The organism is Herbiconiux sp. VKM Ac-1786 (assembly GCF_015350805.1).
Lineage (GTDB): Bacteria > Actinomycetota > Actinomycetes > Actinomycetales > Microbacteriaceae > Herbiconiux.
In genome coordinates this window covers 676,088-790,783 of the sequence record NZ_JADKSG010000002.1, presented here as the reverse complement: position 1 = coordinate 790,783, position 114,696 = coordinate 676,088, and the positions used below count along the sequence as shown (strand labels likewise).

At 71.1% G+C, this 114,696-nt stretch carries 101 protein-coding genes, 3 tRNA genes and 1 other RNA gene (2 of these 105 only partly in view); 68 read left to right on the top strand and 37 right to left on the bottom strand.

All coding sequences use genetic code 11. The features are described 5' to 3' along the window. From ITJ64_RS14670 to ITJ64_RS14645, 6 genes are all read left to right on the top strand, one after another. Positions 1–444, top strand: the 3' portion of a protein-coding gene (locus ITJ64_RS14670) for an aldehyde dehydrogenase family protein (RefSeq protein WP_194681481.1). 960 nt of this gene lie to the left of the window's left edge; 444 of the gene's 1,404 nt are visible here — the last part of the coding sequence; its start codon lies off the left edge, out of view; the stop codon is at positions 442–444. A gap of 74 nt (positions 445–518) precedes the next feature. Continuing rightward, entirely contained in the window at positions 519–2,087 is a 1,569-nt protein-coding gene (locus tag ITJ64_RS14665; protein WP_194681480.1) for an aspartate ammonia-lyase, read from the top strand. Then, the gene (locus ITJ64_RS14660) at positions 2,084–3,526 is read left to right on the top strand and encodes an FAD-binding oxidoreductase (protein ID WP_194681479.1); all 1,443 of its coding nucleotides are present in this window, start codon (positions 2,084–2,086) and stop codon (positions 3,524–3,526) included. The genes ITJ64_RS14665 and ITJ64_RS14660 overlap by 4 nt, the downstream gene beginning before the upstream one ends. A 74-nt stretch (positions 3,527–3,600) precedes the next feature. Further along, the gene (locus ITJ64_RS14655) at positions 3,601–4,872 is read left to right on the top strand and encodes a PrsW family intramembrane metalloprotease (protein ID WP_370545199.1); all 1,272 of its coding nucleotides are present in this window, start codon (positions 3,601–3,603) and stop codon (positions 4,870–4,872) included. 75 nt (positions 4,873–4,947) lie between these two features. Then, on the top strand, positions 4,948–5,322 hold the full coding sequence (locus ITJ64_RS14650; protein WP_194681478.1) for an FKBP-type peptidyl-prolyl cis-trans isomerase: 375 nt from the start codon (positions 4,948–4,950) through the stop codon (positions 5,320–5,322). Between the two features lie 87 nt (positions 5,323–5,409). Continuing rightward, entirely contained in the window at positions 5,410–7,647 is a 2,238-nt protein-coding gene (locus ITJ64_RS14645) for a UvrD-helicase domain-containing protein (protein ID WP_194681477.1), read from the top strand. 18 nt (positions 7,648–7,665) lie between these two features. Here the strand turns inward: ITJ64_RS14645 and ITJ64_RS14640 are convergent, their stop codons facing one another. Together ITJ64_RS14640 and ITJ64_RS14635 are read right to left on the bottom strand one after the other, a co-directional pair. Continuing rightward, a complete protein-coding gene (locus tag ITJ64_RS14640; protein ID WP_194681476.1) occupies positions 7,666–9,024 on the bottom strand; it encodes an MFS transporter in 1,359 nt (452 codons plus the stop codon). Next, positions 9,021–10,091, bottom strand: coding sequence for an isopenicillin N synthase family oxygenase (locus ITJ64_RS14635; protein WP_194681475.1), 1,071 nt, complete (start codon positions 10,089–10,091; stop codon positions 9,021–9,023). Before ITJ64_RS14635 ends, ITJ64_RS14640 begins: the two co-directional genes overlap by 4 nt. A 197-nt stretch (positions 10,092–10,288) precedes the next feature. On the opposite strand from ITJ64_RS14635, the gene rpsO reads away from it, so the two are divergent. The 12 genes from rpsO (at position 10,289) to ITJ64_RS14575 (ending at position 21,157) form a co-directional block, all read left to right on the top strand. Continuing rightward, entirely contained in the window at positions 10,289–10,558 is a 270-nt protein-coding gene (rpsO, locus tag ITJ64_RS14630; protein ID WP_173181160.1) for a 30S ribosomal protein S15, read from the top strand. 170 nt (positions 10,559–10,728) lie between these two features. After that, complete coding sequence (locus ITJ64_RS14625) at positions 10,729–11,358, top strand: FMN reductase (protein ID WP_194681474.1); 630 nt, start codon at positions 10,729–10,731, stop codon at positions 11,356–11,358. A gap of 78 nt (positions 11,359–11,436) precedes the next feature. Continuing rightward, complete coding sequence (locus tag ITJ64_RS14620) at positions 11,437–12,591, top strand: type III polyketide synthase (protein WP_194681473.1); 1,155 nt, start codon at positions 11,437–11,439, stop codon at positions 12,589–12,591. Continuing rightward, on the top strand, positions 12,591–13,346 hold the full coding sequence (locus ITJ64_RS14615) for a methyltransferase domain-containing protein (protein WP_194681472.1): 756 nt from the start codon (positions 12,591–12,593) through the stop codon (positions 13,344–13,346). The genes ITJ64_RS14620 and ITJ64_RS14615 overlap by 1 nt, the downstream gene beginning before the upstream one ends. 5 nt (positions 13,347–13,351) lie before the next feature. Next, on the top strand, positions 13,352–13,933 hold the full coding sequence (locus ITJ64_RS14610; RefSeq protein ID WP_194681471.1) for a hypothetical protein: 582 nt from the start codon (positions 13,352–13,354) through the stop codon (positions 13,931–13,933). Between the two features lie 222 nt (positions 13,934–14,155). Beyond that, positions 14,156–16,426 (top strand): polyribonucleotide nucleotidyltransferase, encoded by a 2,271-nt coding sequence (locus tag ITJ64_RS14605; RefSeq protein ID WP_194681470.1) that lies wholly within the window; start codon positions 14,156–14,158, stop codon positions 16,424–16,426. 156 nt (positions 16,427–16,582) lie between these two features. Next, a complete protein-coding gene (locus ITJ64_RS14600) occupies positions 16,583–17,170 on the top strand; it encodes a hypothetical protein (RefSeq protein WP_194681469.1) in 588 nt (195 codons plus the stop codon). Between the two features lie 166 nt (positions 17,171–17,336). Continuing rightward, the gene (locus ITJ64_RS14595) at positions 17,337–18,698 is read left to right on the top strand and encodes a pitrilysin family protein (protein WP_194681468.1); all 1,362 of its coding nucleotides are present in this window, start codon (positions 17,337–17,339) and stop codon (positions 18,696–18,698) included. Further along, entirely contained in the window at positions 18,698–19,300 is a 603-nt protein-coding gene (locus ITJ64_RS14590) for a histidine phosphatase family protein (RefSeq protein WP_173181154.1), read from the top strand. The genes ITJ64_RS14595 and ITJ64_RS14590 overlap by 1 nt, the downstream gene beginning before the upstream one ends. A gap of 19 nt (positions 19,301–19,319) precedes the next feature. Further along, the gene (locus tag ITJ64_RS14585; RefSeq protein WP_194682168.1) at positions 19,320–19,826 is read left to right on the top strand and encodes a GNAT family N-acetyltransferase; all 507 of its coding nucleotides are present in this window, start codon (positions 19,320–19,322) and stop codon (positions 19,824–19,826) included. A gap of 9 nt (positions 19,827–19,835) precedes the next feature. Further along, positions 19,836–20,678 carry a 4-hydroxy-tetrahydrodipicolinate reductase gene (gene dapB, locus ITJ64_RS14580; RefSeq protein ID WP_194681467.1) on the top strand — a complete coding sequence of 281 codons (843 nt, stop codon included), beginning with the start codon at positions 19,836–19,838 and terminating at the stop codon, positions 20,676–20,678. Then, positions 20,675–21,157 (top strand): hypothetical protein, encoded by a 483-nt coding sequence (locus ITJ64_RS14575; RefSeq protein ID WP_370545198.1) that lies wholly within the window; start codon positions 20,675–20,677, stop codon positions 21,155–21,157. Before dapB ends, ITJ64_RS14575 begins: the two co-directional genes overlap by 4 nt. A gap of 3 nt (positions 21,158–21,160) precedes the next feature. Here ITJ64_RS14575 and ITJ64_RS14570 read toward each other — a convergent pair whose 3' ends face one another. Both ITJ64_RS14570 and ITJ64_RS14565 read right to left on the bottom strand, forming a co-directional pair. Beyond that, a complete protein-coding gene (locus tag ITJ64_RS14570; protein WP_194681466.1) occupies positions 21,161–22,054 on the bottom strand; it encodes a TIGR01777 family oxidoreductase in 894 nt (297 codons plus the stop codon). After that, a complete protein-coding gene (locus tag ITJ64_RS14565; protein ID WP_194681465.1) occupies positions 22,051–22,476 on the bottom strand; it encodes an OsmC family peroxiredoxin in 426 nt (141 codons plus the stop codon). Before ITJ64_RS14565 ends, ITJ64_RS14570 begins: the two co-directional genes overlap by 4 nt. 100 nt (positions 22,477–22,576) lie before the next feature. On the opposite strand from ITJ64_RS14565, the gene ITJ64_RS14560 reads away from it, so the two are divergent. The 6 genes from ITJ64_RS14560 to ITJ64_RS19170 all read left to right on the top strand — a co-directional run bounded on the left by ITJ64_RS14560 (position 22,577) and on the right by ITJ64_RS19170 (position 27,328). Further along, on the top strand, positions 22,577–22,912 hold the full coding sequence (locus ITJ64_RS14560) for a hypothetical protein (protein ID WP_194681464.1): 336 nt from the start codon (positions 22,577–22,579) through the stop codon (positions 22,910–22,912). Positions 22,913–23,104: 192 nt separating this feature from the next. Beyond that, positions 23,105–24,865, top strand: coding sequence for a 2-isopropylmalate synthase (gene leuA, locus ITJ64_RS14555; RefSeq protein WP_194681463.1), 1,761 nt, complete (start codon positions 23,105–23,107; stop codon positions 24,863–24,865). 37 nt (positions 24,866–24,902) lie between these two features. After that, on the top strand, positions 24,903–25,661 hold the full coding sequence (gene recO, locus ITJ64_RS14550; protein WP_194681462.1) for a DNA repair protein RecO: 759 nt from the start codon (positions 24,903–24,905) through the stop codon (positions 25,659–25,661). After that, positions 25,658–26,485 carry an isoprenyl transferase gene (locus ITJ64_RS14545; RefSeq protein ID WP_194681461.1) on the top strand — a complete coding sequence of 276 codons (828 nt, stop codon included), beginning with the start codon at positions 25,658–25,660 and terminating at the stop codon, positions 26,483–26,485. The genes recO and ITJ64_RS14545 overlap by 4 nt, the downstream gene beginning before the upstream one ends. A gap of 28 nt (positions 26,486–26,513) precedes the next feature. Further along, positions 26,514–27,203, top strand: coding sequence for a DsbA family protein (locus tag ITJ64_RS14540; protein ID WP_370545197.1), 690 nt, complete (start codon positions 26,514–26,516; stop codon positions 27,201–27,203). Beyond that, positions 27,200–27,328, top strand: a complete 129-nt coding sequence (locus tag ITJ64_RS19170) for a hypothetical protein (RefSeq protein WP_255524930.1) — start codon at positions 27,200–27,202, stop codon at positions 27,326–27,328. The genes ITJ64_RS14540 and ITJ64_RS19170 overlap by 4 nt, the downstream gene beginning before the upstream one ends. Positions 27,329–27,360: 32 nt before the next feature. On the opposite strand, the gene ITJ64_RS14535 is transcribed toward ITJ64_RS19170, so the two are convergent. After that, entirely contained in the window at positions 27,361–27,819 is a 459-nt protein-coding gene (locus ITJ64_RS14535) for an aminoacyl-tRNA deacylase (protein ID WP_370545271.1), read from the bottom strand. A 133-nt stretch (positions 27,820–27,952) separates the two neighbouring features. Here ITJ64_RS14535 and dusB point away from each other — a divergent pair, with 133 nt between their 5' ends. From dusB to ITJ64_RS14505, 6 genes are all read left to right on the top strand, one after another. After that, positions 27,953–29,137, top strand: coding sequence for a tRNA dihydrouridine synthase DusB (gene dusB, locus ITJ64_RS14530; protein ID WP_194681459.1), 1,185 nt, complete (start codon positions 27,953–27,955; stop codon positions 29,135–29,137). After that, positions 29,130–30,470, top strand: a complete 1,341-nt coding sequence (locus ITJ64_RS14525; RefSeq protein WP_370545196.1) for a deoxyguanosinetriphosphate triphosphohydrolase — start codon at positions 29,130–29,132, stop codon at positions 30,468–30,470. The genes dusB and ITJ64_RS14525 overlap by 8 nt, the downstream gene beginning before the upstream one ends. 34 nt (positions 30,471–30,504) lie before the next feature. After that, positions 30,505–32,556 carry a DNA primase gene (dnaG, locus tag ITJ64_RS14520; protein WP_194681458.1) on the top strand — a complete coding sequence of 684 codons (2,052 nt, stop codon included), beginning with the start codon at positions 30,505–30,507 and terminating at the stop codon, positions 32,554–32,556. A 121-nt stretch (positions 32,557–32,677) separates the two neighbouring features. Then, positions 32,678–33,724: an ATP-binding cassette domain-containing protein gene (locus ITJ64_RS14515; RefSeq protein ID WP_194681457.1), complete on the top strand. Its 1,047-nt coding sequence runs from the start codon at positions 32,678–32,680 to the stop codon at positions 33,722–33,724. Next, positions 33,721–34,731: a D-isomer specific 2-hydroxyacid dehydrogenase family protein gene (locus ITJ64_RS14510; RefSeq protein WP_194681456.1), complete on the top strand. Its 1,011-nt coding sequence runs from the start codon at positions 33,721–33,723 to the stop codon at positions 34,729–34,731. Before ITJ64_RS14515 ends, ITJ64_RS14510 begins: the two co-directional genes overlap by 4 nt. Positions 34,732–34,797: 66 nt before the next feature. Further along, positions 34,798–34,870, top strand: a tRNA-Asn gene (locus ITJ64_RS14505). A 79-nt stretch (positions 34,871–34,949) separates the two neighbouring features. Here ITJ64_RS14505 and ITJ64_RS14500 read toward each other — a convergent pair. After that, positions 34,950–35,345: a hypothetical protein gene (locus ITJ64_RS14500; protein WP_194681455.1), complete on the bottom strand. Its 396-nt coding sequence runs from the start codon at positions 35,343–35,345 to the stop codon at positions 34,950–34,952. 151 nt (positions 35,346–35,496) lie between these two features. Between ITJ64_RS14500 and ITJ64_RS14495 the strand changes: the two genes are divergently transcribed. Together ITJ64_RS14495 and ITJ64_RS14490 are read left to right on the top strand one after the other, a co-directional pair. Further along, complete coding sequence (locus tag ITJ64_RS14495) at positions 35,497–36,216, top strand: AzlC family ABC transporter permease (protein WP_194681454.1); 720 nt, start codon at positions 35,497–35,499, stop codon at positions 36,214–36,216. Further along, positions 36,213–36,518 (top strand): AzlD domain-containing protein, encoded by a 306-nt coding sequence (locus ITJ64_RS14490; protein WP_194681453.1) that lies wholly within the window; start codon positions 36,213–36,215, stop codon positions 36,516–36,518. Before ITJ64_RS14495 ends, ITJ64_RS14490 begins: the two co-directional genes overlap by 4 nt. A 46-nt stretch (positions 36,519–36,564) precedes the next feature. Here the strand turns inward: ITJ64_RS14490 and def are convergent, their stop codons facing one another. Next, the gene (gene def / locus ITJ64_RS14485) at positions 36,565–37,170 is read right to left on the bottom strand and encodes a peptide deformylase (protein ID WP_194681452.1); all 606 of its coding nucleotides are present in this window, start codon (positions 37,168–37,170) and stop codon (positions 36,565–36,567) included. Between the two features lie 54 nt (positions 37,171–37,224). On the opposite strand from def, the gene ITJ64_RS14480 reads away from it, so the two are divergent. The 7 genes from ITJ64_RS14480 to ITJ64_RS14450 all read left to right on the top strand — a co-directional run bounded on the left by ITJ64_RS14480 (position 37,225) and on the right by ITJ64_RS14450 (position 44,773). After that, positions 37,225–38,127 (top strand): DMT family transporter, encoded by a 903-nt coding sequence (locus ITJ64_RS14480; RefSeq protein WP_194681451.1) that lies wholly within the window; start codon positions 37,225–37,227, stop codon positions 38,125–38,127. 70 nt (positions 38,128–38,197) lie between these two features. Next, positions 38,198–39,457, top strand: a complete 1,260-nt coding sequence (locus tag ITJ64_RS14475) for a glycosyltransferase (RefSeq protein WP_228508682.1) — start codon at positions 38,198–38,200, stop codon at positions 39,455–39,457. 59 nt (positions 39,458–39,516) lie between these two features. Continuing rightward, a tRNA-Ile gene (locus ITJ64_RS14470) sits at positions 39,517–39,590 on the top strand. Between the two features lie 130 nt (positions 39,591–39,720). Further along, positions 39,721–39,879 carry a hypothetical protein gene (locus ITJ64_RS14465; protein ID WP_194681450.1) on the top strand — a complete coding sequence of 53 codons (159 nt, stop codon included), beginning with the start codon at positions 39,721–39,723 and terminating at the stop codon, positions 39,877–39,879. A gap of 150 nt (positions 39,880–40,029) precedes the next feature. Continuing rightward, positions 40,030–41,067, top strand: a complete 1,038-nt coding sequence (locus ITJ64_RS14460) for an AAA family ATPase (RefSeq protein ID WP_194681449.1) — start codon at positions 40,030–40,032, stop codon at positions 41,065–41,067. A 2-nt stretch (positions 41,068–41,069) separates the two neighbouring features. Next, positions 41,070–42,329 (top strand): DUF58 domain-containing protein, encoded by a 1,260-nt coding sequence (locus tag ITJ64_RS14455; protein WP_194681448.1) that lies wholly within the window; start codon positions 41,070–41,072, stop codon positions 42,327–42,329. After that, positions 42,326–44,773 carry a DUF3488 and transglutaminase-like domain-containing protein gene (locus tag ITJ64_RS14450; RefSeq protein WP_194681447.1) on the top strand — a complete coding sequence of 816 codons (2,448 nt, stop codon included), beginning with the start codon at positions 42,326–42,328 and terminating at the stop codon, positions 44,771–44,773. Before ITJ64_RS14455 ends, ITJ64_RS14450 begins: the two co-directional genes overlap by 4 nt. Here ITJ64_RS14450 and ITJ64_RS14445 read toward each other — a convergent pair. Then, positions 44,720–45,265 (bottom strand): PadR family transcriptional regulator, encoded by a 546-nt coding sequence (locus ITJ64_RS14445; RefSeq protein ID WP_194681446.1) that lies wholly within the window; start codon positions 45,263–45,265, stop codon positions 44,720–44,722. The genes ITJ64_RS14450 and ITJ64_RS14445 overlap by 54 nt on opposite strands. Positions 45,266–45,479: 214 nt before the next feature. Between ITJ64_RS14445 and ITJ64_RS14440 the strand changes: the two genes are divergently transcribed. Next, entirely contained in the window at positions 45,480–45,986 is a 507-nt protein-coding gene (locus tag ITJ64_RS14440; RefSeq protein WP_179548486.1) for a DUF3145 domain-containing protein, read from the top strand. A 36-nt stretch (positions 45,987–46,022) separates the two neighbouring features. Here ITJ64_RS14440 and ITJ64_RS14435 read toward each other — a convergent pair whose 3' ends face one another. From ITJ64_RS14435 to aceE, 6 genes are all read right to left on the bottom strand, one after another. Beyond that, complete coding sequence (locus tag ITJ64_RS14435; protein ID WP_194681445.1) at positions 46,023–47,261, bottom strand: beta-ketoacyl synthase; 1,239 nt, start codon at positions 47,259–47,261, stop codon at positions 46,023–46,025. A gap of 104 nt (positions 47,262–47,365) precedes the next feature. After that, a complete protein-coding gene (locus tag ITJ64_RS14430) occupies positions 47,366–47,614 on the bottom strand; it encodes an acyl carrier protein (RefSeq protein WP_173181127.1) in 249 nt (82 codons plus the stop codon). Between the two features lie 57 nt (positions 47,615–47,671). Next, positions 47,672–48,676: a beta-ketoacyl-ACP synthase III gene (locus ITJ64_RS14425; RefSeq protein ID WP_194681444.1), complete on the bottom strand. Its 1,005-nt coding sequence runs from the start codon at positions 48,674–48,676 to the stop codon at positions 47,672–47,674. A 38-nt stretch (positions 48,677–48,714) separates the two neighbouring features. Beyond that, positions 48,715–49,635, bottom strand: coding sequence for an ACP S-malonyltransferase (locus ITJ64_RS14420; protein ID WP_194681443.1), 921 nt, complete (start codon positions 49,633–49,635; stop codon positions 48,715–48,717). A gap of 95 nt (positions 49,636–49,730) precedes the next feature. Next, entirely contained in the window at positions 49,731–50,960 is a 1,230-nt protein-coding gene (locus tag ITJ64_RS14415) for a CdaR family transcriptional regulator (protein ID WP_194681442.1), read from the bottom strand. A gap of 74 nt (positions 50,961–51,034) precedes the next feature. Next, positions 51,035–53,761: a pyruvate dehydrogenase (acetyl-transferring), homodimeric type gene (aceE, locus tag ITJ64_RS14410; protein ID WP_194681441.1), complete on the bottom strand. Its 2,727-nt coding sequence runs from the start codon at positions 53,759–53,761 to the stop codon at positions 51,035–51,037. Positions 53,762–53,971: 210 nt separating this feature from the next. Here aceE and ITJ64_RS14405 point away from each other — a divergent pair, with 210 nt between their 5' ends. Genes ITJ64_RS14405 through ITJ64_RS14395 form a run of 3 tightly spaced genes read left to right on the top strand, consistent with a single transcriptional unit; the run spans position 53,972 to position 56,025 of the window. Continuing rightward, positions 53,972–54,445: a peroxiredoxin gene (locus tag ITJ64_RS14405; protein WP_194681440.1), complete on the top strand. Its 474-nt coding sequence runs from the start codon at positions 53,972–53,974 to the stop codon at positions 54,443–54,445. A 48-nt stretch (positions 54,446–54,493) separates the two neighbouring features. After that, on the top strand, positions 54,494–55,129 hold the full coding sequence (locus ITJ64_RS14400) for a SatD family protein (RefSeq protein ID WP_228508681.1): 636 nt from the start codon (positions 54,494–54,496) through the stop codon (positions 55,127–55,129). Further along, positions 55,126–56,025: a hypothetical protein gene (locus ITJ64_RS14395; protein WP_194681439.1), complete on the top strand. Its 900-nt coding sequence runs from the start codon at positions 55,126–55,128 to the stop codon at positions 56,023–56,025. Before ITJ64_RS14400 ends, ITJ64_RS14395 begins: the two co-directional genes overlap by 4 nt. Positions 56,026–56,057: 32 nt before the next feature. Here the strand turns inward: ITJ64_RS14395 and ITJ64_RS14390 are convergent, their stop codons facing one another. Beyond that, positions 56,058–56,762, bottom strand: a complete 705-nt coding sequence (locus tag ITJ64_RS14390; protein WP_194681438.1) for a hypothetical protein — start codon at positions 56,760–56,762, stop codon at positions 56,058–56,060. A gap of 49 nt (positions 56,763–56,811) precedes the next feature. Between ITJ64_RS14390 and ITJ64_RS14385 the strand changes: the two genes are divergently transcribed. From ITJ64_RS14385 to ITJ64_RS14370, 4 genes are all read left to right on the top strand, one after another. Continuing rightward, positions 56,812–56,884: transfer RNA gene (locus tag ITJ64_RS14385), tRNA-Val, on the top strand. Positions 56,885–56,960: 76 nt separating this feature from the next. Beyond that, positions 56,961–57,803 (top strand): SDR family NAD(P)-dependent oxidoreductase, encoded by an 843-nt coding sequence (locus tag ITJ64_RS14380; RefSeq protein ID WP_194681437.1) that lies wholly within the window; start codon positions 56,961–56,963, stop codon positions 57,801–57,803. 29 nt (positions 57,804–57,832) lie between these two features. Further along, positions 57,833–58,651, top strand: a complete 819-nt coding sequence (locus ITJ64_RS14375; protein WP_194681436.1) for a Nif3-like dinuclear metal center hexameric protein — start codon at positions 57,833–57,835, stop codon at positions 58,649–58,651. Between the two features lie 34 nt (positions 58,652–58,685). Continuing rightward, a complete protein-coding gene (locus tag ITJ64_RS14370; RefSeq protein WP_194681433.1) occupies positions 58,686–59,420 on the top strand; it encodes a zinc ribbon domain-containing protein in 735 nt (244 codons plus the stop codon). A gap of 44 nt (positions 59,421–59,464) precedes the next feature. Here ITJ64_RS14370 and rnpB read toward each other — a convergent pair. The 4 genes from rnpB to panB all read right to left on the bottom strand — a co-directional run bounded on the left by rnpB (position 59,465) and on the right by panB (position 61,712). Beyond that, positions 59,465–59,841: RNase P RNA component class A (gene rnpB, locus ITJ64_RS14365), an RNA gene on the bottom strand. Between the two features lie 21 nt (positions 59,842–59,862). Next, the gene (ppgK, locus tag ITJ64_RS14360) at positions 59,863–60,642 is read right to left on the bottom strand and encodes a polyphosphate--glucose phosphotransferase (protein WP_194681432.1); all 780 of its coding nucleotides are present in this window, start codon (positions 60,640–60,642) and stop codon (positions 59,863–59,865) included. Next, a complete protein-coding gene (locus tag ITJ64_RS14355) occupies positions 60,639–60,827 on the bottom strand; it encodes an SPOR domain-containing protein (RefSeq protein ID WP_173181111.1) in 189 nt (62 codons plus the stop codon). The genes ppgK and ITJ64_RS14355 overlap by 4 nt, the downstream gene beginning before the upstream one ends. Positions 60,828–60,878: 51 nt before the next feature. Continuing rightward, a complete protein-coding gene (gene panB, locus ITJ64_RS14350; protein WP_194681431.1) occupies positions 60,879–61,712 on the bottom strand; it encodes a 3-methyl-2-oxobutanoate hydroxymethyltransferase in 834 nt (277 codons plus the stop codon). A gap of 98 nt (positions 61,713–61,810) precedes the next feature. Between panB and ITJ64_RS14345 the strand changes: the two genes are divergently transcribed. Further along, on the top strand, positions 61,811–63,745 hold the full coding sequence (locus ITJ64_RS14345; RefSeq protein ID WP_194681430.1) for an alpha/beta fold hydrolase: 1,935 nt from the start codon (positions 61,811–61,813) through the stop codon (positions 63,743–63,745). A 43-nt stretch (positions 63,746–63,788) separates the two neighbouring features. Here the strand turns inward: ITJ64_RS14345 and ITJ64_RS14340 are convergent, their stop codons facing one another. Continuing rightward, positions 63,789–65,525 carry an NAD+ synthase gene (locus tag ITJ64_RS14340; protein WP_194681428.1) on the bottom strand — a complete coding sequence of 579 codons (1,737 nt, stop codon included), beginning with the start codon at positions 65,523–65,525 and terminating at the stop codon, positions 63,789–63,791. Positions 65,526–65,581: 56 nt separating this feature from the next. Here ITJ64_RS14340 and ITJ64_RS14335 point away from each other — a divergent pair, with 56 nt between their 5' ends. Then, a complete protein-coding gene (locus tag ITJ64_RS14335; protein WP_194681427.1) occupies positions 65,582–66,919 on the top strand; it encodes a glutamine synthetase family protein in 1,338 nt (445 codons plus the stop codon). Between the two features lie 51 nt (positions 66,920–66,970). Beyond that, positions 66,971–69,958: a bifunctional [glutamine synthetase] adenylyltransferase/[glutamine synthetase]-adenylyl-L-tyrosine phosphorylase gene (locus ITJ64_RS14330; RefSeq protein WP_194681425.1), complete on the top strand. Its 2,988-nt coding sequence runs from the start codon at positions 66,971–66,973 to the stop codon at positions 69,956–69,958. 134 nt (positions 69,959–70,092) lie between these two features. On the opposite strand, the gene glnA is transcribed toward ITJ64_RS14330, so the two are convergent. After that, entirely contained in the window at positions 70,093–71,517 is a 1,425-nt protein-coding gene (glnA, locus tag ITJ64_RS14325; RefSeq protein WP_194681424.1) for a type I glutamate--ammonia ligase, read from the bottom strand. 177 nt (positions 71,518–71,694) lie between these two features. Between glnA and ITJ64_RS14320 the strand changes: the two genes are divergently transcribed. Next, positions 71,695–72,117 carry an RDD family protein gene (locus ITJ64_RS14320; protein ID WP_194681423.1) on the top strand — a complete coding sequence of 141 codons (423 nt, stop codon included), beginning with the start codon at positions 71,695–71,697 and terminating at the stop codon, positions 72,115–72,117. A gap of 91 nt (positions 72,118–72,208) precedes the next feature. Here ITJ64_RS14320 and ITJ64_RS14315 read toward each other — a convergent pair whose 3' ends face one another. The 4 genes from ITJ64_RS14315 to ITJ64_RS14300 all read right to left on the bottom strand — a co-directional run bounded on the left by ITJ64_RS14315 (position 72,209) and on the right by ITJ64_RS14300 (position 79,026). After that, positions 72,209–72,922, bottom strand: a complete 714-nt coding sequence (locus ITJ64_RS14315) for a DUF4191 domain-containing protein (RefSeq protein ID WP_194681422.1) — start codon at positions 72,920–72,922, stop codon at positions 72,209–72,211. A 1,484-nt stretch (positions 72,923–74,406) separates the two neighbouring features. Beyond that, positions 74,407–75,945 (bottom strand): 2-oxoglutarate dehydrogenase, E2 component, dihydrolipoamide succinyltransferase, encoded by a 1,539-nt coding sequence (sucB, locus tag ITJ64_RS14310; protein WP_194681421.1) that lies wholly within the window; start codon positions 75,943–75,945, stop codon positions 74,407–74,409. A 96-nt stretch (positions 75,946–76,041) separates the two neighbouring features. After that, on the bottom strand, positions 76,042–77,415 hold the full coding sequence (lpdA, locus tag ITJ64_RS14305; protein ID WP_194681420.1) for a dihydrolipoyl dehydrogenase: 1,374 nt from the start codon (positions 77,413–77,415) through the stop codon (positions 76,042–76,044). A 90-nt stretch (positions 77,416–77,505) separates the two neighbouring features. Continuing rightward, positions 77,506–79,026: a leucyl aminopeptidase gene (locus ITJ64_RS14300; RefSeq protein WP_194681419.1), complete on the bottom strand. Its 1,521-nt coding sequence runs from the start codon at positions 79,024–79,026 to the stop codon at positions 77,506–77,508. 146 nt (positions 79,027–79,172) lie between these two features. On the opposite strand from ITJ64_RS14300, the gene ITJ64_RS14295 reads away from it, so the two are divergent. From ITJ64_RS14295 to ITJ64_RS14275, 5 genes are all read left to right on the top strand, one after another. Continuing rightward, a complete protein-coding gene (locus ITJ64_RS14295; RefSeq protein WP_194681418.1) occupies positions 79,173–80,099 on the top strand; it encodes a proteasome assembly chaperone family protein in 927 nt (308 codons plus the stop codon). 51 nt (positions 80,100–80,150) lie between these two features. Beyond that, positions 80,151–81,464: an MFS transporter gene (locus ITJ64_RS14290; protein ID WP_194681416.1), complete on the top strand. Its 1,314-nt coding sequence runs from the start codon at positions 80,151–80,153 to the stop codon at positions 81,462–81,464. A gap of 216 nt (positions 81,465–81,680) precedes the next feature. Beyond that, the gene (locus tag ITJ64_RS14285; protein ID WP_194681415.1) at positions 81,681–83,003 is read left to right on the top strand and encodes an RNA polymerase sigma factor; all 1,323 of its coding nucleotides are present in this window, start codon (positions 81,681–81,683) and stop codon (positions 83,001–83,003) included. A gap of 4 nt (positions 83,004–83,007) precedes the next feature. Then, on the top strand, positions 83,008–84,372 hold the full coding sequence (locus ITJ64_RS14280) for a MurT ligase domain-containing protein (RefSeq protein WP_194681414.1): 1,365 nt from the start codon (positions 83,008–83,010) through the stop codon (positions 84,370–84,372). After that, the gene (locus tag ITJ64_RS14275; RefSeq protein WP_194681413.1) at positions 84,369–85,133 is read left to right on the top strand and encodes a type 1 glutamine amidotransferase; all 765 of its coding nucleotides are present in this window, start codon (positions 84,369–84,371) and stop codon (positions 85,131–85,133) included. The genes ITJ64_RS14280 and ITJ64_RS14275 overlap by 4 nt, the downstream gene beginning before the upstream one ends. 24 nt (positions 85,134–85,157) lie before the next feature. Here the strand turns inward: ITJ64_RS14275 and ITJ64_RS14270 are convergent, their stop codons facing one another. Continuing rightward, complete coding sequence (locus tag ITJ64_RS14270) at positions 85,158–87,245, bottom strand: type IIA DNA topoisomerase subunit B (RefSeq protein WP_370545195.1); 2,088 nt, start codon at positions 87,243–87,245, stop codon at positions 85,158–85,160. Between the two features lie 227 nt (positions 87,246–87,472). Here ITJ64_RS14270 and ITJ64_RS14265 point away from each other — a divergent pair, with 227 nt between their 5' ends. After that, on the top strand, positions 87,473–87,700 hold the full coding sequence (locus ITJ64_RS14265; RefSeq protein ID WP_173181092.1) for a hypothetical protein: 228 nt from the start codon (positions 87,473–87,475) through the stop codon (positions 87,698–87,700). 27 nt (positions 87,701–87,727) lie between these two features. Here ITJ64_RS14265 and ITJ64_RS14260 read toward each other — a convergent pair whose 3' ends face one another. After that, a complete protein-coding gene (locus ITJ64_RS14260) occupies positions 87,728–90,202 on the bottom strand; it encodes a DNA topoisomerase (ATP-hydrolyzing) subunit A (RefSeq protein WP_194681411.1) in 2,475 nt (824 codons plus the stop codon). A 75-nt stretch (positions 90,203–90,277) separates the two neighbouring features. Here ITJ64_RS14260 and ITJ64_RS14255 point away from each other — a divergent pair, with 75 nt between their 5' ends. Beyond that, positions 90,278–91,438 carry an alkaline phosphatase family protein gene (locus tag ITJ64_RS14255; RefSeq protein ID WP_194681409.1) on the top strand — a complete coding sequence of 387 codons (1,161 nt, stop codon included), beginning with the start codon at positions 90,278–90,280 and terminating at the stop codon, positions 91,436–91,438. A 32-nt stretch (positions 91,439–91,470) separates the two neighbouring features. On the opposite strand, the gene sepH is transcribed toward ITJ64_RS14255, so the two are convergent. Then, entirely contained in the window at positions 91,471–92,679 is a 1,209-nt protein-coding gene (gene sepH / locus ITJ64_RS14250) for a septation protein SepH (protein WP_194681407.1), read from the bottom strand. A 201-nt stretch (positions 92,680–92,880) separates the two neighbouring features. Between sepH and ITJ64_RS14245 the strand changes: the two genes are divergently transcribed. Further along, entirely contained in the window at positions 92,881–93,174 is a 294-nt protein-coding gene (locus tag ITJ64_RS14245) for a DUF4193 domain-containing protein (RefSeq protein ID WP_066038695.1), read from the top strand. A gap of 22 nt (positions 93,175–93,196) precedes the next feature. Here the strand turns inward: ITJ64_RS14245 and ITJ64_RS14240 are convergent, their stop codons facing one another. Then, complete coding sequence (locus ITJ64_RS14240; RefSeq protein WP_194681406.1) at positions 93,197–93,643, bottom strand: DUF3093 domain-containing protein; 447 nt, start codon at positions 93,641–93,643, stop codon at positions 93,197–93,199. Between the two features lie 68 nt (positions 93,644–93,711). Between ITJ64_RS14240 and dut the strand changes: the two genes are divergently transcribed. From dut to dxs, 6 genes are all read left to right on the top strand, one after another. Further along, positions 93,712–94,170 carry a dUTP diphosphatase gene (gene dut, locus ITJ64_RS14235; protein ID WP_194681405.1) on the top strand — a complete coding sequence of 153 codons (459 nt, stop codon included), beginning with the start codon at positions 93,712–93,714 and terminating at the stop codon, positions 94,168–94,170. Beyond that, positions 94,167–94,856 carry a DUF3710 domain-containing protein gene (locus ITJ64_RS14230; protein WP_194681404.1) on the top strand — a complete coding sequence of 230 codons (690 nt, stop codon included), beginning with the start codon at positions 94,167–94,169 and terminating at the stop codon, positions 94,854–94,856. The genes dut and ITJ64_RS14230 overlap by 4 nt, the downstream gene beginning before the upstream one ends. 4 nt (positions 94,857–94,860) lie before the next feature. Beyond that, positions 94,861–95,616 (top strand): DUF3159 domain-containing protein, encoded by a 756-nt coding sequence (locus ITJ64_RS14225; RefSeq protein WP_370545194.1) that lies wholly within the window; start codon positions 94,861–94,863, stop codon positions 95,614–95,616. After that, positions 95,616–98,018 (top strand): HAD-IC family P-type ATPase, encoded by a 2,403-nt coding sequence (locus ITJ64_RS14220; RefSeq protein WP_194681403.1) that lies wholly within the window; start codon positions 95,616–95,618, stop codon positions 98,016–98,018. Before ITJ64_RS14225 ends, ITJ64_RS14220 begins: the two co-directional genes overlap by 1 nt. Positions 98,019–98,172: 154 nt before the next feature. Further along, positions 98,173–100,989 (top strand): aconitate hydratase AcnA, encoded by a 2,817-nt coding sequence (gene acnA / locus ITJ64_RS14215; protein WP_194681402.1) that lies wholly within the window; start codon positions 98,173–98,175, stop codon positions 100,987–100,989. A 127-nt stretch (positions 100,990–101,116) separates the two neighbouring features. After that, positions 101,117–103,117, top strand: a complete 2,001-nt coding sequence (dxs, locus tag ITJ64_RS14210) for a 1-deoxy-D-xylulose-5-phosphate synthase (RefSeq protein ID WP_194681401.1) — start codon at positions 101,117–101,119, stop codon at positions 103,115–103,117. A 22-nt stretch (positions 103,118–103,139) separates the two neighbouring features. Here dxs and ITJ64_RS14205 read toward each other — a convergent pair whose 3' ends face one another. The 6 genes from ITJ64_RS14205 to ITJ64_RS14180 all read right to left on the bottom strand — a co-directional run bounded on the left by ITJ64_RS14205 (position 103,140) and on the right by ITJ64_RS14180 (position 110,476). Further along, entirely contained in the window at positions 103,140–103,700 is a 561-nt protein-coding gene (locus ITJ64_RS14205; RefSeq protein WP_194681400.1) for a dihydrofolate reductase family protein, read from the bottom strand. 62 nt (positions 103,701–103,762) lie between these two features. Beyond that, a complete protein-coding gene (locus tag ITJ64_RS14200) occupies positions 103,763–105,079 on the bottom strand; it encodes a cell wall-binding repeat-containing protein (protein WP_194681399.1) in 1,317 nt (438 codons plus the stop codon). A 140-nt stretch (positions 105,080–105,219) separates the two neighbouring features. Continuing rightward, on the bottom strand, positions 105,220–107,364 hold the full coding sequence (locus ITJ64_RS14195) for a 3-hydroxyacyl-CoA dehydrogenase NAD-binding domain-containing protein (RefSeq protein WP_194681398.1): 2,145 nt from the start codon (positions 107,362–107,364) through the stop codon (positions 105,220–105,222). After that, complete coding sequence (locus ITJ64_RS14190; protein WP_194681397.1) at positions 107,361–108,569, bottom strand: thiolase family protein; 1,209 nt, start codon at positions 108,567–108,569, stop codon at positions 107,361–107,363. The genes ITJ64_RS14195 and ITJ64_RS14190 overlap by 4 nt, the downstream gene beginning before the upstream one ends. A gap of 70 nt (positions 108,570–108,639) precedes the next feature. Beyond that, positions 108,640–109,836, bottom strand: coding sequence for an HRDC domain-containing protein (locus ITJ64_RS14185; RefSeq protein ID WP_194682161.1), 1,197 nt, complete (start codon positions 109,834–109,836; stop codon positions 108,640–108,642). A gap of 43 nt (positions 109,837–109,879) precedes the next feature. Beyond that, complete coding sequence (locus ITJ64_RS14180) at positions 109,880–110,476, bottom strand: DUF3000 domain-containing protein (protein WP_194681396.1); 597 nt, start codon at positions 110,474–110,476, stop codon at positions 109,880–109,882. A gap of 72 nt (positions 110,477–110,548) precedes the next feature. Here ITJ64_RS14180 and ITJ64_RS14175 point away from each other — a divergent pair, with 72 nt between their 5' ends. Continuing rightward, positions 110,549–111,751 carry an alpha/beta fold hydrolase gene (locus ITJ64_RS14175; protein ID WP_194681395.1) on the top strand — a complete coding sequence of 401 codons (1,203 nt, stop codon included), beginning with the start codon at positions 110,549–110,551 and terminating at the stop codon, positions 111,749–111,751. A 21-nt stretch (positions 111,752–111,772) separates the two neighbouring features. Here ITJ64_RS14175 and ITJ64_RS14170 read toward each other — a convergent pair whose 3' ends face one another. After that, positions 111,773–112,210 (bottom strand): SufE family protein, encoded by a 438-nt coding sequence (locus ITJ64_RS14170; RefSeq protein WP_194681394.1) that lies wholly within the window; start codon positions 112,208–112,210, stop codon positions 111,773–111,775. Between the two features lie 39 nt (positions 112,211–112,249). Continuing rightward, on the bottom strand, positions 112,250–113,149 hold the full coding sequence (locus ITJ64_RS14165; RefSeq protein ID WP_194681393.1) for a sulfurtransferase: 900 nt from the start codon (positions 113,147–113,149) through the stop codon (positions 112,250–112,252). Positions 113,150–113,251: 102 nt separating this feature from the next. Between ITJ64_RS14165 and zapE the strand changes: the two genes are divergently transcribed. Then, on the top strand, positions 113,252–114,289 hold the full coding sequence (zapE, locus tag ITJ64_RS14160) for a cell division protein ZapE (protein ID WP_194681392.1): 1,038 nt from the start codon (positions 113,252–113,254) through the stop codon (positions 114,287–114,289). A gap of 234 nt (positions 114,290–114,523) precedes the next feature. Continuing rightward, on the top strand, positions 114,524–114,696 hold the 5' end (the start) of the coding sequence (locus ITJ64_RS14155) for an ammonium transporter (protein ID WP_194681391.1). Its footprint extends 1,066 nt past the window's final position; 173 of the gene's 1,239 nt are visible here — the first part of the coding sequence; the start codon lies at positions 114,524–114,526; its stop codon lies off the right edge, out of view.

The following is a 114,696-nucleotide window of genomic DNA, read 5'->3' as shown; positions in this document are numbered from 1 at the left end:
TACATGGCCCCCACCGTGCTCGCCGACGTCGCCCGCGACGCGCCGGTGATGCAGCAGGAGATCTTCGGGCCGATCCTGCCCGTCGTGACCGTCAGCGGGCTCGACGACGCGATCGGGTTCATCCGGGCCGGTGAGAAGCCGCTGGCGCTGTACGCGTTCACCGAGTCCGCCGTGGCCCAGCGGCGCATCCTGACCGAGACCTCCTCGGGCGCCGTGGGCTTCGGCGCGCCGATGATCCACCTCACGGTGCCCGGGCTGCCGTTCGGCGGCGTGGGCGAGAGCGGCCTCGGGGCGTACCACGGGCGGCGCAGCATCGAGACGTTCAGCCACGAGAAGGCGGTGATGCGCAAGGGCCTCACCCCCGACACCCTGAAGCTCGTCTACCCGCCCTACACCGAGCGCAAGGACGGGTTCGTCCGCGGGCTCCTGCGCCGGTTCAGCTGAGCGGGGCCGGGAGTAGAGTCGATGCCGTCCCGCCACGAGCGGAACGACACGACACGAGCAATGGAGCCCCACCCGTGACCACCACCGTTCCCACCGGAACCGCTGACAGCACCGCCGCCGCGACCTCGACCGACGCAACGCGCAGCGGCGCGACCCGCACCGAGACCGACAGTCTCGGCAGCGTCGAGATCCCCGCCGACGCCTACTGGGGCGTGCACACCGCCCGCGCGCTGGAGAACTTCCCGATCAGCCGCCGTCCGATCTCGGTCTACCCCGACCTCGTCAACGCGCTCGCCATCGTCAAGCAGGCCGCTGCGCGCGCCAACGCCGAGATCGGCGTGCTCGACCGGGCCAAGGCCGACGCCATCGAGGCCGCCTGCGAGCGCATCCGGGCCGGGGAGTTCCACGACCAGTTCGTGGTCGGCGTCATCCAGGGCGGTGCGGGCACCTCGACCAACATGAACGCCAACGAGGTCATCGCCAACGTGGCGCTGGCGGCGGGCGGTCATCCGCTCGGGGACTACGATGCGCTGCATCCGCTGGACGACGTGAACCGCAGCCAGAGCACCAACGACGTGTACCCCACGGCCGTGAAGCTCGCGATGGTGTTCTCGCTGCAGCGGCTGATGGTCGAGCACGAGCAGCTGCGCGACTCGTTCGCCGCGAAGGGCGTCGAGTTCGGTCACGTGCTGAAGGTCGGCCGCACCCAGCTGCAGGACGCCGTGCCGATGACCCTCGGCCAGGAGTTCCACGGCTTCGCCACCACCCTCACGGAAGACCTGGAGCGCCTGCGGCACACGATGCCGCTGCTCTGGGAGATCAACCTCGGCGCGACCGCCATCGGAACCGGCATCACCGCCGACCCGAACTACGCGGCCACCGTGTGCCGGCACCTCCGCGATCTCACCGGCTTCGAGCACGTCACCGCCGCCGACCTCGTCGAGGCGACGAGCGACGCCGGCGTGTTCATGACCCTCTCGGGCGTGCTGAAGCGCTCGGCGATCAAGCTGTCCAAGATCTGCAACGACCTGCGCCTGCTCTCCAGCGGCCCGCAGGCCGGCCTCGGCGAGATCAACCTGCCGGCCCGTCAGGCCGGGTCGAGCATCATGCCGGGCAAGGTGAACCCGGTCATCCCCGAGGTCGTCAACCAGGTGGCGTTCTCGGTCGCCGGCGCCGACGTCACGATCACCATGGCCGCCGAGGGCGGGCAGCTGCAGCTGAACGCCTTCGAGCCCGTGATCGCGCACTCGCTGCTGCAGAGCCTCGCCTGGATGACGCAGGGCTGGCGCACCCTGCGCATCAACTGCATCGACGGCATCACGGCGAACCTCGACCGGCTCGACACGATGGTGTCGACCTCGGTGGGCGTCGTCACGGCGCTCACCCCCTACATCGGCTACACGGCCGCGTCGGCGCTGGCGAAGACCGCGCTGCTCACCCACCGCAACATCGCCGACCTCGTCGTCGAGGCCGGGCTGATGAGCCGCGAACGGGTGATGAAGCTCATCTCGCCGGCGCGGCTGTCGGGCATCGAGGCGATCACGGCGGCGATCGACGTGGTCGAGATGGAAGAGCTGGCCGACGGAACGGGACCGGCCGACGGAATTGGACCGGCCGACGGAACGGGAGAGCACCAGCGATGAGCACGGTGACGGATGCGCGGGCCGCAGGCTCGGGTGAAACGGCGGCGGGGGCATCCGCTCTTCGACAGCTGATCGACGAGCTCGGCGACCGCGTGATCGTCGACCCCGCGGCGCTCGACGCGCTGCGCACCGACCGCTCGGGCTGGTGGTCGGAGGGCGGCGCGCTCGCGCTCGTCGAGGCCCGGAGCGTCGAGGACGTGCAGGCCGTGCTGCGCATCGCGAGCGCCCACCGCGTGCCGGTCGTACCGCGCGGCGCGGGCACGGGGCTCGCCGGCGGAGCGACCGCGACCCCCGGTGCCATCGTGCTGAGCGTCCGGGAGATGGACCGCATCCTCGAGATCGCGCTCGACGACGAGCTGGCCGTCGTGGAGCCCGGCGTCATCAACGCCGCCCTCGGCGAGGCGCTCGAGCCGCACGGCTACGCCTTCTCGCCCGACCCGGCGTCGAAGGCCATCTCGACGATCGGCGGCAACATCGCCACGAACGCCGGCGGCCTGATGTGCGCCAAGTACGGCGTCACCCGCGAGGCCGTGCTCGGGCTCGACGTGGTGCTGCCCGACGGCAGCCTGCTCGCCACCGGTCGCCGCACCGTCAAGGGCGTCACAGGCTACGACCTCACCGCGCTGTTCACCGGCTCGGAGGGCACGCTCGGCGTGATCGTGGGGGCCACCGTGCGCATCCGGCCGATCCCGCCGGGGCAGCTCGTCACGATCGCCGCCTTCTTCTCCGACCTCACCGCCGCGGCCGCCGCCTGCGCGGCCGTCACCGCCTCCCGGGTGCGACCCGCCGTGATGGAGCTGATGGATGCGCTGACCGTCGCCGCGGTCACCGCCTACCTCGGCACGCCCGCCCGCCCGGCGGGCGCCGCCTTCGTGCTCGTGCAGACCGACGGGGCGGGGGCAGCCGAGGAGGGTGACGCCATCGCCCGCGTGCTGCAGGAGGCCGGCGCGTTCAGCGTCGAGCAGTCGGCCGACCCCCTCGTCGCCGCCGAGCTGCTGGCGTTCCGGCGCAGCATGCACCCCGCGCTCGAGGTGCTCGGCGAGGTGCTGATCGAGGACATCTGCGTGCCGCGCTCGGCACTGCCCGCGATATTCGCCGAGATCGAGCGGATCGGCGCGGCCTACGGCCTGGACATCCCGACCGTGGCGCACGCCGGCGACGGCAACCTGCACCCGAACTTCGTGGTGCCGCCGGCCCTCGTCGACACCCCGGGCGGAGACGTGATCGGGGGAGCGCCCGACATCGTCTGGCAGGCCGCCGACGAGCTGTTCGAGTCGGCCCGCCGGCTCGGCGGCACGCTCACCGGCGAGCACGGTGTCGGCGTGCTGAAGCGGCGCTGGCTCGAGGGCGAGCTCGGTGAGAGCGGCCTCGAGCTGCAGCGTCGGCTCAAGGCCGTCTTCGACCCGCTCGGCATCATGAACCCGGGGAAGGTCTACTAACCGAGCCCGCAACGGGGTGCTCGGCGTCGGCGGTTCGCGCTACGCTGGGATCTCCCCGACCGTGAGGATTGCTCGTGACGCTCTTCGACCCCCGCCACTCGGTGTCGGCCGGCTCGGCGCCCGCCCCCGCGCCGGCGCCCGCCCCCGCGCCGGCGCCCGACGTCGGGCCGGCGGCCTCGCTGCCGCCCTTGCCCGCGTTCGGCGCGCCCGCCCGTCGCCAGACCGGTTCGACCGCCTCGCTCGTGCTGCTGATCGTCGGCATCATCGTGCTGGCCTTCGTCTTCCTGGCCGTGCTCGGGTACCTCGTGCTCGGTCTCGGGCCGGCGGCCGTGGTCATCTGCGCGATCCTCGCGCTCATCCCGCTGGCCGTCGTGATCACGGCGATCACGGTCATCGACCGCTGGGAGCCGGAGCCGAGGCCGGCGCTGTGGTTCGCGTTCCTCTGGGGGGCGGCGGCGTCCGTGGCGATCGCGCTGATCGTCGACCTCGGGGTGCAGGTCATCGTCGCCACGGCGAGCGACGGCCAGGCGACCACGAGCGACCTGTGGAGCTCGGTGATCCAGGCTCCCGTGGTGGAGGAGGGGGCGAAGGCGGCGGGCGTTCTGCTGCTCGTCATCATCTTCCGGCGGCAGTTCGACGGGCCGGTCGACGGCCTGGTCTACGGCGCCACCGTGGCGGCCGGGTTCGCCTTCACCGAGAACATCCTCTACTTCGGGCAGTCGCTCATCGAGTCGGGGGGCATCGGCCTCGGCTTCACCTTCGTGCTGCGCGGCATCATGTCGCCGTTCGCGCACGTCATGTTCACCGCCTGCACCGGCGTCGCGCTGGGCTTCGCGGTGCGGCAGCGGCACTGGTTCGCCGCGGTCGCCGTGTTCCTGCTCGGGCTGCTGCTGGCGATGGGGCTGCACGCGCTGTGGAACGGGTCGACCTTCCTGGTCGAGGGGCTCGACGGCTACTTCCTGCTCTACTTCGTGGTGCAGGTGCCGCTGTTCGTGCTCGCGATCGTCTTCGTCGTGCTGCTCCGGCGCTCCGAACGGCGGCTCACCCACGCGCGCCTCAGCGAGTACGCCGAGGCGGGCTGGTTCAGTCCCGCCGAGGTCGAGATGCTCTCCACCGGTGCCGCGCGGCGGGCGGCCCGGCGCTGGGCGCGAACGCTCCCGGGCAACGGCGAGCGGGCCATGCGGGCGTTCACCCGCGACGCCACACGGCTCGCCTTCGTGCGGCAGCGCATGCTGGCGGGGCGCTCCACCGCAGCGCCCCGCCACGACGAGGCCGCGCTGCTCGAGGCGCTGCTCGCCGATCGGCTGGCCCTCGCCGGGGCCGCGGGAGGGCATCCGCTGACCTGATCGGGCGCTGGTGACCCGGTCGGCATCGGCACCGCTCGCTTTGCCATGCATCGGCGGGTGGGCTTGGATGGAGTCATGACTGATTCCACTTCTTCGAAGCCCGAGATCGACTTCCCCGAGGGCCCCGCGCCCACCACGCTCGTCATCGACGACATCGTCGAGGGCACCGGCAAGGAGGCGACCCCGGGCGCCACCGTCGAGGTGCACTACCTCGGCGTCGAGTACGAGACGGGCGACGAGTTCGACTCCTCCTGGGGCCGCGGCGAGACCATCAGCTTCCCGCTGAACGGCCTCATCGCCGGCTGGCAGGAGGGCATCCCCGGCATGAAGGAGGGTGGGCGCCGCAAGCTCACCATCCCGCCGCACCTCGCCTACGGGCCCGCCGGCTCGGGGCACTTCCTCGCGGGGAAGACCCTGATCTTCGTGATCGACCTGATCTCGGTTCCGTAAGCCTCCCTTCGCCATCCGTTCGACGGGTGTGCGACGAACCTCCCGTGACCCGCGAGTAGAATTGCTTGCCGGGTTTCGGGAGGTTCTGTGGTCAACGAGGAATTGGCGCGCGAGCGCGAGTACGTGTCAGGGCTGTACCAGCGGCTCGACGGGCTGCGCGCCGACGCGGAGCGCGAGCTCGCCGCCGTGCGCCGCGAGAGCGTCGGAGGCAACCACCAGAGCCGCTCGGAGCGCGACGCCTTCGCCCGCGCCTACGAGGACCGCATCGGGCAGCTCCGCGAGGTCGGCGAGCGTCTGGCCTTCGGCCGGCTCGAACTGGCCGAGGCCGACGACAACGGGAGCACCCACCGCTACATCGGCCGCATCGGCCTCCGCGACGAGAACCTCGAGCCGCTCCTGCTCGACTGGCGGGCGCCTCAGGCCCGCGCCTTCTACCAGGCCACCGCCGCCACCCCGCTCGGTGCCCGCGCCCGGCGCCACCTGACGACGCGGGGCCGCGAGGTCGTGCGGATCGAGGACGAGGTCTTCGACGCCGAGCTGCTCGACGAGGAGGGCACCGCCCTGCAGGGCGAGGGCGCCCTGCTCGCCGCCCTGTCGGCCCAGCGCACCGGGCGCATGCACGACATCGTCTCGACCATTCAGGCCGAGCAGGACAGGGTGATCCGCTCCGAGCTGCAGGGCGTGCTCGTCGTGCAGGGCGGCCCCGGCACCGGCAAGACCGCCGTGGCGCTGCACCGCGCCGCCTACCTGCTCTACACGCACCGCGAACGGCTCGGCGCGAGCGGCGTGCTCGTCGTGGGCCCGAGCCGCGCCTTCCTGCAGTACATCAACGCCGTGCTGCCGAGCCTCGGCGAGACCGGCGTGGTGCTGGCGAGCCTCGGTCAGCTCTACCCGGGCGTCGAGGCGAGCGTCGAGGACGTGCCGGCCGTCGCCGCGCTGAAGGGCTCCGCCGAGATGGCGGCCCTGATCCGCCGCGCCGTGCGCTCGCGCCAGCGGGTGCCCGCCGAGCCGCAGACGCTCACGATCAACGGCGAGACCCTCGTGCTGCAGCCCGCGGCGGTCGCCGAGGCGATCGCGAAGGCCCGCGAGTCGGGCAAGCCCTACAACGAGGGCCGCGTCTCGTTCGTGAAGAACCTGCTGAACCAGCTCACGAAGCAGCTGGCCGAGCAGCTGCGCCGTCGCGGTTCGACCGTCGACGACGCCGACCTCGCCTACCTGCGGGAGGACATCCGCACCGCCTACGACGTGCGGGTCGCCCTCAACACCGCCTGGATCCCGCTGACCCCCGAGAAGCTGCTCGAAGACCTCTACGCCCGCCCGCAGTGGCTCGCCTCCCTCACGGCGCACTGGTCGAAGGCCAAGCGCGAGCTGCTCCGCCGGGAACGCGGCTCAGCTCTGACGGTCTCCGACGTGCCGCTGCTCGACGAGGCCGCTGAGCTCCTGGGCGAGTACGACCCGGGCGACGCCGCGCAGAAGCGCGCCGAGAAGCAGCAGCGCAAGCGCGACCTCGAGAACGCCCGCACCGCGATCAGCAACATGGACGTCGACGGCCAGGTCTCGGCCGAGACCGTCGTCGCCGGCTTCGCCGAGCAGGACGCGGTGCTCACCACGGCCGAGCGCGCCGCCTCCGACCGCAGCTGGACCTACGGGCACATCGTGGTCGACGAGGCCCAGGAGCTGTCGCCGATGCAGTGGCGCGTGCTGCTGCGCAAGGCGCCGCTGCGCTCCCTGACCATCGTCGGCGACGTCGCCCAGGCCAGCTCCGCCGCCGCCTCCACCAGCTGGGAGTCGACGCTCTCACCGCTCGTCGGCGAGAACTGGCGGCTCGAGGAGCTCACGGTCAACTACCGCACGCCCTCCCAGATCGTCGACGCCGCCGAGCGGGTCGCCGTGGCGAGCGGCCTGCGGGTCACCCGCTCGCGGTCGGTGCGCACCACCGAGTGGCCGGTCGACGCGATCGCCACGGCGACGGATGCGGAGCTCGGCGAGGTCGTCGGCGACCGGGTCGCCGAGATGGTCGAGCAGGGCGGCACGACGGCCGTGATCGCACCGGCCTCGCGGATCGGCGCCCTGTCGGCACTGCTGGCCGAGCGGTTCGGCGACGACGTGGGGGTCGGGGTGCGGGGGCTCTCCCGTCCGATCGCGCTGCTGTCGCCGGCCGAGGCGAAGGGCCTCGAGTTCGACTCCGTCGTGGTGGCGTCGCCGGAGGGTGTCGTCGCCGAGAGCACGCGGGGAGCATCCGCTCTGTATGTGGCGATGACCCGCTCGACGCAGCGGTTGAGCCTCGTGCTGGCACCGGGGGAGCAGGCGCCGGCCGGGCTCTGACGTCGCGGGCTGCGCCGGCTACGGCTGGGGGTCGTGCGCATCGTACCCGCGGAAGCTCGGCACGACGCGCAGGATGACACCGGCCGCCACGACGATCGCGAGGCCGCCGACGAGCGGCGGCAGCCAGAGCGCCGCCACCACCGAGAGCGCGCCCACGTAGAGGTCGCCGATGCGCGGGCCGCCCGTGACGACCACGGTGAACACGCCCTGCAGGCGGCCGCGCATGTTGTCGGGCACCGCCGTCTGCAGCATCGTCGACCGGAAGATCGCACTGATCTCGTCGCTCACGCCGGCGCCCATCAGGGCGAGGGAAGCGAGGGCGAGGCCGATCAGGTCGACCTGCGCCCAGTCCTGTCCCACGGGGCCGCCCGTCAGCGCGGCGACCAGCAGCACGACGCCGAGGAGCGCGGTGAACACGCCGTACGACTGCACGGCCCGGGCGATCGCACGCCCCTGCCAGCGCACCTGGCCGAGCCGGCCCGAGAACACGCTCGCGAGCAGCGAGCCGATCGCGAAGGCGGCCGTCAGCACGCCGACCGTGACGGGGCCGCCGCCGAGCACGAGCACACCGACCGCGGGGAAGAGCACGCGCGGCTGGCCGAAGGTCATCGCCGCGATGTCGATCAGGAACGAGGCGCGGATGTTCGGCGCACGCCGGAGGAAGGCGAAACCGTACCGCAGCGACGCGAGCCCCGGCCGGTGCACCTCGCCCTCGGGCAGGATGCGCGGCAGGCTCGCGATGCCGAGGAACGCCGCGACGAAGAGCACGACGTCGACGGAGTACGTCCAGCCGAAGCCGACCGAGGCGACGAGCACGCCCGCGAGAGCCGGGCCCAGGGTGACCATGATGCCGGTGGTGATGCCGCTGAGGGCCGCCGCGGCGGGGAGGAGCTCGCGGGGGAGGATGCGCGGGTAGATCGCCGAGCGGGTGGTCTGCACCACCGTCGCCGAGACGGCGTTCACCGTGGCGAGGGCGTAGAGCGCGGCCACGCTGTCGGCGCCCGTCCAGGCGAGCACGGCGAGGAGCGCGGTCGAGACCCAGGCGATCACCGCGGCGATCAGGGCGACGCGGCGACGGTCGAAGGCGTCGGCGAGCATCCCGCCGTACAGGCCCGCCACGATCATCGGCACCAGGGCGAACAGGGCGACGCCCGCCACGGCGAGGGTCGATGAGGTGAGCCGGTAGACGTCGAGCCCCACCGCGACGACCGTCATCTGGCTGCCGATGCCCGAGATCGCCTGACCGGCCCAGAGGCGGGCGAAGGCGGGGCTCTCCCTCAGCGGGGTGACGTCGACGAACGCCGAACGGCGGCGGGCCGGCTGCGGGACGAGATCGTCTCCGGCCGGGCCGCCGCCGTTCGGGCGGGGGTCGCTCACTCCTGGGTGTTCTGCGCGGCGGCGGCCGCGTTCTTCTCCACGAGGTCGGCGTGGTGCGCGGCCGCCACGTCGGGGTGGGCGCGCAGGCGGCTCTTCAGGGCGTTCTCGCCGTAGGTGGTGAAGATCGGGTTGCGCGGGTCGACCGTGATTCCCTTGGCCTCGGCCTTCAGCTCCTCGGGCAGCGGCAGCACCGGGATGGTGGCGTCCAGCGCCGGGCTGTAGAAGAAGGGGATCGAGACGCGGTCGTCGCCGATGCGCGGCGAGATCACGCGGTGCACGGTCGCCTTGAGGTAGCCGTTGGTGGCGACCTCGAGCAGCTCGCCGATGTTCACCACGAAGGCGTCGTCGATCGGGGGAGCGTCGATCCACTCGCCGTCCTTCTCGACCTGCAGGCCGCCCTTGCCGGGCTCGACCAGCAGCAGGGTCAGCACGCCCGAGTCCTTGTGGGCGCCGACGCCCTGCTTGGGCTCGGGGTCGCTCTTGCCTGGGTAGCGCACGATCTTGATCAGGGTGGAGGGGCGCTCGGCGAAGGCGGCGTCGAAGACGTCCTCCTCGGCGCCGAGCGAGACCGCCCAGGCGCGCAGGAGCGTCAGACTCACGCGGTTGAGCTCCTCGTACCACTCGCCGACGACCTCCTGCAGCTCGGGCAGAGCGGCCGGCCACTGGTTCGGGCCGTCCAGGCGCATGTAGTCAGGGGTGTCGGCGGTGACCGGCACGGGCTCGCGCTCCACGCCGATGTCGATCTGCTCGCGCCAGTCGACCTTGCCCTGCGTGAGCTCGCCACCCACGCGGGTGTAGCCGCGGAAGTGCGGGCTGTTCAGGTTCTCGATCGCGAGCTTGTCGGCCTCGGGGAGGGCGAAGAAGCGCCGGGCCGTGGCCATCACGCGCTCGATCAGCTCGTGCGGCACGCCGTGCCCGACGAGGTAGAAGAAGCCGTAGTCGTGCGTGGCCTCGCGGAGCTCGAGGCGGAAGGCCTCCGCGTCCGCGGCGTCGCCGTTCAGCCGGCTGAGGTCGAGCACCGGCAGGGTCGCCGTGCTGAGGGGGGCTGTGCCCAGGGTGTCTGTCATGTCGATCCGTCCGTTCCGTGTTCTGCAACGCACCTCTACTATCGTGTGTTCCCGACTGGCGGGCGAACTGGGCGGCGAAGTGTTACGGGCGTGTTTCTGGTAAGCTCTTCAGGTTGCCGTGTGAACGGCCGCGGACAAAGAGAGCCACAGCATCAGGCTGACTGGCACCGCGCAACGAGAGAAAGGGGATCCCATCTATGGCACTCGAAGCAGACGTCAAGAAGGCGATCATCGACGAGTACGCTACCCACCCCGGTGACACCGGATCCCCTGAAGTGCAGGTCGCCATGCTGACCCGCCGCATCAAGGACCTCACGGAGCACCTCAAGGAGCACAAGCACGACCACCACTCGCGTCGTGGTCTGCTGCTGCTCGTGGGCCAGCGTCGTCGACTGCTCGGCTACCTGCAGGACATCGACATCGACCGCTACCGTTCGCTCATCGAGCGCCTCGGCCTGCGTCGCTAGTTCCAATGGTTCGCCCTTCGGGCGACACAGTGGTCCTGCACTGAGACGTACCGCTTGGACGGGTCGTCACCTTCGGGTGGCGGCCCGTTCTGCATTCGGGAATACCACTCCCGGTCGGATCGTTACATGGGGTACATGCAAACGCATGAAGTTTTCCGGAGGGATCCACCATGTCGAAGAAGCTCGTCGTCGTCAGCGCCGGCCTGAGCCAGCCCTCGAGCACCCGGCTGCTCGCCGACCGTCTGACCGAGGCCGCTCTCGGTGAGCTCGACCTCCGCGGAGCATCCGTCGACCTCGAGGTGATCGAGCTGCGCGACCTCGCCCAGGACATCACGAACAACCTGCTCACCGGCTTCGCGAGCCCCCGGCTGCAGAGCGCGCTCGACGCCGTGAGCCGCGCCGACGGCCTCATCGCCGTGACCCCGATCTTCACCGCGAGCTACAGCGGCCTGTTCAAGTCGTTCTTCGACGTGATCGACAACGCCGCCCTCACCGGACTGCCCGTGCTGATCGCCGCCACCGGCGGCACCTCACGGCACTCGCTGGCGCTCGACCATGCCGTGCGGCCGCTGTTCTCCTACCTCCGCGCGATCGTGCTGCCCACCGCCGTCTTCGCCGCGAGCGAGGACTGGGGCGGGGGAGCCGACGTCACCGGAACCGCCTCGCTGCCCGACCGCATCCGCCGCGCCGGGCGCGAGCTCGCCGCCCAGGTCGCGGTCTCGACACGCTCCGAGGAGTTCGTCGACCCGTTCGCCCTGGACGCCTCGTTCGACCCGTCGGGCATGTTCCCGGCGCGCTGACACGGGCCGTCGGGCATGTTCCCGGCGCGCTGACGCAACCCCGGGGCGAGGCCCAGCCGTTCGTGCTTGGATGAGCAGATGGCCGCGAGCATCCGATCCATCCAGACGGCCGTGCCCCCCACCGAGCTCGCTCAGGAGGCGGTGCGCGACCTCTTCGCCGCGCAGCCCGGGCTGACGAGGCTCGGGCAGCGACTGGTCGCCACCTCCTTCGACTCCTCCGGCATCCGCACCCGGCACACCGTGCTCGACGAGCTCGCCGCCGACGGCCGCGCCCCGACCGAGCTGTTCGTCGACGCCGCGACCAGGGCGTTCTCGTCGCCGTCGACCGGCGAGCGCAACCGGCTCTACGTCGGGCACGCTCCCGGCCTCGCGGTGACCGCCGCGCGTCGGGCCCTCGACGCACTCGCCCCCGGCATCACGGCCGCCGACGTCACCCACGTCGTGACCGCCTCCTGCACCGGCTTCTTCGCGCCCGGCCCCGACTGGGCGCTGCAGCGCGAGCTCGGCCTCGCCGACTCGGTGCAGCGCCACCACGTCGGTTTCATGGGCTGCTACGCCGCCTTCCCCGCGCTGCGCATCGCGAAGGCGTTCTGCGACGCCGACCCCGAGGCCGTGGTGCTCGTCGTCTGCGTCGAGCTCTGCACCCTGCACGTGCGCTCCTCGAACGAGCCCGACCAGATCGTCGCCTCCTCGGTGTTCGCCGACGGGGCGGCCGCCGCGGTCGTCACGGCCCGCGACACCGGCGCCTCCGCGTACCCGACGCTCGAGCTCGACGAGTTCGTCAGCACGATCGTGCCCGACGGCGAGGCCGACATGGCCTGGACCATCGGTGACCACGGCTTCGAGATGGTGCTCTCCAGCTACGTGCCCAAGATCATCGAGCAGAACATCCGCACCGCCCTGGCACCGCTGCTGGGCTCGGCCGGAGCGCAGGCCGCGTCGCACTGGGCCATCCATCCCGGTGGGCGGAGCATCCTGGACCGCGTCGAGCAGACCCTCGAACTCACGCCGGCCCAGCTCGGGCCCTCCCGCGAGGTGCTGCGCGACTACGGCAACATGTCGAGCGCGACCGTGCTGTTCGTGCTGAAGGCGATCCTCGACCAGGCGCTCGTGACGGGCACGATGGATGCGCGGCCCGCCGCCGCGCGCCCCACCGAACGCGTCTGCGCGATGGCCTTCGGCCCCGGGCTCACCGTCGAGTCGGGCCTGTTCACCCTGAGACCGGCCGGCTGATGGCCCGGCTCGAGCGCAAGCCCCCCGGCGCGCGGCCGCTGCGCAAGCGCGCCGTCGACGCGCGCGAGCTGATGGATCACGACGACGCCGACCCCGAGCTGCTCGCCCGAACCTACCGGCAGTTCCGCACGATGAACCGGCTCGTCGCCGGCTGGCGGGGCACCTACACCGAGCGCATCAAGCCGCTGCTCTCGGCCACCGAGCCCTCGACGCTGCTCGACGTCGGCTGCGGCGGCGGCGACATCGCGCGGGCCATCGCGCGCTGGGCGAAGCGCGACGGGCTGCAGCTCACCGTGGTCGGCATCGATCCGGATGCGCGGGCCATCGCCGAGGCCCAGGACGCCCCCAACCCCGACGGGGTGCGCTTCGCCCGTGCGAACAGCTCCCAGTTCGTCGACGTCGCCCAGCGCTGGGACTTCGTCATCTCCAACCACGTGCTGCACCACCTCACACCGGTCGAGCTCGAGGACCTGCTGATCGACTGCGAGCTGCTCACGCGCGGGCTCGCCATCCACAGCGACATCCGCAGGAGCCGCGGGGCGTACGCCGCGTACTGGCTGCTGACGGCGCTGCCGCTGCCGGTGTTCCGCCACTCGTTCCTCCGGCAGGACGGGCTCACCTCCATCCGCCGCAGCTACACCGAGGGCGAGCTCGCGGTCGTCGCCCGGCGCGGCTGGACGGTCGAGTCGCAGTCGCCCTACCGCCTGCTGCTGAGCTACGCCGCCAAACCCGAGGCCGCCGGTACGGCAGAGTAGAGGGCATGGAAGCCCGTCGCCGATTCAAGCCGCTCTGGCGCTGGGAGGCGCTGCTGTTCGCCGTCGTGCTCGTGGCGGCGATGGCCGCGAGTCTCGTCGCCCGGCCCTCGCTGCCGGTGCTGGGCCCGATCGCGTCGGTGCTGCTGCTCGCGATCGCCGTCGCGGCGGCGCTGGCGCTGATCGTGCCGCTGCTTCGCAAGAAGGGACACGACAGCGAGAACTCCCGGCACGACGTCGCCGGCGTCGAGCTCGTGCCCTTCCCGGGGCTCGGGGAGGTGCCCGTGACGACCCGGGTCGTCGAGAGCGAGCGGCGGCAGACCGCGATCGAGGCGGCCGTGGCGAAGTCGCGCACCGTGCGGGCCGTGCTGACGCCCGACGCGAGCCGGTGGCTCGGCCGGGAGCTGCGGGTCGCCGTCGATCTGGTCGACGACGCCGGGGGAGTGCACCGGGTGGGCTTCGTGCCGCGGGAGGTCGACGCACGGGTCGACGAGGCGCTGCGGGGCGTCGCCGCCTCCGGGCGGGCCGCGACCGTTCCCGTGACCGTCGTCGGCACCGACCGTCCGCGCCGGGTCGAGATCGTCCTGTAGCGCGCCACCGCGGCCATCCAGGCCCGGACTGATAGACTCTCACCGTCGAGAGCAGGCCGATCTTCGTACGATCGAGCGGCTGGTCCTCGGTGGTGGCGTTCCGGAGAGCATCCGGAGTCCTTCTACTGGTGACCAGCTGTGCTGGTGAGAATCACCGCTGCTCCGACGCGAGGAGTCGTGGCCCACACGGGGCTGCGACGCTAAACAAAGGAGAAAGACCTCTTGGAAGGTCCTGAGATCAAGTTCGCCGAAGCCGTCATCGACAACGGCAAGTACGGCAAGCGCACCGTCCGCTTCGAGACCGGCCGCCTCGCGCAGCAGGCCCAGGGAGCCGTCGCCGCCTACCTCGACGACGACACCATGCTGCTGAGCGCCACGAGCATCGGCAAGCACCCCAAAGACAACTTCGACTTCTTCCCGCTGACGATCGACGTCGAGGAGCGCAGCTACGCCGCCGGCAAGATCCCCGGCTCGTTCTTCCGTCGTGAGGGCCGCCCCTCCACCGAGGCGATCCTCGTCTGCCGTCTGATCGACCGGCCGCTGCGCCCGTCGTTCATCACCGGCCTCCGCAACGAGGTGCAGGTCGTCATCACCGTGCTGAGCATCGCCCCCGACGAGTTCTACGACTCGCTGGCCATCAACGCGGCCTCCGCGTCGAGCCAGATCTCGGGCGTGCCCTTCTCGGGCCCGATCGGCGGCATCCGCCTCGCGCTCATGCCGGGCTACGGCACCGAGCCCGACCAGTGGGTCGCGTTCCCCAAGTTCTCGCAGCTGCAGGATGCGGTGTTCGACCTGGTCGTCGCCGGCCGCGTGGTCGAGAACAAGGACGGCTCGTCCGACGTCGCCATCATGATGGTCGAGGCCGAGGCCACCGAGAACAGCTGGAACCTGATCAAGGGCGGCGCCACCAAGCCGAACGAGGCCGTCGTGGCCGAGGGCCTCGAGGCCGCCAAGCCCTTCATCAAGCAGCTCGTCGAGGCGCAGAAGTCGCTCGCCGACCAGGCCGCCAAGGAGATCAAGGAATACCCGATCTTCCTGCCCTACACCCAGCAGGCCTACGACGCGGTCGCCGAGCTCGCCTACGACGAGCTGGTGGGCATCTACCAGATCGCCGACAAGACCGAGCGCCAGAACGCCGACGACGCCCTCAAGGAGCGCGTCAAGGCCGCCATCCAGACCAAGGTCGACGCCGGCGAGCTCGGTGGCGACGTGCCCCCGATGGTCTCCGCGGCATACAAGTCCGTCACGAAGGTGGTCGTCCGCGGCCGCATCCTCCGCGACGGCGTGCGCATCGACGGGCGCGGCCTGGCCGACATCCGCCCGCTCGACGCCGAGGTCGCGGTCATCCCGCGCGTGCACGGCTCCGCCATCTTCCAGCGCGGCGAGACCCAGATCCTGGGTGTCACCACGCTGAACATGCTGAAGATGGAGCAGCAGATCGACTCGCTGTCGCCGATCACGCACAAGCGCTACCTGCACCACTACAATTTCCCGCCCTACTCGACCGGTGAGACCGGCCGCGTGGGTTCGCCGAAGCGTCGCGAGATCGGGCACGGGTTCCTCGCCGAGCGCGCCCTCGTGCCGGTGCTGCCGTCGCGCGAGGAGTTCCCCTACGCCATCCGTCAGGTGTCCGAGGCCCTCGGGTCCAACGGCTCCACCTCGATGGGCTCCGTCTGCGCGTCGACCCTGTCGCTGCTGAACGCCGGTGTGCCGCTGCGCGCACCCGTCGCCGGCATCGCGATGGGCCTCGTCTCCGACGAGGTCGACGGCGAGACCCGCTACGCGGCGCTCACCGACATCCTTGGCGCCGAAGACGCGCTCGGCGACATGGACTTCAAGGTCGCCGGCACCAGCGAGTTCGTCACCGCGATCCAGCTCGACACCAAGCTCGACGGCATCCCCACCGCCGTGCTCGACGGTGCGCTGAAGCAGGCGAAGGCCGCGCGCGACGCGATCCTCTCCGTGCTGAACGCCGCCATCGACGAGCCCGACGAGCTGGCGCCCACCGCGCCGCGCGTCATCTCGGTGCAGATCCCCGTCGACAAGATCGGCGAGCTGATCGGCCCGAAGGGCAAGACGATCAACGCGATCCAGGACGAGACCGGCGCCGACATCTCCATCGAGGAGGACGGTACCGTCTACATCGGCGCCGTCGACGGCCCCTCGGCCGAGGCCGCCCGCCAGCAGGTCAACGCCATCGCGAACCCGCAGAACCCCGAGGTCGGTGAGCAGTTCCTCGGCACCGTCGTGAAGCTCGCGACCTTCGGTGCGTTCGTCTCCCTGCTCCCGGGCAAGGACGGCCTGCTGCACATCTCCGAGGTGCGCAAGCTCGCCGGTGGCAAGCGCGTCGAGAACGTCGAGGACGTGCTCGGCGTCGGCCAGAAGATCCTGGTGCAGATCACGAAGATCGACGACCGCGGAAAGCTGTCGCTCGCTCCGGTGATCTCCGAGACCGCCGACGGCGAGCCCGTCGAGGTCCCCGCAGAGGCCTGATAGCCGCACCACCTGCACGAAGGATGCCCGTCCCGGTTCGCCGGGGCGGGCATCCGTCGTCCTCCCGCCGTGATCTAAGCTGAGCATGTGTCAGTGCAAGTCGATCGTGTCCTCCTGAGCGAGGAGGTCGGTCGTCGATTCCGGCAGAGAATGACGATGAATGGGGCGATCGACCGCGAGGTGGCGACCGCGATGCTCGTCGCGGCCTACCGCACCTGCTACTCCGCACGTCCTGACTACGTGATCTGGGTCGCGTCTCCCTTGGCCGGGGCCTACGCGGTCGGGCTGGTCCCGCTCTTCGACGCGCTCGCCCGGCGGATGGATCTCTCCTCCGCGGAGGCACGCATGGTCGACACTGCCCCGAGCGGCCTGACACGACGCGTCGCCGCCGCCGTGAACGCGCAGTGCCGCGGCTCGGCGCGGGCCTTCCCGCGCGACCGGCAGGTGCCGGCCGACTCCGCACTGTGGAACGCTGTCTCCTCGCGCGCCGTGTCCGAGATCGGGAGCGCAGGCTTCGACGAGATCTACTGGGGCGCGTACGACGACGCCTTCAGTTCGAACGACCACTGCGTCAGCCGCCAGCTGGATCGGGATCTCCCCGACGACTGGTTCACCTATCGCGACTCGACCGCCGTCGGTGGTGTCTTCGACGGTATCGTGATCGACGTCCTCCGAGAAGCGGGTGTGGTGGGGCTGGACGACTGGGCGCCGTTCTCGGCCGCCGGTGCGCTGGTCGACCACTAATGGATGCGGCCGGGATGCCTCGTCATCTGCGATCCGCCGGTCTCCCGGCTGCTGGATGAGCAGACCCGACCTCACGCCGAGCGCATGCCGGCCCTGCGCTGGCGGGATGGCTGGGAGATCTTCGCTCATCACGGTCTGTGGGGTGGGGCGGGATAGGCTGGCAGGGATGAACAGCGCCGTGAACCTCCCGCTCGACCTTCCGGAACTCTCGATCGGCACCGCCGCCGAAGGGCTGGTGCGGCGAACGATCCTCCCGAGCGGCGTGCGCATCCTGACCGAGCACATCCCGGGCTCGCGCTCCGCGACCATCGGCTACTGGGTCGCCGCCGGCTCGCGCGACGAGCTCGGCGCCGTCGGCTCGACCCCGTCGCGCTACGGCGCCACCCACTTCCTCGAGCACCTGCTGTTCAAGGGCACCCCGACGCGCACGGCGCTCGACATCGCCATCGCGTTCGACTCCGTGGGCGGCGAGCACAACGCCGTCACCAGCAAGGAGTACACCTGCTACTACGCCAAGGTGCGCGACGCCGACCTGCCGATGGCGGTCGACGTGCTCTCCGACATGGTCACCTCCGCGCTGCTCGATCCGGTGGAGTTCGAGACCGAGCGCGGTGTCATCCTCGAGGAGCTCGCCATGGCCGAGGACGACCCCTCGGACGTCGCGGGGGAGCGGCTGTTCGAGGCGGTGCTGGGCGGGCATCCGCTCGGCCGGCCCGTCGGCGGAACCCCCGAGGCCATCCGCGCGGTCACGCGCGAGGCCGTCTGGGAGCACTTCAAGGCCGCCTACCGGCCCAACGACCTCGTCATCTCGGCCGCCGGCGCGGTCGACCACGACGAGCTCGTCGCCCGGGTGGTCGCCTCGCTCGAGCGCTCGGAATGGGATCTCGGCACCCCGGCCACCCCCCGCGCGCGCCGCTCGACGACGCCCGTCGCGCTCGACACGGGCCATCCGCTCACCGTCGTGACCAAGCCCACCGAGCAGGCCAGCGTCATGGTCGGCCTGCCCGGCATCGTCGCCACCGACGACCGCCGCACCGTCATGGCCGTGCTGAACTCGGTCTTCGGCGGCGGCATGTCCTCCCGCCTGTTCCAGGAGGTGCGCGAGCGCCGGGGCCTGGCGTACTCGGTCTACTCCTATGCGCCGAGCTACTCCGACGCGGGCATCTTCCTGATGTACGCCGGATGCACGCCCGGCCGTGAGGGCGCGGTCACCGAGCTCATGCTGTCCGAACTCCGCCGCCTCGCCGACGACGGCATCACCGCCGACGAGCTGCGCCGCGCCTCGGGCCAGCTCTCGGGCTCCGCCGCGCTCGCGCTCGAGGACAGCGACACCCGCATGTCCCGCCTCGGCCGCTCCGAGCTGACGATCGGCGAGTTCGTCGACCTCGACGAGAGCGTGCGACGCCTCTCCGAGGTCACCGCCGACGACGTGCAGCAGCTGGCCGGCACCCTCCTGGAGGGCTCCGTGAGCATCGCGGCGGTCGGCCCGATCACCGAGGGCGCGTTCGCGGCGACGGTGGGCGCCTGATGGGCCACACGCTCTACCTCGTGCGGCACGGCGAGCAGCTCGACGCCGAGCACGGCGTCGCCGACGGCCCGCTCTCGCCCCGCGGCCAGCGCCAGGCGCGGCTGATCGCCGACCGGCTCGGGGGAGTGCCCTTCGACTCGGTGCGGCACTCGCCCCTGCAGCGTGCGGAGCAGACCGCGCAGATCATGTCCGAGCACCTGCCGGCTCTCGACCCGCAGCCGAGCGCGCTGCTGTTCGACTGCGTGCCCACGGGCTACTCGCCGCAGATGCCGCACACCTTCGAGCCCTTCTTCAACTCCGTCACCGACGACGAGGTCGAGGCGGGCCGCGCCCAGATGGCGGATGCGGTGGCCGAGTTCTTCACCCCCTCCCGCGACTCCACCCACGACCTCCTGATCACGCACAACTTCGTCATCGCCTGGTTCGTGCGCGAGGCGATGGACGCGCCGGAGTGGCGCTGGGCCGGCCTGAACGCCGCGCACGCCGGGTTGACGATCCTGCGCTGGAAGACCGGGCGTCTGCCCGAGCTCGTCGCCTTCAACGACCTCGGGCACCTGCCGGTGGAGCTGCGCACCGGTATGAACGACCCGCAGCCGTACTGATGCGCATCCGGTGGATCTGATGCGCATCCGCTCAGGAGACGTGTCGCAGCCGGCCGAGCGGCAGCTGCTCCGCGACTACTTCACCTTCCGCTCCGCGGCGTTCCCGCAGGCGGGCGGCTACACGGTCTCCTTGCCCGACCCGTCGCAGTTCGACGGCGTGCACGGGGTCTTCCTGGTCGTCGACGACGACGCGGGTGTGCCGGTGGGGTGCGGCGGCATCCGGATGCTCGCGCCCGACCCCGCTCGCGATGCCGGCGCCGTGCGCGCCGAGGTGAAGCACGTGTGGCTCGACCCCTCCACCCGGGGCCGCGGCTGGGCCGGGCAGCTGCTCGACGCCCTCGAGCAGAGCGCCCGGAGGCTCGGAGCCACCGAGCTCGTGCTCGACACGCACCACACCCTGGAGGCGGCCGCCCGCCTGTACGCGCGAACCGGCTTCGTGCCGACCGAGGCCTACAACGACAATCCGAACGCCACCAGGTGGTACCGCAAGCCGCTGGCCGACGTCGGGGCCGACGGCGCCCGGTAGGTTGGAGGGATGAGCGTGAAGGTGGCCGTCGTCGGCGCAACGGGGAAGCTGGGCCGACTGGTCGCGGGGATCGTGACCGAGCATCCGGAGTTCGAGCTCGTGGCGGCGCTCGGCTCGTCGAGCGAGCTGTCGGAGATGCTGGCCGCCGACGTCGTGGTCGACGTCACCGTGCCCGGCGTGAGCCAGAAGGTCGTCGAGTACGCCCTGACGAACGGGCGGAACGTGCTCGTCGGCACCTCGGGCTGGTCGGCCGAGCGCATCACCGGGCTGAAGCGCCTGCTCGGTGACGAGCCGTCGAACGGTGTCGTGGTCATCCCGAACTTCTCGCTCGGGTCGGTGCTCGCCACCTCGTTCGCCACCATGGCGGCCCGCTTCTACGACTCGATCGAGATCGTCGAGGCGCACGCCGCCCGCAAGGTCGACTCGCCGTCGGGCACCGCCGTGCGCACCGCCGAGCTGATGGCCGCCGCCCGGGCCACGCGCGGGCCCGTCGCCGCACCGCACACCGACCAGCGCGCGCGGGGGCAGCAGGTCGCGAGCATCCCGGTGCACAGCCTGCGGCTCGCCGGGGTCGTCGCGAAGCAGGACGTGATCTTCGGCGGCACCGGCGAGGTGCTGACCCTGACCCACGAGACGATCTCGCCGAGCTCGTACACCCAGGGCATCCTGGTGGCGCTGCGGGCGGCGTCGACCGCCCGCGGGGTGACCGTGGGGCTCGAGAGCCTGATCGACCTGGGGCTGCCGGGCGAGCCTGCGCCCACTGCGGCGCCGGGCGCTGCGCCGTCGGAGCCCGCAGCCGCACCCGAGAACGTCTCGGGCCAGGCGGCCACCGCCACCAGCGTGACCCCGTGAAGGGCCGCGTCGCCGCCATCGTGATGGCGGTCGTGCTCGCGATCTACCTCGTGCTCGTCGGCCAGCGCGCCGTGATGTTCGTGCTGACGGGCGAACCGATCGCCGTGGTCATCGGGGTGACCCTCGTCGCACTGCCGCTGGTCGGGGCCTGGGCCCTCGGCCGCGAGCTCTGGTTCGGCGTGCGCACCGAGCAGCTCGTCGAGCGGCTGGACCGCGAAGGGGAGCTGCCCCCCGACGACCTGCCCAAGCGCACGAGCGGCCGACCCGAGCGCGAGGCGGCCGACGCCGACTTCGCCCGCTGGAAGGACGCCGTCGAGCTCGACGAGACGAGCTGGCGCGCCTGGTTCCGGCTGGGGCTCGCCTACGACGCCTCGGGCGACCGCCGCCGCGCCCGCGCCGCGCTGCGCTCGGCCGTGCGCCTCGAGGGCGCCGAGCGGCGGGCCGGCGCCGGTACTGGCACCGGCACGGGCACCGCGTAGCCGTCAGATCTGGCTGAGGGCCGCCTCGACGGTGCCGTCGCGGAAGGTGAAGCCGTTGAACAGCAGCTTCTGCGCCGAGACGTCCTGGTCGGCCAGCAGCAGGTCGCGGCCCGCGTCGGCGAGGGCCGCCTTGAGCGCCCAGGCGGGTGCGGGCAGCCAGTAGGGGCGGTGCAGGTCCTCGGCGAGGGTGCGCACGACCTCGGCGGCCGGCGCCGGGCGCGGGCCCACCAGGTTCACCGGGCCCGAGAGGTCCGACGTCAGGAGGTACCGCAGCGCGGCCGCCTCGTCGTACAGGCTGATCCAGGGCCAGATCTGCTCGCCGCTGCCGATCGGGCCCGCGAGTCCGAGTTTCGCGAGCAGGGTCAACGGTTTGAGCGCGCCACCGCCCTTGCCGACGACGAGGCCGGTTCGCGCCGTGACGAGCCGCGTGCGCGCGGCGGCCGGTGCGGCGGCGCGCTCCCACGCATCCGTCACCCTGGCCAGGAAGCCGGTGCCGAGCGGCGACGCCTCGGTGAGCGTCTCGCCGGGCCGGTCGCCGTAGAAGCCCACGGCCGAGCCCGAGATGAAGGTGGAGGGCGGGTTCTCGGCGCGGGCGATCGCGTCGACCAGGGTGCTGGTGGCGAGCACGCGCGACTGCAGGATCTCCCGCTTGTACGGCAGGGTCCAGGGCAGCTTCGAGATGGAGGCGCCCGAGAGATTGATGATCGCGTCGACGCCCTCGACGACGGCCGAGGGGATCCAGCGGGCCTCCGGATCCCACGAGCGCTCCGTGGGCGTGCGGGCCGGCCGGCGCACGAGGATGAGCACGGTGTGCCCGTCGGCGCGCAGCTGGCGGGAGAGCTCGGTGCCGATGAAGCCCGAGCCGCCGGCGATCAGCACCGTCTGGGCGGCGCTCACGCGAGGCTCGCTTCGAGGGTGATCGGGATGCCCGTGAGGGCCTTCGAGACCGGGCAGCCCGTCTTGGCCTCCTCGGCGACGCGCTGGAACTCGGCCTCGTCGATGCCCGGCACGACGGCGCTGACGAGCAGATGACTGCCCGTGATGCCGTGCGCGGGGTCGAAGGTGACCGCGGCCGTGGTCTGCAGCGACTCGGGGGCGTGCCCGGCGCGGGCGAGCGCGGCGGCGAAGGCCATCGAGAAGCACGAGGCGTGCGCGGCGCCGAGCAGCTCCTCGGGCGTGGTGACGCTCTCGGCCCCCTCGGAGCGGGCCCGCCAGTTCACCGCGAGGCTCGCCGCGCCCGAACTGTCGAGCGTGGTCGTGCCCGATCCGCTGGTGAGATCACCCCGCCAGACCGTCGTCGACTCACTGGTCACAGCCATGGACAACCTCCCGTGTCGGTGCCGTCAGCCTACCGCGGTGCCCCTCGGCGAGCACCGGGATCGACCCCGCGGCAGCCCGGCGCGTCGGATAAACTGAGACATGCTTGATTATCAGTCGTCCGAGCGACCGCAGGGTTCGTCGATCCTCGGCGTGGCCGCGTTCGTCCTGGCGATCCTCACCCAGCTGGCCGGGCTCGTGTTCGGAATCGTCTACCAGACCCTGCCCACCGGAGCGTCGGAGTCGCTGCTCGGGTTCGGCGCCGCGCAGGTGCTCGTGACGGGCGGGCTGTTCCTGGCGAGCATCGTCTGCTCGATCGGGTGCCTCTCGCAGCGCGGGTCCCGAGGACGGATCCTCGCAGCCGTCGCCCTGGGAGCCACGGCGGGCGCGGTGGTGAGCCTCGTGCTGTCCTGGCTGCCCGTCTGGCTGATCGTGTGAGTCGCCGACTGCGGTGGCATGCCCGCAGCTGCAGCCGGCTGGCCTCTGGCCGGCGCGGGGGATCGTGCTAATCTGGGCGCGTGCTGTTCGGTCTGCTCCTTCTTAGCTGCCGCGACGAGTCCTAGTTCTCAGGCCTCCCTCGTCGCGGAGTTCGCCGATGGCTGACCAGATTCTGACGAAGGAACGCACGACATGAAGAACAACCAGGCCGCTTCGGCCATGCCGATCCACAAGTACCGGCCCTATCACGAGCAGTTCGCCATCGAGCTGCCCGACCGCACCTGGCCCTCGAAGCACATCACCGAGGCGCCCCGCTGGTGCGCGGTCGACCTGCGCGACGGCAATCAGGCGCTGATCGACCCGATGAGCCCCGAGCGCAAGCGCATCATGTTCGACCTCTTGGTGCGCATGGGCTACAAGGAGATCGAGGTCGGCTTCCCGAGCGCCTCGCAGACCGACTTCGACTTCGTGCGCTCGCTGATCGAGGAGGGGGCGATCCCCGACGACGTCACGATCCAGGTGCTGACCCAGGCGCGCGAGCACCTGATCCGCCGCACCTACGAGTCGATCGCCGGTGCCAAGCAGGCGATCGTGCACCTCTACAACTCCACCAGCGTGCTGCAGCGCGACGTCGTGTTCCGCACCGACCGCCAGGGCATCGTCGACATCGCGCTCGAGGGTGCGCGCCTGTGCCGGTCCTTCGAGAGCCTGGTGCCCGAGACGCAGGTCTTCTACGAGTACTCGCCCGAGAGCTACACCGGCACCGAGCTGGAGTTCGCCGTCGACATCTGCAACCAGGTGCTCGAGGTCTTCGAGCCGACACCGGAGCGGAAGGTCATCCTGAACCTGCCCTCCACCGTCGAGATGGCGACCCCGAACGTCTACGCCGACTCGATCGAGTGGATGGGGCGGCACCTGAACCACCGCGAGAACGTCATCATCTCGCTGCACCCGCACAACGACCGGGGCACCGCGGTCGCGGCGGCCGAGCTGGGCTACCTGGCCGGCGCCGACCGCATCGAGGGCTGCCTCTTCGGCAACGGGGAGCGCACGGGCAACGTCGACCTGGTGGCGCTCGGCATCAACCTGTTCACCCAGGGCATCGACCCGCAGATCGACTTCAGCGACCTCGACGAGGTGCGCCGCACGGCCGAGTACTGCAACCAGCTGAAGGTGCACGAGCGCAGCCCGTGGGCGGGCGACCTCGTCTACACCGCCTTCAGCGGCTCGCATCAGGACGCCATCAAGAAGGGCTTCGAGGCCATGGCCGCCGACGCCGCCGCACAGGGCAAGGAGGTCGACGAGCTGCTCTGGGCCGTGCCCTACCTGCCCATCGACCCGAAAGACCTGGGGCGCTCCTACGAGGCGGTCATCCGCGTCAACTCGCAGTCGGGCAAGGGCGGCGTCGCCTACCTGCTGAAGACCGACCACGCGCTCGACCTGCCTCGCAAGCTGCAGATCGAGTTCTCGGGCGTCGTGCAGGCGAAGACCGACGCCGAGGGCGGCGAGGTCACGAGCGAGCAGATCTGGGCGGTGTTCCAGGACGAGTACCTGCCCTCCTCGGCCGCGGAGGAGAAGTGGGGCCGCTTCGAGCTGCACCGCACCCGCACCTCGAGCGACCTGGGCGGATCGGTGGCGCTCGACGTCACCCTGCGTGTCGGCGACGACGTGATCGAGACCGCCGCCTCGGGCAACGGGCCGATCGCCGCGTTCCTGAACGTGATGACCGAGCAGGGTGTCGACATCAAGCTCTACGACTACGTCGAGCACGCGCTCAGCGCCTCGGGCGACGCGCTGGCCGCGTCGTACGTCGAGCTGCAGGTCGACGGCAACCGCCTCTGGGGCGTGGGCATCGACGCCGACATCTCGACCGCGTCGCTGAAGGCGGTCGTCTCGGCCGTCAACCGGGCGATCCGGGTGCGCGACGCCGAGCGGGAGCTCGTCTCGGCGTAGCTGCCCGGTCATCCCCGCGGGCGCGGGATAATGGGCTGTGCCCGTTTACCGTGATGACGCCGTGGTGCTGCGCACCCACAAGCTGGGTGAGGCCGACCGCATCGTCACCCTGCTGACCCGGCACCACGGCAAGGTTCGCGCCGTCGCCCGCGGCGTGCGGCGCACCGCGTCGAAGTTCGGGGCCCGGCTGGAGCCGTTCATGGTCGCCGACGTGCAGTTCTACGAGGGCCGCACCCTCGACACCATCACCCAGGCGGTCACGATCGGCTCCTACGGCGCCGAGATCACGGCCGACTACGCCAGCTACACCGCGGCCAGCGCCATGGTCGAGACCGCCGACAAGTTGACGGAGGAGGAGCCCTCACTGCAGCAGTACCTGCTGCTGGTGGGGGCCCTCCGCTCGCTCGCCCGCAACGAGCACGGCCCGAACGCCACCCTCGACTCCTACCTGCTGCGGGCGCTGTCGATGGCCGGCTGGGCGCCGAGCTTCCACGACTGCGCGGTGACGGGGGAGCCCGGGCCGCACTCCGCTTTCGTCGTGCAGCTGGGCGGCGTGGTGGCGGAGTCGGTCGCCCCGCCCGGCACCCCGCGCCTGGACTCGAGCACGCTCGAGCTCCTGACCGCGCTGCTGACGGGTGACTGGACGACGGCCGACGCCGCCGACGGCCCGGTGCGCTCGCGCGCGAGCGGTATCGTTGCGGCGTACACCCAGTGGCACCTGGAACGCGGGCTCCGATCGCTCGAGCACGTCGAACGGGGGCCGGGGAAGCCGGAGAAGAAGGTGCAGCCGAGTTGAGTCCCGTTCCGTTCACGTCGCCGAAGGCCGAGCCGTTCCGCCCCCTCGACTGGACGGGCCTGTACCCGCCCGCCGTGCCCGCGGCCGCGGTGCCGAAGCACGTCGCCATCGTGATGGACGGCAACGGCCGCTGGGCGAATCAGCGCGGCCTCACCCGCATCGAAGGCCACCGCGCGGGCGAAGCGGCGCTGCTCGACGTCGTCGCGGGCGCCGTGCAGATCGGCGTGAAGCACGTCAGCGTCTACGCCTTCTCGACCGAGAACTGGAAGCGCTCGCCCGACGAGGTGCGCTTCCTGATGGGCTTCAACCGCGACGTGCTGCACCGCCGGCGCGACCAGCTGAACGAGTGGGGCGTGCGCATCCGCTGGGCCGGCCGCAAGCCCCGCCTCTGGGCGAGCGTGATCAAGGAGCTGCAGTTCGCCGAGCGGCTGACGGCGCACAACAGCACGCTCACGCTCACCATGTGCGTCAACTACGGGGGCCGCAACGAGATCACGGATGCGGTGCGCGCGATCGCCGACGACGTCGCGGCCGGCCGCATCCGCCCCTCGGCCGTCTCGGAGAAGCTCATCCAGCGCCACCTCTACGTGCCCGAGCTGCCCGACGTCGACCTGTTCGTGCGCAGCTCGGGCGAGCAGCGCACCTCGAACTTCCTGCCCTGGCAGTCGGCGTACGCCGAGATGGTGTTCCTCGACCGGCTCTGGCCCGACTTCAGCCGGGTCGACCTCTGGCAGGCGATCGAGCACTACGCCGGGCGCAACCGGCGGTTCGGCGGGGCGATCGACGCGCCGGCCGAGGAGACGTCGTCGACCGAGGCGGAATGAGCGGGCATCCGTTCGCGTTGCCCCTCGTGTGACTGACATCGCCGCCTCGTCCGAGGCCATCAAGATCGACATCTGGAGCGACATCGCCTGCCCGTGGTGCTACATCGGCAAGCGCAAGCTCGAGTTCGGCATCGAGGAGTACGCCTCGACCGAGGGCTCCGTTCCCGTCGAGATCGAGTACCACTCCTTCGAGCTCTCGCCCGACACCCCCGTCGACTTCGACGGCGACGAGATCGAGTTCCTCTCGGGCCACAAGGGCATCCCGGCCGAGCAGGCCTCGCAGATGCTCGAGCGAGTGACCGGCATCGCCTCGTCCGTCGGGCTCGACTACGACTACGACGCCCTGAAGCACACCAACACCGTCAAGGCGCACGAGCTGATGCACTACGCCAAGGCGCACGGCCTGCAGCTCGAGATGAAGGAGCGGCTGCTCAAGGCCTACTTCGTCGAGGGCCGCCACGTCGGGCGCATCGACGACCTGGCCGATCTGGCCGCCGAGCTGGGGCTCGACCGCGCCGACGTCGTGCGCTCGCTCGAGTCGGGCGAGAACGTCGCCGCCGTGCGGGCCGACCAGCGTCAGGCGCAGGAGCTCGGCATCCAGGGTGTGCCGTTCTTCGTCTTCGAGGGCAAGTACGGGGTCTCGGGTGCTCAGGATCCGGCGACGTTCGCGCAGGTGCTGGCCCAGGTGGCCGGCGAGCGGGTCGAGGTCGGCTCATGACGGCGACGGATGCTCGCGCCGGGGTCCCGGCTCCGGCCACCACGCCCGTGCCCACCGTGACGCCCCTGTTGACCGTGCTGGGCGCTCCCGGGGCGAGCTGCGAGGGCGACTCCTGCTCGTTCTAGGGGTGCGGCCGGATCCAGCGACGGCTTTCGATCTAGCGGTCGGGGAGCGGTTCGCTGATGTCGGCGACGGTCGCGCCGAGGGCCGCGGCCAGCGCATCCGCGTCGACGTAGGCGCTGTGGCCGTGCGCACCCGCACCCATCGCGATGCGGCGGCCGGCGAAGGACTCGTCGAGGTAGACGGGCCACGCGGTGCTGCTGCCGAGCGGGGTGATCGTGCCGCGCTCGTAGCCGGTGGCGGCCAGCGCGACGTCCTGGTGGGGCATCGAGAGCTTGTTGACGCCGACGAGGGTGCGGAGCTTCGGCCAGCTGATCTGGCGGTCGCCCGGGATGAGCGCGAAGAGGAAGTCGCCGTCGTGGCGCTTCACCACGAGGCTCTTGGCGATGTCGCCCGGCTCGAGGTCGAGCAGGCGCGCGGCCTCCTGCAGGGAGCCTGCCTCGGGGCGCTCGACCACTTCGACGTCGAGGCCGAGGCGGCGGGCGTGCTCGCGCACGCGGTCGGTGCCCGAGGGCCGGTCTGCAGCTGGGGTGTCCGTCTTGTCCGTCACAGTCGGAAGAACCACCGAACCGTCCACAGGATTCCCCGCCGCGTCGCCGTGGCCGCCCACGTCTGGGAGAATTGACCCGATGTCCACTTCAACCCTCACCCCCGACCGGCTGGCCATCGGGCCCATCCAGCTCGACGTGCCGGTGGTGCTCGCACCCATGGCCGGCATCACGAACACGGCGTTCCGCCGGCTCTGCCGCGAGTTCGGCGCCGGGCTCTACGTGAGCGAGATGATCACGAGCCGCGCGCTCGTCGAGCGCAACGAGGCGACCTTCCGACTCATCACGCACCACCCGAGCGAGACGCCCCGCTCCATCCAGCTCTACGGGGTCGACCCGGCCACCATGGCCGAGGCCGCCCGCATCCTGGTCGACGAAGACCGCACCGACCACATCGACATGAACTTCGGCTGCCCGGTGCCCAAGGTCACCCGGAAGGGCGGGGGAGCGGCGCTGCCCTGGAAGCTCGACCTCTTCCGCGAGATCGTCGAGTCGGTGGTCGAGGCCGCCGGCGACGTGCCCGTCACCGTCAAGATGCGCAAGGGCATCGACTCCGACCACCTCACCTACCTCGAGGCCGCGAAGGCCGCCGAGGGGGCAGGGGCCGCCGCCGTCGCGCTGCACGCCCGCACCGCGAGCGACTTCTACAGCGGGCAGGCCGACTGGTCGGCCATCGCCACGTTGAAAGAGACGATCACCTCGATCCCGGTGCTCGGCAACGGAGACATCTGGTCGGGCGAAGACGCCATCCGCATGGTCGATGAGACCGGGTGCGACGGCGTCGTCGTCGGGCGCGGCTGCCTCGGCCGGCCCTGGCTGTTCGGCGACCTGGCCGCGGCGTTCCGCGTACGCGCGGGCGAGCTCTCGGCCGAGGAGGCGGCGGCCCTGCGGGCCGCGCCATCGCTCGGCGTCGTGGCCCAGACGCTGCGCCGGCACGCCGAGCTGCTGGTCGAGTTCTACGACGACGAGGGCCGCGCCTGCCGCGACATCCGCAAGCACGTCGCCTGGTACCTCAAGGGCTACCCGGCCGGGCACGAGGTGCGCGCCGCGCTCAGCACGGTGCAGAGCCTCGAGCAGATGGACGAGATCCTGGCCGAGCTCGACTGGTCGATGCCCTACCCGGGCGCCGACGCCGAGGGGCCGCGCGGCCGGGCCGGCAGCCCGAAGCGCCCGTCGCTGCCCGACCGCTGGCTGGAGTCGCGCTCGCTCGAGACCGCGGGGCGCGCCGAGGTCGCCGCGGCCGAGAAGGAGAACAGCGGTGGCTGACGCCCTCGATCTGCAGACCTTCGCGCCCACGAAGGGCTACGCCGAGTCCGACGCCGAGCGCATGCTGCCCGAGGAGCACTACACCCGCCGCAGCGACTTCCAGCGCGACCGGGCGCGCATCCTGCACTCCTCGTCGCTGCGCCGGCTGGCGGCCAAGACGCAGGTGCTGAGCCCCACCGTGGTCGCCGATTTCGCGCGCAACCGGCTCACCCACTCGCTCGAGGTGGCGCAGGTGGGCCGCGAGCTCGCGTCGAGCCTCGACCTCGACCCCGACGTGGTCGACTCGGCGTGCCTCGCGCACGACCTCGGGCATCCGCCGTTCGGTCACAACGGCGAGAAGGCGCTGAACCAGTGGGCGCAGTCGATCGGGGGCTTCGAGGGCAACGCCCAGAGCCTGCGCATCCTGACCCGGCTCGAGGCGAAGGTGTTCGACGACAGCGGGCACGGCTACGGCCTCAACCTCACCCGGGCGAGCCTCGACGCGAGCTGCAAGTACCCGTGGGCGGCATCCGATCCGGTCGAAGACCCGAGCGGCCGCCTGAAGTACGGCGTCTACGACGACGACGCCCCGGTGTTCGACTGGTTCCGCGCGGGAGCGCCGACGCGGAAGCTCTGCGTCGAGGCCCAGGTAATGGACCTCAGTGACGACATCGCCTACTCGGTGCACGACTTCGAAGACGCCGTGCTGAACGGCTACATCGACGTGCGGGTGCTCGGCCGGCGGGTCGACCACGCCGATCTGGTGCGGAGCATCCACGCCCGCGCCGGCGGCGGCTTCTCGCTCGACGAGCTGAGCGAGGCGTTCGAGCGCCTCGACTCGCTGCAGGTCTGGCTCTCGGAGTGGGACGACTCGCGCCGGGCCCACGCCAAGCTGAAGAACCTCACCAGCCAGCTGATCGGGCGCTTCGCCGGGGCGGCCACCCGGGCCACCCGGGAGTCCTTCCCGACCCCGAGCATCACCCGCTACGGCGCCGACGTGATCGTGCCCGACTGGGTCGCCGCCGAGATCGCGACGCTGAAGGGCATCGTCTCGGTGTTCGTCATGTCCAACGACGCCCGGCAGCCGCTCTACCAGCAGCAGCGGGGGCTCCTGATGGAGCTGGCCGACCGGCTCTGGCAGAGCGACGGGGCGGCGCTCGACCCAGCGTTCGCCGACGACTGGCGCACCGCCGCCGACGATCGGGCGGCCCGGCGGGTGGTCGTCGACCAGGTCGCCAGCCTCACCGATCAGACCGCGCTGTCGTGGTACGAGCGGCTCTGCGCACCGGCCGATGAGGGCAGCCTGGGAGAAGAGCTGCTCGCGGCCGAGGGGCCCAGGCGGGCTCTATCCTAGGAGGACCGGTGGGCGAGATGGCAGGGCGGGTGACATGGCAGGACTGATCCGTCGCAACGACATCGACGAGGTCCGGTCGCGCATCAACATCGCCGACGTGGTCGGCGACTTCGTCACGCTGAAGAGCGCCGGTGTCGGTTCGATGAAGGGGCTCTGCCCGTTCCACGACGAGCGGTCGCCGAGCTTCCACGTGCGCCCCCAGGTGGGCTACTACCACTGCTTCGGCTGCGGTGAGGGCGGCGACGTCTTCACGTTCCTGCAGAAGATGGACCACGTCACCTTCTCGGAGGCCGTGGAGCGCCTCGCGGCGAAGATCGGCTTCCAGCTGCACTACGAAGACGGCGGAGCGGCGGCCGACCAGGGCAACCGCGCCCGGCTGCTCGCCGCCAACGAGGCGGCCCGCGAGTACTTCGCCGAGCAGCTCACCGCACCCGGCGCCGACGCGGGCCGGGCCTTTCTCGGCCAGCGCGGCTTCGACGCCGCGGCCGCCGCCCGCTTCGGCGTGGGCTACGCGCCTCAGGGGTGGGACAACCTGGGCAAGCACCTCCGCGGTCGCGGCTTCACCGAGCAGGAACTGACGGCGGCGGGCCTCCTGAGCCAGGGCGACCGCGGCACCTACGACCGCTTCCGGGGGCGGCTGATCTGGCCCATCCGCGACCAGACCGGGCAGACCGTCGGCTTCGGCGCGCGCCGGCTGTTCGACGACGACAAGGGCCCGAAGTACCTCAACACCCCCGAGACGGTCGTCTACCACAAGGCCCAGGTGCTCTACGGGCTCGACCTCGCCAAGCGCGACATCGCGCGCAGCCGCCAGGTCGTCGTCGTCGAGGGCTACACCGACGTCATGGCGGCGCACCTCGCCGGTGTCACCACCGCGGTGGCCACCTGCGGCACCTCGTTCGGCGTCGACCACATCAAGATCATGCGCCGGGTGCTCTCCGACGACTCCGCCGGTCTCGGCGAAGTCGTGTTCACCTTCGACCCCGACGCCGCCGGCCAGAAGGCCGCGCTCCGCGCCTTCAGCGAAGAGCAGCGCTTCGCCGCGCAGACCTACGTCGCCGTCGCGCCCGACGGGCTCGACCCCTGCGACCTGCGCCTCGCCAAGGGCGACGACGCCGTGCGTCGGCTGATCACGAGCAAGAAGCCCATGTTCGAGTTCGTCATCCGGCAGAAGCTCTCGGCCTACGACCTCGACACGGTCGAGGGGCGCGTGGCCGCGCTGCGGGACGCCGCGCCGATCGTCGCCGATATCCGCGACTCGGCGCTGCGGCCGGCCTACACGCGGCAGCTCGCGAAGATGCTCGGCACCGACCTCGACGTGGTGCAGCAGGCGGTCGAGCGCTCGGTGCGGAGCGGTGGGTCGGCCGGGGCACAGGGGCAGGGTCAGGGTCACGGTCATGGCGGGGAGCGCGGCGGGCACCAGGGCTCGGAGCGCGGTGGCGCGCAGGGCTTCGACCGGCAGGCCCTCCGGCCGGTCGGCCCGAACGGCAACGGCGGTGGGGCGGGCTCGGGTCAGTCGCGTGACCAGGGCGGCTACCGCCCGTCGCCGGCGGCCGATCCGGGGGTCGCCTCGGTGACGACGCTCGAGGTCGTGCCGGTCGAGGTGCCCGCGGTCTCGCTGACCGAGCTGCCCTCCACCACCACCGTGCGGCGCGAGCGAGACGCGCTGATGGCCATGCTGCAGTCGCCGACCGTGATCGGGGCCGAGCTGCTCACCCGGTCGACCGGCTGCGGCTTCGCCAGCGCCCCGCTCGCCGCCGTGCGCGACGCCGTGGCGCGGAACGTCGAGCACTTCGACCAGCCCGACTTCGTGCAGACCGTGCAGGCCGACGTGCCGCCGGAGTACCGCACGCTGGTGGAGCAGCTGGCCGTGGCCCCGATCCCCGAACGTCCGGAGCGGGCCCCTGAGAACTACCTGCGCGGGGTCGTCCGCGCGCTGGTCGAGCGCGACCTCAGCCGCCGCAAGGACGAGCTCGTGCTGAGGCTGCAGCGCACCGACCGGGTGGCCGAGCCGGTGCTGTACCGCGAGATCCAGATCCAGTCGGCGCAGCTCGAGGCCGATCGACGGGCGTTCGTGGGGGAGTAGCCGGGGCCGGCCGGGGGAATGCGGCGGGTCGCGCGGGGGCGGTGACGCCTTCTGCGCAATCTCCGGGCATCCGCCGCGCCGTCGGGCCCGCAGGAGGGTGTGCGCCTAGGCTCGAAGCCTGATGGTCGAACGAAACGTGCTCTCCGCCTCCGACGTGACGATCGAGTACCCCTCGCACAGCGTCAGTCCCGCCTTCACCGCCGTGAAGGGGTTCACCCTCACGGTCGCGCCCGGTGAGATCGTCGGGCTGGTCGGCTCGAGCGGCTCGGGCAAGTCGACGCTCGCCCACGTGGCGTCCGGTCAGGCCGCGCTGCGGGCCTCGAAGGAGTCGTCGCCGCGCATCATCGGCGGCAGCCTCGAGGTGCTCGGGCTCCAGATGCGCGGCATCCGCCGCGGCAAGCTCGGGCGGCTCACCCTGGGGGTCGGCTACGTCGCCCAGGACGCCGGGTCGAAGCTCACCTCCAACATGACCGTGGCGGAGCTCGTGGCGGAGCCGCTGCTGCTCCGCGACAAGCGCTACGACCGGCACGAGGCGGGCCTGAAGGCGGCCACGCTGGTCGACGCGCTGCTGCTGCCGGTCGGCACGATGATGAAGCTGCCGCACGAGCTGTCGAGTGGCCAGCGCCAGCGCGTCGCTGTCGCCCGCGGGCTGATCCTCGATCCCGTGCTGCTGATCGCCGACGAGCCGACCGCCGGCGTCGACGTCTCGGTGCGGAGCGCTGTCGTCGACGTGATCGCCGGGCTGCAGCGGGCGCGAGGCGCGAGCGCCCTGATCATCAGCCACGACCTCGACACGCTGCGCCGCAGCGCCGACCGCGTCGCCGTCATCCACGAGGGCATGGTGGTGGGGCTGGGGCCCATCGACGACGTGCTCGCCGACCCGCGGCACCCCTACGTGGTGCGCCTCGCGGAGGAGCTGAACGGCGACGACGAGCTCGACGACGAGGAGTTCGAGGACGAGCAGGACGGTGACGAGCTGGAGGGCGAGGATCCGGACGGCGAGGACCAGGACGGCGAAGCCCAGAACGGCGAGAACCAGGACGGTGAAGTGCGGGATGGCGATGACCTGGGCGGCGACGACCCGCTCGGCGACGACCCGCTCGACCACGACGATGACTCAACCGGGCCGCTGAGCCCGTCCGCCGACGAGACCCGAGGAGCCCGATGACGCCCCCGTCCCGATCCTTCGACGGCCGCCACCGCGAGGTGCTCGCGGTCGCCGCCGACGCCCTGCCGGCCGAGGAGCGCCCCGAGCCCGGGCCGATCGCCGTGCTGCCCGAGGCCGACCCCACCTTCGTCGAGGCCGTCGAGGCGGCCGGAGGCACCGTCGCCCCGCTCTCCGACGAGACCCGCGGGGTCGTCTGGCTCGCCCACGACCGTCCCGAGCAGTTCGACGAGGTCATCTCCGCCCACCCCGGCATCGGCTGGGTGCAGCTGCCCTGGGCGGGCGTCGACGCCTTCGCCGACTCCATCCGCGACCACGACCGCCCCGGCCTCGTCTGGACGAGCGCCAAGGGCGCCTACGCGCAACCCGTCGCCGAGCACGCGCTGACGCTCGCCCTCGCGCTCCTCCGCGAGCTGCCGACGCGCATCCGTGCCACCAGCTGGGGCCCGAAGATCGGTGCCTCGCTCTACGGCCTGAACGTCGTGATCATCGGCGCCGGCGGCATCGCCCTCGAACTGCTGCGGCTGCTCGAGCCGTTCGGGGTGACCGTCACCATCGTGCGGCGATCGACCGACCCGGTCGAGGGAGCCCACCGCACGGTCTCGGCCGACCGCCTCGACGAGGTGCTGCCCGAGGCCGACCTCCTGGTGGTCGCCGCCGCGTTCACCGCCGGCACCGACAAGCTGATCGGCGCCCGCCAGCTCGAGCTCCTGCCCGAGACGGCCCACCTCGTCAACATCGCGCGTGGCGGCCTCGTCGACACCGAGGCCCTCGTCACCGCGCTCGAGAGCGGCGCCATCGCGGGGGCCGCCCTCGACGTGACCGATCCCGAGCCGCTGCCCGACGGGCATCCGCTCTTCTCGCTCGAGAACGCGATCATCACCCCCCACTCGGCGGACACGCCCGAGATGATCGCGCCGCTCCTGGCCGCGCGCATCCGCCACAACGTGCACGCGTTCCTCGAGACCGGCGAGTTCGCGGGCCGCGTCGACCCCGCCGCGGGGTACTGACGCCGAGGTGTCAGGAGCGCCGCGAAAGTGGTGGTAATGTATTGAGCGCTGTTCCGGCAGCACCATTCCTCGATAGCTCAATTGGCAGAGCAGCCGGCTGTTAACCGGCAGGTTCTTGGTTCGAGTCCAAGTCGGGGAGCGAAGGCCTCGCGGCTCCACCCGCGAGGCTTTCCTTGTTAAGCGGCGGACGCCTCGCGTGGTCGGCGTCGCCCGCAGGGTCAAACCGCGGTGCGCTTCGCAGCAGCAGCAGCAGCAGCAGCAGCGGCAGAGGCGGAGGCGGCAGCGGACGTCTTGGCCGCCGGCGCAGGGCCCGCCGCAGCGTTCTCCCCGGGGGCCCGGCCCACCTCGATGCGCCGCACGGCGATCGGCACTCGCGGCCCCACGAGCAGCAGGTCGACACCGCCGCGGTGCAGCAGCGGAACCAGCTCCGTGTCGCCGCGCGCCACGATGTCGGCCGCCGCAGCCTCGAAGATCTCGGCCATCGTCGCCGTGGCGAAGAAGGTGCGCCCGCCGTGGTGGACGACCCGCTCGTAGTGGCGCTCCGGCCCGTCGTGGCGCTCTGGCCCGTCGTGGTGCTCGTCGTGCTGTGCTGACCCGTCGTGGTGCTGTGGCATCGTCGCCCGTCCGTTCCCGCGCGCCCCGCGTGCGTCTTTTCGCACCCTACGCTCGCGGAATCGGAGCGACCAGGGCTTGCGCACGGCTCACGGCAGGCTCCCGGAGTCGCCGCCGCTCCGACGCCCGGACCGGTTCTGGCAGGATCGAGGAATGGCCACGCAGCGCACCCCCGAGGAGCGCGCCGCCATCCGCTCCGGCCTCGCCGTGGGCCTCGCCACCGCGGTCTACGGCATCTCCTTCGGCGCCCTCGCCACCCTCTCGGGTCTCGACGTCTGGCAGACCTGCTTCCTCAGCCTGGTCATGTTCACCGGCGGTTCGCAGTTCGCCCTGATCGGCGTGCTCGCCTCGGGCGGTCTCGCCGCCGGCCCCGCCGCCATCACCAGCGCCGCACTGCTCGGCACACGGAACGTGTTCTACTCCATCCGGATGGCCCCCGTCGTCGGCCCCGGCTTCTGGAGAAGGGCGGCGGCCGCGCAGCTGACCATCGACGAGTCCGTCGCCGTCTCGACCGCCCAGACCACGCTCGGCGCCCAGCGGGCCGGCTTCTGGGTGACGGGCCTCGCGATCTACCTCGGCTGGAACCTCACCACCCTCGTCGGTGCCCTGATCGGCGACCTCCTCGGCGACGTCAGCGCCTACGGCCTCGACGCCGCGGCCGCCGCCGCCTTCCTCGGGCTGCTCTGGCCGCGCCTGAAGGAGCGCCAGACCCAGGCCGTCGCGGTCGCCGCCGCCGTCGTGGCGACCCTCCTCACGCCCGTGCTGGTGCCCGGCCTGCCGGTGCTCGTGGCGGCCGGCGTCGCCCTCGTGGTGGGCGGCTTCAATCTCTTCGGGGCGAAACCCACGAAGCCGCCGGCCGGAGGCGACGCATGACCGCCTGGCAGATCGTCATCCTCGCCTCGATCGTCTGCGCCGCGCTCAAGGTCGCGGGCTACCTCATCCCGCCGAAGGCCTTCGAGCACCCCACCGTCGCCCGCATCGCGAACCTGATGACGGTGGCGCTCCTGGCGGCCCTGATCGGCGTGCAGACCTTCGGCGCCGGTCAGGCCGTGCAGCTCGACGCGCGGGTGCCGGCCGTGCTGGTGGCCGCCGTGCTCTACGCGCTGCGCGTGCCGTTCGTCGTGGTGGTGATCGCTGCGGCAGTGGTCGCCGCGGGCATCCGGATGCTCACCTGAGCACCCCCGTCGAGCCCGCCTTCACCGCGCGACGAGGCGCGAACGACTAGGCGTCGAGCTCGTCGACCCCGGGCAGCCAGGCCAGCCCCGGCACGCCCCAGCCCTTCTTGCGCTCGATCTTGCGGGCCACCTTGGCGTACACGGGATCGATGCGGTCGACGTAGAGCAGCCCGTCGAGGTGGTCGAACTCGTGCTGGAAGATACGCGCGAGCCACCCCTCGGCCTCGATCTCGTAGGGCCGGCCGTCGAGGTCGGTGGCCCGGAGGATGGCCGCCTCGCCCCGCACCAGCGGGAACCGCTCACCGGGGAACGACAGGCAGCCCTCGGACTCGGTGTCGGGATCGGCCGGCTCCACCGACGTGGGCGTGATGAAGAGCTCGGGGTTGATGGCCACGCCCCGGTACTCGCGGAGGGTGCGGGTGTCGTCTCCCTCGCCCGTGTCCTCCTCGCCCGTGTCCTCGGTGTAGGAGAAGACGAACAGGCGCAGCGGCACGCCGACCTGCGGACCGGCGAGGCCCACGCCGGGCGCCGCATCCATGGTCTCGAACATGTCGGCCACGAGGGCGCGGAGCTCGTCGTCGATGACGGCGACGGGGGAGGCGGGCGTGTGCAGCACCGGATCGCCGGAGATCCGAATCGGGAGAACGGCCATTCGCTAAGCCTAACCGCGGCGCCCGCACGGTACTGTCGACGGGTGCCTCTCGACATGCTTCAGCTGACCGAGCCGATCGATCTCGACCCGAAGCAGTTCATCGGCATCCCGCTCGCCCTCGTCGGAGCCGTCTTCCTCAGCCTCGGTGCGCAGTTCCAGCACCGCGGCGTCGCGAAGGTCGAGGCGAGGACGAACCAGGCCGACAAGGGCCTGAACGGCCGCCAGATGATGGCGCTGCTCGGCCGGCCGTCCTGGGTGCTCGGCACCGTCATGCTCGGCCTCGCGATCGTCTTCCAGCTCACCAGCCTCGGTTTCTCGCCCATCATCGTGGTGCAGCCGCTCGGTGCGGTCGCGCTCGTGATCACGGCGGTGCTGAACTCCCGCGTGAGCAAGGTCAAGCTCAACCGCAGCTCGATCGTCTCGATCATGCTGTGCGTCGGCGGCGTGGGGCTGTTCGTGCTGGTCGCCGCCTTCACCGCGGTCGACAAGCCGGTGGGCACCCGCGAGCTCATCGTCATCCTGATCGTGCTCGCGGTCGTGCTGGCGCTGTTCGCGGTGGGCTTCGCGTTCCTCCGCCGCCGCTTCAAGGCCATCGCCTACATCGTGGGCGCCGGCGTGCTCTACGGCTTCGTCGCCACGCTCGCGAAGGTCGTGATCAGCCGCATCTTCCAGGCCGACTTCGAGTGGCTCACCGTGCTGGCCCTGATCGGCCTGCTGGCCGCCGCGGCGCTCGGCGGCTACTTCGTGCAGAATGCCTACTCGTCCGGCCCGCCCGACCTCGTGATCGCCGGCCTTACCGTGATCGACCCGCTCGTCGCGGTCGGCATCGGCATCCTCGTGCTCGGCGAGGCGTCGCAGGCGCCGCTCTGGGCGATGTTCGCCTTCATCGCCTGCGGCGCGGTGGCGGTCGTCGGCGTGTTCGGGCTGGCGCGCTACCATCCTCAGGCACAGCACTAGGGTAGTTTTCTCCACAACCCGCGGTGTCCGCCGTCGTGCGGCCCGCCCCCATTCCAAGGAAGACGACGGTTTGACTGACTCCCGTGATCCGAACACCGCACCGGATGCCCGGCCGGCACCCGGCACGACGGACCGGCCGCTGCGCATCCTGATCGGCGCCGACACCTTCTCGCCCGACGTCAACGGCTCGGCCCGCTTCTCCGAGCACCTCGCCTCGGGTCTCGCCTCGCGCGGACACGAGGTGCACGTCGTGGCGCCCTCCGCCGGCCGCAAGCACGGCACCTGGAAAGAGGTCTACGACGGCCAGGTGATCACCGCGCACCGCCTGTACAGCTGGCGCTGGTACCCGCACGACTGGCTGCGCTTCGCGATGCCGTGGCGCATCCGGCAGAACAGCGCCCGCATCATCGACGAGGTGCAGCCCGACGTGGTGCACTTCCAGTCGCACATCATCATCGGCCGCGGGCTCTCGACCGAGGCCGAGAAGCGCGGCATCCGCATCGTCGGCACGAACCACTTCATGCCCGAGAACATGCTCGCGTTCACGGGCATCCCGAAGTTCCTGCAGAACTGGGCGATCGGGCTCGCGTGGGCCGCGGCCCGGCGCTCGTTCGTGCGCGCCGACGCCGTCACCGCCCCCACCCGGCGCGCCGCCGACTACTTCGAGAAGGAGACCGGCCTGCACGACGTCTACGCCATCTCCTGCGGCGTCGACGCCTCCCTCTTCAAGCCCGACTTCGCACCGCGCGCCGAGAACCGGGTGATCTTCGTCGGCCGCGTGACCGGTGAGAAGCACCTCGACGTGCTGCTCAAGGCCATCCAGCTGCTGCCCGCCTCGCTCGACGTGAAGCTCGACATCGTCGGCGGCGGCGACCAGCTGAAGAACCTGCAGGCCATGGCCCAGCAGCTCGGCATCGGCGACCGCGTCAGCTTCACCGGCTACGTCACCGAGGAGGAGAAGCAGCGCCTGTACACGCGCGCCACCGTCTTCGCCATGCCCTCGATCGCCGAGCTGCAGAGCATCGCGACCATGGAGGCGATGGCGAGCGGGCTGCCCGTGGTCGCCGCCGACGCCATGGCGCTGCCGCACCTCGTGCACGACGGCGAGAACGGCTACCTCTTCGCCCCGGGCGACGCCCAGGCGCTGGCCGACCGGCTGGAGCGCGTGCTCACCCTGCCGAAGGAGGAGCTCGACCGCTTCAAGAACGAGTCGCTGCACATCGTGGAGGCCCACGACATCCAGCGCACGCTCACGACGTTCGAGCACATCTACCGCGGGGAGGCCGTGCCCGAGGCGCCGCACCCCGTGTCGAGCACGCCGCCGGCCTGAGCGAGGCCGCGGGGCAGGGTATCGTTGTCTCGATTCCGCGGCTGCCCGGCCGCGGTCTCGGGGCGGTAGCTCAGCTGGTCAGAGCAGCGGACTCATAATCCGTCGGTCACGGGTTCAAGTCCCGTCCGCCCTACCGATGTCCTGCGCCCTGTAGCCCATCGGCGCCTGTGACCCACCGACACCCTGTGACCAATCCGGGGGGCACCCCGCTCCGAAGAACCCTCGACGGGACGTCCCGTCAGCGGTCGGCAGCGGAGGGGCGCATGGCGGAACGAGACGTGAAGAAGGACTTCCGGCGGCCCGAGCTGTCGACGCCGTGGCAGAGGCTGTCGGGACACCGGGCGTTCGCGCCGGTCGTCGTCGTCGCGGCCCTCCTGATCACGAGCGTGCTCGTCTACCTCGCCCTGCAGCGCTTCCTCTGAGCGCCTCCGGGCACCAGCCAGCGTGTGAGCCGTCTATGCAGCCCCTGAGTATGGGGTGAAATTGTCGGCCCTGGCGCTTATCGTGATTGTCATGCGCGTGCCCACCCCGGCCCGTCCCTGCATCGCCGTCGATCGAGGAGACCCCCGCCCGTGACATCCGAAGCCCTCACCTCCTCGCCGCCTGCCACCTCGGCGGGTGCGGGAGCCCCGCTCAGCCTCGACGAGTTCGGGCGGCACACGGGCGCCATCCTCGACAACCTCGAACGGGTGATCGACGGCAAGACCGAGGCCGCCACGCTGGCCCTGATCGTGCTCATCGCCGAGGGCCACCTGCTGGTCGAGGACGTGCCGGGCGTCGGCAAGACCACCCTGGCGAAGGCTCTCGCCACGAGTGTCGGATGCACGGTCAGCCGCATCCAGTTCACCCCCGACCTCCTGCCCTCCGACGTGACCGGAGTCTCCATCTACAACCAGGTCGACCACGCCTTCGAGTTCAAGCGGGGCGCCGTGTTCGCCAACATCGTCATCGCCGACGAGATCAACCGCGCCTCGCCCAAGACCCAGTCGGCCCTGCTGGAGTGCATGGAGGAGCAGCAGGTCTCGGTCGACGGCACGACGCATCCGCTCGAACCGCCCTTCATCGTGGTCGCCACGCAGAACCCGATCGAGATGGAGGGCACCTACGCCCTGCCCGAGGCCCAGCGCGACCGCTTCATGGCGCGCATCTCGATGGGCTACCCCGACGCGGCCGCCGAGCTGTCGATGCTGCACCACCGCGAGTCGCGCAGCCCGATGGAGAGCCTGCGGGCCGTCGTCGACAAGCGCCGGCTCGCCGAGCTGATCGACACCGCCCGGGCCATCTACGTCAGCCGGGCGGTCGAGTCGTACGTCGTGTCCATCGTGCAGGCCACCCGCACGCATCCCGAGTTCCGCCTCGGCGCGAGCCCCCGCGGCACCCTGCACCTCGTGCGCGCCGCCAAGGTGCTCGCCGCCCTGCGCGGCCGCGAGTTCGTGGTGCCCGACGACATCAACGAGCTCGTCGTGCCGATCCTCGCCCACCGCATCGTCGCCACCCGTCGCGCCGCCAGCGACACCCGCGGCGGCGGCACCGAGGCCATCGCCACCGCGCTCCGCGCGATCGTCGCGGCCACACCGGTGCCGCTGAACCGCTCCCGCCCGTCGGCCTGACCGTGCCCACACCCCGTCCCACCCGCTCCCTGCCGCGCCTGACCGCGCGCGGCTGGGGCTTCGTCGCAGCCGGCGTCGTCGTGCTCGTGCTGACCCAGCTGTTCCGCCGCCAGGAGCTCGCCTACCTCGCCTGCTTCCTGCTCGCCGTGCCCCTGCTCTCGCTCGCCTGGGTGGCGCTGCGGCGAATCGCGATCACCGTGCGCCGCCGGTTCAGCCCCGAGTCGGGCACCGTGGGCCAGGCCGTCACGGTCTCGATGTTCCTGCAGAACTGGGGGAGCCTCCGCACTCCCGCCGCCGCCTGGCGCGAGCGCACGGCTCCGCCGCTCGAGCCCGCTCCGCCCGCCCTGTTCCCGCCGCTCGAGCGCTACTCCTCCTCGACGCTCGACGAGCCGCCGGTGCAGCGGCTGGACTACCCGCTCGACACGGGCCGGCGGGGCGAGCATCCGATCGGCCCGCTCGAGCTCACGCTCACCGACCCCTTCGGCTGCGCCACGCGACGGCTCGGCTTCGGCGGCACCGACACCGTGCTGATCACCCCGACGGTGTACGAGCTGGCGCGCATCGACCTGCGGCTGTCCACCGGCGACGGCGCCGAGCAGGTCTCGCGCCGGCTCGTGGGTGCGGGGGAGCAGGACGTGATCGCGCGCAAGTACCTCCCCGGTGACTCGATGCGGCGCGTGCACTGGCCCGCCACCGCCAAGCACGGCGAGCTGATGGTGCGGCAGGACGACCAGCGCAACGACCAGGACGCGGTCATCCTGCTCGACGCCCACTCCTTCGTGCCGGGCGACGACTTCGAGTGGGCCGTCAGCACCATGGCATCCATCGCCGTGCACCTGATGAGCGAGGGTTTCGGCGTGCGGCTCGTCGGCCACGGCGCCGGAGACGGCGCCGAGGTGCTCGTGGCACCGTTCGGGGCGTCGCGCGCGGTGCGCGAGCTCGCCCGCACCGGCCCCGACGCGGTGCACGACGCGAGCGACTTCCGGGCCGCCGTCGACGAGGCGGCGCTCACCTCGCCCGACGCCCCGCCCGTGTTCGCCATCGTGTCGAGCGCGCCCGGTGCCGCCGACCGCATCCGGGGCCTCGCCGCCATGTCCTCGCACGCCGTCGTCTTCGTGGTCGGTGAGACGGATGCCCGGGCCACCGCCGCGCCCGTCTCCGCCGAGCTGCGCTCGTCGGGCTGGACCGTGGTCGACTGCTCTCCCGACGAGAGCCTGCCCGCCCTCTGGCGGTCGCTCGGCGAGGCGCGGGGGCTCGCATGAGCACCGTCCTGCGCCCGCCCGCTCCCTCGGCGGCACCCGGAGGCTCGCCGCGCGACCGTTCCCGCCCCGCGCCGGCGGGCGGCGGAGGCCGTGGCGATCGGCCGACGAGCGAGCGCGGACGCGCATCCGCCGCCCGTCGCCGCGAACGGCGGGGAGCCTGGAAGACGACGCTCGCCGTCGGCCTGACCATGGGCTTCGCCCTGTTCAGCCTCTCGCCGCTCCTGCAGGGTGTCGGCTGGTGGCTCGCCACCATGGCGATGGTCGTCGTGCTGCTCGGCGTCTCGGCGCTGCTGCGCGCCCGCGGGGTGCCCGAGGTGGTGGTGATCGGCGCGGCGGTGCTCGTCTGGGTGGCGATCGTCGTGCTGCTGTACGCCCCCGGAACCACCTGGCTGGTGCTGCCGACCCTCGACACCGTCGCCGACATCTCGGCCGACCTCGCGGCCGCGCGGGAGTCGATCGCGGTGCAGGAGGTGCCCGCCGTCGCCGTGCCCGAGCTGACGCAGCTGCTGGTCATGTCGATCGGGCTGATCGCGCTCGTCAGCGACGAGCTGGCCAACGGCCTCCGGGTGCCCGCGCTCAGCGGCACCGGCCCGCTCGCCGTGCTCACCATCGCGCCCCTGGTGCGGCGGGACGAGCCGCAGGTGCTGGTGTACGTGCTCACCGGGCTCGCGTTCCTGCTGGTGCTGTGGACGGGGGCGCGCATCGGGATGGGGGCGCGAACCGGGTCGGGCTTGCGCACGGGGCCCACCACGGGCATCCGGCCCACCGCGGGCGGCCGCAACCCGGCGCTCGCCCTGGGGCTCGCCGCCGCGGCCGTCGCCGCGATGGTCGTGCTGCCCACGGTGACGCCCGGGCTCACCGCCCGCGATCTCACCGAGCAGGGCGACGGCACCCCGTTCGCGTCGACCTACGCCACCGGCGTCGACCCCACGATCCAGCTCGGCCGCGACCTGCGCCGCAGCGACCCGGTGCTCTCCCTCACCTACTCGACGTCCTCCGAGGAGGGCCTCTACCTCAAGATGGTGAACCTGAGCGACTTCTCGGGCGGCACCTGGCAGCCCGAGGCGCCCTACGACGGCGTCTCCTACGAGGGGCAGCAGTTCGGCACGCCGCCGGGCCTCGCCGCCGACGTGCCGGTCACCGACGTCAGCACCAGCGTCTCGATCGCGGCGCTCCGCAGCGACTGGCTGCCGCTGCCCTACCCGAGCCAGCAGGTCGACTCGCTGAGCGGCAACTGGCTGATCACGCCGAACACGTTCACGGTCACCGACCTGCAGGGCGACACCCGGGGCATCAACTACGAGGTCACGAGCCTCGCGGTCGCGCCGACCGCCGAGCAGCTCGCCACCGCCGGCGCCACCGTGCCCGACGACCTCGCCGGTTACCTGGCACTTCCGGGCGACCTGCCGCCGGTCATCGCGCAGGAGGCCTCGACGGTCACCGCCGGAGCGGCGACGAACTACGACCGGGCGGTCGCGCTGCAGGAGTTCTTCCGCTCGGGGCAGTTCCGCTACTCGCTCGCCGCGCCCGCCTCGAACGGCTACGACGGCAGCAATGCCGAGATGATCGCCGCCTTCCTCGAGAAGAAGGAAGGCTACTGCGTGCACTTCTCGGCCGCGATGGCCGTGATGGCGCGCACGCTCGGCATCCCCTCGCGCATCGCGGTGGGCTACGCACCCGGACAGACCGCCGACAGCACGGCCGATGGCCGGCCGGTGTACGAGGTCTACACCGACCAGCTGCACGCCTGGCCCGAGCTGTACTTCGAGGGCATCGGCTGGCTGCCCTTCGAGCCGACACCGGGGCTGAACATCACGCCCCCCGACTACAGCCTCCCCGACTACGCGCAGCAGTCGACGACCGGGTCGACCGCTCCGGCGCCGAGCTCCACCTCCACGGCGACGAACACCGCCGGCCCCGAACGCGGCGACGTCGGCGCCACCCAGTCGGCCGAGCAGCAGGTGCTCGCGCAGGTGCGCGGCTGGTCGATCTTCGCCGGGGTGCTCGTGGCCGTGGCGCTGATCGTGCTGGCGCCCTTCGCGGCCCGCCGGCTCGTGCGCCGCGGGCGCCTCCGCCGCCTCGCCACCGACCCGCAGCCGGGCACGCTCGCCTGGCTCGAGCTCGAGGACACCCTGGACGACCACCGGCTGCAGCGCTCGCACGGCGACACGCTCGCCGACGTCGAGCAGCGCCTGACGGCCGAGAACATGGTGCCGGTCGACGCCCTCGTGCGGCTGCGGGTGGCGGCCGAGTTCGAGCAGTACGCCCCGCCCGGCAGCGCGAGCGACGAGACCCGTGCCCGCATCGGGCGCGACCTCGAGGCCGTGATCAGCGGGCTCGACGCCCAGGCGCAGCCGCGTGACCGGGCGCTCGCGCGATACCTGCCGGTGTCACTCTGGCGGCGTCGCCGGTCGGCGGCCTCGACGGGGGCGCTCGTTCCGTAGCGGGGTGGCGAGGGCCTCGAGGCCGCCCGGCAGCGCCTCGAGGTCGTCGAGCCAGGCCAGGGCGGCCGTGGCGAGCCGTCGTCGCGCGAGCTCGCCGGGGGAGTGCCCCTCGGCCGCGGTCGCCTCGCGCCGCCAGGCCGTGCGGTAGCGCGCGACGAGTGCCGGGGCCCCCTCGTGCCCGAGGCTCGTGGCCAGCAGCACCTTGAACGTGGTGTCGCCCCAGGGGTCGGCGCCGTCGGTCGACGCGTCGGCCAGCCAGGCCTCGGCGGCGGCGGCGCCCTCGTCGGTGAGGCCGTAGAGCGGCAGCCCGTCGTCGGTGGCTCCGGATGCCCGCACGAGCCCCGCCGTGACGAGCCGGTCGAGCGTCGAGTAGATCTGGCCCACGTTCACCCGTCCGACGCGCTCCGTGCGCTCCTCGAGCTCGCCGTGCAGCTGCAGGCCGTAGGCGTCGGTGGCGGTCAGCACCGCCAGGATGCCCGATCGGATCGACATGCTGCTCCTCCCGCCCGGCCGTCCGGGCGCTCACCCGGAATTGTTCACTCCGTAGACAATCGCGAGTCTAGGCTGTGAGGTTCGCGAACCGCGGATGACACGGTTGTGATTCGGGGATCGGCACTGGCACAATGAGATCACAACTGGATAGCACCGCCATCACTGCGTTCACAGAGGCCGTTGGGGAAGACGTCCCTCACGAACGGAGAAGAAAATGGCGGCGAACGGTGCTCGCGGAGTGGTCTACGTCCACTCCGCTCCCCGCGCGCTCTGCCCCCACATCGAGTGGGCCGCAGGTCGCGCTATCGGTCGTGCGGTGAACTTCGACTGGATCGAGCAGCCCGTGCTGCGCGGCACCCAGCGGGCCGACTTCTACTGGGAGGGCGAGCCCGGCACGGGCGCCGCCATCGCCTCGGCCCTGCGCGGCTGGGAGCACCTGCGCTACGAGGTGACCGAGGAGCCCAGCGAGGGCACCGACGGCGGCCGGTGGATGCACACGCCCGACCTCGGCGTCTTCTACGCGCAGGTCGACAGCGCGGGCAACACCGTCATCCCGGAGGACCGTATCCGCAGCGCCATGGAGTCGGCCGGAACCAACGCCCTCGAGCTGCACCGCGAGCTGCGGCTCGCCCTCGGCCAGGCGTGGGACGACGAGCTCGAGCCCTTCCGCTACGCCAGCGACATGTCGCCCGTGGTCTGGCTGCACCGCTCCTTCGGCTGACGCCCGCCCGCGGGGGCGGGCATCAGCTCACACGGGTCAGGCCGTCTTGAAGGCGATGACGGCGTTGTGGCCGCCGAAGCCGAAGGAGTTGCTGATCGCCACGAGGTCGCCCTCGGGGAGGGTGCGCGGCTCGCGCACCACGTCGAGCGGGATGGCCGGGTCGGCCTCGGTGAGGTTGATCGTCGGCGGCGCGGTGCGCTCGTGCAGCGCCAGCACCGTGAAGATCGCCTCGATGCCACCGGCACCGCCCAGGAGGTGACCGGTCGAGGCCTTCGTGGCCGACACCGGGATGCCCGCCAGACGCTCGCCGAACACGTGCTCCATCGCCTTGTACTCCGCGATGTCTCCGACCGGGGTCGAGGTGGCGTGGGCGTTGATGTGCGCGACGTCGTCGAGCGAGTAGCCGGCGTTCGAGATGGCCGCGAGCATCGCGCGGGCCGCCGCCGAACCCTCGGGGTCGGGAGCGGTGATGTGGTACGCGTCGCTCGTGACCGCTCCGCCGAGCAGCTCGGCGTAGATGCGGGCGCCGCGGGCCAGCGCGTGCTCCTCGGTCTCGAGCACGAGGGCGGCGCCGCCCTCGCCGAGCACGAAGCCGTCCCGGGTGAGGTCGTAGGGGCGCGAGGCGGTGGCGGGGTCGTCGTTGCGCTTGGACAGCGCCTGCATCGACGCGAACGAGGCGATCGGCAGCGGGTGGATGGCCGCCTCCGACCCTCCGGCGATGATGATGTCGGCGAGACCGGCCTGCAGGTGGTCGTAGGCGTTGGCGATCGACTCCGTGCTGGAGGCGCAGGCCGAGACGACGGTGCGGGCACCGGCGCGGGCGCCGAGCGACATCTCGATGGCGGCGGCCGGGCCGTTCGGCATGAGCATCGGCACGGTCATCGGGAGCACGCGGCGCGGCCCCTTCTCGCGCAGGGTGTCCCACGCGTCCAGCAGCGTCCAGACGCCGCCGATGCCGGTGGCCCAGTCGACGCCGAAGCGCTCGGGAACGACCTCGGGGGAGCCGGCGTCGGCCCAGGCCTCACGCGCGGCGATGAGCGCGAACTGGCTGCCCGGGTCGAGGCGCTTGGTCTCGATGCGCTCCAGCACCTCGGAGGCGGGGACGCGGGCCTGAGCGGCGAAGGTCACGGGCAGCTGGTTCTCGGCCACCCAGGCCTGCTCGAGGGTCGACGCGCCGGACTGGCCGGCGAGGAGGTTCTGCCACGACTCGCGGGCGGTTCCGCCGAGGGGCGATGTCGTGCCGATTCCGGTGACGACGATCTTCTTCGTGCTCATGGTGAAACTTTCTGTGGGTGGTCAGTCCAGGACAGGGGGGTGCGCAGTGCGGCCGGCAGGATCGGGCATCACGCCGACGATCCTGCCGACCAGCCGCTCGGGTGTCAGCCCTGGGCCGCGACGATGAAGCTGACGGCGTCGCCGACGGTCTTCAGGTTCTTGACCTCTTCGTCGGGGATCTTCACGTCGAACTTCTCTTCGGCGTTCACGACGATGGTCATCATCGAGATGGAGTCGATGTCGAGGTCGTCGGTGAAGGACTTGTCCAGCTCGACGGTGTCGGTGGCGATGCCGGTCTCGTCGTTGATCAGCTCGGCCAGGCCGGCCAGGACTTCTTCGGTGGACAATGCCATTGTTCTTCTCCTTGGGGGTGTGATTTTGACCGAGTCTCAGTGTAGTCGGGCGCCGGACTACGGCAGCACGACCACCTGGGCGCCGAAGACCAGACCGGCGCCGAAGCCGATCTGCAGCGCGAGCCCGCCCGAGAGCCCGGGCTGCTCCTCGAGCAGCCGGTGCGTCGCGAGCGGGATGGACGCGGCCGAGGTGTTGCCGGTGGTGGCGATGTCACGGCCGATGGCGACCGTGTCGGGGAGCTTCAGCTGCTTGGCGAATTCGTCGATGATGCGCATGTTCGCCTGGTGCGGGATGAACGCGGCCAGGTCGTCGACGGTGATGCCGGCGGCCTCGATGGCCTGGTTCGCGACCTTGACCATCTCCCAGACGGCCCAGCGGAAGACCGCCTGGCCGTTCTGGCGCAGCGTCGGCCACTCCGACTCCTGGTCGCGGAAGCCGATGTTGGTGCCGGTCATGTAGATCTCGTCGCGCTTCGTGGCGTCCGAGCCCCAGATGGTCGGGCCGATGCCGACCGAGTCGCTCGGGCCGATGATCGCGGCGCCGGCGCCGTCGCCCAGCAGGAAGGAGATGGAGCGGTCGGTCGGGTCGACGAACTCCGAGAGCTTCTCGGCGCCGATCACGAGCACGTACTCGGCGAGACCGGCGCGGATCAGCGAGTCGGCCTGGCCGATGCCGTAGGCGTAGCCGGCGCAGGCCGCGCTGATGTCGTAGGCGGCGGCCAGCGGTGCGCCGATCCGCTCGGCCACCTGGGTGGCGAGTGACGGGGTGATGACCGGGTTGGAGATGGTGGAGACGAGGATCGCACCGATCTGGGAGGGGGCGATGCCCGCGCCCTCGATGGCCTCCAGCGAGGCGCTCTGCGCCAGGTCGACGGCGAGCACGTCGTGCGAGGCGCGCTTGCGCTCGATGATGCCGGTGCGCTGCCGGATCCACTCGTCGGAGGAGTCGATCGGGCCGACCAGGTCGTCGTTCGGAACCGAGATGTCGCCGCGGGCGGCGCCGATCGCGTAGATGCGGGTGAACTGCGGTCCGGTGGACTGCTTCAGGGTGGGCGTGGTCATACGGGTTCTCGCTGCCTTTCCGTCTGTGATGCGGTCGCTCAGGCGGCCTGGTCGATGAGCTCGATGGCCTGCGGCAGGTCGTCGGGCGTCTTCACGGCGACGGCGGGCACGCCCTTGAGCCCGCGCTTCGCCAAGCCGGTGAGGGCACCGGCGGGGGAGACCTCGATCAGCCCGGTGACCCCGGCCGCGGCGAACGACTCCATGCAGAGGTCCCAGCGAACCGGCGAGGAGACCTGGCCGACGAGGAGCTCGACGAAGCGGGAGCCGCTCGTCACGGCCGAGCCGTCGTGGTTCGTCCAGATCGGGAGGGTCGGATCGGCCGGTGCGAGCGTCGCGGCGACGGCCGCGAGGCGCTCGACGGCCGGAGCCATGTAGTGGGTGTGGAAGGCGCCCGCGACCTGCAGCGGGATGACCCGCACTCCGCGGGGAGCGCGCTCCGCCAGGGCGGCCAGGGCCTCGGGAGCACCGGCGACGACGATCTGGCCGCCGCCGTTGTAGTTGGCGGGGATGACCCCGACCTCGTCGAAGAGCTCGAGCAGCACGGCCTGCTCGCCGCCGACCACGGCGCTCATGCCGGTCGTGGTGAGGGCGGCCGCGTCGGCCATCGCGCGGCCCCGCTCGCCCACGAAGCGCATGGCGTCGGTCTCGCTCAGGATGCCCGCCCCCGCCGCCGCCGTGATCTCGCCCACGGAGTGGCCGGCGATGCCGCCCACCTTCTCGCGGCGCCCGTCGGCGAACAGGGTGCGCAGCGTCAGCAGCCCGGCCGCCACGATCAGCGGCTGCGCCACCGCGGTGTCGCGGATGGTGTCGGCGTCGCTCGTGGTGCCGTGCGCGACGAGGTCGGACGAGGCGGCGGCTCCCAGCTCGGCGAGCGTGTCGCGGAACGAGGACTCGGCGATCCAGGGCTCGAGGAAGCCGGGGGTCTGGGACCCCTGGCCGGGGCACACGACGACAATCATTGCTTCAGTCTCCCAGGTGTTCGGTCGGAGTCCGTGTCGACGAGGGCCAACAGTCTCCGAGATCCATTGTCGAAGGTATACAGAACGGGGGTGGCTCAGCGCCGATGGCCCGGCGAGTCGTGATCGTTCATCGATCCGAGGATGAGCGCCGACTGCAGGATGAGGGCCTCGCGGGCGCCGGTGGCGTCCCAGCCGATGACCTGGGTGACCCGCTTCAGACGGTACCGCACGGTGTTGGGGTGTACGAACAGCTCGCGGGCGGTCGCCTCGAGCGAGCGGCCGTTGTCGAGGTAGCACCAGAGGGTGGTCATCAACTCCGGCGACTGGTCCTGCAGCGGACGGTAGACCCGGTTGACGAGGGTGGAGCGGGCGAGCGGGTCGCCCGCGAGGGCCCGCTCGGGCAGCAGGTCGTCGGCGAGCATCGGGCGCGGGGCGTTCCGCCAGGCGCGGGCGACCGCGAAGCCGGCGAGAGCCGCCTTGGCGCTGCGGGACGCGTCGACGACGCTCGGCACCTCGTGGCCGAGCACGAGGTAACCCGGTCCGAAGCCCGGCTCGAGCTGCGTGGCGATGTCGAGGAAGGAGAGGGCCGGTTCGGCAGGAGCCGTGTCTGCCGCGGGATCGCCGGTCTGGGCATCCGGGATCTGCTCGTACGAGGAGGCCGGCTGGGCGCGCCCGATGACGAGCACGAGGCGGCCGCCCTGCACCCCGATCAGGAGATCGGCGTTCAGGTGCCGGGCCGTGCGGCGCAGCTGGTCGACGTCGAGCTGGCGGGGCGTCGTGCCGACCAGCACGCTGACCTCGCCGTGGCCGTGCCAGCCGAGGGCCGCGATGCGGGAGGGTAGCTCGTCGTCGTACTCGCCGCTCAGGATGCTGTCGACGACGAGGGCCTCGAGCCGGGCGTCCCAGAGGCCACGGGCCTCGGCAGCTCGGGCGTAGACGTCGGCGGCGGCGAAGGCGATCTCGCGCGAGTAGAGCAGGATCGCCTCGCGGAGGGAGGCGTCGGTGCCGCGGACGCGCTCCTCGACGACCTCGACCACCACGCGGATGAGCTGCAGGGTCTGCTGCAGGCTCACCGAGCGGAGGAGCTCACGGGGGGCCGAGCCGAAGACGTCGGCGGCGATCCAGGTGGTGGTGGTGGGGTCGTCGTACCACTGGATGAACGACTTGATGCCCTGCTGGGCCACCAGCCCGACGGCCGAACGCCGCCCCGGAGGCATGTCGCCGTACCAGGGCAGCGTGGCGTCGAGCTTCTTGATCGTCGCGGTCGAGAGCTCGCCCGAGATGGTGCGCAGCCACGCGAGTGTCTGCTCCTTGGTCTTAGGCATCGGCGCCTCCCGGGATGAACCCGCGGGGCCCTGGGCCCTCGACCGCGATCGATCGTGTGATCATCTGCTCCGGGTCAGCTCTCGCCGCCCGCCGAGCCGGAGGTGCCGGCGGTGACGTCGTAGAGGCGGTACTTCTCGATCGCCCAGGACGGAGCGTTCTGGTCGACTTCGCCGCGGGCCGCGAGCTGCTCGAGCACGCGCACCACGACCGAGGGGCCGTCGATCTTGAAGAAGCGACGAGCGGCCGGACGCGTGTCGGAGAAGCCGAAGTCGTCGGCGCCGAGCGTGGCGTACTCACCGGGCACGAACTGACGGATCTGGTCGGGCACCGCGTGCATGTAGTCGCTCACGGCCACGAACGGACCGTGCGCATCCTGCAGCTTGGTGGTGACGTAGGCCGTCTGACGCTCCTCGGTGGGGTGCAGGAAGTTGTGCGACTCGGCCCGCAGACCGTCGCGGCGCAGCTCGCCCCACGAGGTGACCGACCAGACGTCGGCCGACACACCCCAGTCGTTGGCCAGCAGCTCCTGCGCCTCGAGGGCCCACGGCACCGCCACGCCGGAGGAGAGGATCTGGGCCTTCGGGCCCTCGATCCAGCCCGACTTCAGGCGGTAGATGCCGCGCACGACGCCTTCGACGTCGAGCCCCTCGGGCTCGGCCGGCTGCACGTGCGGCTCGTTGTAGACCGTCAGGTAGTACATGACGTTCGGGTCTTCGTGCTGACCGCCGTACATGCGCTCCAGGCCCGACCGCACGATGTGGTTGAGCTCGTAGCCGTAGGCCGGGTCGTAGCTCACCACCGCGGGGTTGGTCGACGCGAGCAGCGGCGAGTGGCCGTCGGCGTGCTGCAGGCCCTCACCCGTCAGGGTGGTGCGGCCGGCGGTGGCGCCGATCACGAAGCCGCGGGCCATCTGGTCGCCCGCCGCCCACAGGGCGTCGCCCGTGCGCTGGAAGCCGAACATCGAGTAGAACACGTAGATCGGGATGAGCGGCTCGCCCTGGGTCGAGTAGCTCGTGCCGATCGCGGTGAACGACGCCATGGCGCCGGCCTCGTTGATGCCCACGTGGATGATCTGGCCCTGGGGGCTCTCCTTGTAGGCCAGGAGCAGCTCCCGGTCGACGGAGGTGTAGGTCTGGCCCTTGGGGTTGTAGATCTTGTTCGACGGGAAGAAGGCGTCCATGCCGAAGGTGCGCGCCTCGTCGGGGATGATCGGCACCACGCGGTTGCCGAAGTCCTTCGAGCGGGTCAGGTCTTTCAACAGGCGCACGAAGGCCATCGTCGTGGCGATCTCCTGCGTGCCGGAGCCCTTCTTCAGGGTCTGGTAGCTGGAGTCGTCGGGGAGATTGACGGGGGTGTACTTCGTGCGGCGCTCGGGCAGGTAGCCGCCGAGCGCGCGGCGGCGCTCGTGCAGGTACTGGATGGCCTCGTCGTCCTCGCCCGGCTTGTAGTACGGCGGCAGGTACGGGTTCTCCTCGAGCTGCGCGTCGGAGATGGGGATGTGCATCTCGTCGCGGAACATCTTGAGGTTGTCGAGGGTCATCTTCTTCATCTGGTGGGTCGCGTTGCGGCCCTCGAACGACGGCCCCAGGCCGTAGCCCTTGATCGTGTGCGCCAGGATGACGGTGGGCTGGCCCTTGTGCTCGGACGCCGCCTTGAAGGCCGCGTAGACCTTGCGGTAGTCGTGGCCGCCGCGCTTGAGGTTCCAGATCTCGTCGTCGGAGTAGGTCTCGACGAGCTTCAGGGCGCGCGGGTCGCGGCCGAAGAAGTTCTCGCGCACGTAGGCGCCCGACTCGGCCTTGTAGGTCTGGAAGTCGCCGTCGGGAACCGTGTTCATCAGGTTCAGCAGCGCACCGTCGGTGTCGCGGGCGAGCAGGTCGTCCCACTCGCGGCCCCAGATGACCTTGATGACGTTCCAGCCGGCACCGCGGAAGAAGCTCTCGAGCTCCTGGATGATCTTGCCGTTGCCGCGCACCGGGCCGTCGAGCCGCTGCAGGTTGCAGTTGATCACGAAGTTCAGGTTGTCGAGGCCGTCGTTCGCGGCGACCTGGAGCTGGCCGCGGCTCTCGACCTCGTCCATCTCGCCGTCGCCGAGGAACGCCCAGACCTGCTGGTCGGACGCATCCTTGATGCCGCGGTTGGTGAGGTACTTGTTGGCCTGGGCCTGGTAGATCGCGTTGATCGGGCCGAGGCCCATCGAGACCGTGGGGAACTGCCAGAACTCGGGCATCAGCCGCGGGTGCGGGTAGGAGCTGAGGCCGCCGCCGGGGTGCGACTTCTCCTGGCGGAAGCCGTCGAGCTGGTTCTCGTCGAGCCGGCCCTCGAGGTAGGCGCGGGCGTAGGTGCCGGGGGAGGCGTGGCCCTGGATGAAGATCTGGTCGCCGCCGCCCGGGTGGTCCTGGCCGCGGAAGAAGTGGTTGAAGCCCACCTCGTAGAGCGCTGCGCTCGACGCGTAGGTCGAGATGTGGCCGCCGACGGCGATGCCGGGGCGCTGCGCACGGTGCACGGTCATGGCCGCGTTCCACCGGATCCACGCCCGGTACTTGCGCTCGAGCGCCTCGTCACCCGGGAAGGGCGCCTCGTTCTCGGGCGCGATGGTGTTGATGTAGTCCGTCGTCGGAACCATCGGGACACCGAGGTGCAGTTCTTTCGAGCGCTTCAGCAGGCTGAGCATGATGTCGCGTGCTCGGCCGTGGCCGCGGGCTTCGACGAGCGCGTCGAGCGACTCGTTCCACTCGGCGGTCTCTTCGGGATCGGAGTCGATGTGCCCCGAGGAGTACGGGTCCTGGTCGTTGACAGTCACCGGCGACCTCTCTTCTGTTGTTTACAGATCTGTTCTCGTCGGGCGCCCTTGCCAGGATGGGGTTCGGAACGCCACCGACAAGCCTACTGACTTAAACCGGGGATACCGCGCCGTGCGGCGAGCCCACAGCGCTTGGAGTTCATCACGCAGAGGTCTAACATGGCTTGCGCGTTTGCCGAGAGACACCCGGCAGCGGAAAGGCAGCCGATCATGGCTTTGGAGAACGACACCCTCGCTCCCGATTTCGACCTCCCCAACCAGTACGGGGAGCGCATCCGGCTCAGCCAGTTCCAGGGCAAGAAGCCCGTGGCCCTGGTGTTCTTCCCGCTCGCCTTCTCCGGCGTCTGCACGAGCGAGCTCTGCGCGCTCGAGGACAACATCTCGCTCTTCGACGACGCGAATGTGAAGCTCATCGGCATCTCCGTCGACTCCAAGGCCACTCTCCGCGCCTGGGCCGAGAAGGAGGGCTACGACTTCGACCTCGTCGCCGACTTCTGGCCGCACGGCGACGTCGCGAAGGACTACGGGGTGTTCCTGGACGAGAAGGGCTTCGCCAACCGCGCGACCTTCCTGATCGACACGAACCGCATCATCCGCGCCTCGTTCATCACCGCGCCGGGTGAGGCCCGGTCGATCGCCGCCTACCGCGCCGCCCTCGAGGACCTGCTGCCCGCCCGCGTCTGAATAAGCCATCACCTTATATTCGCGAAATATAAGCGCTAGACTTATGCGATGAGCTCCGAACGCGCAGCGGTGATCGTGGACATCGTCGATTCGAAGAAGATCGCCGACCGTCAGCAGACGCAAGCCGCCCTCGAGCGGGCGTTCGCCGGCGTCGACGAGCTGGTGCCCGGCACCGAACCGCTCGTCGCCACGGTCGGCGACGAGTTCCAGGCGGTCTATCCCACCCTCGGTTCGGCCCTGGAGGCGACCCTCGCGGCCCGGCTCGCGCTGCCCGAGGGCGTCGACTGCCGCTTCGGCGTCGGCTGGGGCGAGCTGCGCGAGGTCGGCCGCGGCACCCGGGGCGCCGTGCAGGACGGCTCGGCCTGGTGGCACGCCCGCGCGGCCATCGAGGAGGCACACGAGCGCGAGGACTCCCGCACCCCGACACTCCGCAGCTGGTTCGCGAGCGAGGGCGACCCCCGGCTCACGGCCACCGTGAACGCCTACCTACTCACCCGCGACCACGTGGTCAGCGCCATGAGCCCCCGCGCCCGCCGCCTCACCTACGGCACCCTGCAGGGGCGCGTGCAGTCCGAGCTGGCCGAGCGGGAGGGCATCTCCCAGGGGGCGGTGTCGCAGTCGCTCCGGCGCTCGGGCGGCATGAGCGTGCTCACGGCCACCGCCGCGCTGAAGGCGGCGCTGTGATACTCGCGGCGGTGCTGCTCGCGCTCATCGGCAGTGCCGACATCGCCCGCGCCGGGCTGGTTCCGGATGCGCGACCGCGCGCCCGCGCCGGCGTCGCCGTGCTCATCGTGCTGATCTGGGCCGTGCTGCTCGGGCTGGCGGCCACGGGGCTCGGCGTGCCTCCGCTCTGGCTCGCGCTGCCCGTGGTGCTGGCTCTGGGGTGGATCGTCTCGACCGCGGCCGACGCTGGCGCCCGACCGGCGGGGAGCCCGGCGGTGGCTCCGTCGCGGCACCCCCGGCTGCGCATCCTGCCCGCCCTCGCCGTGCTGCTGGTGCTCGCCGGGTCGTTCTTCTGGAACCCGCTCGCCGCGGCGCCGTCGGGGTACCTCGTCTACGGGCTGGCGCAGTCGCCGGTGCGGGCGGTGGCGGGGCTGGGGATCTCGACGGTCGTGCTCGGGGCGGGCATCCTGCTGTTCCTGGTGGAGAGTGCCAACATCGTGGTGCGCTCGGCGCTGCGGCCCGCGCTGTTCGACGGGGTGGAGGCGGCCGAGGAGCCGCCGGTCGACGGGGGCGGACGGACCCTGGAGGTCGAGACCCCCGGGCCGTTCTTCGCGCGCAGCCGGGTCGTCGTGCGCGAGGGGGAGCCCGCGGGGTCGGTCGTGCCGACGGTCGCCGACCTGCGGGGCGGGCGCCTGATCGGGCCGCTCGAGCGGCTGCTGATCGTCGCGCTGTCGCTCGTCGGGGCGCTGCCGATCGTCGCCGGGCTGCTCGCGGCCAAGGGCATCGTGCGATTCCCCGAGATCTCGAACGACCGGGCGGGCGGGTCGAAGGCCGAGTACTTCCTCGTGGGCAGCTTCGTCAGCTGGGCGCTGGCGCTGCTGGCCGCCGGGGCGCTCTGGCTATCAGCCCACAGCTGATAATCGGCCTATATCAGCTCTGGGCTGATGTCTCAGCCAAGCAGGCTGACGCCGCGAGCGATGACGAGGGCCAGCAGCACGAAACCGGCGAAGGCCTCGAGGCCCATCAGCAGCTTGGTGCGGTGGGTCAGCGGCATCGTGTCGGTGGGGCTGAACGCCATCGAGTTCGACAGCGAGAAGTAGAGGTAGTCGACGAAGCCCGGCCGCCAGTTGCTCGACTTCGAGGAGTGGGCGGCGACCTCGTCGATGGCGTCGTCGTCCTCGTCCTGGGGGAAGCGGAAGTCGGCGGGCGGCAGCTCGCGGCGGGAGCGCTGCGTGCGCACCACGGGGCCGCCGCGGTCGAGCTCCCAGAACAGCAGCGCGAAGCCGATCACGTTCGTCAGCCAGATCTCGAGGGCGCCGAGCAGCAGGGTCGGCCCGTCCTCGCCGTTCTGCACGAGCATGGTGATCAGCACCACGAGCAGCACCTGGTTCGTCAGCCCGATCACGAGCGTCAGCGCGAGCCCCAGCCGCCGCGACGCCGCGGTCTCGCGCACCAGCCGGTGCGGGTTGATCACCACCACCGCCATCAGCAGGGCCACGCAGAGCGCGATCACCCCGTAGCGCACGGTGCCGAACAGGTTCGGCGGCAGCAGCGCGTAGCAGCTCAGGATGACCAGCACCCCGATCGCGGCCGGCCACCGGTGCTCGGCCTGCGCCCGCTCTGTCGTGGCGCTCTCGCCGCCGTCGTCCGTCACGCTCCGCAGTCTAGGCGGCTAAGCTTGTCGTGCCTGCCCACGCGCGCAGGGGCCTTTAGCTCAGTTGGTAGAGCGCCACGTTTACACCGTGGATGTCATCGGTTCGAGCCCGGTAGGGCCCACCTCACCGTCACCGGATCGCACCACCCGTTCCGCCAGACCGCCACCAGGACGGTCCGCGGGTGCCAGGGTGGGGGGATGAGTGCGGAGCGGGTCGTCGTCGTGACCGGGGCGAGTTCGGGGATCGGGGCCGTGGTGGCCGATCAGGCCGCCGGGCGGGGCGACCGCGTCGCGGTCGTGGGGCGGGACGCGGGGCGCACGCGGAGCGTCGCCCGGCGGGTGGGCGGCGAGGCGTTCGTCGCCGACTTCGCGCGGCTCGACGAGGTGCGCGGGCTCGCGGATGCCCTGCACGAGCGCTACGGCGCGGTCGACGTGCTGCTGGCTAACGCCGGCGGCCTCGTCTCGAAGCGCGGCACGACCGTCGACGGGCACGACCTCGGCTTCCAGGTGAACCACTTCGCGCCGTACCTCCTCATGCGCCTGATGCTGCCGGCGCTGCGCGCAGCCGCCGACGAAGGGCGCGACGCGCGCGTCGTCGCGACGGCGAGTGCCGCGAACCGGTGGGGGCGCATCCGCTTCGACGACCTCGAGGGCCGGCGGCGGCCGTGGTTCGGCGGGTGGCTGCCGTACTGCACCGCGAAGCTGGCGGTGGTGCTGACGATGAAGGAGCTGGCGCGGCGCGAGAGCGCCGTGCAGGCGTTCAGCGTGCATCCGGGAGCCGTGGTGACCTCGTTCGGCAGCGACTCGGTGCTGATCCGGGTGGGCACGGCGCTGACCGGCGGGCACTGGGGCACCACCCCCGAGGCGGGTGCGGCGCCGCTGGACGCACTCGTCTCCGACGGCCCGGTTCCGGCGCCGAGCGGCACCTACTTCGACGGGCTCAAGGCCGGAGGCCGCACGGCGCGGCAGGCCGACGACGCCGACGTGGCGCGCGAGCTGTGGGAGCGCTCGGCCGAGCTCGTGGGCCTTCCGTCCCGCTAGGGCGCGGGCGCCCCCGGTAGACTCGCACCGTGCCGACCTCGCTTGCCGATCTGAACGCCGCCGTCGAGCGGCTGTGGCCCACCGAGTTCGCCGAGGGGTGGGATGCGCCGGGTCTTCTCAGCGGCGCCCCGGGTGACGAGGTGCGGCGCGTGCTGCTCGCGGTCGACGCGGTCGACGCCACCGTCGAGGAGGCCGTCGAGACCGGCGCCGACCTGCTGCTCGTGCACCACCCCCTGCTCCTGCGTGGAGTGACCACCGTCGCCGAGACCGGCTACAAGGGCGCCCTGCTGGCCCGCCTCATCCGGGCCCGCTGCGGCCTCATCGCCGCCCACACCAACGCCGACATCGTCGACGACGGCACCTCCGCGGTGCTGGCCGCGAAGCTCGGCCTGGTCGACGTCCGGCCGATCGTGCCGGGCGCACGCGAAGGCACCGGCCTCGGCCGGGTGGGGCGGATGCCCGAGCCCACCACCCTCGGCCGCCTGGCGCTCGCGCTCGGCGACGTGCTGCCCGCCACGGCCACGGGCGTGCGGGTCGCGGGCGACTACGACCAGCCCGTCTCGACCGTCGCGCTCTGCGGCGGAGCGGGCGACTCGCTGCTCGCCGACCCCGCCGTGCGCGCCTCCGACGTCTACATCACCTCCGACCTCCGGCACCACCCGGCCTCCGAGTCGCGCGAGCAGACGCTCGTCGCCGGCGGCCCTGCGCTCGTCGACGTCTCGCACTGGGCCAGCGAGTGGCTCTGGCTCGAGACCGCCGCGGCGCAGCTCGCCGAGGCGCTTCCCGGGGTCGAGTTCGCTGTGAGCGAACTGCGCACCGACCCCTGGGACTTCGTGGTGACGCAGTGACCTCCGACCTCCACCGAATTCCGAAGGACACCCGATGAAGGCTCCCGCCGCCGAACAGCTCAAGCTCCTCGACCTCCAGGCCGCCGACAACCAGGTGGCGCAGCTCGAGCACTCGCTCCGCACCCTGCCGCAGGAGAAGCGCCTCGCCGAGCTGCAGCGCGACTCCGCCGCCGCCCGCGCCGAGTACGCCTCGGTCAGCGGTGAGCTCGAGAGCGCGCAGAACGAGATCACCCGCGTCGAGGCCGACATCCACACGGTCACCGCGCGCGAGAAGCGCGACAACGAGCGCCTGCAGGCGACCTCCTCGTCCAAGGACATCCAGGGCCTCGAGCGCGAGCTCGAGTCGCTCCGCGTACGCCGGCTCACCCTCGAGGACACCGAGCTCGCGGTGATGGAGCGCGTCGAGGAGATCGAGGTGCGGCTCGGAGCGATCACCGCCCGCCGCGACGACATCGCGACCGAGGAGCGGATGCTGGCCGGCGCCCGCGACGAGCAGAGGCAGCGCATCCTGAAGCAGCTCGAGATCGCCCGCTCGGAGCGCGACGCGGTGGCGGGCGGCATCGTGCCCGAGCTGCTCGCCCTCTACCAGAAGCTCCGCGAGCGCTACGGCGTCGGCGCGGCCCTGCTGCAGCGGCGCGTGTCGCTCGGCAGCAACGTCGAGCTCACCGGCACCGACCTCGCGGCCATCCGCGCGGCGGCGCCCGACGACGTCGTGCTCGACCCCGAGAGCACCTGCATCCTGGTGCGCACCGACGAGTCGGGGCTGTAACAGCCGACTCCCGGATGCGCGGCGGCGCCCGCCCGCCGGGTGAGGTGAATGGGCCGGCTATACGCCGGGTTCTGTAGGGAGCACGCTCCCTGACGGCCATCTATCTAGGAGCTGCGTCACCGCAGCCCTCGAGCGGTCTACCCGGAAGCTCCGCGAGCAGCCTCAACGCTTCCTGTCTGACCTTGCTCCGGGCGAGGTTTACCGAGCCGACCGTGTCACCACGGCCGCTGGTGGTCTCTTACACCACCGTTTCACCCTTACCGCGGGCCGGAGCCCGTGGCGGTCTGCTTTCTGTGGCACTGTCTCGCGGGTTGCCCCGGGTGGGTGTTACCCACCGCCCTGCTCTGTGGAGCCCGGACGTTCCTCGGCACCGAACCGGGCGCGAGGCCCGGCGCGGTGACGCGACCGTCTGCCGGCCCATTCACGGTGTCGAGTGTAGCCGCTACTCCAGGAACGTCGTGCGCATGGTCGACAGGCTGGCCGCGCCCAGGATGCCCGCGTTGTTGCGGAGCGTCGCGGGCACGATCGGCGTGCTGAGCTTCAGCAGCGGCAGGAACTCCTCGTGGTGCTTCGACACCCCGCCGCCGACGATGAAGCCGTCGGGGGAGAACAGGGCCTCGAGGCGCTCGTAGTAGACCTGCAGGCGCTCGGCCCACTTCTTCCAGCTCAGGTCTTCGCGCTCCTTGGCCGAGTAGGCGGCCTTGGTCTCGTAGTCGACGCCGCCGATCTCGAGGTGCCCGAGCTCGGCGTTCGGGGTGAGCACGCCGTTGTAGATCAGGGCGGTGCCGATGCCGGTGCCGAGCGTGGTCAGGATGATCAGCCCGCTCTTGCCCTTGGCCGCGCCGTAGCGCACCTCGGCGAAGCCTGCGGCGTCGGCGTCGTTGACGAAGGTGATGTCGCGGCCGAGCGTCTTCTCGAACAGCTTCTCGGCCTCGAAGCCGATCCACTTCTTCGACACGTTCGCCGCCGACATCGTGACGCCGTGGCGCACGACGGCCGGGAAGCAGATGCCCACGGTCGCGGCCGCCGGGATGTCGCCGAGCGACTCCATCAGGTCGGTGACCGTCTTGGCGATGTCGTCGGGCCGGCCGCCCTCGGGCGTGGCGAACTTCTTGCGGTCGGTGAGCAGCTCGCCCGTCGTCACGTCGACGATGGCGCCCTTGATCCCGGTGCCGCCGATGTCGATGCCGACCGCGACGGTGTCGGGCGTGTTCTCCGTCACCGGTTGTCGTTCGCGTCGTCTTCGGCCCACTTCGCGCTGTTCGCGCGGAGGGTCTCGAGCGCGTGCTCGGCCTCCTCGTGGGTCTCGAACGGGCCGACGCGGTCGACGACGGAGGACACGTAGCCCTTCTCGACCTGGCCGGTCTTCATGTTGTACCAGTACTGCGTCGACGGGTCGTCGCTCATCGTGTCCTCCGTGGGGCTGGGTTGTCGTGGGGCGGTGGAGCTGGGGAAAGACTATTCGTAGCTGTGCTCGGGGCCCGGGTAGGCGCCCTCGGCGACGTCGCTGCGGAACGCGGTCACCGCATCCGTCAGCGCACCCCGCAGATCGGCGTACTGCTTGACGAACTTCGGTACGCGGCCGGTGGAGAAGCCGGCGAAGTCGGTCCAGACGAGCAGCTGGCCGTCGACGTGGGGGCCGGCGCCGACACCGATGGTGGGGATGCGCAGCCGCTCCGTGACGTGGCGGGCCGCCTCGGCCGGCACCATCTCGAGCACCACGGCGAACGCCCCGGCCTCCTCGACCGCCAGCGCGTCGTCGATCAGGGCCGCCTCGCCCTCGCCGCGGCCCTGGATGATGTGGCCGCCGAGCCCGTGCTCGCTCTGCGGGGTGAAGCCGATGTGCGCCATCACGGGGATGCCCGCGTCGACGATGCGGCGGATCTTGTCGGCGCTGCGCACACCGCCCTCGAGCTTCACGGCGTGGGCGCGGGACTCCTTCATGAAGCGCACCGCGGTGTGCAGCGCCTCCTCGGCACTGTTCTCGTAGGACCCGAACGGCATGTCGGCCACGACGAAGGCGCGGGACACGGCGCCCGCCACGCCACGCGCGAGCGGGATCAGCTCGTCGACCGTGACGGGGACGGTCGTGTCATAGCCCAGCACGTTGTTGCCCGCCGAGTCGCCGACCAGCAGGAAGTCGATGCCGGCCTCGTCGAAGATCTGCGCCGAGAGCATGTCGTAGCTGGTCAGCCCCGTGATGCGGATGCCCGACTCCTTCGCCGTCTGGAAGTGACGGGTGCGCACCCGCTTGGACACGGGCTTGTCCGACGGCGTCGTCTGCTCTGGCATGTCACCAGTCTAGTTCCGCGGCTTCGGCGGGCGGATGCGTTAGGTTGAGGGTCACGTAACCCGAATGCGTGATTCTCGCACCTGGCCGAAGGGGAGACGTGGGCCGTCGTATCACCGTTCCGATCGCGGCGGCGACTGTACTCGCCGCCCTCATCCTCTCGGGGCCGGTGCTCGGTTCGCCGCCTGCCGCCCAGGCCGCGTCGATCGCCGAGCGCAGCTGTGAGGACGGGCTGCCCGACCGCGCCGTCTGCGGCGCGCTGAGCGTCCCCGAGACCCGCGGCGACCCGGCGAGCCGGGCGATCGACCTGCCGTACGTGGTCATCCCGGCCGAGACCCAGCCGGCGACCGGCACCCCGGTCGTCACCATGGCGGGCGGGCCCGGTCAGAGCTCCACCTCGATCGCCCAGGCCCTCGCGGCCGACCCGCGGATCGGTGGCACCCGCGACATCATCGCGCTGGCGCAGCGCGGCAGCCTCGAGTCGAGCGCACCGCTGGACTGCCCGGCCGCGTCGGCCGCCTACGTCGACACCTTCACCGACGACTCGAGCCCCGCGGCCGAGATGACGACGGTGGCCGTCGAACTGAAGGAGTGCCTCGCGGCCTTCGCCGAGCAGGGCGGCAACGTCGCGGCCTACACCCGCACCGAGACCGCCGCCGACCTCGTCGAGCTGCGCACCGTGCTCGCCTACCCGAGCTGGACCCTGTTCGGCGACTCGTGGTCGACCAAGGTCATGCAGACGGTCGCCATGACCGACTCGGCCGGCGTCGACGCCGTCGTGCTCAACGCCTTCAGCCCGATCGACCGCGACATCAAGGGCGACGCCTACGCGGCGCTCGAGAACGCGCTCCGCACGCTCTCGGATCGCAGCGGCGGCGAGTACGCCGATCTGAACACCGATCTCGCCGACACGGCGGCGCTGTTCAGCGACGAGCCGGTCAACGGCCTGCTGACGAACCCCTTCACGAACCGGCAGCGCTACTACTCGCTGACCGGGTCCGACGCGGTGACGATCGTGCAGCAGGCGCTCTACGACCCGGAGACGGCCGCGGCCGTGCCGTACCTGCTGCAGCGGCTGGCCGACGGCGAGACCGACGCGCTGAACCCGATCGTCGATCCGGTGCTCGAGAACCTGTCCCGCACGAGCCTCGCCCAGTACTGGATCGAGGCGTGCCGCGACGAGCAGCCGTTCTGGTCGGCCGATCCGCTCGAACCGGTCGCCGAGGGCTCCGAGGAGGAGCCGACGCCGAAGCCGGTGCTCACCTACCTGACGGCCGCCGACCAGCTCTGCGGACCGCTCGGGCTGTCGGCATCCGCGGGGGAGACCCGCACGATCGTGCCGCAGCAGCAGCCGGCGCTGATCTTCGGCAGCGACACCGACCCGCTCATCCCGCTCGCCGTGGTGCAGAGCGGAACGGGCTCGTTCCCGAACAGCCAGGTCGTGACGCTGCAGGGCGCCGGACGCGCCGGCGTGCTGGCCGACCCGTGCGGCATGGACCAGCTGGCCGCGTGGCTCGCCCAGACGGGGGTGCCGGTGGAGACCACCTGCTCCGATCTCGCGGAGGCGAACCCGACGATCTCGGCCGACGACGTGCATCCGACCTCGCGCTTCGACTCGGTGGTCACGGCGGTGGAGGACCAGGAGCCGTTCCCGCTGACGATCCCGCTGATCTTCGGCGGCTTCGCGGGGCTGTGGTTCCTCGGCTGGCTGATCACGGTCATCGTGCAGGCGCTCCGGCGGGAGTCGATCGGGCTGCTGATCGCCACCGGCATCGCGCCGGTGACGGGCGTGGCGTTCCTCGCGGCGCTCTGGGTGACGGTGTCGTCGGCGCTGGCGGCGAGCCCCGCGTTCACGCTCGTGGGGGTGCCGACGGTGACGCCGTGGCTCGGCATCCTGCTCGGGGTCGGCTTCCTCGGCATCATCCCCGTCTGGCGCCTCGGCGGTCGCGCGGCGGCGGCCCTGGCGGCGGCGGCCACCATCGTCTGGCTGGGAATGATCGTCTGGTTCGTCTGGGTGGCGGTCCTCCCCAGCTGACCCTGCGGGCGGCGCCGGAACCCGGCGCCGCCCGCGGAACCTGCTACAGGTTCGGCCGGTAGGTGATCGGCAGCCGCCGGTCGCGGCCGAAGGCCGTGCGCGAGATCTTCGGCCCGATGGCGCTCTGCCGGCGCTTCCACTCCGCGCGGTCGACGAGCGTGGTGATGCGCCGCACGGTGGCGGTGTCGAAGCCGAGCTCGACGATGTCGGCGATGCTGAGCCCGCCGTTGATGTACGCCTCGAGGATGGCGTCGAGCTCCACGTAGTCGGGCAGCGAGTCCTGGTCGGTCTGTCCGGGGCGGAGCTCGGCCGACGGCGGCTTCGAGATCGAGTTCTCGGGGATCGGCGGCGTCAGGCCGAGCGACTCGGCGTGGGCGTTCCGCCACCGCGCGAGCTCCCAGACGAGCATCTTCGGCACGTCCTTCAGCGGCGCGAAGCCGCCGACCGAGTCGCCGTAGATGGTGGAGTAGCCCACGGCCAGCTCGCTCTTGTTGCCGGTGGTGAGCACGAGGTGCCCCTCCTGGTTCGACAGCCCCATCAGAATGACGCCGCGGGTGCGCGCCTGCAGGTTCTCGGCGGCGATGTCGGTCAGCCCGAGCTGGTTCTCGAACGGGATGACGAGGTCGGCGATGGCCTCGGTGCGGTAGTGCAGCCCGATCCGCTCGGCGAGGTCGTCGGCGTCGGAGCGCGAGTGGTCGGACGACCAGCGCGAGGGCATCGAGACACCGAACACGCGCTCGGCCCCGATGGCGTCGGCCGCGAGGGCAGCGCAGACGGCCGAGTCGATCCCGCCCGAGAGGCCGAGGATGACCGACGGGAAGCGGTTCTTCTCCACGTAGTCGCGGAGCGCCAGCACGATCGCGTCCCAGATCTGCTGCCGATCATCCGGCAGCTCGGCGACGTCGGCTGAGATCGACGGCTTCGTGGCCTCGTCGGCACCGGGGGAGAGCGCGATGCGCCGCACGTCGTCGGGCAGCTGGGCGTGCGTGGCGGCCTCGGGCTCGAGGTCGACCACGAGCAGGTGCTCGCGGAACTGCGGAGCCCGGGCGAGGATGCCGCCGTCGCGGTCGACCACGACGCTGTCGCCGTCGAAGACGAGGTCGTCCTGCCCGCCGACGAGGTTGACGTAGGCGACGATCGTGTCGGTCTCGGTGGCCCGGCGCGTGACGAGCGGCAGGCGCACCTCGTCCTTGTCCCGCTCGTACGGCGAGCCGTTGATCACGACGAGGAGGCCGGCGTCGGCGTTCAGCACCCGGCTGACCGGACCGCCGTCGCGCCACAGGTCTTCGCAGATCAGCAGCGCCACGTCGATGCCCTTGAGACGGATGACGAGCAGCTCGTCGCCCGGGATGAAGATGCGGTACTCGTCGAACACCGAGTAGTTCGGCAGGTGGTGCTTCGCGTAGCGCGCCACGACGCGCCCGCCCTGCAGCACGCTCGCGGCGTTCTGCGCGATCGCGGTGGGCGCGTTGGACGTGCCGAGCAGCCGCGGCTCGAACGGCCCGTCGGGGTGGCCCACGATCACGGGCACGTCGCCGAGGCCGGCCTCCGCGAGCTCGGCCGCCAGACGGTCGACCCGCTCGTGCGCCGCGGCGAGGAAGCTCGGCCGCAGCGCGAGGTCTTCGATGGGATAGCCCGAGATGGCCATCTCGCCGAACGCGACGAGGTCGCTGCCCGCCTCGGCCGCCTCCCGGGTCAAGCGGATGATCTCGCGGGAGTTCCCCTCGAGGTCTCCCAGCACGGGGTTCGTCTGGGCCAACGCTAAGCGAAGTCTCGGCATAGCCACTAGCCTAATAGGGGCATGAGCGTGTGCCGGAGAGAGGGTCTGTTCGCCAGATGGATAAGCAACGGGACTTCGTTCTTCGAACCATCGAGGAGCGGGGCATCAAGTTCGTTCGACTCTGGTTCACCGACGTCGTCGGCACCCTGAAATCCGTCGCGATCGCCCCCGCCGAGGTGGAGGGCGCGTTCGCCGAGGGCCTCGGTTTCGACGGCTCGGCGATCGAGGGCCTGACGCGGTCGTTCGAGGCCGACGTGCTCGCGCATCCCGACCCCACGACCTTCCAGATCCTGCCCTGGCGGGGCGAGATCGACCCCACGGCGCGCATGTTCTGCGACATCACGACGCCCGACGGCCAGCCCGCCGTCGCCGACCCGCGCAACGTGCTGAAGCGCACGCTCGCGAAGGCCGCCGACCGGGGCTTCACCTTCTACACGCACCCCGAGATCGAGTTCTACCTGCTGAAGTCGTCGCAGTACGGCCCGGCCGGCCCCGAGCCGGTCGACTCGGCCGGCTACTTCGACAACGTCCCCGGCGGCACGGCCCACGACTTCCGCCGCCGTTCGGTGCGCATGCTCGAAGACCTCGGCATCTCGGTGGAGTTCAGCCACCACGAGGCGGGCCCGGGTCAGAACGAGATCGACCTCCGCTACGCCGACGCGCTCACCACCGCCGACAACATCATGACCTTCCGCACGGTGATCAAAGAGGTCGCGATCGAGCAGGGCGTCTATGCGACGTTCATGCCGAAGCCGCTGTCCGGGCATCCGGGATCGGGCATGCACACCCACCTGTCGCTGTTCGAGGGCGACGCGAACGCCTTCTACGAGCAGGGCGCCGAGTACCAGCTGTCGAAGATCGGCCGCAACTTCATCGCGGGCCTGTTGAAGCACGCCCCCGAGATCACGGCGGTGACGAACCAGTTCGTCAACTCCTACAAGCGCCTCTGGGGCGGCGACGAGGCCCCGAGCTTCGTCTGCTGGGGTCACAACAACCGCTCGGCGCTCGTGCGCGTGCCGCTCTACAAGCCCAACAAGGGCCAGTCCTCGCGCATCGAGTACCGCGCGATCGACTCGGCGGCGAACCCGTACCTGGCCTACTCGCTGCTGCTCGCCGCGGGCCTGAAGGGCATCGAAGAGGGCTACGAGCTGCCGCCCGAGGCAGAAGACAACGTGTGGAGCCTCACCGACGCGGAGCGCAAGGCGCTCGGCTACGACGCGCTGCCGGCCTCGCTCGACCGCGCCATCAGCCTGATGGAGGAGTCGGAGCTCGTCGCCGAGACGCTCGGCGAGCAGGTCTTCAACTACGTGCTGCTGAACAAGCGGCAGGAGTGGAAGGCCTACCGCGCCCAGGTCACGCCCTACGAGCTGCAGTCCAACCTCGAGATCCTGTGAGTCCTGCCGCCCGGCCGTGTGCCGGGCGGCGGCTCCGCTGAGACGCCGCCGATGCCCCGTTCCAAGACCGCGCTGACCGATCTGGCGCGCATCGGCTTCGCCCGGCTGAGCTGGGCGGCCGAGGAGCTGCCCGCCCTGGCCGAGGCGAGCGGCGTGCCGGTCGAGGAGCTGCTGCCCGCGTTCCAGGCGGCGGCCGACCCCGATCAGGCGCTCGAGGGTGCGCGGCGCTTCGGTCTGCGCTCGCCCGAGGTGCTGCGGTCGTCATTCGCGGATGCGCGGCTGCGCTCCCGCGTGATCCGCGTGTTCGGGGCATCCGCCGGTCTCACCGACTTCTTCACCCGGCACCCGCGCGAGCTGGCCGCGCTCGACGTCGAGACCCTGCGGCTGCCCGACGCGGAAGGCGCCGGACGGTCGCTGCTCGACTCCGTCGGCGCCGTCGACGGCTTCTCGGCGCTCGTCGGGGAGGACGCCTGGACGGCGCTGCGGGTGCGCTACCGCGTGCTGCTCGCCCTCGTCACGGCCTACGACCTCGAGCAGCCGAACCCGGTGGCGGGCGTGCCCGACGTGGCCGCTGCCCTGGCCGACCTCGCCGCCGGGGCCCTCGAGGCAGCCCTCGCCGTGGCCCGCAGCCAGATCTCCACCAAGGGCAACGGGCTCTGGCAGTTCCCGGCCGACGACGTGCGCGCCACCCGCCTCGCGATCATCGGCATGGGCAAGGCCGGCGCCGGCGAGCTGAACTACGTCAGCGACGTCGACGTCATCTTCGTGGGCGAGGGCTCGGGGTCGCTGCCCACATCGAGCGCGATGGAGATCGCGACCCGCCTGGCGATGGTGACCATGCGCGGCATCGGCGAATCCGGTCTCGAACCCGGCCTCTGGGAGGTCGACCCGAACCTGCGCCCCGAAGGCAAGGCGGGTGCGCTCGTGCGCTCGCTCGAGTCGCACGCGGCCTACTACGACCGCTGGGCGAAGAACTGGGAGTTCCAGGCGCTGCTGAAGGCGCGCCCGCTGGCCGGCGACCTCGCGCTCGGCGAGGAGTACACCCGGCTCGTGGTGCCCCAGGTCTGGTCGAGCGCCTCGCGGGAGAACTTCGTCGAGTCGGTGCAGCGCATGCGCGAGCGGGTCACCGAACACATCAAGAACGACGACGTCGAGTACCAGCTGAAGCTCGGCCCGGGCGGCCTCCGCGACATCGAGTTCACCGTGCAGCTGCTGCAGCTCGTGCACGGGCAGACCGACGAGACGGTGCGGCAGCGCGGAACCCTGCCGGCGCTCACCGCCCTGGCCGACGCCGGCTACATCGGCCGCGTCGAGGCCGTGGAGTTCGGGCAGGACTACCGCATCCTGCGCCTGCTCGAGCACCGCCTGCAGCTGCGGCAGCTCAGCCGCACCCACCTGATGCCCCGCGACGAGTCGGAGCAGCGGGTGCTCGCCCGCGGCACCGGCCTCGCCGGCAGCGCCGCCGACCTCGTCACCCGCTGGACCGCCATCAAGGTGCGCGTGCGGAGCCTGCACGAGCGCCTGTTCTACCGTCCGCTGCTCGCCGCGGTCGCCGCGCTCTCGCCCGACGAGCAGGCGCTGACGAGCGCGCAGGCCGAGGCACGGCTCGCAGCCATCGGCTTCCAGAACCCGGCCGGGGCGCTCGGGCACATCCGCGCCATGACGGCGGGGGTCTCACGGCGGGCGCAGATCCAGCGCACGCTGCTGCCCGTGATGCTGCAGTGGTTCGCGAACGGGGCCGACCCCGACTACGGGCTGCTGGCGTTCCGGCGACTGTCGGACACGCTGGGGGAGACGTATTGGTTCCTCAGGATGCTCCGGGACTCCTCGGGGGCCGCCGCGCGGCTCACCCAGGTGCTGTCGGGCTCGCGCTTCGTGGGGGAGCTGCTGGAGCGCATCCCCGAGGCCGCCGCCTGGCTCGAGAACGACGAGGAGCTGCGGCCCCGCCCGCGCGCCGTTCTCGACGAGGAGATGCGCTCGATCGTGGCCCGCCACGACACACCCGACGCCGCGGCGATGGCGCTCCGCACCGCCCGCCGGCGCGAGGTGCTGCGGCTCGCGATCGCGTCGATCCTCGGCATGGTCACCGTGCAGGAGCTCGGCAAGGGGCTGACCGACGTCACGACGGTTCTGCTCGAGGGCACGCTCGCGGTCATCCGTCAGTCGGCCGCCCCCGCCACGGGCGACGGCATCGAGTTCGCGATCATCGGCATGGGCCGCTACGGCGGCGGCGAGCTCGGCTTCGGCTCCGACGCCGACGTGCTCTACGTCTACCGGCCCGTGCGGGTCGACAGCGCGACGGGCCAGTCGGTGGCGCAGTTCATCGTCAACGAGCTGGTGCGCCTGACCGAGGATGCGCGGCTGCCGCTCGACCTCGACATCGATCTGCGTCCCGAGGGCAAGAACGGCCCCGCGGTGCGCTCCCTCGCCTCGTACACCACCTACTACGAGCGCTGGTCGCTGACCTGGGAGGCGCAGGCGCTGCTGCGCGCGAACGGCGTGGCCGGCGACCGCGAGCTGATCGAGGCGTTCCACGCCCTGGCCGACACGGTGCGCTACCCGTCCTCGCTGTCGGAGACCGAGGCGCGCGAGGTCAAGCGCATCAAGGCCCGGGTCGAGAAGGAGCGGCTGCCGCAGGGCGCCGACCCGGCCCGGCACCTGAAGCTCGGCCGTGGCTCGCTGAGCGACGTCGAGTGGTACGTGCAGCTCCTGCAGCTGCAGAACGCCTCGCCGATCCCGTCGCTGCGCACGACGTCGACGCTGCTCGCCCTCGCCGCCGAGGAGGCCGCCGGGCTGATCAACCACGACGACGCCCGCAAGCTGCGGGAGGCGTGGATCTTCGCCTCGCGGGCCCGCTCGGCGATGACGCTGTGGACGAACAAGACCTCCGACGTGCTGCCGTCCGACCGCCGCTCGCTCGAGGGCGTGGCGCGGCTGCTGGAGTACCCTCCGGGCTCGGCGTCGCAGCTCGAGGAGGACTACCTCGGGGTCACCCGGCGGTCGCGCACGGTCTTCGAGCGGCTGTTCTACGGGCAGTAGGGCTCGCGGCCGCGCCGGGGCTCGGTGCCGTGGCGTCGTGACGGCTCGGGGCGCTGCCGCGCATCCGCTCGCCCGCTGCGATGACAAGGGCCGCACCCTCGCGAGAGGATGCGGCCCGTGATCGTGCGGAGTGCCTACACGCCGTAGTAGAGCTCGAACTCGAAGGGGTGCGGGCGCTGGGCGATGGGCTTGATCTCGTTCTCGCGCTTGTACGAGATCCAGGTCTCGATCAGGTCGGGAGTGAAGACGTTGCCCTTGGTGAGGAACTCGTGGTCGGCCTCGAGCGCGTCGAGCGCGGCATCGAGCGTCGCGGGAACCTGCGGGATGTTCTTCGCCTCCTCGGGGGGAAGCTCGTACAGGTCCTTGTCGACGGGCTCGTGCGGCTCGATGCGGTTGGCGATGCCGTCGAGGCCCGCCATCAGCTGCGCGGCGAACGCGAGGTACGGGTTGCCCGAGGCGTCGGGCGCACGGAACTCGATGCGCTTGGCCTTGGGGTTCGTGCCCGTGATCGGGATGCGGATCGACGCCGAGCGGTTGCCGGCCGAGTAGACCAGGTTCACGGGGGCCTCGAAGCCGGGCACCAGGCGGTGGTAGGAGTTCACCGTCGGGTTCGTGAAGGCGAGCACCGCGGGGGCGTGCTTCAGCAGACCGCCGATGTACCAGCGAGCGATGTCGCTGAGCCCGCCGTAGCCGGCCTCGTCGTAGAACAGCGGGGTGCCGTCGTTCCACAGCGACTGGTGGGTGTGCATGCCCGAGCCGTTGTCGCCGAAGAGCGGCTTCGGCATGAACGTCGCGGTCTTGCCCCAGAGGTTCGCCGTGTTCTTCACGATGTACTTGAACTTCAGGATGTCGTCGGCCGCGTGCACCATGGTGTCGAAGCGGTAGTTGATCTCACCCTGGCCGGCGGTGCCGACCTCGTGGTGCGAGCGCTCGAGGATGAGGCCGGCGTCGATCAGCTTGAGGCAGATGTCGTCGCGCAGGTCGGCGTGCTGGTCGACCGGGGAGACGGGGAAGTAGCCGCCCTTGTAGGGGGTCTTGTTGGCGAGGTTCCCGCCCTCCTCCTCGCGGCCCGTGTTCCACGCGGCCTCGCTGGAGTCGACCGAGTAGAAGCTGGAGTTCTGCTTCACCTCGTAGCGCACGTCGTCGAAGATGTAGAACTCGGCCTCGGGGGCGAAGAACGCGGTGTCGGCGATGCCGGTCGACGCCAGGTACTTCTCGGCCTTCTTGGCCACCTGACGCGGGTCGCGCGAGTAGATCTCGCCGTTCCGCGGGTTGTAGATGTCGAAGACGATGATGAGGGTGCGCTCGGCCCGGAAGGGGTCGACGTAAGCCGTGGAGACGTCAGGGATGAGCTGCATGTCCGACTCGTGGATCGACGCGAAGCCGCGGATCGACGAGCCGTCGAAGAGCTGACCGACGGCGAAGAACTCCTCGTCGACGGTGGAGGCGGGGATGTTGAAGTGCTGCTGGACCCCGGGAAGGTCCGTGAAGCGGATGTCGAGGAACTTGACATCCGTGTCCTTGATGAACTTGAGCACCTCGGAAGAATCACTGAACATGTGAGAGATCTCCAAATGGCTTGGTACAGAAAAAGCTGCAGATGCAGCCACTCGTCAGGATAGGTGCAGGGGGTTGCCCGACTGTGTCGCCATTGTTTCCGGGATGTTACGGCTTCACGGATCTGGGAGCGACGCGGGGCCGGGCATCCGTTCACTCTTCGCCCCTAGGCTTGTGGGGTGACGTCTTCTGCACCACTCCCGCCCGGTGGGGCCGCCCCGAGCGACTGGCCGGGCGAGCGCCTCGGTCTGAACCGCGAGGGCCACGGCTCGATCGCCCGCCCCGGCCGCCGGATCGCCGCCCTGCTCATCGACTTCGCGCTGTGCTACGTGATCTACTTCGCGTTCTTCTTCGGCAGCGACTGGGCCAGTCTGCTGATCTTCCTGGTCGAGCAGATCGTGCTGCTGATCCTGCTCGGCGGAGGTGTCGGGCATCTGCTGCTGGGGATGCGGCTCGTGCGGCTCGACGGGAGCTGGGCGGGGCGGTGGCGGCCGATCCTCCGCACGGTGCTGCTCGTGCTGGTGATTCCCGCCGTGATCTGGGACTCGGATCAGCGGGGGCTGCATGACGTGTTCGCGGGGACGATGCTGATCAAGCGCTGATCGGCTGCGGTTCTCCTACTCCTGCTCCTACTCCTACGACTGAAGGCCCCGTCGCGTGACGGGGCCTTCAGTCGTTACGGGGCGCTTTCGCTTACCGGCCGCGCTGCGGGCGCATGCGCATCGGGTCGATGCCCTTGGGGATCGGCAGCGGCGACGACGACAGCGACGTCAGCCGGTTCGACACCGCGAGCACCTCGGGCTTGGTGAGCGTCGGCTTGATCTTCGCGAGGGTGCGCGGCACGCGGTGCAGCGGCACCGTGCCGGCGTCGGGGCCGACGTTGATGAAGGTCACGGGCACGTTCGGGAGGATGCGCAGCACCTTGCGGCGCTCGTCCTCCTGCATCTTCGTGGTGCGGGTCTTCGAGCCTTCGCCGATCAGCACGACACCGCCGCGGCCGACCGCGCGGTAGACCGCGTCCTGCGTCTTGCCGTTGACCGCGATGGGCATCTCGCTGCCCGTCCAGCTGCGGCGGAGCGAGCTGCGGAGCACGGCACCGACGGCACCAGGCTGACCCTCGATCTGCTTGTAGGCGGCGCGCTCGGCACGACGGCCGAGGATGATCAGGGCGGCCAGCAGACCCGCGAGCACGCCCGCCAGGATCCACATCACCATGCCGAAGACGTTTCCGCCCGCGAGCACGAGCGCCAGCACCACGCCGACGATCACGGGCAGGGCGAAGCCGAGCGCCATGATCCACACCGCGTGGGAGTCGTAGCGGCGGGTCATCTTGAAGACCGACCACATCTGCTTCAGACGGCCGGGCTCTTTGGGCTTCTTCGGGGTCTTCTCGGTGTTGCGTGCCATGACTCCAAGGATACGGGGTGGCACCGTCGTCGGGGGCCACGTTCTCTGCGGGCGTGCGGTGTTCCTGCACAGGCAGTTCCGGATGCTCGTCCCTCCCCAGATCGCGCGGTGACCGCCACGGCCTCCGTCGGGCGCGGCAGCCTTCTCGCATGACCGTTCCCGCACCCCTCGGCCCCGGCTACGTTCCCGGCTACCGTCTCACCGAGCTCGTGGCGGTGGGGGAGCGGGCCAACGTGTTCCGCGCGCATCCCGTCGCGTCCCCCGGGGCGACGGTGATCGTCAAGGTGTGGGTTCCGGATGCGCGGGCCGCCTGCCGCGCGGAGTGCGAGGTGCTGGCGCGGCATCCCGTCGCGGCGATGCCGACGCTCGTGGCGTGCCTGCGTACGTCGCACGACGATCCCGTCACGGTGATGACGCTCGTTCCGGGCCGGCCGGCCGAGCCGGCGGCGCTGGGCCCGGAGGCGGCGGCCTCCCTCGCCGCCACGGTCGCGGCGCTGCACGCGATCGGGATCGCGCACGGCGCGCTCGACCGCTCGGCGTTGCTCGTCGATGCCGGCGGAGGCTTGGGCGTCGTGGGGTTCGGGCGGGCGGTGATGCTCGACCCGGCGCACGCCGGGCGGGCGGACTACGAGGTCGCGCGGGCAGCCGACCTCCGGGTGCTGCTCGCGGTGGCGCGGGGCGGTATGGGCGCTGACGGCGGCGGGCCGAACGAGGCCGACGCATCGGTCATGCGGCCGGATGTCACGCAGTCGCACCAGCAGCCGGAGCCGCCGCTGGTCGCGCGTGATCCGTGGCGGCCGGTGGACGTGGAGCCGGTCGAGGCGCCGGAGCTGCAGTTCGTCGAGACGCTGGAGCCCGCCGTGCTGGCGGTGCGGGAGAGCTGGGCGGCCGTGCGCCGCTCGGTGCGGTCGCGCGGACGGCGCGCCGTGGCGGGCCGGCACCGGCGGATCGCTCTGGTGGTCGGTGCGGCGGCGGCGGCGGTCGCCGTCGTGGTGGTGGCGTTGCTCGTGCCCGTCCGGGGCGAGGGGGAGGCCGCGTCCCGCGTGCCTCCCGCCGAGCCGGGTGCGGCGTCACCGTCGCCGTCCGGAGGCGCCTCGCCCGTGGTGCCGGCCGTGCCCGGCTACGCCGACCCCAAGGCCGATCCGGTGGCGGCTGTCACGGAGCTGCTGGCCGATCGAGCGGCCTGCCTGGCGGGGGAGGGAGACGACTGCCTGGAACGGGTCGAGAGCCAAGGCTCTCCGGCACTCGCTCAAGATCAGGCACAGACGGCAGGCGTCAGCGAGCACGGTGCAGCCGATCCGCTGGGCGGCACCGTGGGCGGGGTCGAGGTGGTGCAGGACTTCGGGGGACTGGTGCTGCTGCGGGCCACCGTGTCAGGCGCGACGGACGGTGGGGCGGAAACGGCGAAGCCGGTCTCGCTCCTCGTGGTGAGGGGCGAGACCGGCTTCAGGATCCGCTCGTACGAGCTGGAGTCGACCGCGGGGTCAGATGCCGAGGTCAGCCTCGAAGGCGCCCTCTTCGAGACGGTTCTTGACCGCGCTGAGGAAGCGGGCGGCGTCGGCACCGTCGACGATGCGGTGGTCGTAACTGAGGGCCAGGTAGACCATCGAGCGCACGGCGATGGCGTCGGCTCCGTCGACCTTCACGATGGCCGGCTTCTTCACGACCGCGCCGGTGCCGAGGATGGCGACCTGCGGGAGGAAGACGAGCGGCGTGTCGAACAGCGCGCCGCGCGAACCGGTGTTGGTGAGGGTGAAGGTGCCGCCGGCCAGCTCGTCGGGCTTCAGCTTGTTGTCGCGGGTGCGGGCGGCGAGGTCGGCGATCTGGGCCGCGAAGCCCGCGATGTCGAGGTCACCGGCGTTCTTCACCACGGGGGTGAGGAGGCCGCGCTCGGTGTCGACCGCGATGCTGATGCTCTCGTGGTCGGGGTAGACGATGCTGTCGCCGTCGACCGTGGCGTTGATGATCGGGAACGCCTTGAGCGCCTCGGCAGCGGCCAGGGCGAAGAACGGCAGGAAGGAGAGCTTCTGGCCGGTCTTCTCGAGGAACGAGCCCTTCACCGAGTCGCGGAAGGCCGCGACCTTGGTGACGTCGACCTCGACCACGGTCGTCAGCTGCGCCGACGCCTGCATCGAGGCCACGGCGCGCTCGGCGACGACCTTGCGCAGGCGCGACATCGGCTGCGTGGTGCCCCGCAGCGGCGAGGTCTCGAGCTTGGTGCTCGCGGCCGGCTTCTCGGCGGCGGCCGGAGCGGTGGCGGGGGCCTTGGCCGCCTCGGCGGCGGCGAGCACGTCCTCCTTGCGGATGCGGCCGCCGACACCCGAACCGGTGACGGTCGACAGGTCGACGCCCTGGTCGTGGGCGAGCTTGCGCACCAGCGGGGTGACGTAGCCGGCGTTAGGACCGGACTGGGTGGCCGGAGCAGCGGCGGCCGGGGCAGCAGCGGCCGGGGCCGGAGCAGCAGCGGGAGCAGCGGCCGGAGCCGGGGCGGCAGCGGCGGGAGCCGGAGCAGCAGCGGGGGCCGGGGCAGCAGCGGCCGGGGCGGCCGGAGCCGGAGCGGGGGTCTCCTGCACGGGCTCGGGAGCCGACGGCGCGGGCTCCTCGGCGGGGGCCGGGGCGTCGACCGAGGGGGTCACGACCTCCTCGGGCTTCTCCTCGGCGGGAGCGGCCGGAGCGGGCTCCGCGGCGGCGGCCGGCTGAGCCGGGGCGGCCGACTCGGCGGGAGCGGCGGGCGCCTCCTCGGCGGGGGCCTCGGCCGGGGCCGGAGCAGAGTCGCCTCCACCCGAGCCGTCGCCGATGCGCACAAGCGCGGTGCCGACCTCGACGGTCTCGTCCTCCTGGACGAGGATCTCTTCGATCACTCCCGCGACGGGCGACGGGATCTCGGTGTCGACCTTGTCGGTCGAGACCTCGAGAAGGGGCTCGTCAACTTCGACGCGATCGCCGACGTTCTTGAGCCACCGGGTGACCGTTCCTTCGGTGACACTCTCACCGAGTGCGGGAAGGTTGACGGATTCGCTCATGACCTTTGTCTCCTTATGGAACAGTTCTTATTCAGCCTAGTCGGCACGGTGGTTGGGGGCACGGGCCCGGTCGGTGCGGCCCGGAGGCCCGTCCGATCAGATGGCGTGCAGGGGCTTTCCGGCCAGAGCGAGGTGCGCCTCGCCGAGTGCCTCGTTCTGCGTGGGGTGCGCGTGCACGAGCGAGGCCACGTCTTCGGGGTAGGCCTCCCAGTTCACGATCAGCTGCCCCTCGCCGATCAGCTCGCCGACGCGGGCGCCGATCATGTGGATGCCGATGACCGGGCCGTCGTTCAGACGCACGACCTTCACAGAACCGGTGGTGCCGATGATGTGGCTCTTGCCGTTGCCGGCCAGGTTGTAGTCGTAGACGGAGACCTTCTCGTCGCCGTACTTCTCCTTGGCCTTCGCCTCGGTGAGGCCGACCGACGCGACCTCGGGGTCGGAGTAGGTGACCTTGGGGATGTTCACGTCCTCGACGACCTGCGGGTTCAGGCCCGCGATCTCCTCGGCCACGAAGATGCCCTGCTGGAAGCCGCGGTGGGCGAGCTGGAGGCCGGGAACGATGTCGCCGACGGCGTAGACGCCGGGGACGCTCGTCTGGAGGCGGTGGTCGGTGATGACGAAGCCGCGGTCGACGTTCACGCCCGCCTCCTCGAAGCCGAGGCCGGCGGTCGCCGGGCCGCGCCCGACGGCGACGAGCAGCAGGTCGCCCTCGAAGGTCTTGCCGTCTTCCAGCGAGACGACGACGCCGTTCTCGTTCTGCGTGACGCCCGAGAAGCGGGTGCCGAGGTTGAAGGCGATGCCGCGCTTGCGGAAGGCGCGCTCGAACTGCTTCGAGATCGCCTCGTCCTCGTTCGGCACCAGGTGGGGGAGCGCCTCGACGATGGTGACGTCGACACCGAACGACTTCCAGACGCTCGCGAACTCGACGCCGATGACGCCGCCGCCGAGGATGACGACCTTGTTCGGGATGAAGTCGAGGGCCAGGGCCTGCTCGGAGGTGATCACCCGGCCGCCGATCTCGAGGCCGGGGAGGGTGCGCGAGTACGACCCGGTCGCGAGCACGATCTTGCCGCCCGTGATGGTCTGGTCGCCGACCTGCACCGTGGTGGGGGAGGTCAGCCGGCCCTCGCCGGAGATGGTCGTGATGCCGCGCGCCTTGACGAGGCCCTCGAGGCCCTTGTACTTCGAGGCGACGATGCCCTCGCGGTAGGCCGTGACCGCCGCGATGTCGATGCCGCCGAAGGTGGTGTTCACGCCGTACTTCGCCGACTCGCGCGAGACGTCGGCGACCTCGGCCGAGTGCAGGAGCGCCTTCGTCGGGATGCAGCCGCGGTGGAGGCAGGTGCCGCCCACCTTGTCCTTCTCGATCATCGCGACCGTGAAGCCCAGCTGACTGGCCCGCAGAGCGGCCGCATAGCCGCCGCTGCCGCCGCCGAGAACCACAATGTCAAAATTCTGTTCCGACACCTAGCAACTCCCTCGTGCATAGAGATCCAGGCCCGCATGCGTGGGTGGGCATGGAAGAAGGGCGATGTTGTTTTCGCCCCTACGACCTTACTACGCGCGGGAGAAGGCCTCGGCAAGGCGGAGCAGGGTGCGCACCGTCACACCGGTCGGTCCCTTGACGGTGTAGCCGTAGCCGCCGTCCTTGTTCTGGGCCGGGCCGGCGATGTCGAGGTGGGCCCAGGGGATCGTCACCCCGGCGTCGTCCTTGCCGATGAAGTCCTTGAGGAAGACGCCGGCGACGAGCATCCCGCCGGCGGTGTTGCCCGGCTTCACGTTGGCGATGTCGGCGATGTCGGAGGCGAGCAGCGCCCGGAGCTCGTCGGGCAGCGGCATCGGCCAGATCTTCTCGCCGGCGGCGTCGGCGGCCTGGAGCACCTGGTCGACGAGGCGCTCGTCGCCCATCGCGGCGGTGTAGCGGTTGCCGAGCGCCACGACGGCGGCGCCGGTGAGGGTGGCGACGTCGATGATCGCGTCGGGCTTCTCCTCGCTCGCGGCGACGAGGCCGTCGGCCATCACGAGCCGGCCCTCGGCGTCGGTGTTCAGCACCTCGACCGTGCGGCCGCCGCGGATGGTCAGCACGTCGCCGGGGCGGATGGCCACGCCCGACGGCATGTTCTCGGCCAGGCAGAGCCACGCCGTGAGCCGCACGGGCAGGTCGAGGCGGGCGGCGGCGATGACGGCGGCGAGCACCGTCGCCGAGCCGGCCATGTCGTACTTCATGCCGATCATCGACACCGGGGGCTTCAGCGAGAGGCCGCCCGTGTCGAAGGTGATGCCCTTGCCGACCAGCGCGATGTGCTTCTCGGCCGCGGCCGGGTGGTACGAGACCTTCACCAGGCGGGGCGGGCGGGTCGAGCCCTGGCCGACCCCGGCGATGCCGCCGAACCCCTGCGCCACGAGCTGCTCCTCGTCCCACACGGCCACCTCGATCGGCAGGCCCTCCACGAGCGCCTGCACCTGGTCGGCGTAGTTCGACGGGTAGAGGTCGAGGGCGGGCACGTTCACCAGGTCGCGCACGAGGTCGACGGCCTCGACCGAGGTGCGGGCACGCTCCAGCGCGGTCGCGGCGTCCTCCGCGGCGAGCGCCCCGTGCACGATCTCGAGGCGGCGCGGGGCCACGGGCTCCTCGGAGGTGGTGCCGGTGCCCCGGTAGTCGGTGTAGTCATAGGCACCGAGCCCGGCACCCTCGGCGACGGCCTCGAGCTCGGCGGGCGTCTCGACGCCGAAGTCGAGCACGACCGGTGCGGCTCCGGTGGCCCGGCGTCCGGCGACGCCCGCGGCGTAGCGGAGGGCCTCGAGGTCGGGCTCGGCGGTGCCGAGTCCGACGACCGCCACGGCCTTCGCCGCGACGCCGGCGGGGGCGGGCAGGCGCACGAACTCGTCCTTCTTGCCGCCGAAGGCCACGGCCTCCAGCGACGCCTCGAGGGCGGCCTCGATCTCGGTGCCGAAGGAGGCGCCGAGCGAGCCGCGCACACTCACCTCGCCGTCGGCGGTGGAGGCGGCGACCACGAGCAGCTCCTCGTCGGTGAGCTGCTGGTCGGGGGAGCGGAGGGAGAGCGAAGCCGAAGTCATCCCGTCAGCCTAACCGGGCGGAATCGGCCGGTCCCGATGCCCGCGCGCCGTGATCCCCCTGCACCTCCGCTATTCCCGATCCCTGTTCGCTCTGGGCATGCGACCCGCGCCCGAGGCGCGCCGACGCTCCCGATTAGAGTTGAAGCATGGACAATCCGAGCGGTCTCTATGACGTCGTGGCCGAACCGGGCCTCGTGCCCGACGGGCTCCAGCTCGTGGCCGCCCTGTCGGGCTTCACCGACGCCGGTGGCGCCGTGGCGCAGTTCGGCGAGTACCTCCTCGACACGCTCGAGTCGACGGTCGTCGCCGAGTTCGACCCCGACATCCTGCTCGACTACCGGGCCCGCCGGCCGATCATCACCTTCGATCAGGACCACATCAGCGACTACCAGCCGCAGGCCCTGCGCCTGCACCTGATGACCGACGAGATCGGGCAGCGCTTCCTGTTCCTCAACGGCTTCGAGCCCGACTTCCAGTGGGAGCGCTTCTCGGCCGCCGTGATCGAGCTGGTGCAGCTGTTCGCCGTGAGCACCACCACGTGGGTGCACGCCATCCCGATGCCGGTGCCGCACACCCGTCCGGTGCGCGTGACCGTCAGCGGCAACCGCTCCGAGCTGATCGACGCGCTCTCGGTCTGGAAGCCCACGACCCAGGCGCCGGCGAACGCTCTCCACCTGGTGGAGTACCGCCTGCAGGAGCTCGGGCATCCGATCGCCGGGTTCGTGCTGCTCGTGCCGCACTACCTCGCCGACACCGAGTACCCCACCGCCGCCCTCGTGGCGGTCGAGAGCGTGAGCGCGGCCACCAGCCTGATCTTCCCCACCGACCGCCTCCGTGAGGAGGGTCGGGTATTCCTCGGCAAGATCGACGAGCAGGTGCAGTCGAACACCGAGCTGGCCCGGCTGGTGACGACCCTCGAGGAGCGCCACGACGCCTACATGGAGGGCAACGGCGTGCGCTCCCCGCTCACCGACGTCGACGGCGAGCTGCCCTCGGCCGACGAGATCGCCGACGAGCTCGAGCGCTTCCTGGCGGGCAACCGCTTCGGCGACGACGACGGCCGCTCCGCCTGACGGACGCCCGTTCCGCCCGGCGCCTGACCGGCCCGGAGTAGCATTGGCGCAGTGAACTCCCGCCGCTCCTGGATCGTCTTCGCGGTCGGCGTGTTCGCCTACATGGCGGCGGTGCTCCAGCGGTCGACCCTCGGTGTCGCCGGAGTCGACGCAGCCGAGCGGTTCGAGACCTCGGCCGCCCTGCTCTCCGCGCTGGCCGTGCTGCAGCTGGTCGTGTACGCCGGCCTGCAGATCCCCATCGGCCTCCTGATCGACCGGGTCGGCCCGAAGCTCCTGATCACCACCGGCTCGGCGATCATGGTCGCCGGTCAGCTCGTGCTCGCCTTCGCCCCGTCGATCGGTATCGCCATCGCGGGCCGCATCCTCGTCGGCGCGGGCGACGCCGCCGTGTTCATCTCCCTGATCCGGCTGATCAACTCCTGGTTCCAGGGCCGCAGTGTTCCGCTGCTGTCGCAGTGGACGGGCAACATCGGGGCGATCGGGCAGATCCTGAGCGCCCTGCCGTTCGCCTGGGTGCTGCACAACGTCGGCTGGACGCCGGCGTTCGCGGCGGCCGCCTCGCTCTCGTTCGCGGGCTTCGTGCTCGGCGTCGCCTTCCTCGCCGACCGTCCCGCGGGGGTGCCCGAGCAGCCCCGGGTCGCGTCGGTGAAGGATGCCGTGCGCGGCCTGGGCACGACGCTCAAGCGCCCGGGCACCCAGCTGGGCTTCTGGACGCACTACGTGACCCAGTCCTCCGGAACCGCGTTCGCGCTGTTCTGGGGCTTCCCCTTCCTGGTCTCGGCCGTCGGGATCGAGCAGGGCACCGCCTCCGTGCTGCTCGTGCTGATCGTGCTCACCGGACTCGTGGCCGGGCCGATCCTCGGCATCCTGACCGCGCGCTTCCCGCTCCGCCGCTCGAACCTGGTGCTCGGCATCACGGCGACCCTCGGGCTCGTCTGGGCGGCCGTGCTGCTGTGGCCCGGCGTGCCGCCGTTCTGGCTGATCGTGCTGCTCGTCGTGTCGATGGGCGTCGGCGGCCCGGGCTCGCTGATCGGCTTCGACTTCGCCCGCTCGTTCAACCCGATCCGCTCGCTCGGCTCGGCCAACGGCATCGTCAACGTCGGCGGCTTCACGGCCAGCTTCGTGATCATGTTCCTGATCGGCCTGATCCTCGACGCGCAGTTCGACGCGGGCTGGAGCGGCTCGCTCTACGACCTCGACGCCTTCCGGCTCGCCTTCTCCGTCCAGTACCTCGTGATCGGCTTCGGGGTCGTGATGCTGCTGCGCGCGCGACGCCGCACCCGCCGCAAGATGGAGGAGGACGAGGGAATATCCGTGGGCCCCATCTGGGTTGCACTCCTCAGGAAGTGGAAGCGGAGAGGGTGACCCGTCCGGGGGCGAGACGGTGAGCGGTCTTCCGTTTCCATGTCATAATTGATATGAAGACCCGTTCCTGTGCACGGTTGCAGCGCTTTCAGAGGCTGCGCGAAACCGGCACTTGACATGGGTCTTAGTAATGTCCAAAAACATCTTCACGCAGTGGGCTCTCCGCCCGGAGCCACGAGCTCGATCCGCCCGCCGCGTGGCGTGAAAGGTGAACTAATGGCCACCCCCAAGTCCGCAGACACCCTCGAGAAGGCGACGACGCCCGACGAGGTCGAGACGGCGGCTCCCGCCGCCAAGCGGCCCGCCGCGAAGGCGAAGCCGGCCACCAAGACCGCCGCCAAGCCGAAGACCGCGGCGAAGGCCGCCCCCAAGCGCGCCACCAAGGCCAAGGCCTCCGACGACGACGAGACCGAGCCCGACGAGGAGACCGAGGTCGAGGTCGACGTCGAGGCCGACACGGAGACCGTCGCCGAGGGCGACGCCGACACGGCCGAGGGCGACACCGACGGCGACGACGACAAGACGGCGAAGCCCGCCGCGGCCGAGGAGGCGCTGCCCACCGGCGCCCTCGTGCTCTCGCTCGTCGACGACGAGGACGAGGTGCCGGTCTACTCCAGCACCATCACGGGCGCCACCGCCGACCCGGTCAAGGACTACCTGAAGCAGATCGGCAAGGTCGCGCTCCTGAACGCGGCCGAAGAGGTCGAGCTCGCCATGCGCATCGAGGCGGGTCTGTTCGCCGAGGACAAGCTGGCCAACACCGAGAACATGACCCCGCAGCTCAAGCGCGAGCTGCAGTGGGTCGCGAAGGACGGCCAGCGCGCGAAGAGCCACCTGCTCGGGGCGAACCTCCGCCTCGTGGTCAGCCTCGCCAAGCGCTACACCGGTCGCGGCATGCAGTTCCTCGACCTGATCCAGGAGGGCAACCTCGGTCTCATCCGTGCGGTCGAGAAGTTCGACTACACCAAGGGCTTCAAGTTCTCGACCTACGCCACGTGGTGGATCCGTCAGGCCATCACCCGCGCCATGGCCGACCAGGCCCGCACCATCCGCATCCCTGTGCACATGGTCGAGGTGATCAACAAGCTGGCCCGCGTTCAGCGCCAGATGCTGCAGGACCTGGGCCGCGAGCCCACGCCGGAAGAGCTCAGCCGCGAGCTCGACATGACGCCCGAGAAGGTCGTCGAGGTGCAGAAGTACGGCCGCGAGCCCATCTCGCTGCACACGCCCCTCGGCGAGGACGGCGACAGCGAGTTCGGCGACCTGATCGAGGACACCGAGGCGGTCGTGCCGGCCGACGCGGTGGGCTTCACCATGCTGCAGAAGCAGCTCGAGTCGCTGCTCGACTCGCTCTCCGAGCGCGAGGCCGGCGTCATCCGCATGCGCTTCGGCCTGGGCGACGGCATGCCGAAGACCCTCGACCAGATCGGCGACACCTTCGGGGTCACGCGCGAGCGCATCCGCCAGATCGAGTCGAAGACCATGGCCAAGCTCCGCCACCCGTCCCGCTCGCAGTCGCTCCGCGACTACCTCGAGTAGGCCGGTGACAGTCCGCACCACGGCCGCCGTCCTCGTCGGACGGGCCGTCCGGGTCGCCGCACGCCTCCGCGGCGGCGGCTCGGCCATCCCCGGCAACATCGCCCTGCGCATCGACCCGGGCTTCCTCGAGCGCACCATCGCCGCCATCCCCGACGGCGTCGTCGCGGTGTCGGGCTCGAACGGCAAGTCGACCACCACGAACATGCTGGCGGCGATCATCCGGGCCCACGGCCTGAAGGTCTTCACCAACCCCTCCGGCGGCAACCTGCCGCAGGGCATCGCCTCGGCGCTGCTCTCCGAGGTCTCGGTGGGCGGCCGGCTCGACGCCGACATCGCGATCCTCGAGGTCGACGAGGGCTACGGCACCCGGCTCGCCGAGCTGCTGAAGCCCAAGACGGTGCTGCTGCTGAACATCCAGATCGACCAGCTGAACCGCTACCACGAGCCCGATCGCGTCGCCGCGATGCTGGCCCGGGTGGCGGCGACGTCGACCGACGGCCTGATCCTCAACCGGGAGGACAACTTCCTGGTCGACCTCGACACCCGCATCCCCGCCCACTCCGGCCGCGCGGTCTCGTTCTTCGGCGGAGTGCCCGAGCTCGTCGAGCCGGCCAGCCACGGCGTCGCCTCGGCCGACCGCTTCGGCGACGCCGGCGCGAAGCCCGGCTCCCGGCCGGCCGCGGTCGAGGTGGTGGCCCTCACCGGCAGCCGCGCCACCCTGGCCATCGAGAAGGCGACGCTCGACGCGGGCACGACCTCCGCGTCGGCCGGGTCGACGGATGCGGTGGCCGGCTCGCCGGAGGATCGCACCCTGATCGAGGTCAAGCTCCCGTCCCGCGGCCTGCACTACGCGCTCGACGCGGCCGGTGCCGCCGCGACCGCCCGCAGCGTGCTCGGCGACCGCTTCCGTCCGGAGCTCGTCAGCCAGGCGCTCGACTCGCTCGCCACCGTCTACGGGCGGGGCGAGATGCTCGTCGTCGACGGCGAGCAGATCGAGATCATCATGATGAAGAACCCGGCGAGCCTGCAGCTCAACCTCGACTCGCTCGAGTCGGCGCCCGAGCAGGTCTTCCTCGCGGTCGACGAGGGCACGCCCGATCCGTCGTGGATCTGGGACATCGACTTCTCGGCCCTCGACCACGTCGACGGCGTCACGGGCTCCAAGGCGTGGCAGTTCGCCACGCGCTTCGGCTACCTCGGCATCCCGGTCGGCTCGGTCGACCTCGACGTGCGCGCGGCGCTGAAGGCGTTCCTCGCGCTTCCGAAGCCGGCCACCGGACACAAGGTGATGATCCTGAACTACGAGCAGATGATGGGCATCCGCAAGATCCTGGGCTTCAAGGAGCTCGAGGGCGGGGGAGCGGCATGAGCGCGGCCTCGACGGGTGCGCTGCGCATCCTGCACCTGTTCCCGCGGCTGCTCGGGCTGAACGGCGAGAGCGGCAACGTCGAGATCCTGCGCCGGCGCGCCGAGGCCCGGGGCCTGCCGGTCGAGGTGCTCAGCTACGACGGCCCCGACGACAGCGCGGTGCGGTCGCGGTTCGACGACGCCGACCTGGTCTTCATCGGCAGCGGTCCGGTCTCGGCCGAGCTGATCGCGCATCCGCTCGTCGTGGCGATCGCCGGCGACCTGCGGGCGCTGGCCGACGACGGCCGGCCCGTGCTCGCCATCGGTGCCGGGTTCCAGCTGCTCGGTCAGACGATCGCGCTGGAGTCGGGCCAGGTGCTCGAGGGCGCCTCGGTGTTCCCGGTCGCGACCCGCCACGGCGGAACCCGCGTCGTGGGCGACTTCGTGCTCGACTCGCCGCGGATCGGCCCGATCGTGGGCTTCGAGAACCGCGGCTCGTTCGTCGACGTCGGTCCGCACGGCACGCTCGGCCGGGTCGTCTACGGCCGCGGCAACTCCGAGACCCCGGGCGAGGAGGGCTTCTGGGAGGACAACCTCCTCGGCACCCACATGCACGGCCCGGTGCTCGCCAACAACCCGGCCCTCGCCGACTCGCTGCTCGACACGGCGCGCCTGCGCCGAGGCCTCGAGTACACCGACCCGGCCCCCGAGTCGCTCCGCCTCGTCGACGAGAGCGCCCGCCAGGCGCGCGCCACGATCGCGGCCAGCCCCCTTTCCGAGTAGCGGAGGGGACGGCCTGGCGTCGCGTCAGACGTCGATGCGGTCGCGGGAGAGCTTGTCGGAGCCCGCGATGATGAACTCCTTGCGCGGCGGCACCTCATCGCCCATCAGCAGCTCGAACATCCGCTCGGCCACGGCCGCGTCGGCCACGTTCACCCGGCGGAGCGTGCGGTGGCGCTTGTCCATCGTCGTCGAGGCGAGCTGGTCGGCATCCATCTCACCGAGCCCCTTGTAGCGCTGGATCGGGTCCTGGTAACGGCGGTTCGACTTCTTCAGCTGCGCCAGCACGCCGTTCAGCTCGGCCTCGGAGTAGGTGTAGATCGTCTCGTTCGGCTTCGAGCCGGGGTTGATCGCCACGACACGGTGCAGCGGCGGCACGGCGGCGTAGACCCGGCCGTCCTCGATCAGCGGCCGCATGTAGCGGAAGAACAGCGTCAGCAGCAGGGTGCGGATGTGCGCCCCGTCGACGTCGGCGTCGCTCATCAGGATGATCTTGCCGTAGCGCGCGGCCGACAGGTCGAACGAGCGGCCCGAACCGGCCCCGATCACCTGGATGATCGACGCGCACTCGGTGTTGGAGAGCATGTCGGCGATGGACGCCTTCTGGACGTTCAGGATCTTGCCGCGGATCGGCAGGAGCGCCTGGAACTCGCTCGAGCGCGCCAGCTTCGCCGTGCCGAGCGCCGAGTCGCCCTCGACGATGAACAGCTCGCTCTGGGCGACGTCGGAGGAGCGGCAGTCGACGAGCTTCGCGGGCAGCGACGAGCTCTCGAGCGCGTTCTTGCGGCGCTGGGTCTCCTTGTGGGCGCGGGCGGAGATGCGCGACTTCATCTCGGCCACGACCTTGTCGAGCACGAGCGAGGCCTGGGTCTTGTCATCGCGCTTGGTCGAGGCGAAGCGCTCGGCGAGCCCCTTCGTGACCACCTGGGAGACGATGTTCCGCACCGCGGGGGTGCCGAGCACCTCCTTGGTCTGGCCCTCGAACTGCGGCTCGGGCAGGCGCACCGTGAGCACGGCGGTGAGGCCGGCCAGCACGTCGTCCTTCTCGAGCTTGTCGGTGCCGACCTTCAGGCGGCGCGCGTTCGCCTCGACGGTCTGGCGCAGGAACTTCAGCAGCCCGGCCTCGAAGCCGGTCTGGTGCGTGCCGCCCTTCGGGGTCGAGATGATGTTGACGAAGCTGCGGAACGCCGTGTCGTAGCCGATGCCCCAGCGCAGGGCCAGGTCGACCTCGCACTCACGGCGCAGCTCGGTGGGCAGCATCGCGCCCGACTCCGAGAGCACGGGCACGGTCTCGGTGAAGGTGCCGGAGCCCTGGATGCGCCAGACGTCGGTGACAGGGGCGTCGGCGGCGAGGTGCTCGACGAACTCCGAGATGCCGCCCTCGTAGCGGAACGACTCCCGCCGCGGCTCCTCGCCGCGCTCGTCGTCGATCTCGATGGCGAGCCCGGGCACGAGGAAGGCGGTCTGGCGGGCACGGTTGACGAGGTCGTCGGTCTGGAACTCGGCACCCTTCGTGAAGATCTGCCGGTCGGCCCAGTAGCGCACCCGCGTTCCGGTGACGCCGCGCTTGACCTTGCCGACCACGCGCAGTTCGCTCTGCTTCTCGAACGGGGTGAACGGCGCATCCGGGCTCGGCTCGGCGCCCCGGTCGTCGAAGACGCCGGGCTCACCGCGGTGGAACGACATGGCCCAGGTCTTGCCGTCGCGGTCGACCTCGACGTCGAGGCGCTCCGAGAGGGCGTTGACGACGGAGGCACCGACACCGTGCAGCCCGCCGGAGGCGGCGTAGGAGCCCGAGCCGAACTTGCCGCCGGCGTGCAGCTTGGTGAAGACGACCTCGACACCGGAGAGCCCGGTCTTCGGCTCGATGTCGACCGGGATGCCGCGCGCGGTGTCGCGCACCTCGACGCTGCCGTCGCCGCGCAGCACGATGTCGATCGAGGTGCCGTGGCCGCCGAGCGCCTCGTCGACGGAGTTGTCGATGATCTCCCAGAGGCAGTGCATGAGACCACGGGAGTCGGTGGAGCCGATGTACATGCCGGGGCGCTTGCGCACGGCCTCGAGGCCCTCGAGGACGGACAGGTGCCGGGCAGAGTAGTCGGACGGTGTGGCCACCGGGTCTCCTTCGTGGTTCGCGGAGAGCACGTCGGCCTCCTCGTCCAGGGTAATCGCTGGGCGGAGCCGCCCTGCCGCGCCACACAGGCGGACCCCGAGGCCCGAGGCCGAGATACCGGATGCACGGTACGCGCAGAGCGAAACACGGGGCATTGGCGACGAGGCCACCCCAATCGGTGCTTTGATTGCAGGTAACCCGATCCGCCCGAGCAGCTAAGGAGCAGAAGATGCAGTCAATCGCCGACACCGAGGCTGTCTCCGACATCGAGAACGCCTACCAGCTCACCGCCGCCGACCGCTGCGACAGCTGCGGCGCGCAGGCCTACATCCGAGTCGACATGCCGTCCGGCGGAGAGCTCCTGTTCTGCGCCCACCACGGTCGCAAGTACCAGGAGAAGCTCTCCCAGGTCGCGACCGGCTGGCACGACGAGTCCGCGAAGCTGCTCTCGAAGTAGCAGCCGCTCCGTCAGCTCGCCGCTCCGTCAGCTCGCTGAGCGCTCGGCCCCGACCGACCCCACGACGCCGCCCAGACCCACTCCCGACGCATCGCGCCGGGCCCCGACCTCGGGGAGGGTCCGGGCGGCGCCGTCGTTGGCGACGGCGAGCGCCGGAGCCGGCCCCGCCCAGGCCACGGTGAGCAGGTCCTCGCCCTTCAGGAAGCGGTGGGCCCGCACGCCGCCGGTCGCCCGGCCCTTCGGCGGGAACTCGGTGAACTCCGACACCTTGCCGGTGCCCGGGTCGGCGCCGGCGAGCGTCGCGGTGCTCCCGGCGATCGTCACGACGACGGCGTCTCCCGTGTCGGGCACCGAGCCGAAGAAGATCACCGAGGCGCCGGAGCCCAGGTTGATGCCGGCCATGCCGCCCGCGGTGACGCCCTGCGGCCGCACGCTCGCCTGGAAGAAGCGCAGCAGCTGCGCATCCGAGGTGATGAAGACCAGCTCGTCGTCCTCGGAGTGCTGCGCGACGCCGACGACCTTGTCGCCGGGCTTCAGCGCGATGACCTCGAAGTCGGGCTTCGCGGGGTAGGCGCCGGCGGCGACGCGCTTGACGACCCCCTGGGCCGTGCCGAGCGCGACGGGGACCGCCGAGGTGAGCGAGACCAGGCCCACGATCTTCTCGCGCTTGGCGTCGAGGGCGAGGTAGTCGCTGACGCGCACCCCGGCACCGAGCTGCACCGAGTTGGCGGGCGCCGCGGGGAGGTCGAGCACGGGCATCCTGATCAGCCGGCCCGTGTCGGTGATCGCCCCGACCTCGGAGCGGCGGGTCGTCGTGACCTCGCTGCGGATGGCGTCGTGCTTGCTGCGGCGGGCGCCCACGACGGGGCCCGTCGACCCGCCGGAGCCGTCCGCCGGCTCCTCCCGGTCGACCCGGAGCACGCGGCCCGTCGTGCTGAGGTAGACGGTGCACGGCGCATCGGCGACCTCGAGCACGGGCTGCGAGCGCCGTGAGGCCGGCGCCTGCGGTCGCGCCTCGGTGAGCAGGGTGCGGCGCGGGGTGCCGAACTTCTCGGCCACCTCCTCGAGCTCGTCGGAGACGGCCCGGCGGATGAGCGCGGGGTCGCCGAGCAGCGCCTCGAGCTGCGCGATCTCCTCGCGCAGGCGGTCGCGCTCGGCCTCGAGCTCGATCAGCGAGAACTTCGTCAGGCGGCGCAGGCGCAGCTCGAGGATGTAGTCGGCCTGCAGCACGCTCAGCTCGAAGACCTCGATCAGGCGGGCGCGGGCGGCCTCGCTGTCGTCGCTCGTGCGGATGACCTGGATCACCTCGTCGATGTCGAGGATGGCGATCAGGAGACCCTCGACGAGGTGCAGGCGCTCGTTACGGCGCGCCAGACGGTAGCGGGTGCGCCGGGTGACCACGTCGATGCGGTGGTTGATGTAGACGATCAGCAGGTCGCGGAGGCCGAGCGTCAGCGGCCCGCCGTCGACGAGCGCCACGTTGTTGATGTTGAAGCCGTCCTCGAGCGGGGTGAGCTTGTAGAGCTGCTCGAGCACCGCCTCCGGGTTGAAGCCGGTCTTGATGCCGATCACGAGGCGCAGCCCGTGGGTGCGGTCGGTGAGGTCGGTGACGTCGCTGATGCCCTGCAGCTTCTTCGAGGTGACGCCGTCCTTGATCTTGGCGATCACCTTCTCGGGGCCGACGAGGTAGGGCAGCTCGGTGACGACGAGGCCCACCTTGCGGGCGGTGAGGTTCTCGACCGAGACCTTCGCCCGGGTCTTGAAGGCGCCGCGGCCCGTCTCGTAGGCGTCGCGCACGCCGGCCAGGCCCACGATGGTGCCGCCGCCCGGCAGGTCGGGGCCCGGGATGAACGACATCAGCTCGTCGAGCGAGGCATCGGGGTGCTCGAGCAGGTAGCGGGCCCCGGCGACGACCTCGATCAGGTTGTGCGGGGCCATGTTGGTGGCCATGCCGACCGCGATGCCCGTGGTGCCGTTGACGAGCAGGTTCGGGATGGCCGCGGGGAGCACGTCGGGCTGGGTGAGCTGGTTGTCGTAGTTCGGCACGAACTCCACGACGTCCTCGTCGAGGTTCTCGACCATGGCCATGGCGGCCGCGTCGAGGCGGGCCTCGGTGTAGCGCGAGGCGGCGGGGCCGTCGTCGAGCGAGCCGAAGTTGCCGTGGCCGTCGACGAGCGGCACCCGCATCGTCCAGGACTGCGCGAGGCGCACCAGGGCGTCGTAGATGGCGGTGTCGCCGTGCGGGTGCAGCTTGCCCATCACCTCGCCCACGACGCGGGCGCTCTTGACGTGCCCGCGGTCGGGGCGCAGGCCCATGTCGCTCATCATGTACAGGATGCGGCGCTGCACGGGCTTCAGGCCGTCGCGGGCATCGGGCAGGGCGCGGGAGTAGATGACCGAGTACGCGTACTCGAGGAACGAGTCCTGCATCTCCGTCGAGACGTCGACGTCGAGGATCTTCTCGACGACGGCTTCGGACGGATCGTTCTTCGCTGCTGTCATTCCATGGTTTCTCGTGGAGCCGCGCACGCCCGGATGCAGGGGCGGGGCTGGAGGTCGTGTGCCAGACTTGGCCGAATGGTCACCATGCTACCGACGCGCGCGGCGGGGGAGCTGACGCTCGCCGACGTGTTGCCGAGTTGCACGCGGGCACTGGCGGGCGAGCCGAACGCCCTCGACCTCCCCGCGGCCGAGCGCATCGTCGTCGTGCTGGTCGACGGTCTCGGCACGGCCGCCCTCCGGGCCCGAGCCGGTCACGCCCGCTCCCTGACCGCCGCTCTCACCAAGCGCTCCAGCCTCGTCAGCGGCTTCCCGACCACCACGGCCGCCGCCCTCTCGTCGCTGACGACCGGCACGCGGCCCGGCGAGCACGGCATCGTCGGCTACACGGCGCTCGTGCCGCACGCGAACGCCGTCGTGAACCAGCTCTCGGGCTGGTCGGAGACCATGGACCCGGCCACCTGGCAGCGCCGCCCCACCGTCTTCGAGCAGCTCCGCGCCGCGGGTATCCCCTCGAACACCGTCGGGCCCGCCAAGTACGCGACCTCGGGCCTCACGCAGGCCATCCTGCGCGGCGCCGAGTACGTGCCCGCCGGCTCCATCGCCGAGCGCTTCGCCGCAGCCCGCCGCCTGCTCGACCAGAGCGGCCGGCGCATCGTCTATCTCTACGTGCCCGAGCTCGACCAGCTCGCGCACGCGAAGGGCTGGGAGTCCGACCGCTGGCTCGCCACCCTCGAGACGCTCGACCAGGCCTACGGCGGCTTCGTGTCGCAGCTGCGGCGCGGCGAGGGCCTGCTGCTCACCGCCGACCACGGCGTCGTCGACGTGCCCGTCACGGGGCACGTGCTCTTCGGCGAGGTGCCGTCGCTCGTCGAGGGCGTGCGCCACATCGGCGGCGACCCGCGCTGCGTGCAGCTCTACCTCGACCCCGCTCTGCCGGCTCCGGATGCCCGTGCCGCCGCCGACCGCCTGGCCGACGCCTGGCGCGCCGCCGAGGGCTCCCGGGCCTGGATCGCGACGCGCGACGAGGCCGTCGCCGCCGGCTGGTTCGGCCCCACGGTCGACGACGAGGTGCGGCCGCGGATCGGCGACGTGATCGTCGCCGCCCGCAAGCTGGTCGCGTACTACGACGGACGCGGCGGCGACACGACGGGGCAGTCGATGATCGGCCAGCACGGCTCGCTCACCGACGAGGAGACGATGGTTCCGCTCTTGCGCGCCGGAGCGTTCGCCCGCTAGTCGCGGCCGGAACCGCCCCGGCCGGCGTCCGCCTAGGCCGGGTCGTCGTCGCTGCGGGCGCCGAAGACGATCTCGTCCCAGCTCGGCATCGACGCGCGCTGGCGCTTCGCCCGGGGCTGCGGGCCGGTCGCCCCGCGCCCGCCCTTGCCGGCCGGTGCGTCGGCCAGCTCGGAGCCCAGGCCGTCGAGCGGGGTGTCGCCGGCCTCGGGGCCGAACAGGTCGGCGATCTGCTGGGCGTCGTCGCGATCGGCACCGCCCGTCGACTCGCGGTCGAGGGCCCGCGGCCCGCCGAAGACCGGATGCTCGGCCGTCTCCTCGGGCTCGGACGCCGCCGCCTCGCGCTCGCCCCGCCGGCGCCGCAGCGCCTCGAGCAGGTCGGCGGTCTGGTTGTGGTCGGCCGGCTCGTCGTCGGAGCGCTTCACGGCGAAGGCGTCGAAGGGTCGGTTCTCGGCCCGTCCGGCCGCCTCGCGGGAGGGGTCGCGCAGCAGGCGGCTCGCACCCACCACGGTGGTCGGGGTCTCGGACGGGGCGGGTGCGGCGGGTGCCGTGGGCTCGGCGTGCGCATCCGGAGTCGTCTCGGAGTCGGCACCGCGGTCGTCGAGCGGGTCGAAGGCGCCGCTGTCGAAGCGCTGGCCGTCGTTCGCCGACACCGCGCGCAGCCGCGGGATGAGCCCCTCGGTCAGCTCGCCGTGCCGGGAGAGCGTGGTGGCCTCGTTGTTCAGGGGGGTGAGCACGTGGCGCTTCGGGTCGAACTGCCAGCGGGCGTCGTGCTCGATCTCGCGGGAGGTGAAGGTGAGCTTGACGATCCAGCCCGACTCGTCCTTCCAGCTCGCCCAGCGCACGTCCTTCGCGTCGAGGCCCTCGAGGCGCTCCTCGAGCGCGTCGCCGAAGGTCGACAGCGGCTCCTCGCCGAGCGGGTCGGCGGGGGAGGTGGGCTGCACGGGCACCCGCAGGGCGGAGTCGACCATGAACTGGCGCTCGGCGAGCACGGGCCCCTCGAAGCGCTCGACGTACTCGACGTCGGCCCCGGTGAGCTCGGCGACCTCGACGGCCGACAGCCCGGCGCGGATGTGCATCTGGATCTCGCGCGGCGAGACCTTCTTTCCGCCCTGCGCGGACGCGATGCTCGCACGGAGCCGGGATTGGAGCACGTCGTCGATGACGATGCGGAAACGCTCCCCGCCGTCGCTCGAGACGATCAACGCCCCGTTCTCGACTCCGATTACCGTTAGATCCTGCATGGTGGAAGGCCTCCAGAGGTCACTGTTCGCTGACAGGATGCCATGCGGTGCGGCCCGCACGAGGGAATGTTCCGGGCGTGCCGGAAGTTGATGGCGCCATGAGTATTCATTGCTCATTCGACGGTTTGCTATTCGGGCATCAATGATGCAAACTAACGCCGCCGATTTGGTTAAACGGCTGTATTCAAGAAGTGGATGGGCATGGCGACTGATTACGACGCACCGCGCAAGACCGACGACGACTCGGACTCGATCGAAGCGCTGAAGGAGCGAGTTCCGGACAAGATGTCCGGCGTCGTAGATGTCGATGACGCCGACAACCCGGGTGGTTTCGAACTCCCCGGGGCCGACCTCTCCGACCTCGACCTGGATGTCGTCGTCCTGCCCCCGCAGGCCGACGAGTTCACCTGTGTGAGCTGCTTCCTGGTGAAGCACCGCTCGCAGATCGATCACGAGGAGAAGCTCGGCGCCATCTGCGTGGAGTGCGCCTCCTAGAGGCCCTTCGCGCGAGGCGCGCCTAGCGCACCGTCACCGCATCGATGAGATCGCCGGGACGCCGGCTCGACACCAGCCAGTAGGGTGTCGGGTCCTGCGGATCGGCGATTCGCATTTTAACCACCGGCTTGATCCAGCCGCGGATGCACAGGAACGCCCGGGCGTCGAGACGGGTACCCCGCTCGGCGAAGGCCTCCGGGCCCTCGTAAGCCGTGCATCCGCCGAGAAGATCGAGGGCGATGGATGCGCGGCCGACCCTCAGCCGGCCCCCCGACACCTCGATCACCGGAGCGGTCGCCACCAGCACGGCCAGCACCCCGGCGTAGAGCACGAGCCCCACGGCGGTGCCGACGACGAGCCCCGGCACCGCGGTCACCGGCGCGAACACCAGGATGCTCGCGGGGATGACGAGGGCGGTGGCCACGAAGACCCAGAGCGACGGGGTGAGCCGTTCCCGATAGTGCGACATGGCTCTATTCGATCATCCTTTGCGGGTGGGGCCCGACAGGCGGGGAGCGGATGCCCTAGCCTCGTCTCGTGACATCCACCACCGAGATCCTGATCACGGCGCCCGAGGTGCCGGAGTACGCCCACCCGGGAGACGCGGGAGCCGACCTCCGCTCGGCCGAGGCGTTCACGCTCACCCCGGGGGAGCGGCGGCTCGTCGGCACCGGCGTGGCCATCGCGCTGCCCGACGGCTTCGCCGCCTTCGTGGTGCCCCGATCGGGTCTCGCCGCGAAGCACGGCATCACGATCGTCAACGCGCCCGGCACCGTCGACGCGGGCTACCGCGGCGAGATCAAGGTCGCCCTCCTCAACACCGACAGCGCAGTGCCGTACGATATCGCCGTCGGCGACAGAATCGCGCAACTGATCGTGATGCCGGTGACACGAGCCGTGTTCGTACCCGTCGAGACGCTCCCCGGGAGCGATCGCGGGCAGGGCGGCTTCGGGTCGACCGGATACTCGTCGCCCACGAACGGAAACCAGTCATGACCGACAACGAACTCGTTCCAGAAGAGCCCACCGAGGGCGAGCTGGCGACCACCGACGACGCCGCCACCGGTGACGACGCCGCGGAGGTCGTCGACCGCGACGCCAAGTCCGCGCCCGCCGACCGTGCCACCGACGGCCCCTTCGACGCCACCGAGGCGAGCCCCGCCCGGCCCTACGTCGACCTCGGCGGCCTCAAGATCCTGCCCCGCGAGGGGCTGCACCTGCGCCTGGAGGTGGAGGAGGGCACCAACCGCGTCGTCGCGGTCGGGCTCGACTACGCCGGATCGACGCTGCAGGTGCAGGCGTTCGCCGCTCCTCGTTCCACCGGGCTGTGGAACGAGATCCGCGAGCAGATCGAGGACCAGATCCTCAAGCAGGGCGGCAAGAGCACCGCGCAGGTGGGCCCGTTCGGCCCCGAGCTCGTGGCCGGGGTGCCGGCCACGGCGCCCGACGGCACGCAGGGCATGCGGATCGCCCGGTTCATCGGCGTCGACGGCCCGCGCTGGCTGCTGCGCGGCGTGATCGCCGGCGAGGCCATCCAGAACCCCACCGCCAAGGCGGCCGTCGAGGAGCTGTTCCGCAGCGTCGTCGTCGTGCGCGGCACGCAGCCGATGCCGCCGCGCGACCTGATCCCGCTGAGCATCCCGAAGACCGCGGCCTCGGGCGCCACGCCCGCTGCCGGCTAGCGCCGTGAGCGACGCCCAACCTGGCCGCGACGCGGAGCGTCAGCCCACTTTCCACGAGGCGTTCGCCCAGGCGGCCCGGAACGCCGGCATCGGGCAGGTGAAGCCGGGGGAGACCCCGTCGGGCTCGTCGCTGCTTCGGGCCATCGGCGGCGTGCGCGGGCTGATCGAGTCGATCCTGCCCGGGCTCGCCTTCCTCGTGATCTACACCTTCACGAAAGACCTCGTGCTCGCGGTCGTGGCACCGGTCGCCGTCTCGGTGGTCTTCGTCATCGTGCGGCTCGTCATGCGGAGCGCTCCGATGCCCGCCATCGCCGGCCTGCTCGGCGTCGGCGTCTCGGCGGCCCTGGCGCTGTTCACCGGCCGCGCCGAGGACAACTTCCTCGTCGGCATCGCGATCAACACCGTCTGCCTGATCGTGCTGCTGGTCTCGCTGATCGTGCGCCGGCCGCTGATCGGCGTGATCGTCGGGCTCCTCGCCAATGACCCGGCCGGCTACCGCACCGATCCCGCCAAGGGCCGGGTCGTGCTGGTGGCGACGTGGTGCTGGGTCGGGCTGTTCGCCGCGCGGCTGCTGTTCGAGCTCCCGCTCTACCTCGCGGGCGAGACGACGCTGCTCGGATCGGTGAAGCTGATCATGGGCGTGCCGCTGTACGCGGGGCTGCTCTGGGTGACCTGGCTGCTCGTGCGGGCGGCGTACTCGAAGCCGGCCTCCGACCCGCTGACGGCCGAGACGACCGAGTCGACCGAGACGACCGAGTAGTGGCCGCGCCAGGGGAGCGCGTCGGTGCGGGGGAAGCGCCGGGGCTGAGCGCCGAGGAGGTCGCCGAGCGGGTCGCCCGCGGGCAGACGAACGAGCAGGACGCGTCGCTCTCGCGGTCGGTCTCGAGCATCCTCAGGGAGAACGTGCTCACGTTCTTCAACGGCATCCTCACCGCCTGCTTCATCGCCGTGCTGCTGCTCGGCGACCTCGGCGACGGGCTCTTCTTCGGCATCGTGGTCGTCAACTCGCTGATCGGCATCGTGCAGGAGCTGCGCGCCAAGCGCAGCCTCGAGCGCCTGGCGCTGCTCTCGGCCCCCGAGACGGCCGTGCGCCGCGGGGGAGCGGTCGTCGTCGTGCGGCCCGAGCGGATCGTGCTCGACGACCTGATGCTGCTGCGGCCGGGCGACCAGGTCACCGCCGACGCCACCCTCGGCAGCGCCAGCGACCTGCTGGTCGACGAGTCGATGCTGACCGGCGAGTCCGAGCCCGTCGCCAAGCGCGCGGGCGACAAGGTGCTGTCGGGCTCGCTGGTGGTCTCCGGTACCGCCGAGGCGACGGTCACCGCGGTCGGCGCCGACTCCTACGCCAACACGCTGACCCGCGAGATCAAGCGCCACTCCGTGGTGTACTCCGAGCTGCGGGCCGCCACCACGCGCATCCTGGTGTACCTGACCTGGCTACTGCTGCCGATCATCGCGATCGTCGTGATCGGGCGCGTCATAGCCTACAGCGGCGACGGCACGAGCCCCGAGGACTTCCGGCAGGCCGGTATCGACACGGTCGCCGCCGTGGTCGGCATGATCCCCGAGGGCCTGGTGCTGCTGACGAGCCTCGCGTTCGGGGTCGCCGTGATCCAGCTCGGGCGGCAGAAGGTGCTCGTGCAGGAGCTCGCCGCGGTCGAGGTGCTGGCCCGGGTCGACGTGCTCTGCCTCGACAAGACCGGCACGCTCACCACCGGCGAGATCGGCTTCGAGCGTCTCGTCACGATCGACCCGGCCGACGGCTCGCCGCCGTTCGGCGACACCGAGCTCGACGCGGTGCTCGGCCTGATCGCCCACGACGTGGCGGCGAACCAGACCGCGCTGGCCCTGCGAACCCACTTCGACGCCGACGGCGGCACCGTGCTCGAGCGGCTGCCGTTCAACTCGCGCCGCGCCTTCAGCGCCGTCACCTTCGACCGCGACGGCTCCCGCGAGACCTGGCTGCTCGGCGCCCCCGAACGCCTGCTCGAGGGGTTCCCGGATGCCCTCGCCGCCGCCCAGGGCATCGCCTCCGGCGGTCGCCGTGCGCTCGCGCTCGGGCGCGGCGCGGGCACGGCCTCCGACTACGCCGAGCGGGTCACCCCGGGCGAGGGCTTCCGGCCGGCCGCGATCGCGGTCTTCCATGAGACGGTGCGAACGGATGCGCGGCCGACGCTGGACTACTTCGACGAGCAGGGCGTGCGGGTCGTGGTGCTCTCGGGCGACAACCCGGTCACGGTCGGCGCGATCGCGGGGGAGCTCGGCCTGCCCGGCGAGGCGCGGGACGCCTCGACCCTCGTCTCGGACGAGTCGCTGGTTAAGGCGCTGGCCGGCACCAGCGTCTACGGCCGCGTCGCCCCCGAGCAGAAGCGCCGGGTCGTGCACCAACTGCAGGCCGACGGGCACACCGTGGCGATGACCGGCGACGGCGTCAACGACGCCATGGCCGTCAAGGACGCCGACCTCGGCATCGCGATGGGCAACGCCACCCCGGCCACCCGTGCGGTGTCGCGGATCGTGCTGCTCGAGGGCCGCTTCGACCGCCTGCCGACCGTGCTCGACTACGCCCGCCGGGTGATCGCCAACGTCGAGCGGGTGTCGAATCTGTTCCTGACGAAGACCGTCTACGGCATCGTGCTGGCCGTGGTGGTCGCCGTGCTGCTCTGGCGCTTCCCGTTCCTGCCCCGGCAGATGACGCTGGTGTCGACGCTGGCCATCGGCATCCCGTCGTTCTTCCTCGCTCTGGCGCCGAACCGACGGCGGTACCGCCCGGGCGTGCTGAAGCGCATCCTGAGCTTCTCGATCCCGTCGGGGCTGATCGCCTCGGCCGCCGTGATCGCCTCGTTCGCGGTGCTGAGCGAGCTGCTGCCGCTGGACGAGACCCGCAGCCTCGTGACGATCACCCTGTTCATCGTCTCGCTCTGGGTGCTGAGCGTGCTGGCGCGGCCGTTCTCGAAGGCGCGGCTCGCCCTGATCGGCTCGGTCACCCTCGCCTTCGCCGTGTCGTTCACGATCCCGCTCGCCCGGGACTTCTTCGCCCTCGAGGTGCCCGGGCTGCCGGGTCTCGCCTTCGCGGTCGGCGTCGGCGTCGTGGGAGCGGCCGGGATCGAGCTCTGGTATCGCATCGCCCGCTCGAGGGGGCTGGTCTCCGACCGGGAGTGAGCGGCGGGCCGGGTGCTATATTTATCTTGACGTCAAGATAAATCAATCAGGCGTGAACCGGCTCCCGGGGCCTTTTTCGGTAAGGGTTCCCTTGCTAGCCATTCACCCTTCTCACGCACAAGGATTGTCGTGAGTCAGCGAAGGTGAGGTCGACGTGTCGGCAGTCAACAGTTTCGGTTCGAAAGACACTCTGAAGGTCGGAGACGCCTCGTACGAGGTGTTCCGCATCGATCAGGTGCCGGGCCACGAGAAGCTCCCGTTCAGCCTCAAGGTGCTGCTCGAGAACCTCCTCCGCACCGAAGACGGTGCGAACATCACGGCCGAGCACATCTCGGCCCTCGGCGACTGGGTGCCCACCGCGGAGCCCGACACCGAGATCCAGTTCACGCCGTCGCGCGTGGTCATGCAGGACTTCACCGGTGTGCCCTGCATCGTCGACCTCGCCACCATGCGCGAGGCCGTCAGCGCCCTCGGCGGCGACCCGGCGAAGATCAACCCGCTGGCGCCCGCCGAGCTCGTCATCGACCACTCGGTCATCGCCGACCTGTTCGGCAGCGAGAACGCGCTGCAGCGCAACGTCGAGATCGAGTACGAGCGCAACGGCGAGCGGTACCAGTTCCTGCGCTGGGGCCAGACGGCCTTCGACGACTTCAAGGTCGTGCCGCCCGGAACGGGCATCGTGCACCAGGTCAACATCGAGTACCTGGCCCGCGTCACCTACACCCGTGAGGTGGGCGGCGTGCTGCGCGCCTACCCCGACACCTGTGTCGGCACCGACTCGCACACCACCATGGTCAACGGCCTGGGCGTGCTCGGCTGGGGTGTCGGCGGCATCGAGGCCGAGGCGGCCATGCTCGGCCAGCCCGTGTCGATGCTCATCCCCAAGGTCGTGGGCTTCAAGCTCTCCGGCTCCATCCCGCCCGGCGTCACGGCGACCGACGTGGTGCTCACCATCACCGAGATGGTGCGGAAGCACGGTGTCGTCGGCAAGTTCGTCGAGTTCTACGGCGAGGGCGTCGGCCAGGTTCCGCTCGCGAACCGCGCCACCATCGGCAACATGAGCCCCGAGTTCGGCTCCACCGCCGCGATGTTCCCCATCGACGACGTCACCCTCGACTACCTGCGCTTCACCGGCCGCAGCGAGGAGCAGGTCGCCCTGGTGGAGGCCTACTCCAAGCTGCAGAAGCTCTGGCACGACCCGGCTCAGGAGCCCGAGTTCAGCGAGTACCTCGAGCTCGACCTCAGCACCGTGGTGCCCTCGATCTCGGGCCCGAAGCGTCCCCAGGACCGCGTGGAGCTCAGCGTCGCGAAGGAGACCTTCGTGCGCGACCTCGCCGACTACGCCACGCAGGACCTGTCCCGCGTCGACGCCGCGGTGGAGGACACCTTCCCGGCATCCGACCCCATCGGCTTCACCCCGCAGGACGAGGACACGGCCCACGAGGTCTCGCACTCGCACGTCAGCCACGCCCCCGGCGACCTGTCGAAGCCCACCCGGGTCGAGACCCCCGCCGGTGACAGCTACACGCTCGACCACGGAGCCGTCGCCGTCGCCGCCATCACCTCGTGCACCAACACCTCGAACCCGAGCGTCATGCTCGCGGCGGGCCTCCTGGCGCGCAACGCGAACAAGCTGGGCCTGAAGGCGAAGCCGTGGGTGAAGACCACGCTCGCCCCGGGCTCGAAGGTCGTCACCGACTACTACGCGAAGGCCGGCCTCACCGACGACCTGGAGGCCCTCGGCTTCTACACCGTCGGCTACGGCTGCACCGTGTGCATCGGCAACACGGGCCCGCTGATCGACGAGGTCAGCGCCGCCATCAACGACAACGACCTGGCCGTCACCGCGGTGCTCTCGGGCAACCGCAACTTCGAGGGCCGCATCTCGCCCGACGTGAAGATGAACTACCTGGCGTCGCCGCCGCTCGTCATCGCCTACGCGCTGGCCGGCTCGATGAACTTCGACTTCGAGGTCGACCCGCTGGGTCAGGACTCGCAGGGCAACGACGTGTTCCTGAAGGACATCTGGCCCGATGCGGCCGAGGTGCAGGCCACGATCGACTCCTCGATCGACACCGGCATGTTCACCCACCAGTACTCGAGCGTCTTCGAGGGCGACGAGCGCTGGCGGTCGCTGCCGACGCCCACCGGCCCCACCTTCGAGTGGGACGCGCAGTCCACCTACGTGCGGAAGCCCCCGTACTTCGAGGGCATGACGATCGAGACCACCCCGGTCTCCGATATCGTCGGTGCCCGCGTGCTGGCGAAGCTCGGCGACTCGGTCACCACCGACCACATCAGCCCCGCCGGCAACATCAAGGCCGACAGCCCCGCCGGCCGCTACCTCGACGAGCACGGCGTCGACCGCAAGGACTACAACTCCTACGGCTCGCGTCGCGGCAACCACGAGGTGATGATCCGCGGAACCTTCGCGAACATCCGGCTGAAGAACCAGCTGCTCGACGGCGTGGAGGGCGGCTACACCCGCGACTTCACGCGGGAGGGCGGCCCGCAGTCGTTCATCTACGACGCCTCCGAGAACTACCAGGCGGCCGGCACGCCGCTGGTGATCTTCGGCGGCAAGGAGTACGGCTCCGGCTCGTCACGCGACTGGGCGGCGAAGGGCACCTCGCTCCTCGGCGTGAAGGCCGTCATCGTCGAGAGCTTCGAGCGCATCCACCGGTCGAACCTGATCGGCATGGGCGTCGTGCCGCTGCAGTTCCCGGCCGGCGAGAGCTGGGCGTCGCTCGGCCTCGACGGCACCGAGATCGTCTCGATCGAGGGCATCGAGGAGCTGAACTCGGGCACCACGCCGAAGACGGTGCGCGTCACCGCCGCGCCGAGCGAGTCGTCGGCTCCCGGAAAGTCGACGATCACCTTCGATGCCGTGGTGCGCATCGACACCCCCGGTGAGGCGGACTACTACCGCAACGGCGGCATCCTGCAGTACGTGCTGCGCAGCCTGGTCTGATCAGTGCCCTGAAACGAGCGGTGGGAGCCTCCGGGCCCCACCGCTCGGTCGTTTCCGGCGCGTCCCCGGGCGACGTTCCCGAGCGGCGTAGACTGCGAATTCAGCTGGGCGTGGGAAGGTGGAAGGTATGAGCCTGCTCGAACAGATCCGGGGTCCGCGTGATCTCGACGCCCTCTCGACCGAGGAGCTCGAAGTCCTCGCGGCCGAGGTGCGGGCGTTCCTCGTGGCCGAGGTCTCCAAGACCGGCGGGCACCTGGGGCCGAACCTCGGCGTGGTCGAGACGACCATCGCCATCCACCGGGTCTTCGACTCGCCGCGCGACGCGATCGTCTTCGACACGGGCCACCAGTCGTACGTGCACAAGATGCTCACCGGACGGCAGGACTTCTCGATGCTGCGCCAAAAGGGCGGCCTCGCCGGCTACCCGCAGCGCTCCGAGAGCCCGCACGACGTCGTGGAGTCCTCGCACGCCTCGAGCTCGCTGTCCTGGGCCGACGGCATCTCCCGCGCCTTCGAGATGACCGGCCAGACCGACCGGCACGTGGTCGCGGTGGTGGGCGACGGCGCCCTCACCGGCGGCATGACCTGGGAGGCGCTGAACAACATCAGCGACGACAACTCCCGCAACCTCGTCATCATCGTCAACGACAACGGCCGCTCCTACGCGCCGACCATCGGCGGTATGGCGCGGTACCTCAACGGCGTGCGCACCGCATCCAAGTACCAGCAGCTGCACCAGTCGAGCCGTCGGCTCTTCGATCACCTCGGGGCCCCCGGCCGAGCCCTCTATCGCGGTGCCCGCGGCGGGCTGCACGGCTTCCTCAGCCGCCTGACGAACAACGCGGCGCTCTACGCCAACCTCGACATCAAGTACGTCGGCCCCATCGACGGGCACGACGTGCGGGCGATGGAGGAGGCCCTGCGCCAGGCGAAGGATTACGCCGCTCCCGTCATCGTGCACGCCATCACCGAGAAGGGCCGCGGCTACGAGCCGGCCCTCGCCGACGTGGCCGACCAGTTCCACGCCGTCGGGCAGATCGACCCCGAGACGGGCGAGCCCATCGGCTCCTCGGGAGCGCCGTCGTGGACGGGCGTGTTCGCCGACGAGATCGTCTTGCAGGCCGAGAACGACCCGACGATCGTCGGCATCACCGCCGCGATGCTGCGCCCCACCGGGCTGCACAAGTTCGCCGAGCGGTTCCCCTCGCGCGTGCTCGACGTCGGCATCGCCGAACAGCACGCCGTCACCTCGGCCGCCGGGCTTGCCTTCGGCGGGTTGCACCCCGTCGTCGCGCTCTACGCCACCTTCGTGAACCGGGCGTTCGACCAGATCCTGATGGACGTCGGGCTGCACCAGGCCGGCGTCACGTTCGTGCTCGACCGGGCCGGCGTGACCGGGCCCGACGGGGCGAGCCACCACGGCATGTGGGACCTCGCGATCCTCCAGGTCGTGCCCCGCATCCGTCTCGCCGCCCCGCGCGACGCCGAGCGCCTGCGGGAGGAGCTGGCCGAGGCGGTGCGCGTCACCGACGCGCCGACGGTCATCCGCTTCCCGAAGGGCTCCGTCGGCCCCGAGCTGGTGGCGCTGCGCCGAACCGGGGACGGCGTCGACGTGCTGCGCGAGGGCGAGTCGAAGGACGTGCTGATCGTCGCCGTGGGCACCATGGCCACGATCGCGCTCGACGTCGCCGAGCTGCTCGCCGAGCAGGGCATCGGCTGCACCGTGGTCGACCCGCGCTGGGTCGTGCCGGTGCCGTGGAGCATCATCGAGCTGTCGGATGCGCACCGCATCGTCGTGACGATCGAGGACGGTGTGCGGGTCGGCGGTATCGGCACGCGCATCCGTCAGGACCTGCGCGAGGCGGGCGTCGACACGGCGGTCACCGAGCTGGGCCTGCCCGACGAGTTCCTCGAGCACGCGACCCGTGAGCAGATCCTCGAGCGCGTCGGCCTCACGCCGACGCAGATCGCGGAGGACCTCGTGGCGCAGGTGCGTGGCAACAAGATCCCGATCGCCCGTCCCGTCGACTCCCGCCCCGCCTCCGCGGGCCCCGCGGCGTCGCACCCCGACGCGACGGCGCCCTCGGCCGACACCGGCTCGACCCCCTTCCACCCCGCCAGCCGCTGAGCGGGGCTGCGCTCGCGCGCGCTCAGGGGCGCGGGAGGGCGTATCGCGTGGTGATCGCGCCGCTCGGATGCACGTGCGTGCCCGAGGCGCTCAGCACGCCGCTCGTGGCAGCGACGGGTAGGAGCGGCGTGCCCGCACCGAGCACCACGGGCATCGTCGTCAGCACGATCTCGTCGAGGAGCCCCGCGTCAGTCACCTGTGCCGCCACGACGCCACCACCGACGATCCAGACGTTGCGCCCGTTCGCGGCCTCGACCCACTGCTCGTGCAGCTCGGCGACGTCACCCCGGGCGAACCGCAGCTCGCCCTCCTGCACCTCGGGCAGGGAGAGCGGCCGCGAGCTCAGCACCCACGACACCTGCTCGGGGTAGGCCCACGGCCCGCCCTCGGCCAGCACGAACTCGTAGGTCGCCGACCCCATCACGACCACACCCACCTCGGCCAGGAACGCGTCGTACTCGCCCTGGAACTCCTCGAACCCGAACTGCAGCAGCCACTCCAGCCCGCCCTCCCGATCGGCGATGAACCCGTCGACCGAGGCCGCCACGTAGTACTGCGTCTTCCCACTGCGTCCCGTCACCATGCCCCCACCATAGAAGCGGCCACCGACACCCCGGGGGTGCGGTGGCCGCTTCATCGCGAGCCCTACTCCGAGCAGACCGTGAGCGCCGCCACGTCGTCCGACACCGCGGCCGGCCCGCCGAGGATCACGACCTTCGAGATCTTCAGATCAGCCATGTGCTGAGCTGCGTCGCGCGGAATGCAGTCCTTCCGCACGAGGTAGAGGGGCGATCCGTTCTCGGCAGCCAGCACCGTTCCGGTCAGCGCGTCCGGGAAGGCCTGTCCGGTGGCTACATAGGCTGTCGTTGGGAGGCTTGTGCTATTGACGCTGAACGCATCTCGAGCGACCGCCGCCGAGGTGGCGTACCGGTCACCGCCGGTGGGTCGCTTCACCTGAGTCACCGAGAGCCGAACACTGTCTTCGATTCCGGTTGATACAGCCGTCGGGCCGCCCGAGATCATCGTTCGGGTGACACCCCGCGTCGTGAAGAGGTCGGTCTCCACCGACGACAGGGACGGGGCCTGACCGTCGGCAAGAAGGACGGGCGCGCCGACATGAGCGGCAGCTGACGCGGCGCTCAAAGCATCCGGGAAGGACCGACCCGTCGCGAGGTAGGCCTTGGACGAGGCTGCGGCACCGAACCTGCTGTCGGCGATCAGATTCCGAGACAGCTCGTAGCGGTCAGATCCTTCGATACGGACCACCAGGGCCCCCAGGGTCTTCAACCTGGTCTCCACTGCGGTGGAGACTGCTGACGTCCCACCGAGCACAACGATCGTCAACGGATCGACGCGGTGAATCTCATCGAAGATCGATTCGGGGAGTTCGTCAGGCTTTGTCAAGAGCAGACGACTCTCATTGTGTGCCACAACGGGCGAAGCGCTGAGCGCGTCTGGAAAGTCCACCCCCGATGCGACATACAGCGTTCGCGTGCCAGGAACCGACGTCTTCGAGATGGCAGCCGCGACGTCGTAGCGGTCGCTTCCGCCGATGCGGTCGACGGTGGTGACTCCCGTGAGGGCGAGGTCGGCGACGACGTCGACGTGGCAGGTCTTGTCGAGGAAGGAGCCGAAGTCGGAGGTGAGGCGGAGGGTGAAGTCGTAGCTGCCGACCGCGGGGGTGGGGGACTGGTATTCGGCGAACCACTGGCCGTCGACGAGGGTCGCCCCGCCGGGGAGGGCGCCGGCTGCGACCGAGGGAACGTAGTGGCCGGGGTGCGCATCGGGGTCGTAGAGCTTCTCCTGCACGTGGGTGCCGACCGACTGCGAGACGGGCGGGCAGAAGGGCATGGGCGGGGTGTCGTCGACCGCCTGGGCCGGCGTGACGCCGACGGCCAGCAGGGTGGTGGCGAGTGCCGCGGTGGCGAGAGCGAATGGGGTGGTGCGGGTGGGTGGTCGCATGGGTCCTCCGGATCGAATGGTCTCTCGATCCTCGGGCCGACCCCGGTGTCGGTGTTATGGGTACTTCCTACTCAAACGCCAATGGCCACCGACACCCCGGGAGGGTGCGGTGGCCGCTGGGTGGGGCGGGAGCCGTGGGGCTACGAGACGCCCTTGATGAGGGGGTGGTGGAAGGTGTCGCCGAAGGCGCGCTCCGAGGCACCGACCCGGTCGAGGTAGGGCGTGAGGCCGCCCATCTGGAACGGGTAGCCGGCGCCGAGGATGAGGCAGAGGTCGATGTCCTCCGCCGCGTGCACCACGTCGTCCTCGAGCATGCGGTGCACCTCGTCGGCCAGGCCGTCCTCGACGCGGCGGGCGATCTCGTCCTCGGTCATCGGCGTGCCGGTGCCCTTGGGTGGGGTGACGATCTTGACCGCGGTCTTGTCGAAGCCCTTGATCTTGCCCTTGTCGTCGCGGTCGAAGATGCGACCGTGCTCGGCGAGCGCGTGCAGGTTCGAGCTCTCGAAGAAGCGGTCGGGGAACGCCGCGTGGTGCGTGTCGAGCACGTGCGCACCGACCTTGAGGCCCACCAGCTCGAGCAGCTCGAACGGGGTCATCGGCAGGCCGAAGCGGTCGAGCGCCCGGTTCATCACCTCGAACGGGGTGCCCGTGTCGACCGCGTGCATCGCCTCGCCGAGCACCTTGGCCAGCACGCGGTTGACCACGAAGCCGGGGGTGTCGCGGGTGATGACGGCGGTCTTCTTCAGCTTCGCCGCCACGCCCATCGCGGTCGCCAGCGTGGCCTCATCGGTGGCCGGGGCGTTCACCACCTCGATCAGCGGCATCACCGCCACCGGGTTGAAGAAGTGGAAGCCGACCAGGCGCTCGGGGTGGGCGAGCTTCGCCCCGATCTGCTCCACCGAGAGGGACGAGGTGTTCGTGGCGAGCACCGCGGTCTCGGAGACGTGCTTCTCGATCTCCGCGAAGACGTCCTGCTTCACGCCGAGCTCCTCGAAGACGGCCTCGATCACCCAGTCGGCGTCGGCGAACTCCGCCTTGTCGGTGGTGCCCGAGACGAGCGCGTTCAGGCGGTTCGACTCGTCGCTCGAGATGCGGCCCTTCGACAGCAGCGTGGCGATCTCGCCGCGGATGTACTCCAGGCCCTTGTCGACCCGCGACTGGTCGAGGTCGGTGATGACCACCGGCACCTGCAGCCGGCGCACGAACAGCAGCGCGAACTGCGAGGCCATCAGACCGGCGCCGATGACGCCCACCTTCGTGACCTTCTTCGCGAGCGCCTTGTCGGGGGCGCCGGCCGGCTTCTTGGCGCGCTTCTGCACCAGGTTGAAGGCGTAGATGCTCGCCCGGAACTGGTCGCCGGCGATCAGCTCGGCCAGCGCCTCGTCCTCGCGCTCGAAGCCCTCCTCGGGCGTGCCCGACTTGGCGGCCTTCAGCAGGTCGAGGGCCCGGTAGGGCGACTTCGCGACGGTGCCGATGCGCGACTCGAGCATCTTGCGGGCGATGCCGACCGCGGCATCCCACTTCACGAGGCGCTCGACCTTGCCGGGCTCGTTCGGGCGCTTGACCTTCACGGCTCCGGTGAGCACGCCGTCGGCCCACTTCAGCGAGTCCTCCAGGTAGTTACCCGGCCCGAAGATGGCGTCGACGATGCCGAGGTCGAAGGCCTCCTGGCCCTTCAGGGTGCGGTTGTTCTTGAGCGGATTCTCGATCACGACCTTCAGGGCGTTCTCGATGCCGATCAGGTTCGGCAGCAGGTAGGCGCCGCCCCAGCCCGGGATGATGCCGAGGAACACCTCGGGCAGCGCGAGCGCGGGCGTCGAGGAGTCGATGGTGCGGTAGTCGGCGGCCAGGGCCACCTCGACACCGCCGCCGAGCGCGAGCCCGTTGACGAAGGCGAAGCTCGGCACGCCGATCTTCTTCATCTCACCGAACGCGTAGTGGCCGAGCTGGGCCATCTTGCGCGCTGCGTCCTTGCTCGGGATCTCGCCGACCTTGCTCAGGTCGGCGCCGGCGGCGAGGATGTACGGCTTGCCGGTGACGGCCACCGCGTCGATCTCGCCGGCCGCGGCTCGCGCGCGCAGGCCCTGCAGCGTGTGCAGGTACTCCAGCAGGCCGACCGGCCCGAGCGTGTTCGGCCGGGTGTGGTCGCGCCCGTTGTCGAGCGTGATCAGGGCGAGCGTCTTGCCGCTCGGCAGCGGCACGTCGCGCACCAGCGAGTGCGTGACGACCTCGTCGACCGAGAAGGCCTCGAGATCGGAGAAGTCGATCGTTGCGTAGTCGGTCATCGCGCTGCCTTCGCCTTCTTGTTCCAGTTCGGGTTCTCCCAGATGACGGTGCCGCCCTGGCCGAGGCCCACGCACATGGCGGTGAGGCCGTAGCGCACCTCGGGGTGCTCCTCGAACTGCCGGGCGAGCTGGATCATCAGGCGCACCCCCGATGAGGCGAGCGGATGCCCGAGCGCGATCGCACCGCCGTACTGGTTCACCCGGGGGTCGTCGTCATCGATCGCGAAGTGGTCGAGGAAGGAGAGCACCTGCACCGCGAACGCCTCGTTCAGCTCGAACAGGCCGATGTCGTCGATCGACAGCCCGGCCTTGCGCAGGGCCTTCTCGGTGGACGGCACCGGGCCGATGCCCATGATCTCGGGCTCGACGCCGGCGAAGGCGAAGGAGACCAGCCGCATCCGCACCGGGAGCCCCAGCTCGCGGGCCGCGCTCTCGCTCGCGATGAGCGAGGCGGTGGCGCCGTCGTTCAGGCCCGAGGAGTTGCCCGCGGTGACCCGGCCGTGCGGCCGGAACGGGGTGCGGAGGCCGGCGAGGCCCTCCATCGTGGTCTCGGGGCGGGGCGCCTCGTCACGCGTGGCGAGCCCCCAGCCCTCCCCGCTGCGGATGGCGACCGGCACCAGGTCGGGCTGGATCTTGCCCGCCTCGTAGGCCGCCGTGACCTTCTGCTGGCTGCGCAGCGCGTAGCGGTCGGAGCGCTCCTTGGTGAGCTGCGGGAAGCGGTCGTGGATGCGCTCGGCCGTGTTGCCCATGTTCAGCGCCTCACCGCTGACCAGCCGCTCCGCGAGGAAGCGCGGGTTCGGGTCGGCGTTGAAGCCCATCGGGTGCCGGCCCATGTGCTCGACTCCGCCCGCGATGGCGAAGTCGTAGGCGCCGAAGGCGATCGCCCCGGCCACCGTGGTGACGCTCGTCATGGCACCGGCGCACATGCGGTCGATGGCGTAGCCCGGCACCGAGAGCGGCAGGCCCGCGAGGATGGCGGTGGTGCGGCCGAGGGTCAGCCCCTGGTCGCCCTGCTGGGTGGTCGCCGCGATGGCGACGTCGTCGATGCGGTCTTTGGGGAGCTGCGGGTTGCGCTCCAGCACGCCGGTGATCGCCTTGACCGCGAGGTCGTCGGCGCGGGTCTGCCAGTACATGCCCTTCTCGCCCGCGCGCCCGAAGGGGGTGCGCATTCCATCGACGAAAACGACTTCAGTTCTTTCGGCCACAATGCCTCCTGGTTGGGAACGTCTCGATCGTAGAGCGGGCCCCTGACAGCCAGGAATCGATTGACTGTTCCTACGAATCGGCTTTCTCGGCCGGATCGGCGCTTTGGTGGGGTTCCACAAAGGCTTCGAGGATCGGCTGTGCAGTCAGGTCAATCTGCCACGGGCGCGCCCCGAGCTCGGCGAGAGCCTCCGAGAGGCTCTCGAGGGTCAGCGGCGACGGCGGGTTCCACGCCACGCGGCGCAGGAAGTCGGGCGTCAGCAGGTTCTCGAGCGGGATCGCGCGCTCGGCGGACAGCTCGGTGAGGGCGGCTCGCGCGGTCTTCAGCCGCGCATCCGCTTCGGGGTTGCGGTCACCCCAGCTGCGCGGGGGAGGGAGGGTGTCGGTGGCCCGGCGCTGCACCGGGATGTCGTCGGTCGTGAGGGCGCGTTCGATGGCGGCCCACCAGCGGTCGATCTCGCTGCGGCTGGCCCGGCCCGAGAACTGCTTGAGCGAGGCGAGCTCGCGCCGCGAGGTGGGCAGGGCGCGCGCGGCGACCATCAAGGAGGCGTCGGGAACGAGGCGCCCGGGGGCGGTGTCGGTGGCGCGGGCGAGCTCGTCGCGGGCCAGCCAGAGCTCGCGGGCGGCGGCCAGGTGCCGGTCGGCTCGCAGCGCCGAGATGCCGGTGAGGCGGCGCCACGGCTCGGCGAGCGGCGGCTTGTCCTCCTTCGCCACGACGGCGGCGAACTCCTGCGCGGCGATCTCGAGCTTGCCCTGCTCCTTCAGGAGCACGGCCATCGAGTCACGCAGATCGATCAGCAGCTCCACGTCGAGGGCGGCGTACTCGAGCCACGACGGGGGCAGCGGGCGGGTCGACCAGTCGGCTGCCGAGTGCTCCTTCGCGAGGTGGATGCCCAGCAGCTCCTCGACCACGGTGCCCAGCCCGACCCGGGGGATGCCCAGCAGTCGCGCGGCGAGCTCGGTGTCGAAGACGGTGCTCGGCTCGAGCCCGACCTCTCGGAGGCAGGGAAGGTCTTGACTCGCGGCGTGCAGCACCCACTCCACGTCGCCGATCACCGACTGCAGGGGAGCGAACTCCTCGATCGCGGGCGGGTCGATCAGGAAGGAGCCGGAGCCGCGCCGGTAGAGCTGGATCAGGTAGGCCCGCTGGGAGTAGCGGAAGCCGCTCGCGCGCTCCGCGTCGACGGCGATGGGGCCGTGGCCCTCGGCGATCGCCTCGACGGCGTCGTGGAACTCGTCGACCGTGGCGATGACGGTGCGCGTCGGCACGGCGATGGGGGCCGGGGATGAAGCTGGTGTCTCGATGGGGTCCTCAGTCACGTCGTGCTCGCCTGGTCTGCAGCATCGTCACCCCGTCGACCACGGGGGGAAGGCCGGCCAGCATGCACAGCAGTTCGCTCCAGCCCTCGACGTGGGCCTGGATGTCGTGGTCGGTGGGGGTCCAGGATGCGCGGAGCTCGATCTGCGCTCCGTCACCCTGCGCCTGCAGCTCGCCGAAGCCGGTCGAGATGATCTTGGTGGCGGTGCCCGAGGCGTTCAGGTAGTTGGCGCCGCGCGCGTCGAGCGCGTCGACGAGCCACGACCAGGCGACGTCGGCCAGGAACGGGTCGAGCCCGATCTCGGTCTCGAGCGGCGCCTGCGCGAAGCAGACCACCCGGAACTCGCCGCCCCAGGCCTCCGGCCGCTCCTCGTCGTGGAGCAGGATGAACCGTCCGGTGCCGAGCTCGGAGTCGGCGCCGTGCCGCGCGGGCGAGACGTCGGCCGCGAGCGCCACCGCGTTGGGGGCCAGGTTGCCGGGGGCGGGGATCTCGTGCACGACGAGCTCCTCGCGCGTGTCGGCCCGGCGCAGCGAGTCGAGCGCCGCGCCGAACGCCGCCGGAATGTCCGGGCTGAAGGGAGAATCGGGCACGTCTGCAGACTAGAGTTCTTTGCGTTCCACCCGGCGACGGCACGCCGGGTGCCGTCCGAAGGGAGAGCCCGCGTGAGCCCTGCGTCGCCCCGGCCGAACCCCCGGCCGAACGTCCGGCCGAACGTCCCCGTCTGGGCCGTCGTCGCCCTCGTCGCCGGCACGGCCGCCACGGTCGTCACTGCCGCGGGAGCCGTCGTCGCCGCCCTGACCTCCCGGGCGATCGTGACCCCGTCGCTCCCGGTCGACGACGTGCGCATCCTGGGCTACGACGAGGCGGGCGGCACGGTCGACCTCGCCGTCACGGCCGACTCGATCCTGCCGGGGCTCTACAGCCTCCGCTTCTCGGCCGACACCGGCCACGCACGGATCGGCGAGGTGCTCTCGGTCTCCGACGGCGTCGTGCGGCGCTCGGTGCTGACCGTCGACTACGGCGACCTCTCCCGCGCGCGGAACGGCCGGATCAGCGGCTGGTACTACATCCACCCGAGCGAGCTCGGCGTGGCCGTCGAGGAGGTCGGCGTCCCGACCGCGGTGGGTCCGGCGCCCGCGTGGTACGTGCCGGCCGCCGATCCGGCGTCCACGAAATGGGTCGTGCAGGTGCACGGGCGCGGCGTGCGGCGCGGCGAGACCATCCGGGCGCTGCCCGTCTTCCACGAGCACGGCTACCACGTGCTGCACATCTCCTACCGCAACGACGGCGAGGCGCCGCGCTCGGCCGACGGCCGCTACGCGCTCGGCGACACCGAGTGGGAGGACCTCGACTCCGCCATCACCTGGGCCGTCGAGCACGGCGCCCGCGACGTGGTGCTGATGGGCTGGTCGATGGGCGGGGCGATCTCGCTGCAGGCGATGGGCCGGGCGCGGCACCGCGCGCTGATCCGGGGGATCGCGCTCGAGTCGCCGGCGGTCGACTGGCGCGAGGTGCTGCGCTTCCAGGGGCGGGCGCGCCGGGTGCCCGAGCTCGTGGGGGATGCGGCCTTCGCGACCATCACGCACGCGCCCGGGCGCCTCGTGACCGGGCAGCAGCATCCGCTCGATCTCGACCGGCTCGACTTCGTCAAGCGCTCGGACGAGGTCGACGTGCCGGTGCTGCTCATGCACAGCGACGACGACGGCTACGTGCCCTCGGGCGCCTCGCGGAAGCTGGCCGAGGCCCGGCCCGACCTCGTCACCTTCGTGCCGTTCTCGATCGCCCGGCACACGAAGCTGTGGAACTACGACCGGGTGAAGTGGAACCGCGCGATCAGCGGCTGGCTCGACGCCAACGGCCTGTAGCGGCCGGCCGAGAGGGTCGGCTCACGCCGCGACGCGCTCCCGCAGCTGGCGCTTGGTGCGCCCGAGCATCGCCGTCATGCCCCGGATGCGCAAGAGCGACACCGCCTCGGTGAGACCGATCGTGTTCGGGAAGTCGTCGGGGATGCCGAGCACCTCGTCGACGGTCAACCCGTCGATGCCCTGCACCAGGATCGAGGCGAAACCGCGCGTGGTGGGCGCCTCGCGGGGCGCCGTGGCGAAGAGATGCACCACCCCGTCCTCGACCTCGACGAAGATGAACACCGGCGACTGGCACTCCTCCACCCGTTCCAGCAGGTCGGGGTGCTCGCTGTAGCGCGGCGGCAGCTCGGGCAGCTCGTTCGCGAACTCGAGCAGCATCTCGAGCCGCTCGCGCTGCTCGAGGGCGAGGAAGTCGTCACGGATCTCGGCGAGCGTCGCCGGCAGCTGGTTCTCGGTCATCCCTTCAAGTATGCGCTCCCGCGCACGGGGGCGAGAGCCTCAGCGCGCGGGCACCTCGCCGGGCTCGGCGCCCTTGACGATCGGCACGCGCACCGTGCTGCCCCACTCGGTCCACGAGCCGTCGTAGTTCCGCACGTCCTCGAAGCCGAGCAGGTGCGTCAGCACGAACCAGGTGTGACTCGACCGCTCGCCGATGCGGCAGTAGGCGATGACCGGCTCGCCCTCGGTGAGGCCGGCACCCTCGCGGTAGATGGCGTCGAGCTCGGCGACGGGCTTGAAGGTGCCGTCCTCGGCCGCGGCCTTCGCCCAGGGCACGTTCGCCGCGCTCGGGATGTGCCCGGCGCGCAGGGCGCCCTCCTCGGGGTAGGCGGGAGCCGTCGTGCGCTCACCGCTGTACTCCTCGGGGGAGCGCACGTCGATCAGCGGGTGACCGAGGTGGGCGAGCACGTCGTCCTTGAACGCGCGGATCTCGGCGTCCTGGCGCTCGACGACGGGGTAGTCCACCGCCTCCGGCGTCGTGCGGTCGGTGGTGAAGGGGCGCTCCTCGGCGATCCACTTGTCGCGGCCGCCGTCCAGCAGGCGCACGTCCTCGTGGCCGAACAGGGTGAACACCCAGAGGGCGTAGGCGGCCCACCAGTTGTTCTTGTCGCCGTAGATCACGACGGTGGAGTCGCGCGCGATACCCTTGCCGCCGACGAGCGAGGCGAAGGCCTCGCCGTCGACGTAGTCGCGCAGCACCGGGTCGTTCAGGTCGGTGTGCCAGTCGATCTTGACGGCGCCCGGGATGTGCCCGGTCTCGTAGAGCAGCACGTCCTCGTCGGACTCCACGACCACGAGTCCCGGCTCGCCCAGGTGGGCCTCGAGCCATTCGGTCGACACGAGGCGCTCCGGATGCGCGTACCCGGCGAACTTCGGAGCGGAATCGGTCTCGACAGTCATTTCACAACCTCCAGTTAGGGTAGGTGACACCCCCTACGAATCTAGGTCCTCCCCGGCCGCCTCTGCACGCCGGGGTCACAGTTCGAGACACAGGATGATCCGATGACAGCCGAGCAGCAGGCCGTGGCGCCGCGCCTCACCGAGCGGAGCCCGTCGATGTCGGCGGCCGAGCTCGCCGCGACCCTGGTGCCGCCCCGCCAGTTCGACACCGCCTCGTTCGAGAGCTACCGACCCGACCCCGACTACCCCTCCCAGGCCGAGGCGCTGGCGAAGATCACCGCCTTCGCCGGCAGCTGGAAGCCCGCCGCGAAGACGGGCGGCTTCTTCAGCCGGGCCAAGAAGGGGCCGGCCACCAAGCCCGGCATCTATCTCGACGGCGGCTTCGGCGTCGGCAAGACCCACCTGCTCGCCGCCCTCTGGCACGCGGCGCCCGGGCCGAAGTACTTCGGCACCTTCATCGAGTACACCGCCCTCGTCGGCGCCCTCGGCTTCAGCGAGGCCGTGAAGCTCTTCCACGGCGCCCGCTTCATCGCGATCGACGAGTTCGAGCTCGACGACCCGGGCGACACCATGCTGATGACCCGCTTCCTCGGCGAGCTCGTCGCCGGCGGCACCCGCCTGGCCGCTACCTCGAACACGCCGCCGAACGCCCTCGGCGAGGGCCGCTTCGCCGCGGCCGACTTCCTGCGCGAGATCCAGGCCATCGCCGACCGCTTCGACATCGTGCGCATCGACGGCCTCGACTACCGCCGCCGCGACATCGAGGGCCACGCCGTGGCCTTCGGCAGCGACGCCGAGCTGCTCGCCGCCGTCGAGCGCCGGGCCGCGGCGGGGGAGTCGATCACCCTCGACCCGTTCGCCGAGCTCGTCGAGCACCTCGGCAGCATCCACCCCTCGCGCTACATCAAGATGATCGACGGGGTCGACGTGATCGCGCTCAGCGACGTCGCCCCCCTGCTGAATCAGACGGATGCGCTGCGGCTCGTCGCGTTCGTCGACCGCGTCTACGACGCCCAGATCCGCATCCTCGCCTCCGGCACCCCGCTCGACGAGGTCTTCGCGGGAGACATGCTGAACGGCGGCTACCGCAAGAAGTACCTGCGGGCGACGTCACGGCTGATCGCCTCGGCGTCCCTCTAGCCCCGAGGGTGCTGGGCGGGCATCCGTTCTGCAGATTCTGCGCGCCCCGAAACACCGAATTTACATTCGGCCCCGCCGTGTAACACGGCGTACACAGAACACGTCTCCTCGCGAAACGTGCTGTCGGCAGACTTCACGTGCCTGCAATTGCGCCCCCGGCGTCGTGCTCGCCCTCGGCATCACAGCAATTCCAGGTGTACCCGCCCAGCACGTTATAGAGAGGTAACCATTCATATGGAAGAAGTAACCGGCAACCTGAACTCGTTGTGGTTGCTCGTTGCAGCCGCCCTCGTGCTCCTCATGACCCCTGGTGTCGCGTTCTTCTACGGCGGCATGGTCAAGGCGAAGTCCGTCATCTCGATGATGATGATGAGCTTCGGAGCAATGGGCCTCGTGGGCGTCCTCTG

Bases quoted from the DNA above. Each gene is read 5' to 3' on its own strand.
- ITJ64_RS14660 (WP_194681479.1), top strand. From the start codon at position 2,084: ATGAGCACGGTGACGGATGCGCGGGCCGCAGGCTCGGGTGAAACGGCG.
- ITJ64_RS14650 (WP_194681478.1), top strand. From the start codon at position 4,948: ATGACTGATTCCACTTCTTCGAAGCCCGAGATCGACTTCCCCGAGGGC.
- ITJ64_RS14635 (WP_194681475.1), bottom strand. From the start codon at position 10,091: ATGACAGACACCCTGGGCACAGCCCCCCTCAGCACGGCGACCCTGCCG.
- rpsO (WP_173181160.1), top strand. From the start codon at position 10,289: ATGGCACTCGAAGCAGACGTCAAGAAGGCGATCATCGACGAGTACGCT.
- ITJ64_RS14625 (WP_194681474.1), top strand. From the start codon at position 10,729: ATGTCGAAGAAGCTCGTCGTCGTCAGCGCCGGCCTGAGCCAGCCCTCG.
- ITJ64_RS14620 (WP_194681473.1), top strand. From the start codon at position 11,437: ATGGCCGCGAGCATCCGATCCATCCAGACGGCCGTGCCCCCCACCGAG.
- ITJ64_RS14615 (WP_194681472.1), top strand. From the start codon at position 12,591: ATGGCCCGGCTCGAGCGCAAGCCCCCCGGCGCGCGGCCGCTGCGCAAG.
- ITJ64_RS14610 (WP_194681471.1), top strand. From the start codon at position 13,352: ATGGAAGCCCGTCGCCGATTCAAGCCGCTCTGGCGCTGGGAGGCGCTG.
- ITJ64_RS14600 (WP_194681469.1), top strand. From the start codon at position 16,583: ATGAATGGGGCGATCGACCGCGAGGTGGCGACCGCGATGCTCGTCGCG.
- ITJ64_RS14595 (WP_194681468.1), top strand. From the start codon at position 17,337: ATGAACAGCGCCGTGAACCTCCCGCTCGACCTTCCGGAACTCTCGATC.
- ITJ64_RS14590 (WP_173181154.1), top strand. From the start codon at position 18,698: ATGGGCCACACGCTCTACCTCGTGCGGCACGGCGAGCAGCTCGACGCC.
- ITJ64_RS14585 (WP_194682168.1), top strand. From the start codon at position 19,320: ATGCGCATCCGCTCAGGAGACGTGTCGCAGCCGGCCGAGCGGCAGCTG.
- dapB (WP_194681467.1), top strand. From the start codon at position 19,836: ATGAGCGTGAAGGTGGCCGTCGTCGGCGCAACGGGGAAGCTGGGCCGA.
- ITJ64_RS14565 (WP_194681465.1), bottom strand. From the start codon at position 22,476: ATGGCTGTGACCAGTGAGTCGACGACGGTCTGGCGGGGTGATCTCACC.
- ITJ64_RS14560 (WP_194681464.1), top strand. From the start codon at position 22,577: ATGCTTGATTATCAGTCGTCCGAGCGACCGCAGGGTTCGTCGATCCTC.
- leuA (WP_194681463.1), top strand. From the start codon at position 23,105: ATGAAGAACAACCAGGCCGCTTCGGCCATGCCGATCCACAAGTACCGG.
- ITJ64_RS19170 (WP_255524930.1), top strand. From the start codon at position 27,200: ATGACGGCGACGGATGCTCGCGCCGGGGTCCCGGCTCCGGCCACCACG.
- dusB (WP_194681459.1), top strand. From the start codon at position 27,953: ATGTCCACTTCAACCCTCACCCCCGACCGGCTGGCCATCGGGCCCATC.
- dnaG (WP_194681458.1), top strand. From the start codon at position 30,505: ATGGCAGGACTGATCCGTCGCAACGACATCGACGAGGTCCGGTCGCGC.
- ITJ64_RS14515 (WP_194681457.1), top strand. From the start codon at position 32,678: ATGGTCGAACGAAACGTGCTCTCCGCCTCCGACGTGACGATCGAGTAC.
- ITJ64_RS14510 (WP_194681456.1), top strand. From the start codon at position 33,721: ATGACGCCCCCGTCCCGATCCTTCGACGGCCGCCACCGCGAGGTGCTC.
- ITJ64_RS14500 (WP_194681455.1), bottom strand. From the start codon at position 35,345: ATGCCACAGCACCACGACGGGTCAGCACAGCACGACGAGCACCACGAC.
- ITJ64_RS14495 (WP_194681454.1), top strand. From the start codon at position 35,497: ATGGCCACGCAGCGCACCCCCGAGGAGCGCGCCGCCATCCGCTCCGGC.
- ITJ64_RS14490 (WP_194681453.1), top strand. From the start codon at position 36,213: ATGACCGCCTGGCAGATCGTCATCCTCGCCTCGATCGTCTGCGCCGCG.
- def (WP_194681452.1), bottom strand. From the start codon at position 37,170: ATGGCCGTTCTCCCGATTCGGATCTCCGGCGATCCGGTGCTGCACACG.
- ITJ64_RS14480 (WP_194681451.1), top strand. From the start codon at position 37,225: ATGCTTCAGCTGACCGAGCCGATCGATCTCGACCCGAAGCAGTTCATC.
- ITJ64_RS14465 (WP_194681450.1), top strand. From the start codon at position 39,721: ATGGCGGAACGAGACGTGAAGAAGGACTTCCGGCGGCCCGAGCTGTCG.
- ITJ64_RS14450 (WP_194681447.1), top strand. From the start codon at position 42,326: ATGAGCACCGTCCTGCGCCCGCCCGCTCCCTCGGCGGCACCCGGAGGC.
- ITJ64_RS14445 (WP_194681446.1), bottom strand. From the start codon at position 45,265: ATGTCGATCCGATCGGGCATCCTGGCGGTGCTGACCGCCACCGACGCC.
- ITJ64_RS14440 (WP_179548486.1), top strand. From the start codon at position 45,480: ATGGCGGCGAACGGTGCTCGCGGAGTGGTCTACGTCCACTCCGCTCCC.
- ITJ64_RS14435 (WP_194681445.1), bottom strand. From the start codon at position 47,261: ATGAGCACGAAGAAGATCGTCGTCACCGGAATCGGCACGACATCGCCC.
- ITJ64_RS14430 (WP_173181127.1), bottom strand. From the start codon at position 47,614: ATGGCATTGTCCACCGAAGAAGTCCTGGCCGGCCTGGCCGAGCTGATC.
- ITJ64_RS14425 (WP_194681444.1), bottom strand. From the start codon at position 48,676: ATGACCACGCCCACCCTGAAGCAGTCCACCGGACCGCAGTTCACCCGC.
- ITJ64_RS14420 (WP_194681443.1), bottom strand. From the start codon at position 49,635: ATGATTGTCGTCGTGTGCCCCGGCCAGGGGTCCCAGACCCCCGGCTTC.
- ITJ64_RS14415 (WP_194681442.1), bottom strand. From the start codon at position 50,960: ATGCCTAAGACCAAGGAGCAGACACTCGCGTGGCTGCGCACCATCTCG.
- ITJ64_RS14405 (WP_194681440.1), top strand. From the start codon at position 53,972: ATGGCTTTGGAGAACGACACCCTCGCTCCCGATTTCGACCTCCCCAAC.
- ITJ64_RS14400 (WP_228508681.1), top strand. From the start codon at position 54,494: ATGAGCTCCGAACGCGCAGCGGTGATCGTGGACATCGTCGATTCGAAG.
- ITJ64_RS14380 (WP_194681437.1), top strand. From the start codon at position 56,961: ATGAGTGCGGAGCGGGTCGTCGTCGTGACCGGGGCGAGTTCGGGGATC.
- ITJ64_RS14370 (WP_194681433.1), top strand. From the start codon at position 58,686: ATGAAGGCTCCCGCCGCCGAACAGCTCAAGCTCCTCGACCTCCAGGCC.
- ITJ64_RS14355 (WP_173181111.1), bottom strand. From the start codon at position 60,827: ATGAGCGACGACCCGTCGACGCAGTACTGGTACAACATGAAGACCGGC.
- panB (WP_194681431.1), bottom strand. From the start codon at position 61,712: ATGCCAGAGCAGACGACGCCGTCGGACAAGCCCGTGTCCAAGCGGGTG.
- ITJ64_RS14340 (WP_194681428.1), bottom strand. From the start codon at position 65,525: ATGCCGAGACTTCGCTTAGCGTTGGCCCAGACGAACCCCGTGCTGGGA.
- ITJ64_RS14335 (WP_194681427.1), top strand. From the start codon at position 65,582: ATGGATAAGCAACGGGACTTCGTTCTTCGAACCATCGAGGAGCGGGGC.
- ITJ64_RS14330 (WP_194681425.1), top strand. From the start codon at position 66,971: ATGCCCCGTTCCAAGACCGCGCTGACCGATCTGGCGCGCATCGGCTTC.
- glnA (WP_194681424.1), bottom strand. From the start codon at position 71,517: ATGTTCAGTGATTCTTCCGAGGTGCTCAAGTTCATCAAGGACACGGAT.
- ITJ64_RS14315 (WP_194681422.1), bottom strand. From the start codon at position 72,922: ATGGCACGCAACACCGAGAAGACCCCGAAGAAGCCCAAAGAGCCCGGC.
- sucB (WP_194681421.1), bottom strand. From the start codon at position 75,945: ATGAGCGAATCCGTCAACCTTCCCGCACTCGGTGAGAGTGTCACCGAA.
- ITJ64_RS14300 (WP_194681419.1), bottom strand. From the start codon at position 79,026: ATGACTTCGGCTTCGCTCTCCCTCCGCTCCCCCGACCAGCAGCTCACC.
- ITJ64_RS14295 (WP_194681418.1), top strand. From the start codon at position 79,173: ATGGACAATCCGAGCGGTCTCTATGACGTCGTGGCCGAACCGGGCCTC.
- ITJ64_RS14285 (WP_194681415.1), top strand. From the start codon at position 81,681: ATGGCCACCCCCAAGTCCGCAGACACCCTCGAGAAGGCGACGACGCCC.
- ITJ64_RS14275 (WP_194681413.1), top strand. From the start codon at position 84,369: ATGAGCGCGGCCTCGACGGGTGCGCTGCGCATCCTGCACCTGTTCCCG.
- ITJ64_RS14265 (WP_173181092.1), top strand. From the start codon at position 87,473: ATGCAGTCAATCGCCGACACCGAGGCTGTCTCCGACATCGAGAACGCC.
- ITJ64_RS14260 (WP_194681411.1), bottom strand. From the start codon at position 90,202: ATGACAGCAGCGAAGAACGATCCGTCCGAAGCCGTCGTCGAGAAGATC.
- ITJ64_RS14255 (WP_194681409.1), top strand. From the start codon at position 90,278: ATGGTCACCATGCTACCGACGCGCGCGGCGGGGGAGCTGACGCTCGCC.
- sepH (WP_194681407.1), bottom strand. From the start codon at position 92,679: ATGCAGGATCTAACGGTAATCGGAGTCGAGAACGGGGCGTTGATCGTC.
- ITJ64_RS14245 (WP_066038695.1), top strand. From the start codon at position 92,881: ATGGCGACTGATTACGACGCACCGCGCAAGACCGACGACGACTCGGAC.
- ITJ64_RS14240 (WP_194681406.1), bottom strand. From the start codon at position 93,643: ATGTCGCACTATCGGGAACGGCTCACCCCGTCGCTCTGGGTCTTCGTG.
- ITJ64_RS14230 (WP_194681404.1), top strand. From the start codon at position 94,167: ATGACCGACAACGAACTCGTTCCAGAAGAGCCCACCGAGGGCGAGCTG.
- dxs (WP_194681401.1), top strand. From the start codon at position 101,117: ATGAGCCTGCTCGAACAGATCCGGGGTCCGCGTGATCTCGACGCCCTC.
- ITJ64_RS14205 (WP_194681400.1), bottom strand. From the start codon at position 103,700: ATGGTGACGGGACGCAGTGGGAAGACGCAGTACTACGTGGCGGCCTCG.
- ITJ64_RS14200 (WP_194681399.1), bottom strand. From the start codon at position 105,079: ATGCGACCACCCACCCGCACCACCCCATTCGCTCTCGCCACCGCGGCA.
- ITJ64_RS14195 (WP_194681398.1), bottom strand. From the start codon at position 107,364: ATGACCGACTACGCAACGATCGACTTCTCCGATCTCGAGGCCTTCTCG.
- ITJ64_RS14170 (WP_194681394.1), bottom strand. From the start codon at position 112,210: ATGACCGAGAACCAGCTGCCGGCGACGCTCGCCGAGATCCGTGACGAC.
- ITJ64_RS14165 (WP_194681393.1), bottom strand. From the start codon at position 113,149: ATGACTGTCGAGACCGATTCCGCTCCGAAGTTCGCCGGGTACGCGCAT.
- zapE (WP_194681392.1), top strand. From the start codon at position 113,252: ATGACAGCCGAGCAGCAGGCCGTGGCGCCGCGCCTCACCGAGCGGAGC.